101 protein-coding genes (1 of these 101 cut by a window edge) are annotated in these 114960 nt (G+C 71.5%); 63 read left to right on the top strand and 38 right to left on the bottom strand.

What is annotated here, in order from left to right:
- Positions 1-9 carry the final stretch of a protoporphyrinogen/coproporphyrinogen oxidase gene (locus ABD875_RS15675; protein WP_345179484.1) on the top strand. 1314 nt of this gene lie to the left of the window's left edge, so 9 of the gene's 1323 nt are visible here — the last part of the coding sequence; its start codon lies beyond the left edge, outside the window; it ends in the stop codon at positions 7-9.
- A 4-nt stretch (positions 10-13) separates the two neighbouring features.
- Here the strand turns inward: ABD875_RS15675 and ABD875_RS15670 are convergent, their stop codons facing one another.
- Genes ABD875_RS15670 through ABD875_RS15655 form a run of 4 tightly spaced genes read right to left on the bottom strand, consistent with a single transcriptional unit; the run spans position 14 to position 2029 of the window.
- The gene (locus ABD875_RS15670; protein ID WP_345179477.1) at positions 14-190 is read right to left on the bottom strand and encodes a hypothetical protein; all 177 of its coding nucleotides are present in this window, start codon (positions 188-190) and stop codon (positions 14-16) included.
- A gap of 18 nt (positions 191-208) precedes the next feature.
- Positions 209-370 (bottom strand): hypothetical protein, encoded by a 162-nt coding sequence (locus ABD875_RS15665; protein WP_345179466.1) that lies wholly within the window; start codon positions 368-370, stop codon positions 209-211.
- A gap of 34 nt (positions 371-404) precedes the next feature.
- Positions 405-1307, bottom strand: coding sequence for an aminotransferase class IV (locus ABD875_RS15660; protein ID WP_345179457.1), 903 nt, complete (start codon positions 1305-1307; stop codon positions 405-407).
- On the bottom strand, positions 1304-2029 hold the full coding sequence (locus tag ABD875_RS15655) for a sulfotransferase-like domain-containing protein (RefSeq protein ID WP_345179446.1): 726 nt from the start codon (positions 2027-2029) through the stop codon (positions 1304-1306). The genes ABD875_RS15660 and ABD875_RS15655 overlap by 4 nt, the downstream gene beginning before the upstream one ends.
- 62 nt (positions 2030-2091) lie before the next feature.
- Here ABD875_RS15655 and ABD875_RS15650 point away from each other — a divergent pair, with 62 nt between their 5' ends.
- The 3 genes from ABD875_RS15650 to ABD875_RS15640 are packed head-to-tail and all read left to right on the top strand — an operon-like array spanning position 2092 to position 5501.
- Positions 2092-2805 (top strand): hypothetical protein, encoded by a 714-nt coding sequence (locus ABD875_RS15650; RefSeq protein WP_345179439.1) that lies wholly within the window; start codon positions 2092-2094, stop codon positions 2803-2805.
- A gap of 7 nt (positions 2806-2812) precedes the next feature.
- On the top strand, positions 2813-4861 hold the full coding sequence (locus tag ABD875_RS15645; RefSeq protein ID WP_345179428.1) for a sensor histidine kinase: 2049 nt from the start codon (positions 2813-2815) through the stop codon (positions 4859-4861).
- A complete protein-coding gene (locus ABD875_RS15640) occupies positions 4854-5501 on the top strand; it encodes a response regulator transcription factor (RefSeq protein ID WP_345179423.1) in 648 nt (215 codons plus the stop codon). The genes ABD875_RS15645 and ABD875_RS15640 overlap by 8 nt, the downstream gene beginning before the upstream one ends.
- On the opposite strand, the gene ABD875_RS15635 is transcribed toward ABD875_RS15640, so the two are convergent.
- Complete coding sequence (locus ABD875_RS15635) at positions 5486-6358, bottom strand: AraC family transcriptional regulator (protein ID WP_345179420.1); 873 nt, start codon at positions 6356-6358, stop codon at positions 5486-5488. The two genes, ABD875_RS15640 and ABD875_RS15635, sit on opposite strands and share 16 nt — an antisense overlap.
- An 85-nt stretch (positions 6359-6443) precedes the next feature.
- On the opposite strand from ABD875_RS15635, the gene hemQ reads away from it, so the two are divergent.
- The 5 genes from hemQ to ABD875_RS15610 all read left to right on the top strand — a co-directional run bounded on the left by hemQ (position 6444) and on the right by ABD875_RS15610 (position 10586).
- A complete protein-coding gene (hemQ, locus tag ABD875_RS15630; RefSeq protein ID WP_345179417.1) occupies positions 6444-7142 on the top strand; it encodes a hydrogen peroxide-dependent heme synthase in 699 nt (232 codons plus the stop codon).
- Positions 7143-7176: 34 nt separating this feature from the next.
- Positions 7177-7788: a hypothetical protein gene (locus tag ABD875_RS15625; protein WP_345179415.1), complete on the top strand. Its 612-nt coding sequence runs from the start codon at positions 7177-7179 to the stop codon at positions 7786-7788.
- Between the two features lie 214 nt (positions 7789-8002).
- The gene (locus tag ABD875_RS15620; RefSeq protein WP_345179413.1) at positions 8003-9094 is read left to right on the top strand and encodes a ferredoxin reductase; all 1092 of its coding nucleotides are present in this window, start codon (positions 8003-8005) and stop codon (positions 9092-9094) included.
- Between the two features lie 8 nt (positions 9095-9102).
- Positions 9103-10308 (top strand): fatty acid desaturase family protein, encoded by a 1206-nt coding sequence (locus tag ABD875_RS15615; RefSeq protein WP_345179410.1) that lies wholly within the window; start codon positions 9103-9105, stop codon positions 10306-10308.
- Positions 10305-10586, top strand: a complete 282-nt coding sequence (locus tag ABD875_RS15610) for a hypothetical protein (RefSeq protein ID WP_345179407.1) — start codon at positions 10305-10307, stop codon at positions 10584-10586. Before ABD875_RS15615 ends, ABD875_RS15610 begins: the two co-directional genes overlap by 4 nt.
- On the opposite strand, the gene msrB is transcribed toward ABD875_RS15610, so the two are convergent.
- On the bottom strand, positions 10587-10991 hold the full coding sequence (msrB, locus tag ABD875_RS15605; protein ID WP_345179403.1) for a peptide-methionine (R)-S-oxide reductase MsrB: 405 nt from the start codon (positions 10989-10991) through the stop codon (positions 10587-10589).
- Between the two features lie 127 nt (positions 10992-11118).
- Between msrB and ABD875_RS15600 the strand changes: the two genes are divergently transcribed.
- The 7 genes from ABD875_RS15600 (at position 11119) to tsaD (ending at position 17613) form a co-directional block, all read left to right on the top strand.
- Positions 11119-12708, top strand: coding sequence for a methyl-accepting chemotaxis protein (locus ABD875_RS15600; protein WP_345179399.1), 1590 nt, complete (start codon positions 11119-11121; stop codon positions 12706-12708).
- A gap of 26 nt (positions 12709-12734) precedes the next feature.
- Positions 12735-13817 (top strand): DNA polymerase domain-containing protein, encoded by a 1083-nt coding sequence (locus tag ABD875_RS15595; RefSeq protein WP_345179395.1) that lies wholly within the window; start codon positions 12735-12737, stop codon positions 13815-13817.
- A 227-nt stretch (positions 13818-14044) separates the two neighbouring features.
- Entirely contained in the window at positions 14045-14596 is a 552-nt protein-coding gene (locus ABD875_RS15590; protein WP_345179392.1) for a mycothiol transferase, read from the top strand.
- A 39-nt stretch (positions 14597-14635) separates the two neighbouring features.
- Positions 14636-15220: a hypothetical protein gene (locus tag ABD875_RS15585; RefSeq protein WP_345179386.1), complete on the top strand. Its 585-nt coding sequence runs from the start codon at positions 14636-14638 to the stop codon at positions 15218-15220.
- A 248-nt stretch (positions 15221-15468) separates the two neighbouring features.
- Positions 15469-16107 carry a tRNA (adenosine(37)-N6)-threonylcarbamoyltransferase complex dimerization subunit type 1 TsaB gene (tsaB, locus tag ABD875_RS15580; protein WP_345179379.1) on the top strand — a complete coding sequence of 213 codons (639 nt, stop codon included), beginning with the start codon at positions 15469-15471 and terminating at the stop codon, positions 16105-16107.
- Positions 16104-16565 (top strand): ribosomal protein S18-alanine N-acetyltransferase, encoded by a 462-nt coding sequence (gene rimI / locus ABD875_RS15575; protein WP_345179358.1) that lies wholly within the window; start codon positions 16104-16106, stop codon positions 16563-16565. The genes tsaB and rimI overlap by 4 nt, the downstream gene beginning before the upstream one ends.
- A 4-nt stretch (positions 16566-16569) precedes the next feature.
- Positions 16570-17613 (top strand): tRNA (adenosine(37)-N6)-threonylcarbamoyltransferase complex transferase subunit TsaD, encoded by a 1044-nt coding sequence (tsaD, locus tag ABD875_RS15570; RefSeq protein ID WP_345179330.1) that lies wholly within the window; start codon positions 16570-16572, stop codon positions 17611-17613.
- 3 nt (positions 17614-17616) lie between these two features.
- Here the strand turns inward: tsaD and ABD875_RS15565 are convergent, their stop codons facing one another.
- The 3 genes from ABD875_RS15565 to ABD875_RS15555 form a co-directional block, all read right to left on the bottom strand.
- Positions 17617-18744, bottom strand: a complete 1128-nt coding sequence (locus ABD875_RS15565) for a hypothetical protein (RefSeq protein WP_345179321.1) — start codon at positions 18742-18744, stop codon at positions 17617-17619.
- Entirely contained in the window at positions 18741-19232 is a 492-nt protein-coding gene (locus ABD875_RS15560; RefSeq protein WP_345179314.1) for a SigE family RNA polymerase sigma factor, read from the bottom strand. Before ABD875_RS15560 ends, ABD875_RS15565 begins: the two co-directional genes overlap by 4 nt.
- A 66-nt stretch (positions 19233-19298) precedes the next feature.
- Complete coding sequence (locus tag ABD875_RS15555; RefSeq protein ID WP_345179305.1) at positions 19299-21461, bottom strand: MMPL family transporter; 2163 nt, start codon at positions 21459-21461, stop codon at positions 19299-19301.
- 150 nt (positions 21462-21611) lie between these two features.
- Here ABD875_RS15555 and ABD875_RS15550 point away from each other — a divergent pair, with 150 nt between their 5' ends.
- From ABD875_RS15550 to ABD875_RS15540, 3 genes are all read left to right on the top strand, one after another.
- Positions 21612-22721 (top strand): S-(hydroxymethyl)mycothiol dehydrogenase, encoded by a 1110-nt coding sequence (locus ABD875_RS15550; RefSeq protein ID WP_345179298.1) that lies wholly within the window; start codon positions 21612-21614, stop codon positions 22719-22721.
- Positions 22721-23329 (top strand): MBL fold metallo-hydrolase, encoded by a 609-nt coding sequence (locus ABD875_RS15545; RefSeq protein WP_345179293.1) that lies wholly within the window; start codon positions 22721-22723, stop codon positions 23327-23329. Before ABD875_RS15550 ends, ABD875_RS15545 begins: the two co-directional genes overlap by 1 nt.
- A 109-nt stretch (positions 23330-23438) precedes the next feature.
- Positions 23439-24107 carry a hypothetical protein gene (locus ABD875_RS15540; protein ID WP_345179285.1) on the top strand — a complete coding sequence of 223 codons (669 nt, stop codon included), beginning with the start codon at positions 23439-23441 and terminating at the stop codon, positions 24105-24107.
- A gap of 70 nt (positions 24108-24177) precedes the next feature.
- Here the strand turns inward: ABD875_RS15540 and ABD875_RS15535 are convergent, their stop codons facing one another.
- Positions 24178-24597 (bottom strand): aromatic ring-opening dioxygenase LigA, encoded by a 420-nt coding sequence (locus tag ABD875_RS15535; protein ID WP_345179277.1) that lies wholly within the window; start codon positions 24595-24597, stop codon positions 24178-24180.
- 88 nt (positions 24598-24685) lie between these two features.
- A complete protein-coding gene (locus ABD875_RS15530) occupies positions 24686-25843 on the bottom strand; it encodes a class I SAM-dependent methyltransferase (RefSeq protein ID WP_345179270.1) in 1158 nt (385 codons plus the stop codon).
- A gap of 222 nt (positions 25844-26065) precedes the next feature.
- Between ABD875_RS15530 and ABD875_RS15525 the strand changes: the two genes are divergently transcribed.
- The 10 genes from ABD875_RS15525 (at position 26066) to groL (ending at position 43412) form a co-directional block, all read left to right on the top strand.
- Complete coding sequence (locus ABD875_RS15525; protein ID WP_345179255.1) at positions 26066-26977, top strand: hypothetical protein; 912 nt, start codon at positions 26066-26068, stop codon at positions 26975-26977.
- 45 nt (positions 26978-27022) lie between these two features.
- Complete coding sequence (locus ABD875_RS15520; protein WP_345179250.1) at positions 27023-27397, top strand: hypothetical protein; 375 nt, start codon at positions 27023-27025, stop codon at positions 27395-27397.
- A 28-nt stretch (positions 27398-27425) separates the two neighbouring features.
- Positions 27426-31298 (top strand): DUF6603 domain-containing protein, encoded by a 3873-nt coding sequence (locus ABD875_RS15515; protein ID WP_345179245.1) that lies wholly within the window; start codon positions 27426-27428, stop codon positions 31296-31298.
- Positions 31295-32809 carry a hypothetical protein gene (locus tag ABD875_RS15510; protein ID WP_345179242.1) on the top strand — a complete coding sequence of 505 codons (1515 nt, stop codon included), beginning with the start codon at positions 31295-31297 and terminating at the stop codon, positions 32807-32809. The genes ABD875_RS15515 and ABD875_RS15510 overlap by 4 nt, the downstream gene beginning before the upstream one ends.
- Complete coding sequence (locus ABD875_RS15505) at positions 32806-33879, top strand: hypothetical protein (protein ID WP_345179238.1); 1074 nt, start codon at positions 32806-32808, stop codon at positions 33877-33879. The genes ABD875_RS15510 and ABD875_RS15505 overlap by 4 nt, the downstream gene beginning before the upstream one ends.
- Complete coding sequence (locus tag ABD875_RS15500) at positions 33869-38458, top strand: hypothetical protein (RefSeq protein ID WP_345179232.1); 4590 nt, start codon at positions 33869-33871, stop codon at positions 38456-38458. Before ABD875_RS15505 ends, ABD875_RS15500 begins: the two co-directional genes overlap by 11 nt.
- Positions 38455-40125 carry a hypothetical protein gene (locus ABD875_RS15495; RefSeq protein ID WP_345179228.1) on the top strand — a complete coding sequence of 557 codons (1671 nt, stop codon included), beginning with the start codon at positions 38455-38457 and terminating at the stop codon, positions 40123-40125. The genes ABD875_RS15500 and ABD875_RS15495 overlap by 4 nt, the downstream gene beginning before the upstream one ends.
- 20 nt (positions 40126-40145) lie before the next feature.
- A complete protein-coding gene (locus ABD875_RS15490; protein WP_345179224.1) occupies positions 40146-41219 on the top strand; it encodes a hypothetical protein in 1074 nt (357 codons plus the stop codon).
- Positions 41220-41409: 190 nt separating this feature from the next.
- Positions 41410-41703 (top strand): co-chaperone GroES, encoded by a 294-nt coding sequence (groES, locus tag ABD875_RS15485; RefSeq protein ID WP_134721054.1) that lies wholly within the window; start codon positions 41410-41412, stop codon positions 41701-41703.
- An 80-nt stretch (positions 41704-41783) separates the two neighbouring features.
- Entirely contained in the window at positions 41784-43412 is a 1629-nt protein-coding gene (gene groL / locus ABD875_RS15480; RefSeq protein WP_345179222.1) for a chaperonin GroEL, read from the top strand.
- Positions 43413-43614: 202 nt separating this feature from the next.
- Here the strand turns inward: groL and ABD875_RS15475 are convergent, their stop codons facing one another.
- Genes ABD875_RS15475 through ABD875_RS15465 form a run of 3 tightly spaced genes read right to left on the bottom strand, consistent with a single transcriptional unit; the run spans position 43615 to position 46971 of the window.
- On the bottom strand, positions 43615-44940 hold the full coding sequence (locus ABD875_RS15475) for a hypothetical protein (RefSeq protein WP_345179214.1): 1326 nt from the start codon (positions 44938-44940) through the stop codon (positions 43615-43617).
- Positions 44937-45479 (bottom strand): SigE family RNA polymerase sigma factor, encoded by a 543-nt coding sequence (locus ABD875_RS15470; RefSeq protein WP_345179209.1) that lies wholly within the window; start codon positions 45477-45479, stop codon positions 44937-44939. Before ABD875_RS15470 ends, ABD875_RS15475 begins: the two co-directional genes overlap by 4 nt.
- Positions 45480-45495: 16 nt before the next feature.
- Positions 45496-46971 carry a hypothetical protein gene (locus ABD875_RS15465; RefSeq protein WP_345179200.1) on the bottom strand — a complete coding sequence of 492 codons (1476 nt, stop codon included), beginning with the start codon at positions 46969-46971 and terminating at the stop codon, positions 45496-45498.
- Between the two features lie 70 nt (positions 46972-47041).
- Between ABD875_RS15465 and ABD875_RS15460 the strand changes: the two genes are divergently transcribed.
- Positions 47042-47887 (top strand): GNAT family N-acetyltransferase, encoded by an 846-nt coding sequence (locus ABD875_RS15460; RefSeq protein WP_345179192.1) that lies wholly within the window; start codon positions 47042-47044, stop codon positions 47885-47887.
- A gap of 26 nt (positions 47888-47913) precedes the next feature.
- Complete coding sequence (gene guaB, locus ABD875_RS15455; RefSeq protein ID WP_345179188.1) at positions 47914-49416, top strand: IMP dehydrogenase; 1503 nt, start codon at positions 47914-47916, stop codon at positions 49414-49416.
- On the opposite strand, the gene ABD875_RS15450 is transcribed toward guaB, so the two are convergent.
- On the bottom strand, positions 49413-51482 hold the full coding sequence (locus tag ABD875_RS15450; RefSeq protein ID WP_345179183.1) for a hypothetical protein: 2070 nt from the start codon (positions 51480-51482) through the stop codon (positions 49413-49415). The two genes, guaB and ABD875_RS15450, sit on opposite strands and share 4 nt — an antisense overlap.
- An 84-nt stretch (positions 51483-51566) precedes the next feature.
- Here ABD875_RS15450 and ABD875_RS15445 point away from each other — a divergent pair, with 84 nt between their 5' ends.
- Together ABD875_RS15445 and ABD875_RS15440 are read left to right on the top strand one after the other, a co-directional pair.
- Positions 51567-52673 (top strand): GuaB3 family IMP dehydrogenase-related protein, encoded by a 1107-nt coding sequence (locus tag ABD875_RS15445; RefSeq protein ID WP_345179178.1) that lies wholly within the window; start codon positions 51567-51569, stop codon positions 52671-52673.
- Between the two features lie 7 nt (positions 52674-52680).
- Positions 52681-53469: a carbon-nitrogen hydrolase family protein gene (locus tag ABD875_RS15440; RefSeq protein WP_345179175.1), complete on the top strand. Its 789-nt coding sequence runs from the start codon at positions 52681-52683 to the stop codon at positions 53467-53469.
- A gap of 65 nt (positions 53470-53534) precedes the next feature.
- Here the strand turns inward: ABD875_RS15440 and ABD875_RS15435 are convergent, their stop codons facing one another.
- Positions 53535-54488, bottom strand: coding sequence for a GlxA family transcriptional regulator (locus tag ABD875_RS15435; RefSeq protein WP_345179171.1), 954 nt, complete (start codon positions 54486-54488; stop codon positions 53535-53537).
- An 81-nt stretch (positions 54489-54569) separates the two neighbouring features.
- Here ABD875_RS15435 and ABD875_RS15430 point away from each other — a divergent pair, with 81 nt between their 5' ends.
- On the top strand, positions 54570-55685 hold the full coding sequence (locus ABD875_RS15430) for a zinc-dependent alcohol dehydrogenase family protein (protein WP_345179168.1): 1116 nt from the start codon (positions 54570-54572) through the stop codon (positions 55683-55685).
- Positions 55682-56632: an LLM class flavin-dependent oxidoreductase gene (locus ABD875_RS15425; RefSeq protein ID WP_345179166.1), complete on the top strand. Its 951-nt coding sequence runs from the start codon at positions 55682-55684 to the stop codon at positions 56630-56632. Before ABD875_RS15430 ends, ABD875_RS15425 begins: the two co-directional genes overlap by 4 nt.
- On the opposite strand, the gene ABD875_RS15420 is transcribed toward ABD875_RS15425, so the two are convergent.
- Positions 56592-57491: a CapA family protein gene (locus tag ABD875_RS15420; RefSeq protein ID WP_345179164.1), complete on the bottom strand. Its 900-nt coding sequence runs from the start codon at positions 57489-57491 to the stop codon at positions 56592-56594. The two genes, ABD875_RS15425 and ABD875_RS15420, sit on opposite strands and share 41 nt — an antisense overlap.
- Positions 57492-57809: 318 nt before the next feature.
- On the opposite strand from ABD875_RS15420, the gene ABD875_RS15415 reads away from it, so the two are divergent.
- The 5 genes from ABD875_RS15415 (at position 57810) to ABD875_RS15395 (ending at position 64441) form a co-directional block, all read left to right on the top strand.
- Positions 57810-59537, top strand: a complete 1728-nt coding sequence (locus tag ABD875_RS15415; RefSeq protein ID WP_345179162.1) for a glycerol-3-phosphate dehydrogenase/oxidase — start codon at positions 57810-57812, stop codon at positions 59535-59537.
- A gap of 107 nt (positions 59538-59644) precedes the next feature.
- Positions 59645-60781: a phosphotransferase family protein gene (locus tag ABD875_RS15410; protein WP_345179158.1), complete on the top strand. Its 1137-nt coding sequence runs from the start codon at positions 59645-59647 to the stop codon at positions 60779-60781.
- On the top strand, positions 60778-61884 hold the full coding sequence (locus ABD875_RS15405) for an Rv3169 family protein (protein WP_345179155.1): 1107 nt from the start codon (positions 60778-60780) through the stop codon (positions 61882-61884). The genes ABD875_RS15410 and ABD875_RS15405 overlap by 4 nt, the downstream gene beginning before the upstream one ends.
- 17 nt (positions 61885-61901) lie before the next feature.
- Complete coding sequence (locus ABD875_RS15400; protein ID WP_345179151.1) at positions 61902-63344, top strand: aldehyde dehydrogenase; 1443 nt, start codon at positions 61902-61904, stop codon at positions 63342-63344.
- Entirely contained in the window at positions 63341-64441 is a 1101-nt protein-coding gene (locus ABD875_RS15395; protein ID WP_345179146.1) for a TIGR03857 family LLM class F420-dependent oxidoreductase, read from the top strand. The genes ABD875_RS15400 and ABD875_RS15395 overlap by 4 nt, the downstream gene beginning before the upstream one ends.
- On the opposite strand, the gene ABD875_RS15390 is transcribed toward ABD875_RS15395, so the two are convergent.
- Positions 64438-64926, bottom strand: a complete 489-nt coding sequence (locus ABD875_RS15390; protein WP_345179140.1) for a GNAT family N-acetyltransferase — start codon at positions 64924-64926, stop codon at positions 64438-64440. The genes ABD875_RS15395 and ABD875_RS15390 overlap by 4 nt on opposite strands.
- Before the next feature lie 113 nt (positions 64927-65039).
- On the opposite strand from ABD875_RS15390, the gene ABD875_RS15385 reads away from it, so the two are divergent.
- The 3 genes from ABD875_RS15385 to guaA all read left to right on the top strand — a co-directional run bounded on the left by ABD875_RS15385 (position 65040) and on the right by guaA (position 70250).
- Positions 65040-66662, top strand: a complete 1623-nt coding sequence (locus ABD875_RS15385; protein ID WP_345179136.1) for a succinic semialdehyde dehydrogenase — start codon at positions 65040-65042, stop codon at positions 66660-66662.
- 1 nt (position 66663) lies between these two features.
- A complete protein-coding gene (locus tag ABD875_RS15380) occupies positions 66664-68382 on the top strand; it encodes a GMC oxidoreductase (protein WP_345179129.1) in 1719 nt (572 codons plus the stop codon).
- Positions 68383-68666: 284 nt separating this feature from the next.
- The gene (gene guaA, locus ABD875_RS15375) at positions 68667-70250 is read left to right on the top strand and encodes a glutamine-hydrolyzing GMP synthase (protein WP_345179124.1); all 1584 of its coding nucleotides are present in this window, start codon (positions 68667-68669) and stop codon (positions 70248-70250) included.
- A 1-nt stretch (position 70251) separates the two neighbouring features.
- Here guaA and ABD875_RS15370 read toward each other — a convergent pair whose 3' ends face one another.
- Positions 70252-71226 carry an AraC family transcriptional regulator gene (locus ABD875_RS15370; RefSeq protein ID WP_345179122.1) on the bottom strand — a complete coding sequence of 325 codons (975 nt, stop codon included), beginning with the start codon at positions 71224-71226 and terminating at the stop codon, positions 70252-70254.
- Between the two features lie 168 nt (positions 71227-71394).
- Here ABD875_RS15370 and ABD875_RS15365 point away from each other — a divergent pair, with 168 nt between their 5' ends.
- Positions 71395-71907 carry a hypothetical protein gene (locus ABD875_RS15365; RefSeq protein ID WP_345179115.1) on the top strand — a complete coding sequence of 171 codons (513 nt, stop codon included), beginning with the start codon at positions 71395-71397 and terminating at the stop codon, positions 71905-71907.
- Between the two features lie 116 nt (positions 71908-72023).
- Here the strand turns inward: ABD875_RS15365 and ABD875_RS15360 are convergent, their stop codons facing one another.
- The 3 genes from ABD875_RS15360 to ABD875_RS15350 all read right to left on the bottom strand — a co-directional run bounded on the left by ABD875_RS15360 (position 72024) and on the right by ABD875_RS15350 (position 73642).
- Positions 72024-72890, bottom strand: coding sequence for a TIGR03619 family F420-dependent LLM class oxidoreductase (locus ABD875_RS15360; protein WP_345179105.1), 867 nt, complete (start codon positions 72888-72890; stop codon positions 72024-72026).
- 149 nt (positions 72891-73039) lie between these two features.
- Entirely contained in the window at positions 73040-73186 is a 147-nt protein-coding gene (locus ABD875_RS15355) for a GPGG-motif small membrane protein (protein WP_345179098.1), read from the bottom strand.
- A gap of 51 nt (positions 73187-73237) precedes the next feature.
- Positions 73238-73642: a DUF5709 domain-containing protein gene (locus ABD875_RS15350; protein WP_345179094.1), complete on the bottom strand. Its 405-nt coding sequence runs from the start codon at positions 73640-73642 to the stop codon at positions 73238-73240.
- 94 nt (positions 73643-73736) lie between these two features.
- Between ABD875_RS15350 and ABD875_RS15345 the strand changes: the two genes are divergently transcribed.
- Positions 73737-76130 carry a phosphoketolase family protein gene (locus ABD875_RS15345; RefSeq protein WP_345179091.1) on the top strand — a complete coding sequence of 798 codons (2394 nt, stop codon included), beginning with the start codon at positions 73737-73739 and terminating at the stop codon, positions 76128-76130.
- Between the two features lie 11 nt (positions 76131-76141).
- Here ABD875_RS15345 and ABD875_RS15340 read toward each other — a convergent pair whose 3' ends face one another.
- The 5 genes from ABD875_RS15340 to ABD875_RS15320 all read right to left on the bottom strand — a co-directional run bounded on the left by ABD875_RS15340 (position 76142) and on the right by ABD875_RS15320 (position 85148).
- Positions 76142-78664, bottom strand: a complete 2523-nt coding sequence (locus ABD875_RS15340) for a bifunctional FO biosynthesis protein CofGH (protein WP_345179087.1) — start codon at positions 78662-78664, stop codon at positions 76142-76144.
- A 57-nt stretch (positions 78665-78721) separates the two neighbouring features.
- Positions 78722-80866 (bottom strand): MMPL family transporter, encoded by a 2145-nt coding sequence (locus tag ABD875_RS15335; protein ID WP_345179074.1) that lies wholly within the window; start codon positions 80864-80866, stop codon positions 78722-78724.
- Between the two features lie 171 nt (positions 80867-81037).
- A complete protein-coding gene (locus ABD875_RS15330) occupies positions 81038-81922 on the bottom strand; it encodes a phosphatase PAP2 family protein (protein ID WP_345179067.1) in 885 nt (294 codons plus the stop codon).
- On the bottom strand, positions 81919-83292 hold the full coding sequence (locus tag ABD875_RS15325) for a hypothetical protein (RefSeq protein ID WP_345179064.1): 1374 nt from the start codon (positions 83290-83292) through the stop codon (positions 81919-81921). The genes ABD875_RS15330 and ABD875_RS15325 overlap by 4 nt, the downstream gene beginning before the upstream one ends.
- Before the next feature lie 20 nt (positions 83293-83312).
- Positions 83313-85148 carry an AMP-dependent synthetase/ligase gene (locus tag ABD875_RS15320; RefSeq protein WP_345179062.1) on the bottom strand — a complete coding sequence of 612 codons (1836 nt, stop codon included), beginning with the start codon at positions 85146-85148 and terminating at the stop codon, positions 83313-83315.
- A 72-nt stretch (positions 85149-85220) separates the two neighbouring features.
- Between ABD875_RS15320 and ABD875_RS15315 the strand changes: the two genes are divergently transcribed.
- Positions 85221-85397, top strand: coding sequence for a hypothetical protein (locus tag ABD875_RS15315; protein WP_345179057.1), 177 nt, complete (start codon positions 85221-85223; stop codon positions 85395-85397).
- Here ABD875_RS15315 and ABD875_RS15310 read toward each other — a convergent pair.
- The 6 genes from ABD875_RS15310 to ABD875_RS15285 form a co-directional block, all read right to left on the bottom strand.
- Positions 85394-86542, bottom strand: a complete 1149-nt coding sequence (locus ABD875_RS15310; protein WP_345179050.1) for an acyl-CoA dehydrogenase family protein — start codon at positions 86540-86542, stop codon at positions 85394-85396. The genes ABD875_RS15315 and ABD875_RS15310 overlap by 4 nt on opposite strands.
- The gene (locus ABD875_RS15305) at positions 86542-87576 is read right to left on the bottom strand and encodes an LLM class F420-dependent oxidoreductase (RefSeq protein ID WP_345179032.1); all 1035 of its coding nucleotides are present in this window, start codon (positions 87574-87576) and stop codon (positions 86542-86544) included. Before ABD875_RS15305 ends, ABD875_RS15310 begins: the two co-directional genes overlap by 1 nt.
- Positions 87577-87706: 130 nt before the next feature.
- Complete coding sequence (locus ABD875_RS15300; protein ID WP_345179026.1) at positions 87707-89449, bottom strand: ABC transporter ATP-binding protein; 1743 nt, start codon at positions 89447-89449, stop codon at positions 87707-87709.
- Positions 89446-91179: an ABC transporter ATP-binding protein gene (locus tag ABD875_RS15295; RefSeq protein WP_345179019.1), complete on the bottom strand. Its 1734-nt coding sequence runs from the start codon at positions 91177-91179 to the stop codon at positions 89446-89448. The genes ABD875_RS15300 and ABD875_RS15295 overlap by 4 nt, the downstream gene beginning before the upstream one ends.
- A gap of 58 nt (positions 91180-91237) precedes the next feature.
- Positions 91238-92146, bottom strand: a complete 909-nt coding sequence (locus ABD875_RS15290) for a hypothetical protein (RefSeq protein ID WP_345179017.1) — start codon at positions 92144-92146, stop codon at positions 91238-91240.
- Positions 92143-92685, bottom strand: a complete 543-nt coding sequence (locus tag ABD875_RS15285; RefSeq protein WP_345179012.1) for a YbaK/EbsC family protein — start codon at positions 92683-92685, stop codon at positions 92143-92145. Before ABD875_RS15285 ends, ABD875_RS15290 begins: the two co-directional genes overlap by 4 nt.
- 79 nt (positions 92686-92764) lie before the next feature.
- On the opposite strand from ABD875_RS15285, the gene ABD875_RS15280 reads away from it, so the two are divergent.
- The gene (locus ABD875_RS15280) at positions 92765-93682 is read left to right on the top strand and encodes a glycerophosphodiester phosphodiesterase family protein (RefSeq protein WP_345179006.1); all 918 of its coding nucleotides are present in this window, start codon (positions 92765-92767) and stop codon (positions 93680-93682) included.
- On the opposite strand, the gene ABD875_RS15275 is transcribed toward ABD875_RS15280, so the two are convergent.
- From ABD875_RS15275 to ABD875_RS15265, 3 genes are read right to left on the bottom strand one after another with little or no spacing between them, the layout of a single operon-like run.
- Entirely contained in the window at positions 93646-93840 is a 195-nt protein-coding gene (locus tag ABD875_RS15275; protein ID WP_345179001.1) for a PspC domain-containing protein, read from the bottom strand. The genes ABD875_RS15280 and ABD875_RS15275 overlap by 37 nt on opposite strands.
- Positions 93837-94157, bottom strand: a complete 321-nt coding sequence (locus ABD875_RS15270; protein WP_345178996.1) for a hypothetical protein — start codon at positions 94155-94157, stop codon at positions 93837-93839. Before ABD875_RS15270 ends, ABD875_RS15275 begins: the two co-directional genes overlap by 4 nt.
- Positions 94154-95365: a PspC domain-containing protein gene (locus ABD875_RS15265; protein WP_345178991.1), complete on the bottom strand. Its 1212-nt coding sequence runs from the start codon at positions 95363-95365 to the stop codon at positions 94154-94156. Before ABD875_RS15265 ends, ABD875_RS15270 begins: the two co-directional genes overlap by 4 nt.
- 144 nt (positions 95366-95509) lie before the next feature.
- On the opposite strand from ABD875_RS15265, the gene ABD875_RS15260 reads away from it, so the two are divergent.
- The 15 genes from ABD875_RS15260 to pcrA all read left to right on the top strand — a co-directional run bounded on the left by ABD875_RS15260 (position 95510) and on the right by pcrA (position 111012).
- Positions 95510-96802, top strand: coding sequence for a PspC domain-containing protein (locus ABD875_RS15260; protein WP_345178988.1), 1293 nt, complete (start codon positions 95510-95512; stop codon positions 96800-96802).
- Positions 96795-97472 (top strand): response regulator, encoded by a 678-nt coding sequence (locus ABD875_RS15255; protein WP_345178984.1) that lies wholly within the window; start codon positions 96795-96797, stop codon positions 97470-97472. The genes ABD875_RS15260 and ABD875_RS15255 overlap by 8 nt, the downstream gene beginning before the upstream one ends.
- 24 nt (positions 97473-97496) lie before the next feature.
- The gene (locus ABD875_RS15250) at positions 97497-98882 is read left to right on the top strand and encodes an APC family permease (protein ID WP_345178983.1); all 1386 of its coding nucleotides are present in this window, start codon (positions 97497-97499) and stop codon (positions 98880-98882) included.
- A 9-nt stretch (positions 98883-98891) separates the two neighbouring features.
- Positions 98892-99236 carry a hypothetical protein gene (locus ABD875_RS15245; protein ID WP_345178978.1) on the top strand — a complete coding sequence of 115 codons (345 nt, stop codon included), beginning with the start codon at positions 98892-98894 and terminating at the stop codon, positions 99234-99236.
- A 122-nt stretch (positions 99237-99358) separates the two neighbouring features.
- Complete coding sequence (locus tag ABD875_RS15240) at positions 99359-101722, top strand: chemotaxis protein CheW (RefSeq protein ID WP_345178974.1); 2364 nt, start codon at positions 99359-99361, stop codon at positions 101720-101722.
- Positions 101719-102138 carry a chemotaxis protein CheW gene (locus tag ABD875_RS15235; RefSeq protein WP_345178969.1) on the top strand — a complete coding sequence of 140 codons (420 nt, stop codon included), beginning with the start codon at positions 101719-101721 and terminating at the stop codon, positions 102136-102138. Before ABD875_RS15240 ends, ABD875_RS15235 begins: the two co-directional genes overlap by 4 nt.
- A gap of 34 nt (positions 102139-102172) precedes the next feature.
- A complete protein-coding gene (locus tag ABD875_RS15230; protein WP_345178965.1) occupies positions 102173-103744 on the top strand; it encodes a methyl-accepting chemotaxis protein in 1572 nt (523 codons plus the stop codon).
- Between the two features lie 130 nt (positions 103745-103874).
- A complete protein-coding gene (locus ABD875_RS15225; RefSeq protein WP_345178947.1) occupies positions 103875-104756 on the top strand; it encodes a hypothetical protein in 882 nt (293 codons plus the stop codon).
- 105 nt (positions 104757-104861) lie between these two features.
- Positions 104862-105974, top strand: coding sequence for a protein-glutamate methylesterase/protein-glutamine glutaminase (locus tag ABD875_RS15220; protein ID WP_345178940.1), 1113 nt, complete (start codon positions 104862-104864; stop codon positions 105972-105974).
- Positions 105971-106807 carry a CheR family methyltransferase gene (locus ABD875_RS15215; protein ID WP_345178933.1) on the top strand — a complete coding sequence of 279 codons (837 nt, stop codon included), beginning with the start codon at positions 105971-105973 and terminating at the stop codon, positions 106805-106807. The genes ABD875_RS15220 and ABD875_RS15215 overlap by 4 nt, the downstream gene beginning before the upstream one ends.
- A complete protein-coding gene (locus ABD875_RS15210) occupies positions 106795-107187 on the top strand; it encodes a response regulator (protein ID WP_345178914.1) in 393 nt (130 codons plus the stop codon). The genes ABD875_RS15215 and ABD875_RS15210 overlap by 13 nt, the downstream gene beginning before the upstream one ends.
- On the top strand, positions 107184-107630 hold the full coding sequence (locus ABD875_RS15205; RefSeq protein ID WP_345178907.1) for a chemotaxis protein CheX: 447 nt from the start codon (positions 107184-107186) through the stop codon (positions 107628-107630). Before ABD875_RS15210 ends, ABD875_RS15205 begins: the two co-directional genes overlap by 4 nt.
- A gap of 44 nt (positions 107631-107674) precedes the next feature.
- Positions 107675-108037 (top strand): response regulator, encoded by a 363-nt coding sequence (locus ABD875_RS15200; protein WP_345178901.1) that lies wholly within the window; start codon positions 107675-107677, stop codon positions 108035-108037.
- A gap of 9 nt (positions 108038-108046) precedes the next feature.
- The gene (locus tag ABD875_RS15195; protein WP_345178897.1) at positions 108047-108520 is read left to right on the top strand and encodes a hypothetical protein; all 474 of its coding nucleotides are present in this window, start codon (positions 108047-108049) and stop codon (positions 108518-108520) included.
- 44 nt (positions 108521-108564) lie between these two features.
- Positions 108565-111012 (top strand): DNA helicase PcrA, encoded by a 2448-nt coding sequence (gene pcrA, locus ABD875_RS15190; RefSeq protein ID WP_345178894.1) that lies wholly within the window; start codon positions 108565-108567, stop codon positions 111010-111012.
- Between the two features lie 54 nt (positions 111013-111066).
- On the opposite strand, the gene ABD875_RS15185 is transcribed toward pcrA, so the two are convergent.
- Both ABD875_RS15185 and ABD875_RS15180 read right to left on the bottom strand, forming a co-directional pair.
- Complete coding sequence (locus ABD875_RS15185; RefSeq protein WP_345178887.1) at positions 111067-112929, bottom strand: methyl-accepting chemotaxis protein; 1863 nt, start codon at positions 112927-112929, stop codon at positions 111067-111069.
- Positions 112930-113040: 111 nt separating this feature from the next.
- Positions 113041-114012, bottom strand: coding sequence for a M23 family metallopeptidase (locus ABD875_RS15180; protein ID WP_345178880.1), 972 nt, complete (start codon positions 114010-114012; stop codon positions 113041-113043).
- A gap of 342 nt (positions 114013-114354) precedes the next feature.
- Between ABD875_RS15180 and ABD875_RS15175 the strand changes: the two genes are divergently transcribed.
- Positions 114355-114762: a cobalamin B12-binding domain-containing protein gene (locus ABD875_RS15175; RefSeq protein ID WP_345178872.1), complete on the top strand. Its 408-nt coding sequence runs from the start codon at positions 114355-114357 to the stop codon at positions 114760-114762.
- Positions 114763-114960: the final 198 nt, after the last annotated feature.

The raw sequence follows: 114960 nt of genomic DNA, 5'->3' as shown, positions 1-114960 counted from the left end.
CCTGGATGAGCCGCTAGAAGGGGCTGCGGCTGCCGTCGATCGGACCGCCGTCGCGGAACGGCGCCACGTCGTTCTCCGACTGCCTGATGCTCCGCCCGAGCCGTCGGCGGTCGACCGGCCGGCGGCCGTCGATGATCTTGCAGATCACGAACAGAGCGACCACGCCGATGCCGACGTACAACCAGAACATGGCTGGGATGCTACGGCCTCAGGCCGAGCCGCCCCAGTAGTCCTTGCCCTCCGCCTTCCCCTCGACCCGCTTGACCGCGCGGTCGAACTGGGCGCCGTCACGGCCCGGGCGGCGGCGGTCGACCCACCACAGCACGCCGAGCAGCACGACGGCGCCGACGATCACGTAGACCCAGAACATGGCGACACCTCCTGCTGGGGAGTCTGTCCGCGCCTCATCCGGTCAAAACGGTGCCCTCGCGGCTGGTCCGGTCCAGGTACGCCGCGGACAGCCGGGCGGCGTACGGGCCGGGCGCGCCGGTGCCGATCGTGCGGCCGTCGATGGTGGTGACCGGCGTGACGCCGCCCATCGTGCCGGTCACGAACACCTCGTCGGCGTTGTAGACGTCGGTGAGCGAGAAGTCCCCGACCACGGTCTCGATCCCGGAGGCCGCGCAGATCTCGAGGATCGTCTCGCGGGTGATGCCCTCCGGGCAGGCGCGCGTGGTGGAGGTGCGCACGACGTCGCCGACCACGTGGAAGACGTTGGTCGCGTTGGTCTCCGCGACGAACCCGGCGTCGTCGAGCATCAGGGCGTCGTCGGCGCCGGCGACGTTCGCCTCGATCTTGGCCAGGATCGACGTGAGCAGGTTGTTGTGGTGGATCTTGGGGTCCAGCGAGTCCGGGCGGTGCCGCCGCACCGACGAGGTGACCAGCGAGATCCCGCTGTCGTCGTACACCGGCGACTTGAACTCCGCGAGCACGATCAGCGTCGGGCCGGACTCGTTGAGCCGCGGGTCCATGCCGCTGGTGATCTTCACGCCGCGGGTCAGCGTGAGCCGGATGTGCACGTCGTCGGTCATCTCGTTCGCGGCCAGCACGGCGCGGATCCGCTCGGTGATCTCCTCGTCCGACGGCACCGACGCGAACGCGAGCGCGTGCGCCGAGCGCCGGAGCCGGGCCAGGTGCTCGGTGAGCTTGAAGATCCGGCCGCCGTGCAGCCGGAGCCCCTCCCACACGGCGTCGCCGCCCTGCACCGCCGAGTCGAAGGGGCTGATCCCCGCCTGGTCGCGGTGGACCAGGGCGTCGTCGATCCCGACCACCAGGTCGCGGTTGCGCTCGTCGAACTGCTGCCTCATCGAGACTCCTCCGGACGCAGCCGGTACGGGGCCAGCGCGTCGTAGTAGGGACGGCACCGCTCCAGCAGCGGCGCCAGGCGGTCGGGGAGCGGGTCGCCCGAGCCGGGGGAGTACGGCGCGAAGCCGGTGGAGGCCTCGACGCCGGCGTACCAGTGCGGTGCCCAGACGCCGTCGGTGTCGCGCGGCCCGGCGGGCCAGGCGAGCATCGCGTCGTCGAAGGCGATGCCGAGCGCGTCGCACAGCAGCGTGAGCGTGCCGCGCGGGTCGCGCAGCACGTCGGCGGCGTCGACGACCGGGCCGCCGTACGTCTCGAACAGCTCGAGCTGCTGCGGCAGCCCGAGGTCCTCGAGCGTCGGCTCCTCACGGACCTTCGCGTACGACGTCAGCACCCGCTCGGGGTCGCGGACGAGGAACGCGTGGGTCAGCGCCTGCAGGGGAGCGCGCGGCACGGAGGGGAGCACGTGGTGGGTCATGTGCTTCTGGTACTGCACCGGTGTCGCGACCGGCCCGGCCGTCAGCGCGGCGACGACCTCGCCGGGATCGGTCGGCTGCGACGCGATGACCTGGTCGCGCCCGGGGTGGTCGAGGCCGGTCGCGGCCAGGTAGGCGGCGTACAACGGCTCGTCGACGACCGAGCAGTCGGACCGGTTCTCGAAGCTGCGCATGAGGGCGGTCGAGAGGTTCCGAGGTCCCGACCACATGGCGACGCGCGTGACAGTCATCGCCCCGCAGTCTGCCTCCTTGTCCCTGTCGGGCGGGACAACGGGCCCGAGAACCTCAGGTCATGACGACTTACTCCACCAACCAGCCTGCCCGGACGGATCTGCCGGGCCCCACCCACCTCGACACCGCTGCGCAGCGGCAGTCCCGCGCCTGGACCCTGGCGGGGATCGGCGCCGGCATCGCCGGCATCGGCACCATCGTCACGTCCGGCATGGTGAACGCGGTGTACGACGAGGACCTCGCCGGCGACACCCCCGCGATCGCGGACAAGCTCGCCGACCAGACCGGACCGATGTTCGCGTTCCACACGTTCACGACCGTCGGCGCCGTGCTGCTCGTCCTGTTCGGCGCCGGCCTGTACCGCCGGATGCAGGCCCGCAACACCACCGGCTCCGCCCTGCCGCTCGTCGCGTTCGCCGGTCTCCTCGGCACCGCGATCGTCAGCATCCTCGGCAGCGGCCTCGACACGGAGTTCATCATGGGCTTCGTCAACGACCAGGAGGTCGACCCGTCGGCTGCGGTCGTCTACAACCACTGGATCGGCACGATCCCGTGGCTGTGGACCCTCGCCGGCCTCTCCGGCATCGCGGTGTACGCCGCGGGTCGCGCCGGCGGCGTGCCGCGCTGGATCGGCCGGGTCGGCCTGGTCCTCGGCGGGCTCACGCTGCTGCTCGGCATCTCGCCGCTGCAGTACATGGCCGGCATGACCGGTCCGCTCTGGCTGCTCGCCACCGCCGTGGGTTTCTGCATCGGCGACCGCGCCCACCGGTCATGATGTGCCGGTGACATCCCCGTCCGTCGCAGAGCAGCGACCGGCCTCCTGGCCGGTCGTTGCTCTGTTCCCCGTGCTGACCGGCGCCTGCATGGTGGCCATCGTCGCGCTCGAGATCTACCTGCACGGCAAGCCGCACGTGTGGGACCTCGGCGACGACGAGGCGACGTCGTTCGGTGTCGGGACCGGCGCCGTCGGGTTCCTCATCGGCCTGCTCGCCGGGATCATCCTGCGCAGCCCCGGCCACCGGGTGATCGGCTGGGCGATGGGCGGCGTCGGGCTGTTCTGGGCGCTCGACGGGCTCTCGGAGGGCTGGGTCCGGCTCGGCCTCGTGAGCGAGGACGCCGTCCCCGGGATGACCCTCGCGGTGTGGTTCCTGTTCCGGTTCACCGCGCTCCTGACCACCAGCATCGTCCTGCTGCCGCTGATCTTCCCGGAGGGCCGTTTCCTGCCCGGCCGCTGGGGCGTGGCGAGCTGGGTCTGCATGATCGTGATGACGGTCGTGGGCCTGTCCTACAACGTCGTGCCCTGGGAGGTGCAGTCGCCGGGTCAGGCGAACCCACCGCCGGGGCTCGACATGAACCCGGTCACGATCGACGCCATCGCGCCGTACGCCGAGGCCCTGATGGGCAGCCTCGTCGGCGTCACCGTGATCGGCCTGATCGTCCCGGTCGGTGTCGTCGTGCACCGCTACCGCCGGGCGACCGGCACCGCCCGCGACCAGATGCGCTGGCTGCTCTGGGGTGCGGTGGTGGCCGTGACCTGCGTGGTGGCCTCGCTCCTGACCGGCGTCGACGTCGTGACCGACGTCGTCTTCTTCCTCTGCATCACGATCGTCCCGATCTCGATGACGGTGGCGGTCGTGAACCCCAGGCTGGTCTCGATCGACGACCTCCTGGGCCGCACGCTCGTGCTCTCCCTGCTCGCGATCGTGCTGGTCGTGGTCGACTTCGTCGTCGTCGCCGCGCTCAGCGCGGCGCTCGACGACTCCATGGAGCAGTCGCAGGTCGTGCTCGTCGTGCTGCTCACCACCGTCTTGCTGTACGGCCCGCTCCGGCAGCGGTTGTCCCGCGGCGTGCGGCGCCGGGTCTTCGGTGACCGCGCCGACCCCTACGACGTGGTCGCCGGGCTCGCGTCCACCCTGGAGGCTGCGGACGACGGCGGCGAGCAGCTCGCCGCGATCGCCGCCGCGGTGGCCTCGGCCTTCGGCGTGGGCTTCGTGCGGGTGGAGGTCGAGCGCGGCGGCGGCGAGGTCATGGTCGCGACGTACGGCGACCGACCGGCCGAGACCCGCGACCTGCCGATCACCTACCGCGACGCCCGGGTCGGCCGGCTCGTCCTGCCCGCGCGCGGCGTGCGCAGCCGGCTGTCGCGGCGCGACGAGGAGCTGCTCGGCGACCTGGTCCGGCAGGCGGCGGTCGTGGCGCGCACGAGCCGGCTCGCGGAGGACCTCGTGTCCGCGCGCGAGGAGGAGCGCCGCCGGATCCGCCGCGACCTGCACGACGGGCTCGGCCCGGCGCTGAGCGGCGTGGTGTTCCAGCTCGAGTCCGCGCGCTTGCTGGTCGACAAGGACCCGGCCTCCGCGAAGACCCAGATCGCCGGCGTCAGCGCGCACGTGCAGGACGTCGTCAGCGACGTGCGCCGGCTCGTCCACGACCTCCGGCCGCCCGCGCTCGACGACCGCGGCCTGGTCGGCGCCCTGCGCCAGCAGGGCGAGCGGCTCGCGCCCGCGGCCACGGTCGTCGCCGGTGACCTCGGCCCGCTGCCCGCGGCGGTCGAGGTCGCGGCGTTCCGGATCGCCAGCGAGGCGATGACGAACGTCGCCCGGCACGCCCGGGCCACGCGCTGCACCGTCCGCCTCGACGTCGTCGACAGCGCGCTGCTGGTCGAGGTCGAGGACGACGGTGTCGGCATCAGCCCTGCTGCACAGGCCGGTGTCGGCCTGGTCGGGCTGCGCGAGCGCGCCGCCGAGCTCGGCGGCCGCAGCGAGGTCACCTGCCCACCCACCGGCGGCACGATCGTGCGCGCCTGGCTGCCCCTGAGGAGCATCCGTGAGTGACATCCGAGTCGTCGTCGTCGACGACCACCAGATCGTGCGGGAGGGCCTGTCCTCGCTGCTCGGCGCCCTCGACGGCATCGAGGTGGTCGGCACCGCCGAGGACGGCCGCGACGCGATCCACGTCGTCGCCGAGAGCGCGCCGGACGTGGTCGTGATGGACATCCAGATGCCCCGGCTCGACGGCATCGAGGCGACCCGGATGATCACCGGCCGGCAGCCCGACACCCGCGTGGTGATGCTGACGATGAACGAGGACGACGAGACCGTGCTCGCCGCGATCCGCGCGGGCGCGTCCGGCTACCTGCTCAAGGGCTCCGGCGCCGAGGAGGTGCAGAACGCGATCCGCGCTGCCGCCTCGGGCGGCATGGTGTTCGGCGCGACGCTGGCCGCGAAGGTCGCGACGTACTTCGCCGGCGGGACGCCGAAGGCGGAGGAGCCGTTCCCCGACCTCACCGACCGCGAGCGCGACGTGCTGAAGCTGCTCGCCACCGGGAAGTCGAACGACGCGATCGCCGCGGAGCTGTTCATCTCCGGCAAGACCGTGCGGAACGCGGTCTCGGCGATCTACGCCAAGCTCCACGCGGCCGGCCGGGCCGAGGCGATCATCGCCGCGCGCGAGGCCGGCTACGGCCGCGACTGAGCGGGCTCGACCGGCAGCCACAGCTCGGTGGTCGCGGTGCTGAGGTCCTCGGCGCGCTCGAGCACCGCGACGATCTCCGGGCCGGACGCCCAGCGCCACGGGTTGGCCGGGAACCATTGGGTCGCCGCGTCCGCCCACGCCTGCTGCAGCGCCTGCGGATAGCGACCGTGCGTCCGGAACACCACCCACGTGCCCGCGGGGACCTCGATCACGTCGAGGTCGTCCGGTGCGTCGCCGCCGACCGCGACGCCGTGGAGGTAGGTGAGCTCCGTGCCCTCGGCACGGTCCGGGTCGACGTCCGCGCTGACGGCGAGGATCCCCGCCGGCTCGACGTCCGAGAGCTCCTTCAACCGGGCGTGGTCCTCCGGTGCGAGCGACGCGACGTGGCGCTGGATGTGCGGGTTCGGTCCCTCGTGGACCAGCGGGACGCGCACGGCGTGGCCGACCAGGCGGAACGCGGGCTTGTCGACGATGCGGGTGTCCATGGGTGTGTTCCCTTCGACGGTGAGACGGAAGCGGAGGATCGGCTGGGACCGCAGCGGTCCGCCGTCGCGACGTACGTCGGCCGGGCCGGCGGCGTGCACCGACCGGAAGGCCCGCGCGAACGCCTCGGTCGAGCCGTAGCCGTAGCGGATCGCGACGGTCAGGAGGTCGGCGCCGCCGACGAGGTCGGAGGCCGCCACGGTCATCCGGCGGCGCCGGACGTACTCGGACAGCGGCATCCCGGACAGCGCCGAGAACATCCGGCGCAGGTGGTCCTCGGTCGTGGCGAGCTCGCGAGCGACGGCCGGGACGTCCAGGTCGTCGGCCAGGCGCTCCTCGACGAGGTCGACGAGTCGGTTGAGCTCGGAGATCATGCGACGAACCTAGGCACCCGCGCCGTGCGTCCGCCCGACCATCCCCGCCGGATCGGGTCGGAACGGCGGATTGCACAATGGAGGCATGACCTCCAAGGCGCAGAAGGCACGCGAGATCAACGAGGGCATCCGCTACACGATGTGGTCGGTGTTCCGGCTCGCCGACACCTTGGGTGACGCCGACCGCACCGCCGAGGCCGCTGAGGTCGAGAAGCTCTTCGCCGAGCTGGCCGAGGCCGACGTCGTCGTCCGCGGCGTGTACGACGTCGCCGGGCTGCGCGCCGACGCCGACCTGATGGTGTGGTGGCACGCCGCGACGTCCGAGGAGCTGCAGGCGGCGTACCACCGGTTCCGCCGGACCGCCTTCGGTGCGCGGCTCGAGCCGGTCTGGTCCCAGCTGGCGCTGCACCGGCCCGCCGAGTTCAACAAGAGCCACGTGCCGGCGTTCCTGAACGACGAGGAGCCGAAGAAGCACGTCTCGGTCTACCCGTTCGTGCGGTCCTACGAGTGGTACCTCCTCGAGGAGTCCGAGCGGCGCACGATGCTCGCCGACCACGGCAAGATGGCGCGCGACTACCCGGACGTGCGGGCCAACACGGTCGCGAGCTTCTCGCTCGGTGACTACGAGTGGATCCTGGCGTTCGAGGCCGACGAGCTCTACCGGATCGTCGACCTGATGCGGCACCTGCGCGGCTCGGAGGCGCGTCGCCACGTGCGCGAGGAGATCCCGTTCTACACCGGCGCGCTCGTGGGCATCGCGGACCTGGTGGACCGGCTTCCGTAGGGAACCGACCCCGCGGCCGCGCCGTCGTACGGGCATGAGGACCGTGCTGGCGCTCGTCGCCCTGCTCCTGCTCGCCGGCTGCGGCAGCGACGGGGACGCCGTCGCGACGGACCCGTCCGGCTCCTCCGCGATGCCGACCTCGATCCCGGCGGCGCCCGGGAAGGTGTGGACGTACAACATCGCCACGGTCATGGACACCGGCTCCCCGGAGCTCTGCCTCGGTCCGGTCGCGGAGTCCTACCCGCCGCAGTGCAGCGGCCTGCCGCTCGCCGGCTGGGACTGGGCCGAGCACCGGGGCACCTACGACTCCGCGGGCGACGTCCGCTGGGGCTCGTACGCCGTCGGCGGCACCTGGGACGGCGAGACCTTCACCTACGCCGACGCCGTCAGCGCCGCGCTCTACGACCCGATGCCGCAGCCGGCGCCGTCGTACCCCACGCCGGTCGAGTCCCACACCGAGGACGAGCTCGCCCGCATCGCCCACGAGCTCGGCGACCTTTCCGGCGCGCTGGGCTTCTGGCCCATGGACGGCCGCGCCCACGTCGACGTCGTCTACGACGACGGCTCCCTGCAGTCCTGGGCCGACGACGAGTACGGCACCGGCGTCGTCGTGGTCACCGCGATGCTGATGGACCAGGAGAGCTGACAGAGCGCGAGCACCCGCACCGAGCAGGTGCGGGCGGCTCCCGGTCGACGAGACCCGGTCGTGGGGCGGGGCCAGATCCGTGCGCGGTGGTCCAGCCAGGTGCTTCGACGTGACCGGCCGGGGGTACGGGTGCCCGAGACCGACCGAGCGGTTGCGAATTTCAGTCAACATGTGTTCACTGAATAACAGCAGCCAGTCGACGACAGGGGAGCCGATGGCCTCCAGCGTGATCGCGTGGGACCGGATCCGCGATGCCGGATCGAAGCTGACGACCCCGCTCCACCCCGATGACTACCTCCGCCTGCTCAACCCGCTCTGGAGCCAGCGCGAGCTGCGCGGCCGCGTGGAGAAGGTGGTCCCGGAGACGGACGACGCCGCGACCCTGGTGATCCGGCCGGGGTGGGGCTGGCGCTACGACCACCGGCCCGGGCAGTACGTCGGGATCGGCGTGCAGGTCAACGGGAAGTTCCAGTGGCGGTCGTACTCCGTCAGCTCGCCACCGCGCCGGCGCGGCCGGACGATCTCGATCACCGTCCGCGCGATGCCGGAGGGCAAGCTGTCCGCCCACCTGGTCAACGGCCTCGAGCCGGGCACGATCGTGCGGTTGGCGCTGCCCGCAGGTGACTTCGTGCTGCCGGACCCGCCACCGGCCAGGATGCTGTTCCTGGTGGGTGGCAGCGGCATCACGCCCGTGATGGCGATGCTGCGCACCATGGACCGGCGCTCCCGGACGAACGGGAGGCCGATGCCGGACGTCGTCATGCACTACTCGTCGCCCACGCCGGAGCGGATGATCTTCCGCGACGAGCTGGACCGCCTCGAGCGCGAGCACGACACGCTGACCGTGCACCGCCTGCACACCGACGTCGACGGGATGCTCGAGCTCGCCGACCTCGACACAATCTGCCCCGACTGGCGCGAGCGCGAGACCTGGGCGTGCGGTCCCGGCCCGATGCTCGACGCGATCACCGAGCACTTCCAGGCCGCCGGCCTCGAGGACGCCCTGCACCTCGAGCGCTTCTCGCTCAAGCTCGCCGGGGACGGCAGTGAGGGCGGCACGATCACCTTCCGCACGTCCGGGAAGACCGCGGAGGCCGACGGGGCCACGACGGTGCTCGAGGCCGGGGAGGCCGCCGGAGTCGGCATGCCCTTCGGCTGCCGGATGGGCATCTGCCACACCTGCACGCTCACGCTCGTCGAGGGCGCCATCCGCGACCTGCGCAACGGCGACGAGTTCGACCAGCCCAACGAACAGGTGCAGACCTGTGTGACCGTTCCGGTCGGCGACTGCACCTTCGACATCTAGGAGCTCACATGGCGATCGCCGACGTGAAGGAGTACACCCACCTCACCGAGGAGGAGGTCGAGCAGCTCGGACGCGAGCTCGACGCGATCCGCGCCCGGGTCGAGGAGTCCCGGTGCGACGCGGACGCGGCGTACATCAACCGGCTGATCCAGGTCCAGCGCGGCCTGGCGGCCGCCGGCCGGGTCACGCTGATGGCCGGGCTCCAGTCGAAGCGGACCCGCACGCCGGCGTGGATCGCCGGAGCCGGCATGCTCGGCCTGGCCAAGATCCTCGAGAACATGGAGATCGGCCACAACGTCATGCACGGCCAGTGGGACTGGATGAACGACCCCGAGATCCACTCCTCCAACTGGGAGTGGGACACCGCGCAGCCGGCGGAGCAGTGGAAGCACTCGCACAACTACATCCACCACCAGTTCACCAACGTCCTCGGCCACGACAACGACATCGGGTACGGCGTGCTGCGGATGGCGCGGGAGCAGAAGTGGCACCCGGTCTACCTCGGCCAGCCCGTGTTCAACGCGCTGCTCGCCGGCCTCTTCCAGTGGGGCGTTGCGCTCCACGACCTCGACCTCGAGGCGATCCGGAAGGGCAAGAAGGACCCGGTCGAGATGAAGCGCCAGCTGCGCCAGATCGCGCGCAAGGGCCGCAACCAGGTCCTCAAGGACTACGTGCTGTATCCGGCGCTCAGCGGCAAGCAGTGGAAGGCGACGCTGAAGGCCAACGCCACGGCCAACCTGGCGCGCAACCTGTGGGCCTACATGATCATCTTCTGCGGCCACTTCCCCGACGGTGCGCTGCACTTCACCGAGGAGGAGCTCGAGGACGAGACCCGCGCGGAGTGGTACCTGCGCCAGATGCTCGGGTCGGCCAACTTCGAGGGCGGCCGGCTCCTGCACGTCCTCTCCGGCAGCCTCGGCTTCCAGATCGAGCACCACCTGTTCCCGGACCTGCCGAGCAACCGCTACCCGGAGATCGCGGTCGAGGTGCAGGCGCTCTGCGAGAAGTACGACATCCCCTACACCACCGGCCCGCTGCACCGGCAGTACGGCCAGGCGCTGCGGACGATCATGAAGCTCTCGTTCCCGAACAGCTGGACCAGCTCCGACCAGCCGGAGCCGCCCTCGCCGTCGATCGACCGCCGCCGGCGCACCGACGACGAGCGGCCGAAGCGGCGTACCGAGACCGGCGCCTACTACCGGAAGCCGGCATGAGCATCCGGACGATGGACCGGGCCTGGGTCACCCAGTGCGCCCTGAGCCGCATCTGCGGGGTGTGCGAGCGTCCGCTGGGCCGGCCGATCGCGTTCGTGGGCACGCCGGACGAGGTGGGTCGCAACGCCTTCCACCTCCCGCCCCTGCACCTCGAGTGCGCGGGCGCGCTGATGGGGGAGGGCGCGGAGCTGGTGACCACCGCCGGGTTCGAGTTCGTCCGGCCGGCCAAGGAGGACGCCGACCGGCGCCCGACGTTCCAGCCGAACTCGCTCCTCTGACTACTGCTGGGCGACCGGCTCCAGCGTCAGGCTGATCGAGTTGATGCAGTAGCGGTCGCCGGTGGGCGTGCCGTAGCCGTCGGGGAACACGTGGCCGAGGTGCGAGCCGCAGTTCGCGCAGCGGACCTCGACCCGCTTCATGCCGTGCGAGTTGTCCTCGATGTACTCGATCGTGTCGCTGATCGGCTGGTAGAACGACGGCCAGCCGCACCCGGAGTGGAACTTCGTGTCCGACTCGAAGAGCTTGGCCTGGCAGGCCTTGCACCGGTAGACGCCGGTGGTCTCGGTGTCGGTGTACTCACCCGTGAACGCCCGCTCCGTGCCCGCCTGCCGCAGGACGGCGTACTCCTCGGGGGAGAGCTGCTCGCGCCATTCCGCGTCGGTCTTCTCGACGTTGTGAGCCATGCCTGAATCCTACTGACTAGACCAGCACGACCGGTCGCCCCGTCTGCCTCAGGTGCTCGGGGACGTGGCCGATTGCTTCGCCCACGTCGTCCCGAGTGGGGCGCGCCACACCCGGACGGAGCAGACCGTGAAGCGCTTGACCATCGGACGACGCATCGGCGTCGGCTTCGTCATGGTCGTGCTGACCATGGTGGCCGTCATCGTCGTCGGCGTCGTCCAGGTCAGTCAGATCGACGGCGACCTCGGCACCATCAACGACCAGAACGCCGTCAAGCAGCGCTACGCCGTCGACTTCCGCGGCAGCGTCCACGACCGGGCGATCGCGATCCGCGACGTCGCGCTGGCGTACGGCGACGAGGAGATCGAGACCCAGGCACAGCTCATCGACGACCTCGCCGCGGCGTACGCCGCCGCGGAGGCGCCGATGGACGAGCTTTTCGCGGACGGCCCGGTGTCGGCCGAGGAGAAGCGAGCGCTGGCCGACATCAAGGCCGTGCAGGCCGAGACCCTGCCGCTGATCGACCAGGTCATCGACCTGAAGCGCGAGGGCAACAGCTTCGCGGCGATGGACCTCCTCGACGACCAGGTGAAGCCGGCGTTCGTGGAGTGGCTGCGAGTCATCAACGTGCTGATCGACCTCGAGGAGTCGATGAACCAGGAGGTGACCGCGTCGGCGCGGGGCATCGCGGACCGGTTCCTCGTGATCATGGCCGTCCTCGGCCTGGTCGCCGCGGCACTCGCGGCCTTCGTCGGCTACCGGACGACCCGCACGATCACCCGTCCCCTGGACAAGGCCCGGCGGGTGCTCGTCGCCGTCGCCGACGGCGACCTCACCCAGCGCATCGAGATCCGGGGCAACGACGAGGTCACCGACATGGCGGAGTCGATGAACGCCGCCCTGGAGTCGATGAGCGCCGTGATGAGCGAGATCTCCTCCAGCGCGGAACTGCTCGGCAGCGTCAGCGAGCGCGCCGAGCGGGTGTCCAGCACCATCGGCACCGCCGCCGCCCAGTCCTCGGCGCAGGCGGCACTCGTCGCCGGCGCCGCCGACGAGGTGTCGCGCAACGTGCAGACCGTGGCCTCGGGCTCCGAGGAGATGTCGGCGTCCATCCGCGAGATCTCGGGCTCGGCGAACGACGCCGCCGAGGTCGCCGCCCAGGCGGTCGGCCTGGTCGACACCACGAACGACACGGTGACGAAGCTCGGGGAGTCGAGCCAGCAGATCGGCGACGTCGTCAAGGTGATCTCGGCGATCGCCGACCAGACCAACCTCCTGGCGCTGAACGCGACCATCGAGGCCGCGCGGGCCGGCGAGGCCGGCAAGGGCTTCGCCGTGGTCGCCCAGGAGGTCAAGGACCTGGCGCAGGAGACCGCGCGCGCCACCGAGGACATCGCCCGCCGGGTCGAGGCCATCCAGGCCGACAGCTCGGGCGCGGTGACCGCGATCGGCGAGATCGCCACGATCATGGGCTCGATCAACGACTACCAGGGCACCATCGCCTCCGCCGTCGAGGAGCAGACCGCCACGACGAACGAGATGTCGCGCAACGTCGCCGAGGCGGCCGACGGCGCCGGCCAGATCGCCGAGAACATGACCAGCGTCGCCGAGGCCGCGCGGTCCGCGACCGAGGCGGCCGGCGAGTCCCAGGCCGCGGCCGAGGAGCTCGCCGGCGTGTCCGGCCACCTGCGCGCGCTGGTCGCCGGCTTCCGCTTCTAGTCGGCGGTGGCGGCTAGCGTGGGCCCATGCCCAAGCCAGCTGCCGCCGAGGTCGACGCGGGTGGCCGCGCCGTACGCGTCTCCAGCCCGGACCGGGTGATCTACGAGGCGACCGACACCACGCCCGAGGTCACCAAGCTGATGGTGGCGGAGTACTTCGCCAGCGTCGACGACGGGCTGATGCGCGCGCTGCGGGACCGGCCGACCGCCCTGGAGCGGTGGACGTCCGGCGTCCGTCCCGGCATGAAGCTCGCGACCGGGCCCCAGGACAAGGACGCCGACGCGTTCTACCAGAAGCGGGTCCCCAAGGGCGCTCCTGACTACGTCGAGACCGTGCAGGTCACGTTCCCCTCCGGCCGCACCGCCGACGAGATCTGCCCGACCGAGATCGCCGTACCCGTCTGGTGCGCGCACATGGGCACGCTGGTCTTCCACCCGTGGCCGGTACGCCGCTCCGACGTCGACCACCCCGACGAGCTGCGCATCGACCTCGACCCGCAGCCCGGCACGTCGTTCCGCGATGCCGTCCGGGTCGCCGGCGTCGCCCGGGAGCTGCTCGAGGAGCTCGGCATCACCGGGTACCCGAAGACCTCCGGGAACCGGGGCGTGCACATCTTCGTGCGGATCAAGCCGGAGTGGGAGTTCACCGACCTGCGGCACGCGGCGATCGGCTTCGGCCGCGAGCTGGCCCGCCGCGACGACGGCGTCACCGTCGAGTGGTGGAAGGAGGAGCGCGGCGAGCGGATCTTCGTGGACTTCAACCAGAACAACCGCGACCGGACGATCGCCTCGGCGTACTCCCTGCGCCCGCTGCCCGGCGCTCCCGTCTCCACGCCGGTGACGTGGGACGAGCTGGCGACGATCACCGACCCACGCGAGTACAACCTCTTCACGGTGCCCGATCGCGTGCAGGACGGCGATCCGTGGGCGGGCATCGACGACACCGCACACTCGCTCGAGCCGCTGCTACGGCTGTGGGAGGAGCTGCCCGGCGGCGAGCTGAACTTCCCGCCGGACTACCCGAAGATGCCCGGTGAGCCGCCGCGGGTGCAGCCGAGCAAGAAGGTCGAGTCGCACTGGGACGCCGAGGGCAACCGGATCGCCGACTGAGCCGTCAGCAGGGCCCCGAAATGAGACAGAGCCCGCTGCCACCTTCTCGGTCCCACCCAGGGGTGGTGGTGAACCGAGCGCGTGGCAGCGGGCTCTGCTGGGATGGTCGCGCGTCCCCTGTTGCGTCTGGAGCTTGTGGCTCCCTGCGACCGATGCATGACTCATCGGTGCGCCACGCCGGGACCTGAGGCATGGTCCAGACCAGTTCCGGCACTAGGGTCGTGAGCGTGTCCGAGGACCAGCGGGTGGCAAGGGCAGACGGCGAGCCGACCAAGCACGGGCCGTCGGGTGCGGCGCGCTGGTCGGACTACCTCGACTGGGTGCGCCAGGAGATCGTCGACGGGGTCCTCACGCTCGGCGAGGCGGACCGGCGTACGGCGCGGCTCCCCTCCGGCTGGACCCCGATCGAGCTGCTCAGCCACGTGCTGCACATGGAGCAGCGCTGGTTCGTCTGGGGCTTCCTCGGCGAGCACGTGGACGAGCCGTGGGGCGACTGGACGGTCGACGAGCCGTGGGACGCCGAGCTCGGTGGGCGCTGGCACGTCGCCGAGGACGTCGAGACCGAGGAGCTGGTGGCCGCGCTGTGGGCTATCGGGGAGCGGACCCGCGCCGTGCTGCGCGACCACCCGCTGGACGCGCCGGCGGCCGAGAGCGGCCGGTTCCTGTCGGACCCGCCGACGCTCGAGTGGATCTGCTTCCACGTGATCGCGGAGTACGCGCGGCACGCGGGCCACCTCGACATCGTGGTGGAGCTCAGCGAGTCCTCCAGCGTCAACTGATAATTGACGATGACTGGATCGTCAATCTACGATTGACGCATGGAACCGAACCAGCTGACCGGCGTGACCCTCGACCGCCTCGTCGCCGCTCTCGAGGCGGCCCACTCCGACGTCCGTGATCGGATCCCGGATGCGATGCTCGTGGCCGAGCACCTCAGTGACCTGGGCGACGACCTGATCGAGCACGTCGTCTCGACCGCGCGGGCGCAGGGCGTCAGCTGGTCGGAGATCGGCACGCGGATGGGCGTGTCCAAGCAAGCGGCCCAACAGCGGCTCGCGAAGGCCGCGCAGGTGGAGCTCGAGCCGCTGAGCCCCGAGCAGGGTTTCACCAGGTTCACCATCGACGCCCGCAACGTCTTGATCACGGCCCATGAGGCCGCGCGCGTCCGGCAGGAGCCGTTCGTGACGCGCGCGCGGATCGCCGTTGCCGCCGGGTTCGAGTCCGCGGCAGCCCTCCTGCCCGAGCCGGGAGCCACGTCGCACGATCTGGTGCCGTACGACGACGAGGCTCAGCGCGCGCTCGCTCGGTCCTTCGAGGTGGCCATCGCCGAGGGCGCGGACATGGTAGAGGTCAGGCACGTCATCGAGGCCCTCGGCTCGGACGTCGCAGCGTCGGACGCCTGAGACGGAGAAAGGGCCCGCCCCGCCTTCTCGGTCAGACCGAGCGCGCGGAGCGGGCCCCACAGACAAAACCGGCCGGAGCGCTCCCCCAAGCGCTTCGCATACCCCCCCCAGGCCGCGTGGCCGGTCGGCTTCTCGCGTCGGCTCACCGTGCTGCCGACTGATGAGAACACTAGGGGTGCGATCTCCACACGACGCCCACACGAGATCCACAGGACAGCCAGAAATCGGCTACGGGTTAGCCTCACTCCGTGCTCCTCGCCTTCGACACCGCCACGCCGCTGGTGACCGTCGCGCTCCACGACGGCGACGACGTCGTGGTCGAGCTGCGGGCCGACCGGCCGATGAAGCACGCCGAGCAGCTCGCCCCGCTCATCGAGCGCGCCCTCGGCGGCGCCGGCATCGTGCGCCAGGACCTCACCGCGGTCGCGGCCGGGATCGGGCCGGGCCCGTACACCGGCCTGCGGGTCGGCCTCGTGACCGCCCGGACCCTCGCGTTCGTCCTCGACATCCCCGTGTACGGCGTGTGCTCGCTCGACGTCCTCGCGGTCGAGGCCGCCGACACCGGCGCGGTGACCGGCGACTTCACCGTCGCGACCGACGCGCGCCGCAAGGAGGTCTACCTCGCGCGGTACGACGCCTCCGGGGCGCGGCTGGAGGGGCCGCTGGTCGACAAGCCTGCGGCGCTCGCGACCGAGCAGCCGGTGGTGGGGGAGGGCGGCGCGCTCTACCCGGACGCGTTCCCCAACCGGGTCGGTCCCACGGCGCCGAGCGCCGGCTGGCTCGCGCGCGTGGTGGCCGAGGAGCGCGCTGAGCTCCACGACCCCGAGCCGATGTACCTGCGGCGCCCCGACGCCGAGCAGCCGAACGCGCCGAAGCGGGTCTCGTGACCGTACGCCCGGCGGTCGCGGCCGACCTGGCGGCGGTCGCGGCGCTCGAACGGGACAACCTCGGTGTCGACGCCTGGCCCGAGGGGCTGGTGGCCGAGGGGCTGTCCGGCAACCTGCCGACGGTGCGCTACCTGGTCGCCGAGGTCGACGGCGTGCTGGCCGGGCACGCGGTGGCGAGCATCGTCGCCGACATCGCCGAGCTCCAGCGGATCGCGGTCGATCCCGCGCACCGTCGTACCGGCCTGGCCACGGAGCTGCTTGACGCGGTGATCGGCGCCGCCCGCGAGAGCGGCGCGGACCGGCTGCTGCTCGAGGTGCGCGAGGACAACGCGGGCGCGATCGCGTTCTACGCCGCCCGTGGTTTCGTCGAGATCGACCGGCGTCCGCGCTACTACCGAGACGGCACCACGGCCATCGTGATGCGTCGGGGCCTCGGTCCCGCCTGTGGGGGAGGATGAGCACATGAGCGAGCCCCTGGTCCTCGGCATCGAGACCTCCTGCGACGAGACCGGTGTCGGGATCGTCCGCGGCCACACGCTGCTCGCCGACGCCGTCGCGAGCAGCGTCGACGAGCACGCCCGCTTCGGCGGGGTCGTGCCCGAGGTCGCCAGCCGGGCGCACCTCGAGGCGATGGTCCCCACGATCGAGCGAGCCTGCGAGACCGCCGGGATCGAGCTGTACGACGTCGACGCGATCGCCGTGACCAGCGGCCCGGGCCTGGCTGGCGCGCTGATGGTCGGCGTGGCCGCGGCCAAGGCGCTCGCGCTCGGTCTCGGCAAGCCGATCTACGGCGTCAACCACCTGGCCGCCCACGTCGCGGTCGACCAGCTCGAGCACGGGCCGCTGCCCGAGCCCTGCCTGGCGATGCTGGTCAGCGGCGGCCACTCCAGCCTGCTCCGCGTCGAGGACGTGACCACCGGCGTCGACCCGATGGGCGCGACCATCGACGACGCCGCCGGCGAGGCCTTCGACAAGGTCGCCCGGCTGCTCGGCCTGCCGTTCCCCGGTGGTCCGCACATCGACCGCGCCGCCCGCGAGGGCGACAGCGTGTACGTCGACTTCCCGCGCGGACTCACCTCCCGCAAGGACCTCGAGCGGCACCGCTTCGACTTCTCCTTCTCGGGCCTCAAGACCGCGGTCGCCCGTTGGGTGGAGGCTCGCGAGCGCTCCGGCGAACCGGTGCCGGTCAACGACGTCGCGGCGTCGTTCCAGGAGGCGGTCTGCGACGTGCTCACCCGCAAGGCGATCGACGCCGCGGTCTCCGAGGGCATCGACGACCTCCTCATCGGCGGGGGTGTCGCCGCGAACTCCCGGCTCCGTGCGATGGCGGTCGAGCGGGCCGAGGCGAAGGGCATCCGGGTCCGCGTGCCGCGACCGGGGCTGTGCACCGACAACGGCGCGATGGTCGCCGCGCTCGGCGCCGAGATGGTCGCACGCGGTCGGACGCCGTCCGAGCTCGACCTGCCGGCCGACTCGTCGATGCCGGTGACGACCGTCCTGGCCTGAGCCCTACTCGGAGAGCAGGTACTCCCCGAGCATCTCCGGGTTGCGTCCCTCGGCCGGACCGTCGAGGACCTCTCGGTCCTCCCACGTCAGGTCGACCTCGACCAGGGTCCAGGTCGAGGTCTTCCAGTTGGTCTCGGAGACGAGGAGATGCTCCGCATCCGCCCAGCCCGCCCCGGAGATGACGTCGCCCTCACCTGAGGACTCCCAGCCGCCGACCCGCTGCAGGTCGAGGTCGAGGACCGAGGCGTCGCCGTACATGTTGTTGTCACCGCGCATGCCGAGCAGGTGCTGGCCGTCCGGCGAGAAGCGCAGCGGCCCTGTCTCGCAGGTGCGCGCCACCACGGTCGCGGCGACCGGGTCGTACAACCCCTGGCACCCGAACTGCGGGTCCGCGTCGTCGGCGACCTGCACGGCCCACAGCGTCCCGTCGGGGCTCACGTCGCTGACCCGCAACGGCTCGCTGGTGGTCAGCTCGCTCACGCCGTCGGCGGTGACCTCGGCGGTCGTGGTGGTCCCGTTGCCGACCAGCACGGTGCCGGCGTCCACGACGGCGTCGATCCACGCTCCGGTGCTCGGGTCGACCTCGACGGTGCCGAGCTCGGTCGGCTCGGGCGCGCCGCTCTCCAGCACCTGCACGCCGCCGTCCGCGTCGACCCAGGCTGCGGCGTCGTCGCCCGGGCTCATCGTGATCGTGTTGAGACCCACGGAGTACGTCGCCTGGAGGTTCCCGTCGGGACCGAAGACGAGCACGCCGTAGGGCTGCGTCGAGGCCAGCACGACCCGGCCGTCGGTGAGCAGGCCCAGCTCGGTCACGTCGGCGTTGTCGACGTCGAGGGCGACCGTCTGGCCGTCGGGGAGGGTCAGCGTGCCGTCGTGCAGCACGGCGGTGTGGCCGGGAGGTGTCGGTGCGGGGTCGACGCCGTCGGACTTCGGGCCGCTGCCGCCGCTGAGGACGGTCGGCACCAGCACGACCAGGGCGACGGCGGCTGCGACGCCACTCGCCACGGCCGCGGCGCGACGCCGGCGGATGCGGCGCGCCCGCCCCCGGACGTCGTCGAAGGTGAGGGTCGGGCCGTGCACCTCGTGGGCGCGGCGCGACAGCTCCTCGCTGAGCCGGGTCTCGTCGGTCATCGCTCCTCCTCCCGCATGCGGTCGCGGAGCGTGGCGAGCGCCCGGCTGGTCTGGGACTTCACGGTGCCGACGGAGATGCCCAGCACCTCGGCGGTCTCGGCCTCGCTGAGCTGCTCGTAGTAGCGCAGCACCAGCACCGCCCGCGCCTTGCGCGGCAGGGTCTGCACGGCCGACCACAGGTCCGAGCTGGTCCCGTCGTCGTACTCGTCCACGACGGGCGCCTCGGGCAGCACCTCGGTGGGCCGCTCGTTGCGCTTCCACGCGCGCCGCCACAGCGAGTTGTGCTCGTTGACCAGGATCCGGCGCGCGTACGCGTCGACCGACTCCCGGTCACGCACCCGGTCCCAGGCCAGGTAGAGCTTCGCGAACGTCGTCTGGACGAGGTCCTCGGCCTGGTGCTGGTCTCCGCTCAGCAGGTACGCCGTGCGCAGCATCGTCCCCTGACGGGCCTGGAGGTACGCCGTGAAGTCGGCGTCCCGGTCCGTCATCGGAGCTCCTGTCTCGACCAACACACTCCCCAGACGCGAACGTCCGGGGAATGGTTGCAATCCAGGCTACTTCTGGCCGGCCGGCTCCTCGGCGGGCACGTCGGAGAGCTCCTTCGGCGTGGCCCGGTCACCGTGGCCCGGCCACCAGGCGGCGTGCCCGATCACGGCGGTGAGGCCCGGGGTCAGGAACAGCGCCATCACGAACGCCGCGATGAAGATGCCGAAGGAGAGCGCGAAGCCCATCGACATCATCAGGCTGTTGCCGCTCAGCATCAGCGAGGCGAACGTGCCGGCCAGGATCACACCCGCTGCGGCGATGGTGGGTCCGGCGTGCTTGACCGCCTCGGCGGCCGCTGGGCGCGGCTCCTTGCCCTCGCGGGCCTCCTCGCGCAGCCGCGCGATCATCAAGATGTTGTAGTCGGTGCCGAGCGCGGTCACGAACAGGTAGATGTAGATCGGCAGCATGAAGATCAACCCGCTGTCGCCGCCGATGAACTGGAAGGCGATCACCGTTGCGCCGAGGGTCGCTGCGAAGCTCAGTCCGACGGCGGCCATCAGGTACAGCGGGGCGACCAGGCTGCGCAGCAGCAGCGCCAGGATCAGCATGATCACCAGCGCGGCGACCGGGAAGACCACCTTGTAGTCGCGGACCATCGCCGCCTGGAGGTCGGCGAAGATGCCCGGCGTACCGCCGACGAAGGCCTCGCTGCCCTCGGGGGCGGCGGCGTGCGCGGCGTCGCGGATCGGCCCCTTGACGTCGTTCAGCGCCTGGTCGGAGACCGGGTCGCTGTCGAGCACCAGCATCACCTGGGCGGTCGTGGCGTCCTCGGAGACCGTGGCCGGGTAGACCTCGGCCACGCCGTCGGCCTCGGCCAGCGCGGTGCCGAACTCCGCGAGCGCGGCCTCGTCCAGGGGTTCGTCGGACTGCAGGATGACCGGGACCGGCTCGCTGGCACCGGCGGCGAAGTGGGCCTGGAACGTCTCCAGCGCCTCGGTCGACTCGACGTCGTCGGGCAGGCTGGAGTTGAAGTCGAAGGACGGGTTGAAGCTGAACGCGAAGACCGCCAGCACCGCGAGGATGCCGCCAGAGACCGCCGCGAAGGCACCCGGCCGACGACCGAGCGAGTCGCCGATCTTGGCGAAGCGGTCGCCGGTGGGCTCGACCTTCCACTTCTTGGACGGCCAGAACAGCGCCCGGCCGAGCACGGTCACGACGGCGGGCACCAGGGTCAGGGCCGCGACCAGGGTGACCGCGACGGCGATCGCCAGGGCCGGGCCGATGGCCTTGAAGATGCCGAGCGAGCTGAGCAGCAGCGCCAGGAACGCGACGATGACGGCGCCACCGGCGGAGGCGATCGCCTCGCCGGCCCGCTCGAGGGCGTGCACGACCGACGCCTTGGTGTCCTCGCCCTGGCGCAGCCGCTCGCGGTAGCGGAACAGGAAGAAGAGGATGTAGTCGGTGCCGATGCCGTAGAGGACGACCACCAGGATCGTCTCGATCGAGGAGTCGGCCTTGAGGTCGAAGATCTCGTTGGCCCAGCCGATCAGGCCGTTGGCGACCATCGACACCAGCGTCACCACGACGATCGGCATCAGGCAGATGATCACGCTGCGGAAGATGATCGCGAGCAGGCCGACGATGAGCACGATGGTCGCGATGCCGACGATGGCCAGCGCGCGCTCGCCGGACTCCTGCGAGTCCAGGCCCTGCGGGACCGAGCCGGTGGTGGTGGCCGACAGGCCGCTGCCCTCGGTCAGGTCGGCGAGGTCGTCGCGCATCGCCTCGGCGTCGTCGTACGCCTGGGGGTCGTAGCCGGTGGCGTCCTCGGCGAGGCCGACGATGCCGATCTGGACGAACCCGTCCTCGGAGACGTTGGGCTCACCGTCGGGCCCGACGGTGACGACCTCCTGGACGAACGTCTCGGCGCCCAGCTCCGGCCCGAGGTCCTGGGCGATCTGGTCGATCGTCGCCTGGTCCTCGGCGGTGAGCTGCTCGCCGTCCTCGCGCTCGAAGACGATCAGTGCCGCCGGCGACGTCGCGCCGGGGAACTTCTCCTCCTGGATCTCGAAGGCCTGGACCGACTCGTAGTGGTCGGGGAGGAACTCCGACTCCTCCTGGGTGGTTTCGAGCGCCGGCGCCAGGGCGACGACGGCGATCGCGAGCACCACCCACGTGGCGATGACGATCCAGGGACGACGGGACGTGAGACGACCGAGAGCAGCGAACACGATCCCTGACCCTACCGACGTTCGTCGTCCGTTCGCCTCCGACTTTTGTCTACATCGGGCGTGGGGGTGGCCGACCCCTACACGCGGGCCGCCCGCATACGGTTGCATGAACCCGACACGTCGTCAGAGCAGTCCGAGCAGAGGAGCACCATGCAGCAGGTCAAGGCCGTCGTCGCTCGTGGCAAGGGCCAGCCGGTGGAGCTGGTCACGATCAACGTCCCGAACCCAGGGCCGGGTGAGGCGCTGGTGCAGGTGCAGGCCTGCGGGGTCTGCCACACCGACCTGCACTACCGCGAGGGCGGCATCAACGACGACTTCCCGTTCCTGCTCGGCCACGAGGCCGCGGGCGTGGTGGAGGCCGTCGGGCCGGACGTGACCACGGTGGCGCCGGGTGACTTCGTGGTCCTCAACTGGCGCGCGGTCTGTGGCGACTGCCGGGCCTGCGACCGCGGGGAGCCCTGGTACTGCTTCGCCACGCACAACGCGACCCAGAAGATGACGCTCGCCGAGGGTCCGGACGCCGGCACCGAGCTGTCGCCGGCGCTGGGCATCGGCGCGTTCGCCGAGAAGACCCTCGTCGCGGCCGGCCAGTGCACGAAGGTCGACCCGGCGGCCCGCCCGGCCGCGGTCGGCCTGCTCGGGTGCGGCGTGATGGCCGGCATCGGCGCCGCGATCAACACCGGTGCCGTCACGCGCGGCAGGTCCGTGGCCGTGATCGGCTGCGGTGGCGTCGGCGTGGCAGCGGTCGCCGGGTCCGCGCTGGCCGGTGCCAGCCCGATCATCGCCGTCGACATCGACCCGAAGAAGCTGGCGAAGGCCAAGGACCTGGGCGCCACGCACACCGTGGACTCGTCGAGCACCGACCCGGTCGCGGCCATCCAGGAGCTCACCGGCGGCCACGGTGCGGACGTGGTGATCGAGGCGGTCGGCCGTCCCGAGACGTGGAAGCAGGCGTTCTACGCGCGCGACCTGGCCGGCACCGTCGTCCTCGTCGGGGTGCCGACGCCGGACATGAAGGTGCCGGACATCCCGCTGATCGACGTGTTCGGTCGCGGTGGCTCGCTGAAGTCGAGCTGGTACGGCGACTGCCTGCCGTCGCGTGACTTCCCGATGCTGGTCGACCTCTACCTGCAGGGCCGGCTCGACCTCGACGCGTTCGTCACCGAGGAGATCGGTATCGGCGACATCGAGGCGGCCTTCGCGAAGATGCACCACGTCCCTGACGGGCAGAGCGTGCTGCGCTCGGTGGTGGTCTTCTGATGGCTCGCGTGGATCATGCGGTCAGCGCCGGGACGTTCAGCCTCGACGGCGAGACGTTCGACGTCGACAACAACATCTGGGTCGTCGGCGACGACACCGAGTGCGTCGTCATCGACGCGCCGCACAGCGTCGACGACATCCTCGCGGTGGTGGGGGACCGGAAGGTCAAGGCGATCGTGTGCACGCACGCGCACGACGACCACGTGCGGGTGGCGCCCGCGCTCCGCGAGCGCGTGGTCGCGCCGATCATGCTGCACCCGGACGACCGCCCGCTGTGGGAGCTCACCCACGCCGACCACCTCTGGGACCTGGACCTGGCCGACGGCGTACGCATCGAGGTCGGGGGCACGACGCTCGAGGTGCTGCACACGCCGGGCCACGCGCCCGGAGCGGTGTGCCTGTACGCGCCGGACCTCGGCTGCGTGTTCACCGGCGACACCCTTTTCCAGGGTGGTCCGGGCGCCACCGGCCGGTCGTACTCCGACGCGGACCTGATCAAGGACTCCATCCGCGCGCGGCTCTTCGCGCTGCCCGACGACACCGTCGTGCACACCGGGCATGGCGCGGACACGACCATCGGGCAGGAGAAGGAGACGCTCGGGACTTAGGTCCCCCGACCTCCCCCCATCGGGCCCTGCACGGCTGTCTCAGGAATTTCTAACGTTGTTCACGAAGCGAGGAACAACAAGGGATCCCCGCCGGGACAGGAGAAAAGCCATGCGCTCCGCATTCGACAAGCTCATCTCGTGGACTGGGTTGGCACTCGCCGCCGTGCTGTTGGTGGCCGGCGGCCTGCTGACCTGGGCCAACACGTTCATCAACGACCAGGTGGTCGACCAGCTCGGCATGCAGAACATCACGATGCCCGAGGGCGAGGCCCTCGCATCCCTCCCGGAGGCCGACCAGGACGCGCTGGAGCCCTACGCGGGTAGCCCGATGGACACCGGCGCCGAGGCCAAGGCGTACGCGGACCACTACATCCTGGTCCACATGAACGGCTCCGGAGCCGGCACGCTCGAGCAGTTCCCGCCGCCTGCCGAGATCGAGGTCCCCGAGGGTCCGATCACCTACTCGACGGCCAGCGACATCGGTCGCACCCTGTCGGCTCAGGTCGCGGAGAACCCCAACGCGACCGAGGAGGAGAAGGCAGCGGCTGACGCCTGGATGGGTCTGCGCGAGACGCTCTTCATGGGCAACACCCTGCGCGGCCTGCTCCTCTACGGCTACGCGTTCGCCACGATCGGCACCATCGCCGGCATCGCCGCGATCGTCTCCTTCGCTGGAGCCGCGTTCCTGCTGGTCCTGTTCGCCCTCGGCCTGGTGCACGCCCGCCGGGCAGCGCGAGCCGAGGTCCCCGCCGTCAACACGGTCCCGCTCCACGCCTGACCGAGGCGGTCTTACAGCCCGATGCCGGGTGGTCCCTCCGGACCACCCGGCATCGCTGTGTTCCAGGGTCCTACGGCGCAGCGACCGGCTCGCGCGCCGGTGCCGGCACGCGGATGGCGAACCCGATGAGGGCCAGCACGATGCCGACGGCGATCGCCATCAGCGCGACGCCGAACGCGACGACCGAGGTGAACAGCGAGGCCTGCAGGAACGAGGAGGTCATCGCGGTCTCGCGCAGCGGGTCGTCCTGCTCCAGCTCGGCGTAGGTCTTGCCGCCGGTCGCTTCGAGGGCGTGGTGGTTGATGATGTCGGCCTGGCAGTACGCCGAGATCGGACCGTTGACGTCGTCGCCGGCGGCGCAGCTGGCGTCGTCGGACACCGTGATCTTCTGGTCGGCGAGCGTGGTGGAGACGACGACCCAGGTGACCACCCCCGCGATGGCCATGACCACCCCGACGATGATGGCGGTGAGTGAAGCGATCTTGCGCATGACGGTTCCTTCCGGGTCTGCAGCAGTGCCGCCATCGTGGTCACAATGCAGCCGCGGCATCCTCCCCCGGAGCGGGTGAACCGGTCCGTCAGAACGGCGCGACGAGCAGCGCCACCCCGGCGCCCGCGACCCGCGTCAGCACCAGCGTCGCCTCCTCGTCGCCGCGCAGCGACAGCCGCGCGCGCAGCTGCTCCGGCACGACGTCGACACCGCGCTTCTTGATCGTCAACCGGCCGATGCCGCGCTCGCGGAGCGCGGCGCGCAGCTGCTTCTCGCGGTACGGCAGCTCCTCGAGCACCCGGTAACCACGTGCGAACGGCGTGCGGAACGCGCCGTCCGCGGTGACGTAGGCGATGTGCTCGTCGACCAGCCCGCCGCCGACCCCGGCGGCGACCGCTGTCACCAGCCCGGCGCGGATCACCGCGCCGTCTGGCTCGTAGAGGAACTCGCCGACCGGGACCACGGGGGCGCCCGGGTCGTCCTCGTCGGTCAGCGTCGCCAGCCCGCCGTCACCGATCACCGTGGCCCGGCGCCGGGTGGTGGCCAGCCGGCCGGACCACAGCGCGGCCTCCTTGACCTCGCCGTGGTCGCTCACCCACTCGGCCTCGACGTCCGCGGGGACCAGGTCGTGGGGGATGCCGGGCGCGACCTTCACGCACGAGTCGCGCGCGAGCAGGCCCTCGACGAACGGCCACGGCGGGGTCCAGTCGTCGACGTCGAACGTCCGGCCGCGCGCCGTACGCCGTGCCGGGTCGGCGAACGCCACGTCGAACGGGTCGGTGTTGACGGTCGTCGCGTCCGCCACCTGCACGGCGCCGGGGAGCCCCAGTGCGGCGAGGTTCGCCTCCGCGACCGCGATGCGGACCGGGTCGAGGTCGACGCCCGCGCAGGTGAGCCCGGCTCGCGAAGCGGCCAGCAGGTCGCCGCCGATCCCACAGCCGAGGTCGACCAGGGTCCGTGCCGACGCCGCGACGAGTCGGGCGGCGCGGTGCTCGGCGACCCGGCGCCGGGTCGCCTGCTCCAGCCCGTCGGGCGTGAAGTACATCCGGTCGGCGTCCGCGCCGAACTTGTCGCGCGCCTTCACCCGCAGCATGGCCTGGGTGAGGGCGACCGCCACCTGGTCGGGCTCCGCGATCCGCCGCAGCCGCGTGAGCGTCGCCAGGGAGTCGTCCCCGGCCTCCACCGCCGCGGCGAGCAGACGTTGGCCGTCGTCGGTGAGCAGCCACCGGAATGCGTCGAGGTGCACCGACTCATCCTTCCAGGTTGACGCCTCTGCGCCGCGACGTAGCCCGTCCGCGCGCTGCTCATGGTCGGTATGGGTCATTTGTGGGGCGACCGGTATAGGCGACGTAGGTGGTTCCGTAAAGGCCACCTTGACGCCGGATGCGCGCCCGTGGGCACATTGCTCGCGGTTGCACAGCACACGCTGAGCACACGGTGGAGCGTCAGCTCGTCTCGGGGGCCCTCGGTGGATCAAGCACTCTTCAGCTACACAGTCGACCCGTCGACCATCGACTACTCGGGTGGGCCGAACCAGCTGAGCGTCGTCGATCTCACCATCACGGCCACCAACCCCGGGACGACCGACGTCGCGTGCACGTCGATCGCGTTCACCCCGACCGTCGGCGACGGGCAGACCGGCCTCACCACGGACCCGTCGACGATCGCGGTCGCCCCCGGCGCCACCACGCCGTGGGCGATCGGGGGTGGCAGCGGCACGTTCACTGCGGTGCCGCTGCCGCCGGTCACCTCGATCCCGGCCGGCGGCAGCGTCTCGTTCGTGCTCGCCGACGTCGTGGTCAACGACTCCGGGGGTCCCGCCGAGATCGACGTGGTCGAGACGACCGACGCCCAGCGCGGCGCCACGCTGAGCGTGACCAAGAGCGCGGTCGTGCCGGCGGGCAGCACACCGAGCATCCAGGCCTTCACCGCCGCGCCTGCGGTGGTCGCCCAGGGCGGCACGAGCACGCTGACGTGGGCGACCACCGACGCGGAGCGGTCCGTGCTCGGACCCGGCGCGGTCGACCTCCCGAACCCCGGCGGCGGCCAGGTCCCGATCGCGGTGGACGCGACGACGACGTACACCCTCGACGCGATCGGCGCCGGTGGCCGGGTCTCGGCGGTCGTCACCGTGACGGTCGGCTCGGTCGCCATCGGCTCGTTCACCGCGGCGCCGGCCACCCCGGTGGCGCCGGGGACGTCGGTGACGCTCACCTGGGAGACGCAGTACGCGTCGTCCTGCTCGATCGACCAGGGCGTCGGGCCGGTCCCGACCTCGGGTTCCGTGGTGGTCACTCCTCAGCAGACCACCGTCTACACGGTGTCCGCCCTCGGGCGGCATCCCCTGTCGAGCTCGGTCACGGTCCACGTGACGTCCTAGCCCGCTCGACCCCCACCCAGCGCACCCAGCACCTAGGAGCGGTACATGTCCGAGTCCACCCCGGAAGGCGTCCACGCCCTCGCCGAGTCGATCGCCCGCGAGATCGTCGCGCGCCAGGGCAGCCAGCCCGTCACCATCGAGTCGCTCACCGACATGAGCGGGTCGTTCGTGCTCGCCATCGTCTACAACGACGTCACCTACACGCTGACGGTCACGATCCCCACGGGGGCCGGGTCCGAGTACGTCTTCTCGCTGACCCAGACCCCGAAGGGGAGCACCACCCCGCAGGACATCGCCTCGTTCAAGTACAAGGACTCGACGGACTGGGCGGTCGCCGTCGGCCTGCCGGCGCCGATCACGTTCGGCGGGGTCACGCTGCAGACGCTCAAGCTGTCGCTGGGCGAGGGCACGGTCAGCTGAGGACGACGCCGGTTCTGAGGGCGGACCCATGGGCGCAGAGGGCAGCGGTGACGACGCCACCTTCTCGGTGACCGTGCTCGTCAACGCGAACACGCTGGCGTTCGGCGGCTCCGTGCAGCCGCCGGACTACGGGCTGCAGGACCTCCTGGAGCACCTGCCCGCCGAGGCCAGGTCGTTCCTGGGGTGGATCCCGAACATCTCGATCGACTCGGTCGGCGTCATGTTTGACCCGGAGTCGCACGCCTTCGGTGTCTACGCCACGGCAGGACTGGCCGACTCGGCCGAGCCGTCGGCGGAGCTGTTCATCGGGGACGTGCCGGTGACGACCGGCACGACCACGAGCACCGCCTTCGTGGTGGGGATCTCGCTCAGCTCGCGGATCGAGCTGAGCGGGACCCCGCTGTTCGGCAGCATGCTGAGCGGGATCTCGATCAGTGACCTCACGTTCACCTACGCGAGCGCCGACATCCCGACCGGCGCGATCGCGTTGCCCCCGCCGGCGCCCACGAACTCCCCGGCGTATCCGCAGGGCCCGGTCCTGGGCTTCACCCTGGGCGACGGGACGGCGGGCAAGCGTTTCGTGCTCAAGCCGTCCTCCGCCTCGTCGTCCACCTCGGCCGACTCGCCGGCCGCGCTCGGTGGCGACCCGCCGCCACCGGTGGCGCCGATCCAGTGGTTCGACATCCAGAAGACGATCGGACCGCTGACCCTCGGCCGGATCGGCATCGTGAGCGGCGACGACGAGCTCGGCCTCGCCCTCGACGCCGCCGTGCAGACCACGGCGCTCGGCGTCGACCTCACGGGCTTCACGCTCTTCTTCAAGCCGACGTCGGACATCTCGCTCAGCGGCCTGCACGTGTCGCTCGACGGCCTGTCCGTCCAGTTCGGCAGCGGCAGCGTCTCGATCGCCGGCAGCCTGGTGCGCACGGTGATCGAGGTCGACCACGAGCAGGTCACGGAGTACGACGGCGGCCTGGTCATCCAGGCCGGCCCGTACGGCATCTCCGCGGTCGCGTCGTTCGCCGAGCTCCACGGCTCTCCGTCGCTGTTCGTGTTCGGGATGGCCAAGGGTCAGTTCGGCGGGGTGCCGGAGTTCTTCGTCACCGGCATCGCGGCCGGCTTCGGCTACAACCGCAGCCTGCGGCTGCCGAAGCCCGAGGAGGTGCTGCAGTTCCCGTTCGTGCTGATGGCACGACAGGGCTCCGGCTACTTGCCCGACCCCAGCGCGGCGTCGGCGCTCTCCAAGCTCTCGTCGGGCGGCTGGGTGCCGCCCGAGCTCGGTTCCTACTGGGTCGCCGCCGGCATCTCGTTCACGTCGTTCGAGCTCCTCGACGGGTTCGCGCTGCTGATCGTCCAGTTCGGCAACGAGACCGTGATCGCCCTGCTCGGGGTCGCGTCGATCGCGCTGCCGACCGCGGCCGAGGGCTTCGCGTACGCCGAGATGACGCTCGACGCCGTGCTCGTGCCGTCCCAGGGCACGTTCCAGATGACCGCGCTGCTCACCCCGAACTCCTACGTGCTCTACCGCGACTGCCGGCTGACCGGCGGTTTCGCGTTCTACCTGTGGTTCGGCTCCAACCCCCACGCCGGGGACTTCGTGGTCACGCTCGGTGGCTACAACGCGGCGTTCGACAAGCCGGACTGGTATCCCACGGTGCCGCGGCTCGGCTTCGCGTGGAACGTCTCCAGCGAGGTCCACATCGAGGGCGGCGCGTACTTCGCGATCACGCCGACCTGCGTGATGGGCGGAGGCGGGCTGGCGCTGACCTTCCAGTCCGGCGACCTCAAGGCGTGGTTCGACGCCCACGCCGACTTCATCATGTGGTGGAAGCCGTTCTACTTCGACATCTCGGTCGGCGTCTCGATCGGGGCGTCGTACACGCTCGACCTCGGATTCACCCGCAAGACCCTCACAGTGTCCTTGAGCGCGGACGTCGAGCTGTGGGGGCCGCCGCTCGCCGGGGTCGCGCACGTCAGCTGGTACATCATCTCGTTCACGATCGCGATCAACGGCGGCGGTTCGCCGTCGCTGCCGGGCAAGCACCTGGACTGGACGACGTTCCAGACCAGCTTCCTCCCGGCGGAGGCGACCGCACCGGAGCTCGGCGCGGCGGCCACCGGCACGCCGTCGCCCGTGTGCCGCCCCCGGGTCACCAGCGGCCAGACCGGGACCTGGCACAACGGCGACGACGAGGTGTGGCTGGTCTCGGCCGATGCCCTGACCCTGGCCACCGAGACCGTGGTGCCGGCGAGCTCGGTCGTGGTGGCCGCACCCTCCGACGGCACGCCGCTCACCTACGCGGGGCCCGCGGTCGGGGTGTACCCGATGGGCTCGGTCGTCCTGACGTCGACGCACACCTTCGCGCTGTACGCCGTGGTCGGCCAGGTGGTGTCCAGCACCCCGGTCGACCTGAGCTCCTGGACCTGGACGCCCGTGACCGGCAGCGTGCCCTACTCCCTCTGGGGCGGGCAGAACACGGGTCAGCCGGTGCTCGCCTCGGCGACGGTGCCGGCGCTGACCGGCGTGACCGGGGTGCCCGCGGAGCCGGTCGTCACCGGGCCTCCGGCGTTCCCGCTCGAGGACCTCGCGTTCGTCGAGATCTACCCGCAGCGCCCGCTGCCGATCACGACCGGTCCGGCGGTCGACGGCAGCACGGCGCTGCCCACGGTCGACCCGCGGCAGGTGGTCGCCACCACGATCTCGGACCCCGGCGTGGTCGCGGCGCGCGGCAGCCTGGCCGCGACGCTGAACCGGGTCGGGGTCGGTGCCGGGCTCAACGGCGGCACCATGGCGCGGCTGGCCGAGGAGATCTTCGTGACCTTCCTGTCCGAGCCCATGCTCGGCCCGGTCGGCAGCACCGGCCCGGCGCGGGAGCACCCGGTCGCGCCTGCGGCCACCCCGGCGCCGGCGGCCCGTCGACTGCCCCGTCTGCCGCGGCCGATCGACCCACCATTGTCCGCGCCCCTCGTCCTCGCCGACTTCCGCCGGCTCCCCGGGGCGACCGACCGCGTGCGGGTCGCCTGTCGGGTGCACGACGCGTTCTCCTCGGTCGGCGAGCGCGGCCTCGCCGCCCACGGGCTCGCGTCCGCGCAGCGGATCGGGATGGACCCGCACACGCTCGTCGTGGTGCGGGCGCAGCCGGACCGCGGGCACGTCGTGACCAGCGACGGCCGCGTCGGCCTGCACGTGGTCGCCTACGACCGTCAGTACCTGCCGATCAGCGAGCACTTCCTCGCCGCGGGCGCAGCCACCTCGCAGCAGCTCGCGCCGGGAGCCGAGCGGCTGGTGATCGCCGGCCTCCCCGTGCAGGTCACCCCCGCCCCGGGGTGGCACGAGGGAGCGCGCCTGCTCCAGGTCTCGCCACAGGCGCTCGTCGGCACGGACTGCCTGGTCCGGGTGCAGAGTCCGCACCGGGTGCGGGGCCGCCGGACCAGCCGCGAGGCCGGCGTGGTCACGGCGTCCAGCCTGGTCGACGACAACTGGACGCAGACCGATGACGGGCGCCGGCCCGGCTGGGTGGACACCTGGCTCCCCGGCGACGTGCGCGGCATCGCGGCGAGCCTGCGCGCGGACGACCGCCTCGGCGCGAGCGCCGCGGCGGCCTCGGTCGAGCTGGTTGTCACCGACGACGCCACCGGTGTTCCGCGACGCGTGCCGCTCACGTCGCTCGGCGCGGAGCGCACCCGGGACGAGGTGCTGCTGCTGGCCGAGGTGCCGCCGGGCCTGGCCGTCGCCGGCGGGCGCACCCGGATCAGGGTCACGCCCGCCGACGGCTGGACGCTGACAGGCGTGCACGGACACGACGGGGACGGCCCCGCTCTGGCAGCGCTCCTCGACGAGCCGTCGGCGCCGGGCCGGTCGGCCACGCCGGAGCCACGAGGGTTGGTGAGCGTGTCATGACGGACCTGCCGGTCGGCGACATCGAGTTCTACGACAACGTCCGGCCCGCGCTCGTCGCGGGCGACTACCAGCTCAGCGTCCAGCAGACCGCCGCCGGTGACGGCATCTCCGGGACCTTCGACCACGTCCAGTCGATGCAGGTCACCGGCCCGCACTTCGGGCTCGGAGCGACCGACGTCTACGCGGTCTACCCGCCCTCGGGCAGCACCGCGGACTACACGCTCGCGCTGGCCAACGTGGTGCTGAGCCGGCGCAACCTGCCGTGGCAGATCGACCCGCTCGGAGCCCCGGCCGGCACGCCGTGGCTGGCGCTGCTGCTGCTCACCCCCGACGAGGTCGTGGCGCCGCAGGGCGGTTCGGGCCCCGGCGCGGCGCCGTCGCCGACCGGCGCCCACAGCGTGCCGCTCGCCGACTACCTCTCGCCACCCGCGGGGACCCTGGGCCCGGCGTTCTCCGCCGCACAGGTCCAGGAGTACGAGGCCGAGAACCCCTCCGACCTCACCTGCCTGGTCGTCGACGTGAGCCCGGCCGCCTTCACCGCGGTCGCCCCGTCGGCCGACGAGCTGCCGTACCTCGCGCACGCCCGGCAGGTGGACACCGGCGACCAGGAGATCCTCGGGATCGAGGCCGACGGGTGGTTCTCGGTCGTGATGGGGAACCGGCTGGCCCAGGGCAGCCCGACCGGCGCCTACTACGCACACCTCGTCTCGGTCGAGGGCTTCACCGGCTACCTGCCGCCGGCGACCCTGCCGCAGGCCCAGGCGGTGCGGCTGCTCTCGCTGGCGAGCTGGACCTTCAACGGGCTGACCTCGGCCGGCGACTTCGCCCAGCTGATGGGTGACCTCGACGTCGGGCTGCTCGCGATGCCCACGCTGGTGCCCGACCCGCAGACGGCCGAGGAGCACACGATCGCCGGAGCGCTGGCCGGCGGCTACACGGCGGTGGACTACCAGACCCGGCTCGGCGAGGACACGCTCGCGTGGTACCGCGGTCCGTGCCTGCCGGTGCTGATGGAGGACAACCCGCAGCCGACGTACACCTCGCCCGAGGCAGCGCTGGTCTACGACCAGACGACTGGCATGTTCGACACCTCGTACGCCGTGGGCTGGCAGCTGGGCCGCCTGCTGATGCTGGCGAACCGGAACGTCGTGACGTCCCTGCTCGCTTGGCTCCGTCGCCAGCACCGGCTCACGCAGACGCTGCTGCAGCGGATGGATCTGGTCGGACGTCACCCGGGGCTCGGGCTGCCCGAGGACCTCGCCGACCTGCACGAGCTGGTCGAGCCGCGGCTCGTGCAGACCCTCGCGCGACGCCGTGTGGCGGAGCGGCTGGGACGCGACCTGAGCGAGGAGGGCCCAGGCCCCCTGCTCGGCCCACCCGTCGACCCGAGCGGCCTGCGGCGCCACCTGCGCCGGCTGCCCGGACTGGTGTCGGAGGACTTCGTCCGCACCACGCTGCGCGAGGGCGAGGACCCGACGACGGTCCTGGTGGATCGGCGGGCGGAGCAGTGAGCCGGTCGGCGCGGCTGCGCGCACTGCTGACCAGCAACGCGGCGCGCCCGACGGTCGACGCGCTGGGGACCGCGCTGCCGGACGACGTGGTGGCGTGGCTCGGCGAGCTGGCGCTGCTCGAGGGCATGCCGTTCAACGCGATCGTCCCCGACGCCCGGATGCTCCCGCCGGAGTCGATCCGGTTCTTCTACCTCGACGACAACTGGCTGGCCGCTCTGCGCGACGGCGCGCTCTCGGTGGTCGACCTCTCCGAGCAGGACGGGAGCATGCTCGGCGTCCACCGACCTCGGATCACCGACGACATGCACGCCGCGGCCGCGCAGGTCCGGGTCCGCCGGCGCGCGCGGGCGCGCAGCCGCCCCGGGCGGCCCCCGCTCGCCGCGGCCTCCGTCGTCCGGACGACGGACCTCCCGCCCGCCCGCCCCTGGACCGGCTTCCTGCTGCGATCCGCTGCGGTGTCGGACTGGCCGGGGCTCGCGATCAAGGGCTACCGCGACGCGGGGGGCAGCGACCAGCTGCAGCTCCTGCGGCTCGAGCGGCTGGCGCCGACCGTGCTTCTGGCGATCTTCGGCGGTGTCGTGCAGCAGGTCTCGATCGCCAAGCCCGCGCAGGGCCTGCACTTCGGGGTGGTCGACAGCGCTGGGACCCGCAAGCGCCTCGAGGACCGGACCGACGACGAGACCTATCGGGTGTACCTGCGCGGGCTCGGCGGCTCGCTGCCTGCGGGGGAGCAGCTCTCGGACGGGTCGTCGGTCACCGTGCCGTTGCGCCCCGTCGTGAACGGCCGCAAGGTGCTCGCGATCGACGGCGCCACCGGCCTGCGGCAGCTGCTGAACGACACGCTCACCGCCAAGTACGGCAGCGAGCCGCCGCCGCAGGTGCCGCCGGTGCAGCCAGGTGCGTTCGGGCTGGAGATGGTGGCCGGCGCCGAGCTGCAGGTCTTCGTGCCCAACCCGCTCCCGGCGCCGCCCGCCCGCGCGCGGCACGGCTCGTCCGGCACCTCCGCGCCCTCCGGCGCAGGCAGCGTCACGGTCGACGACCTGAGGGCGGTGCTGGACCATGGCGCCTAGGCGACGGCGCAGCCAGGCGCCGTGGACCGGGCCGGCGCTGCTGGTGCCGGTCGAGGTGCAGGCGCTCGGCATCACCTCCTCGTCGTACGACGACGCCTGGTCGTGGACACCGGCGCGGTACAACCAGCTCTCGACCTTCAAGCAGGTCGATCCAGCGCCATTCACCCCGCAGGCGCCGAGCTATCCGGGCACCAAGAAGTTCACGGGCGTCGTCCTGCACTGGGCGCTGCCCGACGGACTCACCCGCGGCACCCAGGGAGACGACAAGATCTCCTACCCGGCGATCCCGAACCGCTGGCTCGTGGTCCGCCGGTCACCGGCCGGCGCCACCTGGGGGTACGCGGCCTGGATCGTGGCCAGCGACTACCTGGCCGGACCCGCCGGGAGCGCCTGGCCGAACGCCACCGCGACCGGAGGCACCACCCTCGGCATGAGCTGGCCGATCGACAAGTGGCCCGGCGAGCAGGCCGTCGCCCAGCAGTGCCTGAAGCCGCCTCAGCCGCCGTTGACCGCGACCGGCGCAGGGGACCCGACGTTCGCCGCGTTCGCGCCGTACGTCTCGAACGTCCTCTCGTTAGGGGACTCCCTCGACGGGGTCACCGCCGGGCCGCTGAGCTACACCGTCCTCGGGTGGTACGGCGACGCGTCGCTGGACCCGCTGCTCGACTGGCAGACGGCGCCCCAGTGGCAGCAGCTGATGCACCAGCTGGGCTGGTCGGTCGGGGACACCCAGGACCTCGCCGACGCGGTGCAGGCCGGCCAGGACTGGGGGACGGGGCACGGCTTCACGCCGGACCCGAGCGATCCCCGGCAGTGCTATCCCTCCCGCACGCTCTGCCACGGCTACGTGCTGGAGGTGCCGTGGCAGGGGCCCGACGCGCTGAACGTCTCGGGGGTGCCCACCGCCAACCCCAACCTGCCCAGCTACCGCAAGCCGGAGGTCGCGCTGGCCCACTCCGGCATCGACGCCCTCTGCGCGATGCTCGGCGCCGACGAGCTCGCGGCCGGGATGTCCCCCCAGGACGTCACCGAGCTGCTGGAGGTCCTCCAGGCGTTCGTCAACGAGGACCTCGCCACGCTCGACGAGCCGGACGGCCTGGTGCAGCTGGGGCTCGACGTGCAGGACGCCTGGTTCGACAGCACCGGCGGCGGCACCACCTGGACCGTGGTCGAGCCGCGCGACCCCGAGCAGCCCAGCGGCATCCGGGAGGACGCGCCGCTGGACGACGACCAGTCCGCGACCCTGACCGCGTTGAACGTCGCCCAGTCGCGGCTCGACGACTGCCAGCGGGTGCTGGCCTCGTGGCAGTACGAGCGTTACGCGCTGTGGTGGAAGTCCAAGCGGCTCAGCATGTGGGTGCCGCCGCCTCCCCAGAAGACCGACTGGCAGCAGCTGATCGACACCGCCACGGCTGCGGCCGAGGCCGAGATCAGCGCCCTGACGGTGAGCTACGCGTGGCTGCGCCGGACCCGCGACGACGCCCTGGTGGGCCTGCAGCAGCGGTTGTCAGGGAAGGTGCTGGTCGCCGACGCCGGTCAGCCCTTCCGGCGACCCAGCGACCCGGTGCTGGTGATCAGCGGCGCCGGCCGCGGCTACAAGCACGGCGAGGACGACCGGTTCTCCTCCGACGGCACGTTGTTCTGCCGGTTCACCGGGCAGGCGGTCTCCGGCATCGCGGTGACGACTCCGAACGGCGTGGTCACGTTGACCGACTTCCCACCGCCGAAGCTCCCTCTCACCGACCTGCCGGCCGAGACCGCCGACCTGCTCGTCGAGGGGTTCTTCCTCGACCTCACGAGCGCGCCGTTGATCGCGCAGGCGGCGGCGACGATGTCGGGGACGCCGGACCCGTGGCAGCTGCTGGCCGGGATCCGCGAGGAGCAGAGCCTGGTCTGGAACCCGGCCCTGCACCCGGCCCTCGACGTACGCACCCTCGCGGAGGCGAGCGGGCTGGTCTTCCAGTACGCCCTGGGCGCCCTGCCCTCGAAGGTCGGCGTGCAGGTGTGGTCGCCGCCGTGGTACCCGCTGTACGTCGACTGGTCGTTCGACTACTTCCCGGGTGACCTCGACCAGTCCGCCGCGCTCTCGCACTGGGACCTGCCGCTCGGTGGCGGATCGACCGACCCGTTCGACGACTTCACCTACGACTGGACCGGGGGTTCGCCGTCGCAGCAGTACCGGCTCGGCCGCACCGGCCGGACGTTCCTCACCCCCGAGGCCACCGACGTGCTGCGCGCCCAGGTCGAGAAGCTGATCCTCGCCTTCGCCGACGACCCGGCAGCACGCAGCGACCTCTGGGCCCTGCAGGACACGCTCGCCTACCTGCGCCGGGCCGACGTGCTCTCGCAGGCGCTCAACGGGTTCAACCTGGGCATGCTCGAACGCGACCCGGGGCTCTTCGCGCTGCCCAGCGACCACTCGCTCGACCGGTTCCTGGACCCGCCGGGCGCCCCGGCGTTCAACCCCGACTCGACACCGGTGCCGAACCTGCCCGGCGTGGTGCCGCCGCCGTTCAACCCGATCCGGGCGGGTCACATGAAGCTCACCCAGCTGTGGGTGGTCGACGCCTTCGGACAGGTCCTCAAGATCATCGACCCGGCCGGGGGCTCGCTCCCGTCGACCGCCGCGCCCGTCCTCGGCAGCGACCTCACCACCGCGAGCGACCCCGACCTCGCCGAGCTGAAGCCGCGGATCACCCAGTGGAGCCGGCTCCAGCTCACGCTCCTCGACGCCACCGACGACGACGTCGAGGTCGGTGTCCACGTCGGGGCCAACCCCGTCTGCGGATGGCTGATCCCCAACCACCTCGACCGGAGCCTGCTCGTCTACGAGGCCGACGGCACGCTCGCCGGCGAGCTGCAGAAGGCCCAGGACCGGGCGATCTGGTTCCCGGCGCCGGACCGGTTCGCGCCGCCGTACGGCGGGATGCCCCCGGTCCGCATCGACGATCCGCACCTGCGCCGGATCGTCGAGGGGATCCTCGACCGTGCGGACAGCCTGACCGCGCTGAGGGCGATGCTCGACCTGGTCGACACCGCGTTCTGGAGCATCAACCCGAGCGGCGGGTGGGCCGACGAGGAGCTCCCGGTGCTGATCGGCCGGCCGCTCGCCGTGGTCCGCGCCCGGCTCACGCTGACCACGCAGGGCCTCCCGGCGTACAGCCAGGACTGGTCGCAGACCGGCGCGTGGTCGACGGCCGGGTTCGACCGCGTCCGGTTCCCCGTGCAGCTCGGCGTCACCGAGCTGCTCGACGACGGCCTGGTCGGCTTCTACCTCGACGACGACTACCGCCACATCGACACGGCGTACGAGATCACCCACCCGCACCCGTACGTCGGCGCCGACCGGCCGCGGGTCGCGGTCGGCGACCCCGCGGGCGCGCTCCTGACCCTGGTGATGGATCCGAGCTCGACCGTGCACGCACTGAGCGGCGTCGTTCCTCCCGTCGTCACCACCCTCCCCGGGCCTCACGCGAGCCCGGCGCTGAGCAGGATGGCCGTGACCTTCCGCACCGGGCCGGTCCTCGACGCGCCGGGCCTGGCCGCGATGCCGCTCCCGGCACTCAACGGTGGCACCTGGTCATGGCTGCAGTACGTCGACACCGAGCACCCGGCCTCCCAGCAGCCGGTGGCGGGGACCAGCACCACCGCGACCCTGCCCGACCCTGGCCCGATCCTCCGGGAGGGCTGGCTCAAGCTCGTGCTCGGCGACGCGCCGACGCTGTTCAGCTACGCCGTGCAGCCCACCACGGTCCCCACCACCACGGACCCCGCCAACCCGGCGACGACCAACCTGGTGCTGACGGCGTACAACGGCAGCGACGGCGCCGTCACGTGCTCCCAGCTCACGTTCGCCGTCCCCCTCGGCCTCGACGCCGCGAGCCTCGCCGCGGACGTCTCGACGGTGACCGCGTCCCCCGGGACCGGCACGGAGTGGACGATCTCCGGGGACGACCAGGGGACGTTCACCGCCACCCCGCAGGCGGGGGAGGAGGTCGTCGAGGCCGGATCGACCCTGACGTTCCGGCTGGGCGGGATCCGCACCAACGCCGTGCCGGGGACGGTCACGCTGACCGTGCACGAGGTCACCGACGCGAACCGGCAGGCCGACCTGTACCTCGCGAAGGTCCCGCCGATGCCGGCGACGCTCCTCACCTACAGCGCGGATCCGGTCGAGCTGACTGTCGGCGGACAGCCGACGCTGACCGTCACGGCCTACAACGGCACGTCCGCCGCCGTGTACCCGACCAGGATCGTGCTGGACGTCCCGATCGGCAGCTCCGCCTCCGACCTCGCAGCCGACCCGACCGGCCTGCTCGTGACGGCCGCCGGTTGGACGGTGACCACGGACGGCGCCGGCGGCTTCACCGCGCTGCCCGACGACCCCGCGACCAGCATCGCGCCCGGGGGCTCGCTGCAGCTGGCGGTGAGCGGCTTCACGGTGGCGCAACCCGCCGGCCCGGTCCTGCTGGCCGTCGGCGAGACGGCGGGCGCCAAGCCCGCGAGCCAGGTCCAGCCGACCACAGCAGGCGCCGCCCTGCTGGTCACCAAGACCGCCTCGAAGGAAGAGCGCCCATGACGGACTACCCCCCGCCGATCTTCGCCTACGACGTCACGCCGTGCGTCGTGCCGTACTCGTCGGACTCGAAGAACCCGCAGGTCGTCACCCTGATGGTGACGGTCAACAACCCGACGGCGCGGCACGTCGACTGCACCCAGCTGGTGTTCAACATCCAGCCCGGCGACGGTGGCGGTCAGCTGACCACGAACCCGTCGGTCGTGGGGTGCGGGCCGGGGCTCGGCGTGCCGTGGACGATCGAGTCCGACCAGCAGGGCAACTTCACCGCGGTCCCGGCGCCGCCGGCCACCGGGCTCGACACCGGTGACAGCGTGGCGTTCATCCTCACCGGGATCGAGGTCAACGAGTTCCCCGGCCTGGTCGAGATCCAGGCCTGGGAGCAGACCGACATCCTGCGGCTCGGCACGATCGGGATCTCCAAGGTGAAGCCGGGCCTGGCGATCACGGAGTTCTCGGCCGCGCCGGTGCAGGTGACGGCTGGTCAGACGTCGACGCTGTCGTGGACGACGACGGGCGCCAGCTCGTGCACGCTCAGCTGGAACGGGATCTCGAAGCCCAACCTGAAGCCCCAGGGCAGCTACCCGGTGACGCCCAACACGACCACGACGTACACGTTGACCGCCGTCGGCGACGGCACGACGCGCAGCGAGCAGATCACGGTCTACGTGCCGCAGGTGACGATCCTGTCCTTCGGCGCCTCGCCCGGCCAGGTGCCCCAGGGTGGTACGTCGGCGCTGAGCTGGCTGGTCAACAACGCCGACACCGTCGGGATCACGCCGGGGACCTACGGGAAGCTCGACCCGGCGCAGGGGACCCAGGCGGTGAGCACCACCGTCGACGACCCCAACCATCCGGTCGTGGACTACTTGATGACCGCCACGGGTTTCGGCCGCACGGTCTCGATGCCGGCGCCGGTCACGGTGATGCAGGTCGACGTCCAGTCGTTCACGGCGACACCGAGCCAGGTCCCGCCCGGGGGTCTGCTCCCCGTCACGCTGACGTGGGCGACGACCTGGGCGACGGCGTGCAGCATCTCGCCGGGCGTCGGCACGGTCCCCACCAGCGGCAGCGCCCAGGCGACCCCCGGGCAGACCACGACCTACACGCTGCAACCGGTGGGCCTGGCCCCGCCGACGCCCACGGTCACGGTGAACGCGTGCCCGGCGTTCGTGTCGGTCGAGGTGATCACCGACCCGCAGAACGCCCAGGCCTTCGTGGTCTGGCAGGTGATCGGCGGCACCGTCACGATGGCGCTCGGCTCCGGCGCCCCGACGGCGGTCCCGTCGTCCGGCAGCACCAGCCAGGCCTTCCCGTTCCCGAGCGCGATCACGTTCACGGCGACCGGCGTCGGGATGACCTCCGCCGTGGTGCTCACCCTGCCGAGCGAGCTGGGCGGCGGGACGGTCGACTCGCTCAAGGCGACCTGCGGCTACGGCGTCAACGCGCCCGGGGCGACCGCCACCCTGACCTGGCAGACCGAGGGCGGGACCGTCGACGGCACCGTCACCGCGGGCACCACTCAGACCATCTCGGGCGAGTCCGGCACCCTCACCGTCCCGCTGGGCCAGGGCAGCGCCGGCCGGCTCTGGAACGTCGACTTCGGCTTCGGCAGCCAGCCGGGCCACCGGATCGGGATCGCGACCGCGATCCCCACCACCGCGCAGTAGCGCATCCCAGAGGAGGACGCATGACCGCATGGACCAGCTTTGCCCTGCGTGCGAACACGACCACGCCGGAGGGACAGGTTCCTTCAGGTGGGTCGATCACGATCTGCCCGGACATCATCCCGCTGCCCGCGGCCGACCCGAACCCGACCACGAACTTCGCGACGACCCAGTCGTGGGCCCAGGACTACGCTGCCCAGATCCTGGAAGGCGTCCCGAACTACATCTACGTGCGAGCGAAGAACTGGGCCGCCGGTGCGGAGACCGCCGACGTGACGCTGTACGCGGTCGGATGCGCGCTGATCAACATGCCGAGCGACTGGATCGACAACCCGTTGACCCTTCAGGACGGCAAGACCACGAAGCAGACGATCTCGGCCACCAACAACCAGGAGATCGCGGTGGCCCCGGAGCCCTGGTACTGGGTCGCCCAGCCCCCGCCGTCCGGCAGCGACCACTACTGCGTGTTCGCCCTGCTGGACAGCAAGGACAACCCCAACCCGCTGCTGCACAACAACGTGCCGCAGACCTACAGCGACATGGCGTCGCTGGTCACCAACGAGCTCTACGTGGGTTGGAAGAACGTCGCCCTGGTGCCGACCAACGCCGTGTGGACCCACACGATGAAGATGCCCCTCCCGCCGAGGATCACCGGTGACTCCCTGCTGCACGTCTACTTCTTCGGCAGCCAGGGCTACGTCGGCGGCAAGGTGGCCGTCTCCGTCGGGGACGGCGCGTCGTTCAACCCGCCGATCGTCATCGGCACGCCCACCAACCCGCAGACGATCAACTCGCCCAGCGAGACCTACGGGATGCTGACGACGCCGGTCGCGGGCGAGGAGAGCACCTACATCAGCGTGTCCTACCTGGGTGGCGCCAACCCGGGCTTCAACGACCGGGTGTCGATGGTGTGCGGATGGGTGCCGTCGCAGGGGTCCATCGCGGAGGACTTCAAGGCCCGGGGCCTGGGCCAGGCGCTGCCGGCGCACATCGCGGCGCAGTCCCGGGAGTTCGACGGCCACGACGGCCACGAGATCGGCTGGGAGGTCCCGATCGGCGCCATGCACTACGACGCGGACCCGTCCCAGAACCAGTAGGTCCATCTCGCCGGCGCCCCCGCGCTGGCACTCAGTTGGGGAGAGTGCTAGTTTCAGAACTGGCACTCTCCCCGTGAGTGTGCCAGCGCCTGCGACACCGATGCGATCCCCGCGACGGCGTACCGGATCCGCAGGCACCAGACGTGCATCAACCCCAACATCGAAGTGCCAGAAAGTGGAGGTCGGCATCGTGTCGGTCAACATCAAGCCCCTCGAGGACCGGATCGTCGTCAAGCCGCTCGACGCGGAGCAGACCACGGCCTCGGGCCTGGTCATCCCGGACACCGCCAAGGAGAAGCCCCAGGAGGGCGAGGTCCTGGCGATCGGTCCCGGTCGGATCGACGACAACGGCAACCGCGTTCCGCTCGACGTGAACGTGGGCGACAAGGTCATCTACAGCAAGTACGGCGGCACCGAGGTCAAGTACGCCGGAGCGGAGTACCTCATCCTCTCCGCGCGCGACGTCCTCGCGATCGTTTCCTGATCTACCGGGTCGTCCGCCTCTCGGCTGCCTCTGGCACGCCCCGAGGCGGACGACCCGATCTTTTTCTCTAGAGGAGAGTCATGCCGAAGATCCTGGAGTTCGACGAGAACGCCCGCCGCGCGCTCGAGCGTGGCGTCGACGCCCTCGCCAACGCCGTCAAGGTCACGCTCGGTCCGAAGGGCCGCTACGTCGTCCTCGACAAGAAGTGGGGCGCGCCGACCATCACCAACGACGGTGTCACCGTCGCGCGTGAGATCGAGCTCGACGACCCGTTCGAGAACCTCGGTGCGCAGCTGACCAAGGAAGTCGCCACCAAGACCAACGACATCGCCGGTGACGGCACCACCACCGCCACCGTGCTCGCCCAGGCGATGGTCCACGAGGGTCTGCGCGCGGTCGCCGCCGGCGCGAACCCGATGGGCCTCAAGCGGGGCATGGACGCCGCGGCCGAGGCCGTCGGCGACGCGCTCAAGGAGGCCGCCCGCGAGGTCGAGTCGGTCGAGGACATGGCGTCGGTCGCCACGATCTCGAGCCGCGACAGCCACATCGGCGACCTGCTCTCGCAGGCGTTCGACAAGGTCGGCAAGGACGGTGTCATCACCGTCGAGGAGTCCAACACCATGGGCACCGAGCTCGACTTCACCGAGGGCATGCAGTTCGACAAGGGCTACCTGTCGCAGTACTTCGTGACCGACCCCGAGCGGATGGAGGCCGTCCTCGACGACCCGTACATCCTGCTGCACCAGGGCAAGATCTCGGCCGTCGCCGAGCTGCTCCCGCTGCTGGAGAAGGTCATCTCGACCGGCAAGCCGCTGTTCATCCTCGCCGAGGACGTCGAGGGCGAGGCGCTCTCGACCCTGGTCGTCAACAAGATCCGCGGCACGTTCAACGCCGTCGCGGTGAAGAGCCCGGCGTTCGGTGACCGCCGCAAGGCGATGATGCAGGACATCGCGACCCTGACCGGCGGTCAGGTCATCGCCCCGGAGGTCGGCCTCAAGCTCGACCAGGTCGGCCTCGAGGTGCTCGGCCAGGCGCGTCGCGTCGTCATCACCAAGGACGACACCACGATCGTCGACGGCGCCGGCGACCCGAAGGACGTCGAGGGCCGCGTCAACCAGATCAAGGGCGAGATCGAGTCCACCGACTCCGACTGGGACCGCGAGAAGCTCCAGGAGCGCCTCGCGAAGCTGGCCGGCGGCGTGTGCGTCATCAAGGTCGGCGCGCACACCGAGGTGGAGCTCAAGGAGAAGAAGCACCGCATCGAGGACGCCGTCTCCGCGACGCGCGCCGCGATCGAGGAGGGCATCGTCCCCGGCGGTGGCTCCGCGCTCATCCACGCGGTCTCGGTGCTGTCCGACGACCTCGGCCTGACCGGCGACGAGGCGGTCGGCGTACGCATCGTGCGCAAGTCCGCCGACGAGCCGCTGCGCTGGATCGCCGAGAACGGCGGTGAGAACGGCTACGTCGTCACCACCAAGGTGCGCGAGCTCGGCGTGGGCAACGGCTACAACGCCGCCACCGGCGAGTACGGCGACCTGGTCGCCCAGGGCGTGCTCGACCCGGTGAAGGTGACCCGCTCCGCGCTGATCAACGCCACCTCGATCGCGGGCATGCTGCTCACGACCGAGACCCTGGTCGTCGAGAAGCCCGAAGAGGAAGAGGCCGCGCCGGCCGCTGGCCACGGCCACGGTCACGGCCACGGCCACTGATCGACCTGAGCAACGCGAAGGCCCCCACCCGCTCCGGGTGGGGGCCTTCGCCGTGTCTGGTCGTTCCAGCTGTCGCAGCTTCACCATGTGATGCAGTCGAACCTGCACTTCCCACGGTGTGCACGCCATGGGAAGTGCAGGTTCACCCACGGACCATGGTGAAGCTGCAGCGGCCAGCTCCAGCCGCGTCAGTCCAGCCGCGTCAGTCCAGCAGCTCGCCGACGTACTGGGTGGAGCCCTTGCCCTGGTTCACCGGGGTGTGCCAGGTGAACTGGCCGGGCTGGCCGGTGGCGCCGCCCAGGCCCCAGGACGACATCGCGTCGCTGATCCGCAGGAACCGGCCGGACTCGAGGTCGTAGACGTAGGTTCCGGTCCGGTCGTCGCCCGGTGCGCCCATCAGGTCGATGTTGACGACGTCGCTCCCGGGCGGGAGCCAGCCGCTGATGCCGTCGTCCTGCAGGGTCACCACCTGCTCGCCGTCGGTGCTGACGATCTGCAGCCGGTCGTCACGACCCGACGCGTAGGTGCCGCAGTACTCGCCCATCACGATCCGGTCGCCGGAGGCGCCGAAGCTCAGCAGGTTGCACCGGTCGTCGACCTCGGGGTCGAAGGAGGACTCCTCGCCGGTGGCGAAGTCGCGGACGTGCATCATCCCGGCGTCGCCGGTCCGGTCGGTCCACACCATCGCCGTGTCGGTGAAGGCGACGTCGCCGACGACCAGGCCCTCGTCACGCACGTCCGCGGTGTCGGTGAGCGAGACCGACCAGAGGTGGTAGGTGTCGCCCTCGAAGTCGGCGTCGTCCGCCTCGCCGTCCGGGCCGGTCGGCCAGCCGCCCTCCGGGGGCTGACCCTGGGTCGCGACGACGCGGACGTAGAGCCGGTCGTCCGGCCCGGCGATCGCCCGCGGGAAGTCGACCTGCGGGAGCCCGGGCCACGTCAGCGTGCTCCACTCGCCGGCGGCGCGGTCGAAGACGTGCGCCCGCAGCTCGCCGGCGAGACCGTTGCGCAGCGAGAGCAGCACCAGCCGGTCCGCGCTCAGCTCGGCCGGCCAGGTCTGGTCCTGGCCGACGCCTTCGAGCGCGGGGAGCCAGTCCTTGTCGCCGGTCGCGGGGTCCATCAGGGCGAACCTCGGGCGCCACTGCTCCGCCCGAGGCCCGTCGCGGAACAGGATCTGGCCGTCGTCGGTGACCCCGTCGAGGTACTGGCCGTTGTCGTTGTCCAGGTCGTCGTTCGTCTGGGACGCCAGCTGGCGGTAGTCGCGTCCCTCGACTGCCGCGGTGGCGTCGGCCAGGGTGATCGTGGGCGCCTCCGGTCGCGGCCGCGCGGCTGCCTGCTCAGGCGGCGTGCCGCTCGGCAGCAGCGAGCCGCCGACGGCGATCACCCCGACCGCGGCGACGGCGCCCACGCCCGTGCGGACCCGCCGGGTGCGCACGCGGCGACGTCCGGCGTCGACCAGGGAGTCCAGGTCGAGGTGGTCGGGCGGGGGAGCGGCGACGTTCTGTCGCATCAGGTCCTTCAGGTCGTTCACCACGGCAGGTTCCTCTCTCCGGCCACGACGAGCTCGTCGCGGGACGCGTCCTCGAACATGGCGCGCAGGGATGCGAGCGCACGCGAGGTCTGGCTCTTGACGGTGCCTTCGCTGCAGCGCAGCGCGGTCGCGGTCTCGCGGACGTCGAGCTCCTCGAAGTACCGCAGCACGACGCACGCGCGCTGCCGCTGGGGCAGCCGGGCGAGCGCCGCCATCAGGGCCGCCCGGTCGGCGACCGCGCTGGCGACGTCCTCGCCGCTGGCCCGGTCGGGCTGCTCGGACGTCGGCCGCTCCGAGCTCGACCGCTTGCGGCTGGAGTCCAGGAACGCGCTGACCACGGCCTTGCGGGCGTAGGCCAGCTCGCCGCCGTGGCGCACCAGCCGCGGCCAGGCGACGTACACCCGGATCAGGCCTTCCTGGACATGGTCGGCGGCGCGTTCCCAGTCGCCGCACAGCAGGTACGCCGTGTTCCGCAGCCGGCTCCGGCTGGCGGCGGCGAACTCCGTGAAGGCGGCGTCTGCGCCTGAGTCCCGTCTCATGTCTGGAGAAACGAGGTCAGTCGCAGTTCGGTTGCACGGGCGCCCTCTCCAGGTCGCGCAGCAGGTAGACCGGCTGGCCGTTGCACGTCGTGCCGTGCGCGACGTAGCGCTCCGCGACGACCGCCTCCAGCTCGGCGACGCCGTCGTCGGACCAGGCGTCGAAGGCGACCCACTCGACCAGCCACGTGGGCGCGTCGGGCCCGGAGAGCAGCGCGCTCAGGTCGGCGTACCCGGGGTCGCGCGTGCGCATCGGCAGGCTCCACAGGTACGGGTACGGCGAGGTCATCTCGCTCTCGTGCTGCAGGTCGGCGCGGCCCCCGAACACCACGAGCGTGTCGCCGGGCTCGGCGGCCCCGGCGATCGCCCGGCCCGTGTTCACCTCGTCGAACTCCTGCTGACCGGTGGCGTTCCACGCCAGCCAGAACACCATGGCGGCGCACGCCGACGCGACCGAGGCGAGCACGATCGCGCGCATGGTCCGGCCCGGGCGGTCCGCCCGGCCCGCGACCAGGGCGGTGCAGAGGGCAGCGGCCGGCACCAGCGGGATCAGGTAGTCCTGCCAGAAGCTGCCGCCCGCGACCAGCGCGGCCACGTCGACCAGCACGACCGCGAGCGCGGCTGCCGTGACCGGTGGGTCCTCGCGCCACAGGCGGCGCAGGTGCGCGACCAGCCCGCCGAGCACCGCGAGCAGCCCGGTGCCGACCGCGATCGCGAGCAGGATCCAGGCGCGGCGCACCGGTGCGCCGGCCGCACCGTCGGCGATCACCGAGGCGGCGGCCGCGCGGAACCCGTAGACGGTGTCCCACAGCGTGTCGAGGCGGACCCCGGCCGCGTCCGCCCAGCCGATCGTCGCGAGCACCGGGACGGCGGCGCCGGCGAGACCGGCGGCGGCGAGCAGCGCCGCGCTGCGTCCGGGCAGCCGCCCGGTCAGCCAGGAGACGAGCAGCAGCACGCCCGCGAAGACCAGCCCCGTCGCCAGGTTCTGCTTGAGACCGATCGCGAGGGAGGCGGCAGCGCCCGCGGCCAGCGCCAGCGGCCAGGAGCGGCGGCGTACGGCGAGGAGCGTCAGCAGCATGCTGCCCAGCACGAACGGCAGCGCCAGCAGCTCGCCCTTGACCGCGACGACGTCGATCATCGGGTTCGCGAGCAGCGCGGCGGTGAGGACCGCGGTCCACGTCGTCGCCCGCGGGCCGCTGAGCGTGCCGGCCAACCCGGCCGCGAGCAGCACCGCGAGCCCGGCCACCAGCGCGCCGAGGAGGCGCAGCGTGGTCACGCCGCCGAGCGCGTCGACGGCGCCGAAGACGGCGACGAGCAGCGGCGGGCGGTCCACCCAGTACGGGCCGAACAGGCTGTCGGGCCGTGGGTCCCAGGCGGAGGCGACCAAAAGGAACCCCGCCTCGTCCGCGCGCACCGGCCGGGTCAGCGCGGGCAGCCGCGCGAGGATCGTGACGACCACCGCGACGGCCACGGGATACCGGCGCAGGAACGTCACGGGCGCCAGCGTAAAGCGCCGGAAACAACGGGGACGCAACGGCGCAACGTGGCTGGTCCACGCTGACGCCATGTTGTGGAGAGTGCGTACGACGTTGCCCGACCGACCCGGTGCGCTGGCCGCGCTGGCGACCGCGTGCGGTGAGGCCGGCGTCAACATCCTGGGGCTGCAGATCTTCCCCGGCGTCGAGGCGGTGACCGACGAGCTCGTGCTCAGCACGCCGGACGACTGGACCGAGGCCGAGGTCGCGACGCTGGTGGGCCAGCCGATCAGTGCGGCCCCGTGCACCGAGGCCGCGCTCCTCGACCAGCCGACCCGCTACGTGCAGGCGGCGCGCGCGATGCTCACCAGCCCCGCGTCGTTCCCCGAGGTCGCCGCCCGGCTCTTCGACGCCGAGGCCGGGGCCGCGGACGAGCAGGACGTGATGAGCCTGATGGTCGGCGAGGTCCAGGTGCAGGTCAGCCGGGGCGCGCCGTTCACCGCGACCGAGCACGCCCGCGGGACGGCGCTGGCCGACCTGGTCTCGGACGTCCTCGCCCGGGACCACGCGACGCCCACCCCGGACCGCCGGATGGGCGGCGGCGTCGCGCCGGAGTACGTCGTCAGCGGCGCGATGGTCTCCGCGCTGGTCAACGGCGCCGCCGTCGGGCTCGCCACCGTCGCCCTCGACGGCGAGGTGACGCTGCGCGTCGACGCCGCCTGGCAGCGCCGCGGGATCGGCACCCGGCTGCTGGTCGACGCGGCCCGCCTCGCGAACTCCCGGGGCATCGAGGAGATCGTGCTCACCACGCGCGCGGACAACCAGGCGGTGCTGCCGATGGTGATGGCCGCCGGCCTGCGCGGTCGGATCCGGATGGCCGGCAGCACGCTCACCGTGCGGATCGGCGTTCGCGACCTGAAGCCGCTGCAGGTGTGAGCCCCGTCGCCCCGTAGGATTGGGGGATGGAGGTTCCCGAGAAGTTCGCAGCCCTGGGCCTGACCTACGACGACGTCCTCCTGCTGCCGGGTCACTCCGACCTCGCGCCCACGGACATCGACATGCGCACCCGCCTGACCCGGGAGATCACGCTCAACGTGCCGCTGGTCAGCGCCGCGATGGACACCGTGACCGAGTCGCGGATGGCGATCGCGATGGCCCGCCAGGGCGGCCTGGGCGTGCTGCACCGCAACCTCTCGATCGAGGACCAGGCCTACCAGGTCGACCTCGTGAAGCGGACCCAGACCGGGATCATCTCCAACCCCGTCACCATCGGCCCCGACGCGACGCTGGAGCAGCTCGACCAGCTCGCCGGCGAGTACCGCGTCTCGGGCTTCCCCGTCGTGGACGCCGAGAACCGGCTGCTCGGCATGATCACCAACCGCGACCTGCGCTTCACCCCGGTCGCGGAGTGGGCGACCACCAAGGTCGACGAGGTGATGACGCCGATGCCGCTGATCACCGGCGCCGCCGACATCAGCCGCGAGGACGCCACCGCGCTGCTGCGCAAGCACAAGCGCGAGCGGCTGCCGCTGGTCGACGGCCAGGGCCACCTCGCCGGGCTCATCACCGTCAAGGACTTCGTCAAGGGTGAGCAGTTCCCCAACGCGTCGTACGACGACGCGGGCCGGCTGATGGTCGGGGCGGCGATCGGCTACTTCGGCGACGCCTGGCAGCGCGCGACCACCCTCATCGAGGCCGGCGTCGACGTGCTCGTCGCCGACACCGCCCACGGCAACGTCCGGATGCTGCTCGACATGGTCCAGCGGCTCAAGACCGACCCGGCCACCAAGCACGTCCAGGTCGTCGGGGGCAACGTCGCGACCCAGGAGGGCGCGCAGGCGTTCGTCGACGCGGGCGTGGACGCCGTCAAGGTCGGCGTCGGCCCGGGCTCGATCTGCACCACGCGCGTCGTCACCGGCGTCGGCGTACCCCAGGTCACCGCGGTCTACGAGGCGTCGCTGGCCTGCAAGCCGGCCGGCGTGCCGGTGATCGCGGACGGCGGCCTGAAGTACTCCGGCGAGATCGCCAAGGCGCTGGTCGCCGGCGCCGACACCGTGATGGTCGGCTCGCTGCTCGCCGGGTGCGAGGAGTCGCCGGGCGAGCTGGTGTTCGTCAACGGCAAGCAGTTCAAGTCCTACCGCGGCATGGGCTCGCTGGGCGCGATGTCGAGCCGCGGCAAGAAGTCCTACTCCAAGGACCGGTACTTCCAGGCCGAGGTCGCCAGCGACGACAAGATCGTCCCCGAGGGCATCGAGGGCCAGGTCGCCTACCGCGGCCCGCTCGCGGCGGTCGCGCACCAGCTGATCGGCGGTCTCACGCAGTCGATGTTCTACGTCGGCGCGCGGACCGTCCCGGAGCTGCAGGAGAAGGGCCGGTTCGTCCGGATCACCCAGGCGTCGCTGCAGGAGAGCCACCCGCACGGCGTACAGATGACCGTCGAGGCGCCGAACTACTCCGGCCGCTAGCCCGAGAAGGCGTAGCCCACCTGGTCGAGCGTGACCCTCGCCCGCTTGGTGAGCTGGACGACCAGCCTCGTCTGCGTGGCTACCGGCACCTCGAGCCACCGGGTGACCGTGCGCCGCTTCGGCACCTGGAGCGTCACCGTGCCTCGGCCCGCGGACAGCTTCAGCGTCGCGCCCTTCGGTGCGGCGGAGACCTCGACCTCGAGCAGCACGGACGTCGCGGGGTCCGGCAGGCCGAGGTCGACGCGCCTGGTGCCGGCGTACGTCGCCGACAGCACGCCCCTCGGCGCCGGGCGCAGGCAGTCGGACACGCGCGCCTCGATCGCGTGGAGGCCGACGGTCGTGGCGGTCGCGTCCATGAGCATCCCGCCGGCGACCGCGCACCGGTAGCCGCCGGTGATGCTCCCGGCCTCCAGCACGACCACCCGTCGTCCGGCGGGGTACGTCGTGTCGCCGATCGGCCGGAGCGTGCCCGACAGGGCGGCGTTGCCGGTGACGACCAGCCGTCCGGCCGCCTTGGGCTCGCTGCGCAGCAGCGCGAGCTCGGGCCGGTAGCTGCCGGCCATGTTGGTGGTGAGGTCGCCGTCGACCGTGAGCACGCCGGTCGGCCGGAGCTCGGCCGGGCCGGCGGGCAGGTCGCCGGTGATGGCGCCGTCCCCGGTGATCCGCGCACCGCTGACGAACGTCGTCTCGGCCAGGTCCCACTCCGACGAGCCCTCGTGCTCGATCGTGCCCTGACCGCCCAGGTCGATCCAGCGCAGCACCGCGGGGTCGCCGTCGCCGGCGCCGATCTTCATCGTCCCGCCCTTCTGGACGGTGACCCGGCCGCTGTCGGTGCAGCACCCGCCCGCGTCGATCGTGGCACCGGCGGGGACCTCGAGCGTGGCCTCCTTCGGCACGCTCAGCCGCCCACCGCCACCGATCACCCGGACCGTCGATCCGGGCGCGAGCGTCAGGTCGCCGGCGGGGAGGAGCGTCCCGGTCCGCTGCACGGTGGTCAGCGGCCCGGGCTCCGTCGTGGCCGACACGCCGTCGGCGATCGTCAGCCGGCCCAGGAGCGTCGTACCCGCCAGCGTGACGGAGCCCTTGCCCTCGATGCTGCCGACGCCGGACACCTCGCTGTACCGACCGAGTCGGAGGGCGGTGTCGTCGGCGAGCGTCAGCTTCTCGCCGTCCTCGATGAACTTCACCGACCCGTCGGGCAGCAGCGGGTGCTCGGGGTCGAACGCGTCGCCGTCGGTCTCCTCGATGTTCACCACGCCACCGCCCTTGATGGACGCGTCACCGACGGTGCCGTTGACGGCGTGGCCGCCGACCCGGATCGGGCCGCCGGTGATCTTGAGCGTGTTGCCTTTCGGGACGACGACGTCGCCGGCGAGGTCGACGCCGAGCTCCTCGAGGTGCGCGGTGTAGCCGGTCGCGCCGATCACGGAGAAGACCTCGAGCGTCCCGTCCACGATGATCGTGGAGGTCTCGCCGCTGCAGCACCGGCTGCCGAGCACCTGCGCCGCCGGATCCAGCAGCAGCTTGCCGGTGCTGGCGATCCGCATGTTCGCGTCGAACATGAACGTCAGCCACGGATCGTCGGTGACCGCCGGACCGGTCATCAGCGAGAGCGTGCTGTTGACCGTCAGCGTCTTGTGGTTCTCGGCGCCGCCGAACCTCATCGGCGTCTGGCCCATCATGATGTAGGACGGCATCGGGTCCAGCGGTGGCGCGGAGACGACCAGGCCGGTGTTGATGTCGCCGCCGTTCCACTGCAGGCTCCCGGTGATCACCTCGCCCGGGCCGGACATCGACACCAGCCCGTCGGTGGAGCCGGTGACGGTCAGCATCGCGAGCTGGACGTCGGGGACCTCGGTGATCGTCGGCCGGGGCCCGTAGGCCAGCTGGACCGAGTCGCCGTTCTTCGGGATGCCCTCGGGCTCCCAGTTCTTGGGGTTGCCCCACACGGTGCTCTGCGTGCCGCGCCAGGTGTAGGTCGTGGCCGCGTGCGCGGGTGGGACCGGGACGAGGAGGGCGGCGAGCAGGGTGCCGACGACGGTTCCGAGCAGCGTGACCGGGCGCATCCCCCGATCGTGGCGCAGCGGTCGCTGGTCCCGACAGATCACACCTGGGCTATTGACGCGGCGGCGTCTCGATAGAGTTGTGCGGTGACCGACATCGAGATCGGCCGCGCCAAGCGCGCCCGGCACGTCTACTCCTTCGACGACATCGCGATCGTGCCCTCGCGGCGCACCCGCGACCCGGAGGAGGTCAGCACCGCCTGGCAGATCGACGCCTACCGGTTCGAGCTCCCGGTGCTCGCCGCCCCGATGGACTCCGTGATGTCGCCGGCGAGCGCGATCGCGCTCGGCCGCCTCGGCGGTCTCGGCGTGCTGAACCTCGAGGGCATCTGGACCCGCTACGAGGACCCGACCGACCTGCTCGAGGAGGTCGCCGGTCTCCAGGGTGCCGACGCCACCCGCCGGCTCCAGGAGATCTACACCGAGCCGGTGAAGGCCGAGCTGATCACCGAGCGGCTGCGGGAGATCCGCGAGTCGGGCGTCACCGTCGCCGGGTCGCTGTCGCCGCAGCGCACCAAGGAGTTCGCGAAGGCCGTCGTCGACGGTGGCGTGGACATGTTCGTGATCCGTGGGACGACCGTCTCCGCCGAGCACGTCTCCTCGCAGGCGGAGCCGCTGAACCTCAAGGAGTTCATCTACGAGCTGGACGTGCCGGTGATCGTCGGCGGCTGCGCGACCCACCAGGCGGCGCTGCACCTGATGCGCACCGGAGCGGCCGGCGTCCTCGTCGGCTTCGGTGGCGGCGCAGCCCACACCACGCGGACCGTCCTCGGCATCGCCGTCCCGATGGCCTCCGCGGTCGCCGACGTGGCCGCGGCCCGCCGCGACTACCTCGACGAGTCCGGCGGCCGCTACGTGCACGTGATCGCGGACGGCTCGATCGGCAAGTCCGGCGACATCGCCAAGGCGATCGCCTGCGGCGCCGACGCCGTGATGGTCGGCTCGCCGTTCGCCCGGGCGACCGACGCCCCCGGCCGCGGGTTCCACTGGGGCTCCGAGGCCCACCACCACACGCTCCCGCGCGGCATGCGCGTGCAGTTCGAGACCGTCGGGACCATCGAGGAGATCCTCTTCGGCCCGGCCCGCGTCGCCGACGGCACCATGAACCTCATCGGTGCGCTGCGCCGCTCGATGGCGACGACCGGGTACACCGAGCTCAAGGACTTCCAGCGGGTCGAGGTCGTCGCCGAGTGACGGTCGCGTGAAGGTCGCGGCCGGCCAGGCGGCATCGGTCTCCGGGGACGTCGCGGCGAACGTGCGCACCGCGGCCCGGCTGACCGCGCTCGCCGCCGACGACGGGGTCCGCCTCCTCGTCCTGCCCGAGGCGTTCCTGACGGGGTACGACGCCGCCGCGTTCGAGGGCCCGCTGCCGGACGCCGACGACCTCGGCGCCTGGCTGGACCCGCTCCGCGATGCCGCCGTCGCCGGCGGTGTGACCGTCGTGGTCGGGGTCGCCCTGCTCCGCGGCGGAGAGCGCCGGCTCTCGCAGATCGTCGTGCGGCCCGACGGCACCGCGACCGCGCCGTACGACAAGCAGCACCTGGACGGCCTCGAGAAGGACGTCTTCACCGTCGGCGACCACGGCACCTCGATCGAGGTGGACGGCCTCGAGCTGGGCCTGTCGATCTGCTACGACGGCTGCTTCCCCGAGCACGCGGCGGCGGCTGCACGCGACGGCGCGGTCGGCTACCTGAGCTCGGCGGCGTACTTCCCCGGCGGCGCGGACCGGCGCGACCTCTACTACGCCGCGCGGGCGCTGGAGAACGGCATGTACGTCGTGTTCTCCGGGCTGACCGGACGCTGCGGCGCGTACGAGTTCATCGGCGGCTCGGCCGTCTACGACCCCGAGGGCCGGCCGCTCGCCAGGCTCGGCACCGAGGAGGGCCTCGCGGTCGCGGAGCTGGACGTCGCCCTGGTCGAGCAGACCCGCACGCGGCACACGATGTTCACCGACCACCGGCCCTCGCTGGGTGATCGGGTGCGGCTCTAGCCCGGTGCGGGCCCCGCCCGACCCGATGGCGTCGCACCTGGGACGCCAGGACCGCCAGCGCACGCTCACGAGCTGCGGAACTGACGACGGTACTGCGTCGGTGAGACGCCGACCTGTGCCTGGAAGTGGTGGCGCAACAGCGCCGCGCTGCCCAGACCGACGCGGCGCGCGACCTCCTCGACCGAGAGCGTGCTCTGCTCGAGCAGCTCCTGGGCCAGCGTCACTCGCCTGAGGGTCAGCCAGGCGATCGGGGTCACCCCCGTCTCGTCGTGGAAACGACGCAGCAGGGTGCGTGGAGAGACTTGGGCGCGCCGGGCGATCGAGGCCACGGTGTGCTGCTCGGCGAGGCGGTCGTCCAGCCACTCGAGCAGGTGGGCGAGGCCGGTACTGGTCGCTGGCAGCAGCGGACGCTCGAGGAACTGACGCTGTCCGCCCGCGCGACGGGGAGCGACGACCATCCTGCGGGCGATCCGCCCGGCGACGGTGTGACCGAGCTCGGCACGGACCACGTGCAGGCAGGCGTCGATCCCGGCCGCGGTCCCTGCGCTGGTGACGACCTTCCCGGACTGGGTGTAGAGGGCGTCGGCGTCGACGTCGACGTCGGGGAAGCGCTCACGCAGCGCGTCGGCGTAGCGCCAGTGCGTCGCGCAGGCCCTGCCGTCGACGAGGCCGGCCGCAGCGACGGTGAACGCCGCGGTGCACACGGCGATGACGTAGGCGCCACGTTCAGCCGCGGCGCGAACCGTCGAGAGGACCGCGGGCGACGGTGGCGTGTGCATCGGCCCCGAGGGCAGCGCGACCAGGTCGGCGTCGGCGCACGACGTGAGATCGAACCTGGACGTGACGCCGACGCCGCCGCTGACCGCGAACGTCTCCAGGGGATCCTCGGCGCAGACCTGGTAGTCGAACGCCGGCACGCCGTCGTCGGTGCGATCCACACCGAAGACCTCGTGGACGACACCGAGCTCGAACGGCGCGAGCGGCGCCTGGAGGATGACACGGACACGGTGGAGAGCCACGACCCGAGTATGGCGCAATATTTGCGAACGTCGTCGTAAGCGCCACTGGCGAGGGAGGTCTCGGGCGCAGATCGTGGAGCCATGACAGACCAGGCCACCGCCCTCATCGCCGCCGGCACCGGCAGCGGCGTCCCCACCCCGCCAGACGTGTCGTCCACCTGGCTGACCGCCGGTGACGGCATCGACGGGCTCGAGGTCCGCGCCGTCGAGACGCCGCACCCCGGCCCGGGGCAGATCCTGATGCGGGTCGAGGCCGTCTCGCTGAACTATCGCGACCTCCTGGTCATCAACGGGGAGCAGGGGTGGCGCCCCCTCCAGCCGGTGACGCCCATCTCGGACGCGGCCGGCACGATCGTGGCCATCGGTCAGGGGGTCACCCGGTTCGCGGTGGGGGACCGGGTCTCGCCGATGTTTCTTCCGCACTGGCGTGCAGGCGCCCTGACGCAGGAGACGTACCACTCGCCTGTCGGGGGACCGATCGCTGCGGGTGTCCTGGCCGACTTCCTCGTGCTGGACGAGGACCACGTCGAGGCCGTGCCCTCCAGCCTGAACGTGGCCGAGGCGGCATCGCTGCCGGTCGCGGCGCTGACGGCATGGCACGCCGTCGCGGTCAGGTGCGGGGTGGGCCAGGGAGATCGGGTCCTCGTGCACGGTACGGGTGGGGTCGCGATGTTCGCCCTGCGGTTCGCGACTGCCCTGGGCGGGCGGGTCGCGATCACCACGGGTAGCACCGGCAAGGCCGCCCGGCTGGCGGAGCTCGGCGCCGACCAGGTCATCGACTACCGCAGGACCGACGTGGCCGAGGAGGTCCTGCGGTGGACCGGTGGACGAGGTGTCGACCATGTGGTCGAGACCGTCGGAGGCGTCAACCTCAACCAGTCCCTCCGCGCGGTACGGATCGGAGGCTCGATCGCGTTCATCGGACTGCTCGCCGGACTCAGCGCACCCGTGAACACCTACGAGCTCGTCACCAAGAACGTCGAGCTCCACGGCATCGAGACAGGCTCCGCCGAGATGTACCGGGACATGGTCCGGTTCATCGACGCCCACTCGATCAAACCGGTCATCGACTCGATCGCGCCCCTGGCCGACGTCCGCGACGCGCTCCGCAGGCTCGCGAACGGCGACCACTTCGGCAAGATCGTCCTGACGGCCGACAGCGTCATCGGCGGCACCCCCGTCGGCCTGGAGCGGTGACCCGGCTCATGGGCCTCGACGTCGTGATGTGGCCGGACCGGTCGTGGCCACGGTTGCGGGCGGAATGGCAGCTCGCCGAGCAGTGGGGTGTGGATCGCGGCTGGCTCTGGGACCACCTCGTGCTCGGAGGCCGACCCGTGTGGCACGACGCCTGGGCAGTGCTGGCCGCGGCCGCGGCCAGCACGACCAGGATCGGGCTGGGCACGATGGTGACCTCACCCAACTTCCGCCACCCCGTCACCGCGTCCAAGCAGGCACTCGCCCTGCATGCCGTCAGCGACGGTCGGTTCGTCCTCGGGGTCGGCGCGGGCGGACCGGGTCGTGACTCGGACGCCTTGGGCGACGGTCCCTGGTCGGCGGCAGAGCGCGCCGAGCGGTTCCGGGAGTGGGTCGAGCTCGCGGACGAGCTCCTCAGCACGCCGTCGGTCACGCGGACCGGCCGCTGGTTCAGCGCCCACGACGTCGCCGTCGGCGGACGCCGACCGCGTGCGGTGCAGCTCGCCCTGGCTGCCACCGGCCCGCGCGGTGCCACCCTCGTCGCAGCGCACGCCGACTTCTGGATCACCCAGGACCTGGCGGGGACCTCCGGCACCGCCGAGGACGCCGTACGACGCCAGGTGATGCGGCTGGAGGAGGAGCGCGAGCGGAGCCGCGCACCACTGCGGAGCCTGACGAAGATCGTCGTACTCGGACAGGGCAGTGAGCGCCCGCTCGACTCGGTCGAGTCATGGCGAGACTGCTGGGGCCGCTACCAGGCCCTCGGCATCGACACCATCGCGCTGCTCTGGCCACGCGGACCGTCCGCGCAGTCCCAGTTGGACGTGGTGGAACAGGCTGCCGCCGATGTCACGCGCGACCCGACCCGGGCCGCCGAACCCGATGGCCGCGACACTCGGGAGGCCCGGATCAGTCCTCCACCAGCCCGCGGTTGCCACCGAGCAGGTTGACCGCCTCGCGCACCGACGCCAGCCGCTCGCCGGAGGCGGGCCGGATCCGGATCGGGTTGCCGGGGGAGTAGTGGTTCCACTGGGTCGGGACGTACGCCGCGCGGGTGACCTCGAAGCCGCCGTCGGCGCGTTCGGTGAACGTGAAGTCGACCGTGATGCCCTCGTAGGTGGCGACGCGCGTGGACTCGTTCTGCGCGACCTGGTTGCCCATGCCGTAGACGACCCACTTCCCGTTCACCTTGGTGATCGGCTGGACGACGTGCGCGTGCTCGCCGAGCACCAGGTCGACGTCGGGCGAGGCGGTCAGCTGCTCGGCCAGGGCGACCTGCTCGGCGTTCGGCTCGTGGACGTACTCGTCGCCCCAGTGCACGTGCACGACCACGATGTCGGCGCCGGCCCGACGGGCGGCGCGGGCCTGGGCGAGCAGGTTGTCGGCGTCCCCTATCGAGACCGCGAACTCCTGGTCCTCCGGCATCACGAAGCCGTTGAGGCCGTACGTGCCGGCCACCAGCCCGACCTCGACCCCGGCCTCGGTGGTGAGGATGACCGGCTGCTTCCGCTCGCCCGGCGTACGGAACGTGCCGACGTGCGCGACGCCGTGGCGATCCAAAAGGTCGGCGGTGGTCACCACACCCTCGAAGCCCTGGTCCCAGCTGTGGTTGGACGCGGTGGTGCACGCGTCCCAGCCCATGCTGGCGATCCACGGCGCGATCGAGCGTGGGGCGGCGAAGACCGGGTACGACTCGGGCCGCTCGCCGACGCCGGCGAACGGGACCTCGTGGTGGCAGATCGCGAGGGTCGGCGTCCTCGATGGTCGGCTCGAGCGCCGCGAACATCGGGTCCCAGTCGTAGCGCTCACCTGCGCCGGTGCGCTGGTGGTCCTCGGCGGCGCTGTACCAGACGGTGTTGTGCCACAGCAGGTCGCCGCCCATGACCAGCGAGACCGTGCGCGGCTCCCGCTGCTCGGGCTGCTCCGGCGCGTCCGGGCCGGCGGCGACCGCGGTCGGCGGTTGCTCGGCGACCGCCTCCCTGATGACAGGCTCGGCCCCGGTGCAACCGGTCGCGGCCACGACGAACAGTGCCGCCAGCGCGACCAGCTTCTTCACGAATCCATTCAAGCGGGTGCGACCGGCGGCCGTGCGGACAACGGTGAACACGGGTTTGCGAGACTGGACACATGAGCCCCTCCAGCGCGCTGAGTCCGCAAGCGAGGGACGAGGCCCTCGCCACGATGCAGGGGCTCTCGGGCCAGCCGGAGCTCGACGTGCTCGTGGTCGGCGGGGGAGTGGTCGGGGTCGGCACCGCCCTCGACGCCGTCACCCGCGGTCTCAACACCGGCCTGCTCGAGCAGCGCGACCTCGCCAGCGGCACGAGCAGCCGCAGCAGCAAGCTCATCCACGGTGGCCTGCGCTACCTGGAGATGCTCGACTTCGGGCTGGTGCGCGAGGCGCTCCAGGAGCGCGGGCTGCTGCTCACCCGGATCGCGCCGCACCTCGTGCGGCCGGTGCCGTTCCTCTACCCGTTGACCCACCGCGGCTGGGAGCGCCCGTACGTCGGCGCGGGGCTGGCGCTCTACGACGGCATGGCCATGCTCGGGAAGACCGAGATGGGACTGCCCCGGCACCGGCACCTGTTCCGCCGCCAGGTCGCGCGGATCGCGCCGGACTTCAAGACCGAGGCGATCAGCGGGGCCATCAAGTACTACGACTGCCAGGTCGACGACGCCCGGCTGGTCATGACGATCGCCCGGACCGCCGCCGCGCACGGCGCGCACGTGGCGACGCGGGTCCGGGTCACCGGCTTCCTGCGCGAGGGCGAGCGGGTGGTCGGCGTCCGCGCGATCGACCTCGAGACCCAGCGTGAGCTCGAGGTCCGCGCGCGGGTCGTCATCAACGCCGCAGGCGTCTGGACCGACGAGATCCAGGAGATGGTGGGCGGCCGCGGCTCGCTGCACGTCCAGGCCAGCAAGGGCATCCACCTCGTGGTGCCGCGCGACCGGATCCGGTCCGAGGCCGGCTTCATCGTGCGCACCGAGAAGTCCGTGCTGTTCGTGATCCCGTGGGGCCGGCACTGGATCATCGGGACGACCGACACCCCGTGGAGCCTCGACAAGGCGCACCCTGCGGCGTCGAGGGCGGACATCGACTACGTGCTCGGGCACCTGAACGCCATCCTCCGCGAGCCGCTGGACCACGAGGACGTCGAGGGCGTGTACGCCGGGCTGCGCCCGCTGCTGTCCGGCGAGTCCGAGCCCACGTCGCGGATCTCGCGCGAGCACACCGTCGTGACGCCGGTCCCCGGTCTGGTGATGATCGCCGGCGGCAAGCTCACGACGTACCGGGTGATGGGCAAGGACGCGGTCGACGCCGCCGCCCACTCGCTGAAGACCACCGTGAACCTCACCACCCGCGACTCGATCACCGACCGGGTGCCGCTGGTCGGCGCGGCGGACTGGGAGACCCGCACCAACCAGCGGGTGCTGCTCGCTCGCCGCTCCGGGCTCCACGTCGCGCGCATCGACCACCTGCTCGGACGGTACGGCGGCCTGGTCGACGAGGTGCTCGCGCTGGTCACCGAACGGCGCTCGCTCGCGCTGCCCCTCGAGGGAGCGGAGGACTACCTGGCGGCGGAGGTCGTCTACGCCGTCACCCATGAGGGTGCCCGGCACCTCGACGACCTGCTGACGCGGCGCACCCGGATCTCCATCGAGACGTTCGACCGCGGTGTCGCGGCGGCGCCCGGCGCCGCCGCGCTGATGGCCGCCGAGCTCGGCTGGGACGAAGCCCGCACCGCCGACGAGGTCGACCACTACCTGCGACGGGTCGAGGCCGAGCGGCGCAGCCAGCGCCAGGCGACCGACCAGGAGGCCGACGAGGCGCGGGTCAGCGTCTCCGACATCGTCTAGGACCCGGGGCGGCGCTTTTTGACAGCCGTCAGGATGACCGTTGACAACTAGAACACGTTCCACCCATGCTGAGAGCCACGTCACAGCAGATCCTTTGGGAGGGGAACGTGACCCAGGCACCACCGCCGGCCGACCTCAAGATGCAGCGTTCGAGCCGGGACGCTTCGACGCTTCCCGATCGACTGGCCGGATGGCTGGCGACGGTGCTGCCCGACGGCGCCGACCCCGTTGTCACCATGCACAGCGGGGTCGACGCCAACGGAATGTCGTCCGAGACGCTCATCCTCGACGTCGACTGGACCGAGGGCGGCGCGCGCCGGCGCGGTGAGTACGTCGCCCGCGTCGCCCCAGCGGCCGAGGACCTGCCGGTGTTCGCGCACTACGAGCTCCAGGACCAGTACGACGCGATGAAGATCGTGGCCGAGCGGACCGGCGTACCGGTGCCGACCGTGCGCTGGATGGAGCCGACCGGCGAGGTGCTCGGCACGCCGTTCTTCCTCATGGACCGCGTCGACGGGATCGTCCCGCAGGACGTGCTGCCCTACAACTTCGGCGACAACTGGCTGTTCGACGCCAGCCGCGAGGACCAGCGCCGGCTCCAGGACAACAGCGTGAAGGTGCTCGCCGACCTGCACGCGATCCCGGACGCCGCCTCGACGTTCGACTTCCTCGACCCGGCCCGCCACGGCCACGCCGGCGACACCCTGCTCGAGCGCAACCTCGCGCGCACCAAGGAGTGGTACCAGTACGCCGTCGACGGCATCGGCCGGTCGCCGCTCGTCGAGCGGGCGCTGGCCTGGCTCGAGGCGAACCTGCCGACCACCGAGGAGACCGTGCTGTGCTGGGGCGACTCCCGCATCGGCAACATGATGTACCGCGACTTCGAGCCGGTCGCCGTCCTCGACTGGGAGATGGCCGCGATCGGGCCGCGCGAGCTCGACGTCTCGTGGATGGCCTTCGCGCACAGCGTCTTCGAGTCGATCACCGGCGTCATGGGGATGCCGGGCATGCCGCACTTCATGCACGAGGACGACATGAAGGCGGAGTACGAGCGCATCACCGGCGTCACGCTCGGCGACCTGCAGTGGTACCACGTCTACAACGGCGTCCAGTGGTGCATCGTGTTCATGCGCACCGGCGCCCGGCAGATCCACTTCGGCGAGATCGAGAAGCCGGACGACATCGAGAGCCTCTTCCACTGCAAGCCCCTGATCGAGGGACTCCTCCAGAAGGTGGGCGCATGAGTGACATCACGGGGCTCGACGAGTTCCCCCTGCACCAGGCGCCGCTGCCACTGGCGTACGCCAACAGCAGCGACCGCAACTTCTACGACCGCTGGTACTTCAACGCCCACGACCGCACCGGTGACATCTTCGTGATCACCGGCGCCGGCTACTACCCGAACCTCGGCACGAAGGACGCGTTCGTCCTGGTGGCGCGCAACGGGAAGCAGACCGCGGTGCACCTGTCGGACGCGATGGACCAGGACCGGCTCAACCCGCACATCGGGAACTACCGGATCGAGGTGCTGGACCCGCTGCACAGGATCCGGCTGGTGCTGGAGGAGACCGACGGCATCGCGATGGACCTGACGTGGGACGGCACCTGCGACGTCATCCAGGAGCTGCCGCACGTGCTGCGCTCCGGCAGCCGGGTCACGCTCGACGCCCAGCGGTTCGCCCAGCTCGGGACCTGGACCGGCACGATCACCGTCGACGGTGAGGAGATCGCCGTCGACCCGTCGACCTGGCTCGGCAGCCGCGACCGCTCGTGGGGCATCCGTCCCGTGGGCGAGGCGGAGCCGCCGGGCGCGCCGGCCAACCCGCCGTTCGAGGGCATGTGGTGGCTCTACGTGCCGATGCAGTTCGAGGACTACGCGGTCTGCCTGATCATCCAGGAGGACCCGAACGGCCACCGGACGCTCAACGACTGCACGCGGGTCTGGAAGGACGGCCGGGTCGAGCAGCTCGGTTGGCCGCTGGTCGACATCCACTACACGTCGGGCACCCGCACGCCGACCGGCGCGACCATCCGGTGCACGACGCCCGAGGGCAAGCCGTTGGTGCTCGAGGTCGAGTCCCGGCTCGCCGTACCGCTGCACGTCGGCGGCGGGTACGGCGGCGACCCGGACTGGATCCACGGCACGTGGAAGGGCGAGAACTTCGCCGAGCGGGTCACCTACGACATGGACGACGACGCCGTGAAGGGCCGCTTCATGTTCGGCTGCGTCGACCACGTCGGGCGCGCGACCGCCGACGGCGCCGAGGGCTGGGGCCTGTTCGAGCACTTCAGCATCGGGCGCCACGACCCCTCCGGCTTCACCGACTTCTTCAGCCTCGCTCCCTAGCTCCAGGAGACACACACATGTCGCTCGACCGGTCCACGCTCTTCATCGACGGCGAGTGGGCGGCGCCCGCCTCGTCGGACACGATCCAGGTCGTGTCGCCGCACTCCGAGCAGGTGATCGCGACCGTGCCCGACGGCACGACCGCGGACATCGACGCCGCGGTCGCCGCGGCGCGGCGCGCGTTCGACTCCGGCCCGTGGCCGCGGATGTCGCCCGAGGAGCGGATCGAGGTCGTCCAGAACTTCTCGAACCTCTACGCCGGCAAGCTCGCTGAGATGGCCGAGCTGATCACGCTCGAGATGGGCTCGCCGACGTCGTTCGCGAACCTCGCGCAGTCGCCCGCGCCGTGGATGCAGATCGAGGCGTTCCTCGGCATCGCGCGCGAGTTCCCGTGGGAGGAGCGGCGTACCGGCGTGCTCGGCACCGACGTCGTCGTACGCCGTGAGCCGGTCGGCGTGGTCGCGGCGATCCCGCCGTGGAACGTCCCGCAGTTCACGATCATGTCGAAGGTGATCCCGGCGCTGCTCTCCGGCTCCACGGTCGTGGTGAAGCCCGCGCCCGAGACCCCGCTCGACACCTACCTGATGGCCGAGCACCTGCTCGAGGCCGGCCTGCCCGCCGGCGTCGTCAACATCGTGGCCGGCGGTCGCGAGGTCGGCGCGCACCTGGTCGCGCACCCGGACGTCGACAAGGTCGCGTTCACCGGCTCGACCGCGGCCGGCCGCAAGATCGCCGCCGTGTGCGGCGAGCAGCTCAAGCGGGTCTCGCTCGAGCTCGGCGGCAAGTCCGCGGCGATCGTGCTCGACGACGCCGACCTCGGCACGGCGATGGAGGGCCTGAAGTTCACGGCCCTGATGAACTCCGGCCAGGCCTGTGTCGCGCAGACCCGCATCCTCGCCTCGCGTGCCAACTACGACAACGTCGTGAGCGCGCTCGCCGAGACCGTGTCGAAGATGCAGGTCGGCGACCCGATGGACCCGGCGACCGAGATCGGCCCGATGGTCGCGCAGCGCCAGCAGGAGCGCGTCGAGAAGTACATCGCGCTCGGCCAGGAGGAGGGCGCTCGCGTCGTCGTCGGCGGCAACGGCATGCCCGACGGCCTCTCCTCGGGCTGGTACGTCCGTCCGACCGTCTTCGCCGACGTCGACAACCGGATGCGGATCGCCCAGGAGGAGATCTTCGGGCCGGTGCTGTCGGTGATCCCGTTCGACGACGTCGACGACGCGGTCCGGATCGCCAACGACTCGGAATACGGCCTGGCCGGGACCGTGTGGACCGGCGACGTGGAGGCCGGCCTCGACGTCGCCCGCCAGGTCCGCACCGGCACGTACGGCGTGAACACGTACACGATGGACTTCTCCGCGCCGTTCGGCGGCTACAAGAACTCCGGCGTGGGGCGTGAGTTCGGTCCCGAGGGGCTGGCGCATTACACCGAGCTCAAGTCGATCTACACCCCGTGAGCGAGCAGTCCTCCGACCAGCTGAACGAGCTCGCCTACTACGCCGTCACCCACCACCCGGCCGACGCGCGGAAGGTCTTCCCGGAGGCCACCGACGCGGCGGCGATGGGGCTGGGCTCCGCGCACATCAGCGAGCGGTTCACCGTCAAGGAGGCGGGCGTGCTCGCCGGCGCGATCGCGGGACGGGCGCCGTCCCTCGGCATCGCGCACACCGCGATCAACCACCACATGCGGCACCCGATCATCACCGCGACGATGGGGTCGACGCTGCACGCGATCACCGGCGGCAACTACGCCATGGCGTTCGGTCGCGGGTCGTCGGAGCACTGGAAGGCGATCGGCCAGCCGCTGGTCACCGAGGCGGTGCTGCGTGACTTCATCGGCATCCTGCGCCGGCTCTGGACCGACGGCTTCGTGCTCGACCACGACGGCCCCGCCGGGACGTGGCCCGTGCTGCACAACCGCAGCGGGCTGGGGGAGGGCCCGCCGCTCGGACTGGTCGCGGTCGGTCCGCGGACGATGGCGCTGGCCGGTGAGCTCTGCGACTTCGTCGTCATGCACACGTTCTTCTCCGAGCAGGCGACACAGAGCTCCATCGAAGCCGTCCGCCGCGGCGCGGAGAAGGCCGGGCGGGACCCGGACAGCGTCCGCATCTGGTCGTGCCTGGCCGCCGTACCGGACGGGATGTCGGAGGACGACCAGCTCCGGCGCGGCGTCGGCCGGCTGGTCACCTACTTCCAGGCGTACGGCGACACGCTCGTCTCCGTCAACGGCTGGGACCCCGGCGCCTGGGAGAAGCTCAAGACGTCGGAGGTCTTCACGACTGCCGCTGCGGCCGGCGCCATCGATGCCTCGGCCGACACCGAGACGCTGCTGCGCATCGCCGAGCTGGTCCCCGAGGAGTGGCTCACGGCCTCGGCCAGCGGCCGCCCCGAGGACGCCGCCGCGACCATCCAGCGCGAGCTCGAGCTCGGCTGCCACTCGGTGATCCTGCACGGCGCCGAGCCGCACGAGATCGCGCCGATGGTCAGCGCCTACCGGGACATCCGCAAGCCGCTCGCGCGTGAGGTCAGCGTCAACCCGGGACTCTTCGCCTAGCCCAGCGCCTTGGTCATGAACAGCTCGTCGCGGCCATCCCGGATGAGCTCGCGTGCGCCCGTGAGCTCGTAGCCGAGCCGGGCATACGCCTGCCGCCCACGCGGGTTGTCCTCCATCACGCCGAGCCCGATCGTCGTCGCTCCCGCTGCCTCCACCAGCGACTCGCAGGCCCGGATCAGGGCCTCGACGACACCGGTGCCGCGCGCGGCTGGGGTGATCCACATGCCGTTCACGCTCCAGCCGTCGTCGAACTCGTAGACACCGGCCATGCCGACGTCGACGCCGTCCCGAGACGCCAGGAACGTGGCGGGTCGGGCGGCCCGGCCGCGCCACTCCGCCTCGTCGAACGCCTCCTCCTTCGCCAAGTTCGAGCCGAACATCTCAGGTGACTCCGCCAGCGCCGCGAGGCGTACGTCGCGCAGGCGCTGCCAGTCGTCGGGCTGGGCGCGCACCACGACGGTGGCCGGGTCCGATCCGTTCTCCACACGCTCCTCCATCTCGTTGACAACGCAAGCCGATGTGTAAAACCGCACACCGGGCTCCCGAAGAGCTACTGAAAGGTAGTTCTCGGAGACACCGGTCACATACTCTCGGTCGCATGAGCGCCTCTAACCCGAATCCCGCCGGCGGTCCGGTGGTCGAAGGCCCGCACGACCCCGAGCACGACCCGCGCGCGGCGTACGCGCTCGAGCCCGAGTACGTCGCGGCTCTCACGGATCGCCTGCTCGCCACCTCGGGCCGGACCGCGCAGGTGTTCTCGCCGCTGGACGGCGCCCCGCTCGCGCACGTCCCGCAGTCGACGCAGGCCGACGTGGCCGAGGCGTTCCAGCGGGCGCGCAAGGCGCAGGCGGCCTGGTCGCGCACGCCGATCGAGGAGCGGGCGGCGATGCTGCTGCGGCTGCACGACCTGGTGCTCGACCGGCAGGAGGAGATCACCGACCTGGTGGTGCTCGAGAACGGCAAGGCGCGCAAGCACGCGTTCGACGAGCCGCTGCACGTCGCGCTCACCGCGCGCTACTACGGACGCACCGCGGTCAAGCACCTCGGCACCACGCGCAGCCCGGGCGTCTTCCCGGTGCTCACGCGCGCGGAGATCAACCGGGTGCCCAAGGGCGTCGTCGGGATCATCTCGCCGTGGAACTACCCGTTCAACCTGGCCCTGATCGACGGCCTGGCCGCGATCGTCGCGGGCAACGCCGTGGTCATCAAGCCGGACGCGCAGACCATGCTGTCGGCGCTCCTCGGGGCCGAGCTGCTCGAGCAGGCCGGCATCCCGCGGGACCTGTGGCAGGTCGTCGCCGGCCCCGGTCCCGAGATCGGTGGCGCGATCATCGAGCGCGCCGACTACGTCTGCTTCACCGGCTCGACCGCCACCGGCCGGGTCGTCGCGAAGGCCTGCGCGGACCGGCTGATCGGCAGCTCGCTCGAGCTCGGCGGCAAGAACCCGCTCCTCGTGCTCCGCGACGCCGACCTCGAGAAGGCGGCCGAGGGGGCCGTCCGCGCCAGCTTCTCCAGCTCGGGCCAGCTGTGCGTCTCGATCGAGCGGATGTTCGTGGCCGACCAGGTCTACGACCGCTTCGTCGAGCGCTTCGTGGCCCGCACCCAGGCGATGACGCTCGGCGCGACGTTGGACTGGGGCAACGACATGGGCACGCTGACCTCACAGGCCCAGCTCGACGCCGTCACCGCGCACGTCGACGACGCGGTCGCGAAGGGCGCGCGGGTGCTCACCGGCGGCAAGGCCCGCCCGGACCTCGGCCCCTTCTACTACGAGCCCACGATCCTCGAGGGCGTCACGCCGGAGATGACCTGCTTCGGCAAGGAGACGTTCGGACCCGTCGTGTCGCTCTACCGGTTCCACGACGAGGCCGACGCGATCTCGCGGGCGAACGAGGGCCAGTACGGCCTCAACGCCTCGATCTACAGCCAGGACGGCAACCGCGCCCGCGCGATCGCGCGCTTCATCAAGTGCGGCACGGTCAACATCAACGAGGCGTTCGGTGCCACCTTCGCCAGCCTCGACACCCCGATGGGTGGCATGCGCGAGTCCGGCACCGGCCGCAGGCAGGGCGCCGAGGGCGTGCTCCGGTTCACCGAGACCCAGTCGGTCGCCACCCAGCGGGTGCTGGCGCTCGGCCCGCAGCTCGGGATGTCGGACGAGGCCTACGCCAAGGTGATGAGCTTCAACCTGCGGCTGCTCAAGAAGCTGGGACGGGCCTGACATGGCGCACGACTTCGACTTCGACGTCCTCGTCGTCGGCTCCGGCTTCGGCGGCTCCGTCACCGCGCTGCGGCTGACCGAGAAGGGATACCGCGTCGGCGTGCTCGAGGCCGGCGCCCGCTTCGAGGACGACGACCTGCCGGAGACGTCGTTCGACGTCACGAAGTACCTCTTCCGGCCCGAGGTCGGCTGCTACGGGATCCAGCGGATCGACGCGCTGCGCGACTGCCTGATCGTGTCCGGCGCGGGTGTCGGTGGCGGGTCGCTCGTCTACGCGAACACGCTGTACGAGCCGCTGCCGGCGTTCTACGCCGACCCGCAGTGGAGCCACATCACCGACTGGCAGTCCGAGCTGGCGCCGTACTACGACCAGGCGAAGCGGATGCTCGGCGTGGTCGACAACCCGCTGCGCACGCCGTCCGACGACGTGATGGAGAAGGTCGCCACCGAGATGGGTGTCGGCGAGACGTTCCACACCACCCCGGTCGGCGTGTTCTTCGGCGGGCCGGGCGCGGGCATGGGCCAGACCGTCGACGACCCGTTCTTCGGCGGCGCGGGCCCGGAGCGCAAGACCTGCATCGGGTGCGGCTCGTGCATGACCGGGTGCCGTCACAACGCCAAGAACACCCTGGTGAAGAACTACCTGCACCTCGCCGAGTCCGCCGGCGCGAAGGTCCTCCCGCTGACCACCGTCACCCAGGTCTCGCCGCGGTCCGGCGGCGGGTACGACGTGCACGTGCGGTTCACCAAGGCCAAGACCTCGCGCCGCTCGGCGCGGCGGGTGCTCACCGCCGAGCAGGTGGTGCTGTCCGCGTCGGCGCTCGGCACCCAGCGGCTGCTGCACCGGATGCGCGACGAGGGGCACCTGCCGCGGGTGTCGCACCGCCTCGGCCACCTCGCCCGCACCAACTCCGAGTCGATCGGCGGCGTCATCGCGCCGGACACGTCCGTGGACTACAGCCAGGGCATCGCGATCACGTCGAGCTTCCATCCCGACGAGAACACCCACATCGAGAACGTCCGCTACGGCCCGGGCAGCAACCTGATGTCGCTGCTCCAGTCGGTGCTGACCGACGGTGACGGCGACGAGCCGCGCTGGCGGACCTGGCTGCGCGAGATGTGGCGCCAGCGCCGCGAGGTGCGCGACCTGTACGACATGAAGCACTGGTCCGAGCGCACCGTGATCGCCCTGGTCATGCAGAGTCTCGACAACTCGATCACGACGTACACGAAGCGGATCCCCGGCACCCGCAAGCGCTACCTCACCTCGAAGCAGGGCCATGGCGAGCCGAACCCGACGTGGATCCCGGCCGGCAACGAGGCGATCCGCACGATGGCGCGGATCATGAACGGGTTCCCCGGCAGTGCCGTGGGCGATGCGTTCAACCGACCGCTCACCGCGCACTTCCTCGGTGGCTGCGCGATCGGCGACTCCGCCGAGACCGGCGTGATCGACCCGTACCAGCGCGTCTACGGACACCCCGGTCTGCACGTGGCCGACGGGTCGGCGGTGACCGCCAACCTCGGCGTGAACCCGTCGCTCACGATCACGGCCCAGGCAGAGCGGGCGATGTCGTTCTGGCCGAACAAGGGCGAGGTCGACCCGCGCCCCGACCTCGGGTCGCCGTACACCCGGATCGAGGCGGTCAAGCCGCTCGCTCCGGTCGTGCCGGCCGACGCGCCGGGAGCCCTGCGACTGCCGATCGTCGGGGTCAGCTGAATTCTCCGGAACTCGTGTCCGGAACCCCGTAACGCCGGTCTGGACCCCTCGTTGAGCCAGCGGACCCGGTCAAACGCTCCCTCCCACCGCCGGGTCCCGTGTCCAGGCTCTGTCCAGCAGATGCGTGGACGGTCAGGGCCCGGCCACCCTCCCTCCCCGGCCGGGTCCTGACAGGGGGTTTTCGCCGCCGGGCGCGTAGCGCGCCCGGCACCGGCGAAAAGCCCGCGCCCGAGCTCGCGAGGGCGCGACGGCACCTCGCCGAGCCGCTCGATAGGCTGACCCCCATGACGCAGGCTGCGGAGCACGATCTGGTCCTGGTGGTCGACTTCGGGGCCCAGTACGCCCAGCTGATCGCCCGCCGCGTCCGCGAGGCGCGGGTCTACTCCGAGATCGTGCCGCACACGATGCCGGTGGCGGAGATGCTGGCCCGCAACCCCAAGGCGATCATCCTGTCCGGCGGTCCGTCGTCGGTGTACGCCGACGGCGCCCCGAGCATCGACACCACGATCTTCACGTCCGGCACCCCGGTGTTCGGCATGTGCTACGGGTTCCAGCTGATGGCCCAGGGCCTCGGCGGCGAGGTCGCGCACACCGGCGCTCGCGAGTACGGCCGCACCGCCGTCACGGTCGGCGCGCCCGGCACCCTGCTCGCCGACATCCCGGCCGCGCACACCGTGTGGATGTCGCACGGCGACTCCGTCGCGGCGGCGCCCCCGGGATTCGACGTGCTCGCGTCGACGGCGGTCACCCCGGTCGCGGCGTTCGAGAACGTCGACCGCGGCCTCGCCGGGGTCCAGTGGCACCCCGAGGTGCTGCACACCGAGCACGGGCAGAAGGTCCTCGAGCACTTCCTGGTCCACATCGCGCACTGCCGCCAGACCTGGACGATGGTCAACATCGTCGAGGAGCAGATCGAGTCGATCCGCGACCAGATCGGTGACCGCGGCCGCGCGATCTGCGGCCTCTCCGGCGGTGTCGACTCCGCCGTCGCCGCCGCGATCGTGCAGCGCGCCATCGGGGACCGGCTGACCTGCGTGTACGTCGACCACGGGCTCATGCGCAAGGACGAGACCGAGCAGGTCGAGCGCGACTTCGTCGCCGCCACCGGCGTGGACCTGAAGGTCGTCGACGCCGAGAAGCGCTTCCTCGACGCGCTCGCCGGGGTGACCGACCCCGAGGAGAAGCGCAAGATCATCGGCCGCGAGTTCATCCGGGTGTTCGAGGCCGCCGAGGCCGAGATCCTCGGCGACGCGCTGGCCGACGACGGGGGGAGCAAGGTCGCGTTCCTCGTGCAGGGCACGCTCTACCCGGACGTCGTCGAGTCCGGCGGGGGAGCCGGCACCTCCAACATCAAGTCCCACCACAACGTCGGCGGCCTGCCCGAGGACCTCGAGTTCGAGCTGGTCGAGCCGCTGCGCACCCTGTTCAAGGACGAGGTCCGCCTGGTCGGCGAGCAGCTCGGTCTCCCGGCCGAGATCGTCTGGCGGCACCCGTTCCCCGGCCCCGGACTCGGCATCCGCATCATCGGCGAGGTCACCCGTGAGCGCCTCGACATCCTCCGCGAGGCCGACGCGATCGCCCGCGAGGAGCTGACCAAGGCCGGTCTCGACCGCGACATCTGGCAGTTCCCGGTCGTGCTGCTCGCCGACGTCCGCTCCGTCGGCGTCCAGGGCGACGGGCGCACCTACGGCCACCCGATCGTGCTCCGCCCGGTCACCTCCGAGGACGCGATGACCGCCGACTGGGCGCGGCTGCCGTACGACGTCCTCGAGCGGATCTCGACCCGCATCACCAACGAGGTGCGCGAGATCAACCGGGTCACCGTCGACATCACCTCGAAGCCGCCGGGCACCATCGAGTGGGAGTGACTCAGCGGCCCTGCCGCAGGGTCTCGGAGGGCGACCGCCCGAACGTACGCCGGTAGTCCTGCGCGAACCGGCCCGCGTGGGTGATTCCCCAGCGCAGCGCCACGTCCGTCACGGTCACGCCCTCGCCGCCCGCGACCAGCTCGGCGTGCACCCGGCGCAGCCGCGCCGAGCGCAGGTAGGCCATCGGGGTGGTGTCCAGGTGCGACTGGAACGCCTCCTGCAGGGCGCGGACCGAGACCCCGACGGCCTCGGCGACGTCGGCGGTGGTCAGCGGCTCGGCGCAGTGGTCCTCGATCAGGTCCATGGCCCGCCGCAGGGCACGCGGGTACGCCTTGCTGCTCTGCTCGTGGAGCAGGTCGGAGTGCGCGCCGGTGTGCACCGACAGCAGGCTGTCGATGATGGCCAGCTCGAGCGACGCCGACGCCAGGGGTGACTGGCTGATCGGCCCACCGGCGCTCAGGTCGGCGACCACGGTGTCGACGAGGGAGCGCCAGGTCCGCCCGCCGGGGCTGGTCAGGTCGAAGGCCAGGTCGAGACGCAGCGGGCGGCGCACGGGCGCGCCGGTCGCCAGGGCGAGGCGGGACTCGAGGAGCTCGCGCTCGACGCGGAAGACCAGCCGGGGGTTCGGAGCGACGTACCGCATCGAGGTGTAGCCGGTCGTCACCGCCGCCATCGTCGGGGTCGCGATCACCGCGTGCGGACCGCTCTGGATCAGGGTGCGACCCGCGAGCGGGATCTGGACCAGCACCGGGTCGCCGAGGTCGGCGGTCTCCAGGATGTCGCCGCCGTAGTCGACGTAGTGGAACGCGCTCCCGCTGAGCCCGGCGCGGTGGTGGACCACGTCGATGTGCCGGGTCCGGCCGAGCAGCTCGAACCGGTGCGGCGACAGGGAGGCGCCGACCCACGCCCGGACCGCCTCGACATCAGTCGTCCGAAATCCCGGCTTGGAGGCCAGCGGAATGGTCGCGACGGACATCCAGCCTCCCCGGGGGTGCAGGTCGGGCGAGTATGTCACCGGGCGGGGCGCCGTGTTCGCGGTTCTGCCGCGTTCACCGGATAGCGACCGCGCTGCGCGGATTTCGCGGCCGCGCCCCGCGGTCCTACCGTGGGGCGGGGACATGCACCGTTCATCTCGGGAGACGACATGGAGATCTACGCCGAACCGACCGCCGACGAGCTGGTCGCTGAGCACCTGACCCTCGTCGACGAGCTCGTGTGGGAGATGACCCGCGGCTCGGCCGCGGACCTCGACCGCGACGAGCTGCGGCTGGTCGGCCGGCTCGCGCTGGAGCGCGCCGCCGAGGCGTGGGAGCCCGAGACGCGGGCCCCGTTCGCCCAGGTCGCGAGCGTGTGGATCCGGACGGCGCTCTCCGACGAGCTGCAGGCTCTCGAGTGGATGGCCTGCTCCTCGCGTCGTGGTCCCGGGCTGCGTGCCGAGGTGCGTCTGGCCCGTGCGATCGCCGTGCTCCCCGCCCGGCTGCGCGTCGTGGCGGCGACGTACTTCCTCGAGCACCGGCCGATGGACGAGGTCGGCTCCGAGCTCGGCCTGACCCACGAGCAGGTCCTCCGGCTGCGCGCCCAGGCGCTGGTGCTGATCCGCGAGTCGCTCTCCGAGGCGCTCGGGTCGCGGCGTCTGGGCCTCGCCCGGTCGGCGTGACCCAGATCTCTAGACCTAAAACGTCCGAAAACGCTCCGTTCCGCTCTTCCGGCCGGTAGAGTCTGCGACGAACCGCTGGGGACCCGAGACCCCGGCGGTTCTTCCATTTCCGGGAGCTACCCGTTCACCGGCACCAGCACGTCGTGCGCGAACCGCTCCATGCCGTCGATCTTCTGCTCCACGGTGCAGTCGAGACCGTGGTAGTACGCCCACGGCATCGTCCAGCAGTCGGTGATCCCGCCGGCCTCGGCGCGCTGGAAGTGCTCGGGCAGGAACGCGTCCTTGAGCGCGGTGATCACCGAGAACTCACCCTCGGCCCCGACCTCGCGGCGCACCTCGGCGATGCGCGCGGCGATCTCGATCGCCTCGTCGGTGGTGTACATGTCGCCCACCCAGCCGTCGTGGCGCGCGGCGCGGCGGAAGGCGATCTCCGACAGGCCGCCGACGAGGATCGGGATCCGGCCGGGAGGCGTCGGCTCCATCACCAGCCGGGGTGCGGTGTAGAACTCGCCCTCGAACTCCGTCCAGCCCGGCTTCCACAGCTCCGCCATCAGCGCGAGCGCCTCGTCCGTACGCCGGCCGCGGGTGTGGAAGTCCTGGCCGAGGAGCTCGAACTCCTCTCGGCACCAGCCGATCCCGACGCCCAGGCTGACCCGCCCGCCGGACAGCACGGCCGCCGTACCGACGCTCTTGGCGACCTGGAACGGGTTGCGGATCGCGGGGACGTAGACCGACGTGAAGAACTGCAGCCGGGTCGTCACCGCTGCGAGCGCGCCGATGAGGACCCACGGGTCCGGCCAGGCCGCCGAGGAGTCCCAGCGCCGGGAGCCGTCGGACGTGTACGGGTACGGCGTGGCCAGCTCCTCGAGGTCGACGACGTGGTCGGGCACCGCCATCGAGTGGTAGCCGAGCTGGTCGGCCGCGCGGGCCAGGGCGGGCAGGTGGTCGACCGGCTGGAAGGCCGTGCTGATCGAGAAGCGCACGCGGCCAGCCTAGCGGCGAACTAGAACATGTTCTCGTTCTTGGCGCGACCCGTTTGCGAGGTGCCCCCCTGGGGTACCCCCGGGTCGGCCGCGGCGCCGATGAACTCACGCAGGCATCGGCACCGCGGCCCTGGTGTCTCGGGGTGCTCCTAGGTGAAGAGGCTGACGCCGCCCGGACCCACGAGGAGCCCCACGACGATGAGCACGATCCCGAACAGCACCTGGCCCTTGAAGAGCTGGACGATGCCGCCGATCACGAGGATGACGGCCAGGATCCACAGCAGAAACGCGAACACGAGTCCCTCCCTTTCAGTTGTCAGGAAGGACTTACCCGGATCGGGCGGGGTTCACTCGTTCTCGACGATGTGGACGGCCGCCTCCTCGGCCGAGGCCGCGCCGTCGTCGATGCCGACGTCGTCGGCCAGGAAGTCGTCGCCGCCCGCATCGCCGACCAGCCGGCCGGCGCGCCGGTCACCGACCTGGTCGTCCTCGGGGAGCTCGGCGCTGTCGTCGTAGGGGTCGACGTCGGGCTCCTCCTGGCCGATGCGCTGGTCGATGGTCTCGCGGTGCTCCTCCTCCCAGGGCGTGTTGCCGTAACCCTGGCCGGCCGACCACTTCTCCGGCGGCGAGTAGCCGCGGTCCAGCTCGTCCTCGACGTCGCTGTCCCCGAGGTCCTCGAGATTGCCGGGCTGGTCCTCGTCGTCGACGCTGTAGTCGCCGTAGATCTCCTGGTCGCCATCGCCATGACTCATGCGGACGACGGTACCCGCCCGTTTCGGGTGAGATGCGAGCGGCCGGGCCGTTCGACCCTTGCATGAGCGGTCGCCGACTGGAGACGGTGGGTGCATGGCCGATGACCTCGCAGTCCTTGACCGGTGGTGGCGCGCAGCGAACTACCTGTCGGTCGGACAGATCTACCTGATGGACAACCCGCTGCTGCGCGAGCCGTTGCTTCCCGAGCACGTGAAGCCCCGTCTCCTCGGGCACTGGGGCACCACCCCGGGGCTGACCTTCATCTACGCGCACCTGAACCGCGCGATCATGCAGCGCGGGACGGAGATGCTCTACATCACCGGACCGGGCCACGGCGGGCCGGGCATGGTGGCGGCGTCGTACCTCGAGGGCACGTACTCGGAGGTCTACCACGACATCGGGCTGGACGAGCGCGGGCTGCGCCGGCTGTTCACGCAGTTCTCCTTCCCGGGCGGCATCCCCAGCCACGTCGCACCCGAGACGCCGGGCTCGATCCACGAGGGCGGCGAGCTGGGCTACGCGCTCTCGCACGCGTACGGCGCCGCGTTCGACAACCCGGACCTCGTGGTCGCGGCGGTCGTCGGCGACGGCGAGGCCGAGACCGGCCCGCTGGCCACCAGCTGGCACGGGACGAAGTTCGTCGACCCGCGCCGCGACGGCGCGGTGCTGCCGATCCTCCACCTCAACGGCTACAAGATCGCCAACCCGACCGTGCTCGCGCGGATCCCCGAGGACGAGCTGCTCTCGCTGATGCGCGGGCACGGGCACACGCCGTACGTCGTCGCCGGCAGCGATCCGGCCCAGATGCACGCGGACTTCTCCGGGACGCTCGACCGCTGCCTCGACGAGATCGCCGACATCCAGGGCGAGGCGCGCGCGTCGTCCGGACCTGTCACCCGGCGGCCGTGGCCGATGATCGTGCTCCGCTCACCCAAGGGCTGGACCGGCCCGAAGGAGGTCGACGGCAAGCGGATGGAAGGGTTCTGGCGCTCCCACCAGGTGCCGTTCGCCAACGCCCGCGAGGACGACGCGCACCGCAAGGTGCTCGAGGAGTGGATGCGCAGCTACGAGCCCGAGTCGCTGTTCGACGAGGCCGGTGCGCCGGCCGCGGACATCGCGGCGCTGCACCCCGACGGCACGCTGCGGATGAGCGCGACCCCGCACGCCAACGGCGGCCTGCTGCTCCACGGCCTGCACATGCCGGACTTCCGCGACTACGCGGTCGAGGTGAAGGAGCAGGGGACCGGAGCCGTCGAGGCGACCCGGGTGCTCGGCGGGTTCCTGCGCGACGTGATGGCGCAGAACATGCACAACTTCCGGATGTTCGCGCCGGACGAGAACTCCTCGAACCGGCTCCAGGACGTCATGGAGGTCACGAACCGGACCTGGAACGCCGAGATCGAGGAGTACGACGACCACCTCGCGCCGGACGGCCGGATCATGGAGATCCTCTCGGAGCACACCTGCCAGGGCTGGCTGGAGGGCTACCTGCTCACCGGCCGGCACGGGCTGTTCTCCTGCTACGAGGCGTTCATCCACCTGGTCGACTCGATGTTCAACCAGCACGCCAAGTGGCTGGAGACCACGCGCAAGATCGAGTGGCGCCGCCCGATCGCGTCGCTGAACTACCTGCTCACCTCGCACGTCTGGCGCCAGGACCACAACGGGTTCTCGCACCAGGACCCGGGCTTCATCGACCACGTCGTGAACAAGAAGGCGAACGTCGTCCGCGTCTACCTGCCGCCGGACGCCAACACCCTGCTCTCGGTGGCCGACCACTGCCTGCGCAGCAAGCACTACGTGAACGTGATCGTGGCGGGCAAGCAGCCGGCGCTGCAGTACCTGTCGATGGACGACGCGATCGTGCACTGCACTAAGGGCCTGGGCATCTGGGAGTGGGCGTCGAACGACGTCGACGGTCCCGACGTCGTGATGGCCTGCGCCGGCGACGTCCCCACGATGGAGACCCTGGCCGCGGTCGCGCTGCTGCGCGAGCACGTGCCGGACCTGAAGATCCGGCTGGTCAACGTCGTCGACCTGATGCGCCTGCAGCCGCAGTCCGAGCACCCGCACGGGCTGTCGGACGCCGACTTCGACGCCCTGTTCAGCGCCGACAAGCCGGTGATCTTCGCCTACCACGGCTACCCGTGGCTGATCCACCGGCTGACCTACCGGCGCACCAACCACCACAACATCCACGTGCGCGGCTACAAGGAGGAGGGCACCACGACCACGCCGTTCGACATGGCCGTGATGAACCACATCGACCGCTACAACCTGGCCATCGACGTGCTCGACCGGGTGCCGCGGCTGGCGTCCACGTCGGCCCGCGCGCGCGAGCTGTTCAGGAACCAGCTGATCCGGCACCGGCAGTACGTGCGGACGCACGGGGAGGACCTGCCGGAGATCCGGGACTGGCAGTGGAGCCCTGCGCCCGGCCCGGAGGTCACGACCTCGTCGCCGGAGCGCAACGCACCGGAGGGCTGAGCCGGGTCGGGTCAGCGCACGCCGTACGTCGTCGTGCGCTCGACGACGGGACGGCCGATGCCGGCGCCGATCTCCACGAGCTCGGCGACGGTCTTGGCCGACCCGTGCTCGGAGCCGGCCATCCGCGAGATGGTCTCCTCCATCAGCGTGCCGCCGACGTCGTTCGCGCCGGCCTGCAGCATCGCGCGGGTGCCGTCGACCCCGAGCTTGACCCACGACGTCTGGATGTTGGGGACCCGGCCGTGCAGGAGGATCCGTGCCATCGCGTGCACGGCAAGGTTGTCGCGCAGGCTCGGGCCGGGACGGGCGACGCCGGCCAGGTAGATCGGCGACGAGGTGTGCACGAACGGCAGCGGCACGAACTCGGTGAACCCACCGGTCTCGTCCTGGATCCGGCTCAGCACCCGGAGGTGGTTGACCCAGTGCCGCGGGTTGTCGACGTGGCCGTACATCATCGTGCTGGTCGTCGGCAGCCCCACCCGGTGGGCGGTGGTGACGACCTCGATCCAGGTGCGGGTCGGCAGCTTGCCCTTGGTGAGCACCCAGCGGACCTCGTCGTCGAGGATCTCCGCCGCCGTGCCGGGCAGGGAGCCGAGCCCGGACTCGCGCGCCTTGATGAGGAAGTCCTCGATGGACAGGCCGGTGCGCGCGACGCCGTTCACGACTTCCATCGGGGAGAACGCGTGGACGTGCATCTCCGGGACCCGCTGCTTCACGGCGTTGACCAGGTCGAAGTACGCCGTCGCCGGCAGCTCCGGGTCGATCCCGCCCTGCATGCAGACCTCGGTGGCGCCGAGGTCCCAGGCCTCCGCGGCCCGGTCGGCGACCTCGTCGAGGGACAGCGAGTACGCGTCGGCGTCGGTGCGCCGCTGCGCGAACGCGCAGAAGCGGCAGCCGACGTAGCAGACGTTGGTGAAGTTGATGTTCCGGTTGACGACGTAGGTGACGTCGTCGCCGACGGTCTCGCGGCGCAGGTCGTTGGCCAGCCGGCACACCTCGCGCAGCAGGTCGCCCTCGGCGGTCATCAGGGTCAGCGCGTGCTCGTCGGACAGGTTGCCCGGGTCCTTCTCGGCGGCCTTGAGCGCGGCGACGCCGTCGGTGGTCGAGCCCGTCGAGACCCCGGTGTGGGAGGCGGCCTCACGGATCGAGTCCCAGTCGCCGTACACGTTCGCGAAGTCCGAGCGCCGGTCCTCGGTGCGGCCCCCTCCAGGTCCTTCCCGGTCGACCGCCGCGAACAGGTCGGTGCGGCCGACGCTCGCGAACCCGCCGTCCGGCTCCTGCCACGGCAGGCCGGTCGGGCGTACGCCGGGTCTGGCGAGCCCGTCCTCAGTGGCGAGGGCGGCGACATGGCCGGAGACCCGCGGGTCGAGCCAGGGCTCACCCTGGCGGACGTACTCGGGGTGCACGGTGAGCCGCGCCCTGAGCTCGAACCCGCAGCTCGCGGTGATCTCGCGGAGCCGCTCGAGGGACGGCCAGGGCCGCTCGGGGTTGACGTGGTCCGGCGTCAGCGGGGACACCCCGCCCCAGTCGTCCACGCCGGCGCCGAGCAGCGCCCGGCACTCCTCGAGGTCGACGAGGTTGGGAGGTGCCTGCACGCGGGCCTTCGGGCCGAGCACGATCCGGGTGACGGCGATCGCGGCGCGGTACTCGTCGAGGCCGAGGTCGTCGGTGTGCCGCATCGCGGTGTCGGGCTTGGCCCGGAAGTTCTGGACGATGACCTCCTGCACGGAGCCGAACGCGCGGGAGACCTGGCGCAGCGCGAAGATCGTCTCGGCCCGCTCGGTGAGGTCCTCGCCGATCCCGACGAGCAGGCCGGTGGTGAAGGGGATCGAGAGCCGGCCGGCGTCCTCGAGCACCCGCAGCCGGACCGCGGGGTCCTTGTCGGGGGAGCCGAAGTGCGCCTCGCCCTTGGTCTCGAACAGCCGGCGCGAGGTGGTCTCAAGCATCATCCCCATCGACGGCGAGACCGGCTTGAGCCGGTTCATCTCCTCCCACGACATCACGCCGGGGTTGAGGTGGGGGAGCAGCCCGGTCTCCTCGAGCACGCGGACCGCCATCGCCCGCACGTAGGCGAGCGTCGAGTCGTAGCCCTGCTCGTCGAGCCAGGCCCGGGCCTCGGGCCAGCGGTCCTCGGGGCGGTCGCCGAGGGTGAACAGCGCCTCCAGGCAGCCGAGCTCGGCGCCCTGCCGGGCGATCTCGAGGATCTCGTCCGGGGACAGGTACATCGCGTGACCGGCACGGGTGAGCTGCCCGGGCGACTCGACGAAGGTGCAGTAGTGGCAGCGGTCGCGGCACAGCTTGGTGACCGGGATGAACACCTTGGGCGAGTACGTCACGACCGGTCGCCCGTCGACGGCTCGGCCGGCGGCCACCAGGCCCGCGTCGCGGACCTTGGCCGCGGCCGCGGTCAACCGGTCCAGGTCCTCGCCGGTGGCAGCCAGCAGGGCGGTCGCCTCCGGCACGTCCAGGGCGGCCCCGCGCTCGGCGCGCGCCAGAGCGCGACGCACCTGCTGCGGAGTGGGCTGCTCACTCATTCCCACAGGCTAGCCAGCCGCCCCCGGTCGGGAGCGGCTGGCCACCTGTTGGTCAGGTCACACCGACGCGGCCTCGGAGACCTGCTCGCGCTCGGGGTCCTTCGGCGGCACGACCGGCGGCTTGCGGTCGAGCGCGCTCGGCCACCAGATCTTGCCGCCGAGGTCCAGGTTGATCGCCGTGACCAGCACCGACCGGACGATCATCGTGTCGAGCAGGACGCCGAGCGCGATCGTGGTGCCGATCTGCAGGGCGAACGTCAGCGGCATCGTCGCCAGCGCCCCGAAGGTCGCCGCGAGCACGATGCCCGCCGCGGTGATCACGCCACCGGTCGAGGCGAGCGCGATCAGCGAGCCGCGCCGCGTCCCGTTGCCGACGGTCTCCTCCCGGACCCGGGTCATCAAGAAGATGTTGTAGTCGATGCCTAGGGCGACCAGGAACACGAACGCGTACAACGGGAAGCCGGGGTCGGTGTTCGGACGGTCGAAGACCAGGTCGAACACCACGCCCGAGATGCCGAGCGCGGCGGCGAAGGACAAGATCACCGTGCCGATGAGGATCAGCGGCGAGGCGAGCGCCCGCAACAGCCCCATCAGGATCAGCATCACCGCGAGCAGCATGATCGGGATGACGACCTTGTTGTCGCGGGCCGAGGCCTCCTCGACGTCGATGGTCACCGCGGTCCAGCCGCCCACCAGGGCGTCGGCGCCCTCGACGGAGTGCACCGCGTCGCGGACCTCGTGGACCGCCTCGATCGACGCCTGGTCGAGCGGGTCGGCGGTCAGGTTGGCGAGGATCAGCGACGTGCCGTCCTCCTCGGCGACGATCGCGGGCTCCTGGATGCCCTCGATGCCGGCCATCGACTCGACGACCGCCTCGGCCTGGTCGGTGTTGGCGACGACCTGGACCGGCGAGCTCGCGTCGACGAGGCCGTGCTCGACGAGGATCGCGTTGCCGTCGACCGACTCGACCTCCTGGCCGGCGACGTAGGTTTCGTCGTTCGGGATGCCCGAGGTGTCCAGGCGCAGGGCGCCGAGCGCGACGATCAGCAGCGCGATCGTGGTGAAGATCCAGACCACGCGGGGACGCGGAGCGATCCGGTTGCCGGTGCGGGCCCAGAAGCCGGACTCGGTCGGCTCGTCGCTGCCGAAGCGCGGGATGAACGGCCAGAAGACCCAGCGGCCGCAGATGACCAGCAGCGCCGGGAGCAGGGTCACCATCACGACGAACGTCACCGCGACGGCGACCGCGTTGGCCGGGCCGAGGCCGGCGGTCGAGTTGAGCTCGGCGAACATCAGGCAGAGCAGGCCGACCACGACGGTCGAGGCGCTGGCGAAGATCGCCGGGGCGGCGCGGTGCAGTGCGAACGCCATCGCCTCGTGCCGGTCCTCGTGGCGACGGAGCTCTTCTCGGTAGCGCGCGACCAGCAGCAGGGCGTAGTCCGTGCCCGCTCCGATCACCAGCACGGTCATGATGAACTGCGTCTGGCCGTTGATCGTCATGTCGGCGTACTTCGCCAGCAGGTACAGCAGGCCCATCGCGATCCCGAGGCTCACGACCGCGCAGAAGATCGGGAGTGCCCACAGCACCGGGCTGCGGTAGCTGACGAGCAGGATCAGGATGACCGCGCACAGCGTGATCAGCAGCAGCCGGCCGTCCATGCCCGCGAAGGCCGCCGCCTGGTCGGCGGTGGTGCCGCCGGCACCCGCGACGTACACCTCGACCCCGTCGATGGAGGCGAGCTCGCTGACGTCGTCGCGGACGCCGGGCATGTCCTCCCAGAGCTCGTCACCGCGGTTGATCGTGAAGTCCAGCTTCGCGACCTGGCCGTCCTCGGAGACGTACGGCGCGGGGATGCCCTGCTCCTCGGCGGTCTGCGGGGTGATGACGTTCGAGACGCCCTCGATCTCCGCGATCTCGGGACCGTGGGACTCGATCTCCGCGAGGTCCTCCTCGGTGAGGCCGGACTCCTTGTAGTAGACGATCGTCGTCACCAGGTCGTTCGGGTCCTGGAACGCCTCCAGCTCCTTGATCGCCTGGGTCGACTCGGCGCTCTCGGGCAGCCACGACTCGGCCTCGTTGTTCTGGACGCTGGTGAGCTTCCCGGCGAGGGGCGCCAGGAGCATCGTCACGACGATCACGGCCGCGAGGACGATCCACTTCGTGATGCGGCCGGTGAGCTTGCCGGCGATCTGGATGTGCATGACGTAACTCTCTCAGTGAGCGGGGACAGCGGGCATCGGGGTTTTCCCCTAGTCCGACCTCGTCGCCGAGCCGAAGTCATCGGACGCTCTACGTCGAACCGGGGAGACCGTGTTCGACACGCAACCAGGATGTCAGGTCAGATCCTGACCGCTAGTGGATTTCGACCCTGGTCACGCAGCCCGCTTCCGCTCCCACCGGCCGACGCCGACCATCACCAGCAGGGCGACCGCGGCGCCGGCGATCGCGTCGATGACGTAGTGCTCGGCGAAGTAGGTGAGGGCCAGCGACATCGCGAGCGGGTAGAGGAGCAGCAGCCAGCGCCAGGGGGAGCGCAGCCGCGTGATGAACCAGAACGCCACCAGGAAGGCGATGCCGGCGTGCAGGGAGGGCATCGCGGCGACCTTGTTGCCCATGCCGAACATGACCATCGTCTGGCGGTGCAGGTCGGTGCCGAGGAACTCGATGTCCGCCCAGCCGCGGCGGGTGATCCGGGCGACCGGGTCGAGGTAGCCGTCGCGCGCGGCCATCCAGGGCGGGGCCATCGGGTAGACGATGTAGATCGCCAGACCGCAGAACAGCAGCGTGATGTAGCGCCGCAGCCAGCGCACCCACTCGAGCCGGTCGCGCACCCACAGGACGCCGGCCAGCGTCAGGGCGACCAGGAAGTGGGAGGCGTACACGGTCGTGAAGACGGCGTCCCACCAGCGTGGCGGCAGGTCCCGGGTGCACGGGTCGCCGCACCACGCCTCCTGCAGCCACACCGTGGGCGTCGTACCCCCGAACAGCCACTCGTCGACCCGGATCGGCATGGAGTAGTGCGGCGCGATCCCGATCTCGTCGACGAGGCCGCGCACCAGCCAGTAGACGACCAGCAGCAGCAGCGGCTTCCACCAGTCCTTCCAGAACTCCCAGGGGTCCGCGAGCCCGTTCCACGCCAGGGTCGCGACCCAGATCCACAGGATCACGCCCGCCGGGTCGTTCGGGATCCCGACGAACCAGCTCCAGGCCAGCAGGGCCACGGCGTAGACCGCCATGGCGCGCGCACGACGGCTCACCGCTCGTCGCTCCGGTAGATCGTCCAGTCGCCGGCGGTGGTCGCCGCGGTGTAGTGCTCGGCCATGATCCGGTCAGCGGCCTCGGCGTCGACCCCCCAGGTGTCGAGGGAGGTCCCGGCGACGATCAGCCAGGTCGGCCGGTCCGGGGAGGACAGCAGCGAGCCGAGACGGGTCAGCTCGGGGTCGTGCACACGCACGGGCAGGCTCCAGAGGTCGGGGTAGGGGGAGGGCAGGCCGGTCGCGCGCAGGATGTTCGCGCCGCCGAACGCGACCAGGCCGGTGTCGCCCGGCTCGACGTGCGCGTCGAGCCACGCGACGGCGGGCGCCTCGGGCCGGTCGATCGGCCGGACGAGCACCCAGCACAGCGCCGCGGCGGTCGAGACCGCGCAGACGGCGTACGCCGCGCGCAGCAGCCGGTCGGTGCCGGGGGCGGCGGCGGTGAGCAGCACCAGGCCGGGCACGAGACCCATGAGGTAGTGCAGCCAGTAGCTGCCGCCCGCGAGCACGACGACCAGCTCCCACGTGAGCACGGCGAGCGCCGGCCAGAGCAGGGTGGAGCCGCGGACCCGGCGGACGAGGGCGACGACGAGCAACGGCGCGCCGGACGCGAGCAGCGCGACCAGCAGACCCCGGAGACGCGCGGTCGTCGAGTCGGTCGCGGACGACGCGATCACCGAGGCGGCGTCGCCGCGGAACACGACGACCGCGTCCCACAGGTCCACGGGGTCGGTGCCACGCCACCACGCGAGCAGCACCGCCAGCGCGACCGTGGCGACCGCGGCCGCCGCGACCACGCCGAGCGCGGCGAAGCGCCTCCGCGTCAGCAGCAGCACGGCGGCCAGCACGAACACGTCGAGCAGGCTCTGCTTGACCAGCGCGCCGCACGCGCCCAGCACGCCGGCGAGCAGCGCCCAGCGCTGCCAGGCGTCGGACCGCGCGGCCATGAGCACCGCCGCGCACCCGCCGACGAGGAACGGCAGGCCGAGCAGCTCGCCGTTGACGACGGTGCCGCCGAACAGTGGTGTCGCGACCAGGACGGCTGCGGTCAGGGCCGGCAGCACCGGCGACACCTCCGCCGCGCGGCCGACCGCCCCGGCGAGCAGCACGGTCGCGGCGACCGCCACGACGCCGATCAGGCGCAGCGACCACGGCGTACCGCCGAGCCAGTCGGCCAGCGAGAACAGCGCGATCAGCAGCGGGGGCCGGTCGACGAAGTAGTCGCCGTACAGGGACGTCCCGTCCGACCACTGGCTGCCCAGCATCAGGAGCCCGCCCTCGTCGGGGCTCAGCGATCGTCCGGCGAACGGCAGCCAGACGGCACCGGCCAGTACCGCGAGGGCGGTGACCCGCTCCCAGGGTGACCGCAGCACGCGGTGACCCTATCGGTCTCCTAGCCGTACAGGCGGTCCACCACGTCGGCGTACTTGGAGTTCACGACCCGGCGCTTGAGCTTCAGCGTGGGGGTGAGCTCGTCGGACTCCGCGGTCCACTCCACCGGCAGCAGCTCGAACGCCTTGACCTGCTCGGGGCGCGACAGCCGCTCGTTGGCGGTGTCGACGGCCTGCTGCACTGCCGCGAGGATCTCCGGCTTGCGGGCCAGGTCGGCGAGGTCGGTGAACTCGATGCCCATCTGCTGCGCCATCAGCGGGGCGATCTCGCCGTCCAGGGTGAGGACGGCGACGACGTACGGCCGGCTGTCGCCGATCGCCATGGCGTGCCCGATGAGCGGCGACTCCTTGAGGTAGTTCTCGATGTTCGACGGCGCGATGTTCTTGCCCGCGGAGGTGATGATCAGCTCCTTCTTGCGGTCGACGACCGAGAAGAACCCGTCGTCGTCGAGGGTGCCGATGTCGCCGGTGTGCACCCAGCCGTCCTCGTCGATGAGCAGCCGGGTGGCGTCCTCCTGGCGGTGGTAGCCGGGCGTGTTCACCGGGCCGCGCACGAGGATCTCGCCGTCCTCGCCGAGCTTGACCTCCATGCCGGGGTTGGCCTGGCCGACGGTGCCGAGCTTGAACGCGCTGGGCCCGTTGGCGGTGACCGCGCCGCACGTCTCGGTCATGCCGTAGACGTCGTACACCTTGAGCCCGAGGCCGGCCATGAACCTCGCGACGTCGATCGGCATCGGCGCCGCGGCCGAGCCGGCCCAGGTGACCTGGTCGAGGCCCAGCAGCAGCTTGAGGAACCCGAGGATCGCCTCGTCGGCCTTCCGGTACGCCTCCTCGATCTCCGGCGTCATCGTGCCGCCGACCTCCTGCGCCTCGACCCAGGCCAGGCCGGCCGCCATCGAGTCCTCGACCAGTTTGCGGTTGGCGGGGTCGGGGTCGGCCGCGAGCTTCGCGGAGACACCGGTCTTGATCTTCTCCCACACGCGCGGCACCCCGAAGAACGCCGTCGGGTGGACCTCGCCGAGCGCGCCGAGCAGCTGCGCCGGGTCGCCGATCGCGTACATGTGGCTGCCGGTGATCTGCGGGCCGTAGAGCCCGAGCACCCGCTCGGCGATGTGCGCGAGCGGCAGGTAGCTCACCGAGCGCTGCGGATCCATCAGGCCGGCCTTCTCCTGCGTGGAGAGGGCCTCGTACAGGACGTTGTGGTGGGTCAGCACGACGCCCTTGGGGTTCCCGGTCGTCCCGGACGTGTAGAGGATCGTGGCCGGGTCGTCGGGGTCCAGCTCGGCGGCGCGCGCCTCGACGACGCCCGGGTTCGCGGCGCGGTACGCCGCGCCCGCGGCGATCAGGTCGGCCCAGTCGTCGTCGATCATCACGACCCTCTTGACGCTGTCGATCTCCTCCAGCGCCCGCGACCAGCGCGCCCGGTGGTCGTCGGTCTCCAGGAACACCACGGACGGCTGGGCGTGGCCGGCGACGTACGCGACCTGGTCCGGCGACAGCGTGTTGTAGATCGACATCGGCGTCGCGGCGGCGTGCACGGCACCCATGTCCGCCAGGTAGTGCTCGATCCGGTTCGTCGCCATGATCGCGACGGTGTCGCCCTTGGCGACGCCGAGCTCGATCAGCGCGGCGGCCAGGTCGAGCGCCCGCTCGCTGGTCTCGCGCCACGTGAGCGTGCGCCACGCCTCGCCCTCGGGTGCGTTCAGCTTGTCGGAGTACGCCGGTTCGTCGGCGTACTGCGCGACGGTCTCGGCCATGGCGTCGACGAGGGTGCGTCCCTCGATCATGGCCTGGATGCGGTCACGTTCGGCTGCGATGGTGGGCTCGACCTGTGTCATGCGTCACAGCCTCGCCGATCGGGGCGGCGGAGGCCAGCGTAACTTCGAAGAACCTCGCGTCGTTCCACCGGCATGATCTGGGTCTACGCGCTGGTCTTCATGTTCCTGTGCCTCGCCGCCATCGAGTGGACCTCCCGGCCGCGCAAGCGCGCCAAGGACGACCCCAGCCCGGAGCTGGAGCAGCGGATCCCCCAGCCGCGCAAGCCGACCGGGGACCGCACCGTCAACTACACCCGCCGGACCCGCTAGACCCCGAGGCTGCGGCCGATGATCTCCTTCTGGATCTCGGTCGTGCCGCCGTAGATCGTCTGGATCCGCCCGTCCGTGAACGCCTTCGCGATCGGGTACTCCAGCATGTAGCCGTACCCGCCGTGCACCTGGACGCCGGCGTCGGTGACCTGCTTCTGCAGCTCGGTGGTCCACCACTTCGCCATCGCGGCCAGCGACGGGTCGACCTCGCCGGCGTTGAGCTTGAGGATGCAGTCGTTGACGAAGACCCGCGCGACGTGGGCGTGCGTGGCCATCTCCGCGAGCACGAACCGGGTGTTCTGGAAGGACCCGATCGGCTTGCCGAACGCGGTGCGCTCCTTGGCGTAGGACAGCGACAGCTCGAGGACGTTCTCGATCGCGGCGACCGCCATGGCGGCGATCGAGATCCGCTCCTGGGGCAGGTTCATCATCAGCGAGATGAAGCCGGACCCCTCCTCGCCGAGCAGGTTCTCCTTCGGGACCTCGACGTTGTCGAAGAACAGCTCGGCGGTGTCCTGGGCCTTCATGCCGACCTTCTCGAGGTTGCGGCCGCGCTCGAAGCCCTTCATGCCGCGCTCGACCACGAGCAGGCTGATGCCCTTGTGGCCGGCGTCCGGGTCGGTCCGGCAGACGACGATCACCAGGTCGGACATGATCCCGTTGCTGATGAAGGTCTTGGAGCCGTTGAGCACGTAGTGGTCGCCCTTGTCGACGGCCGACGTGCGGATGCCCTGCAGGTCGCTGCCGGCGCCGGGCTCGGTCATCGCGATCGCCGAGATGATCTCGCCGCTGACCAGGCCGGGCAGCCAGCGCTGCTTCTGCTCCGGCGTCGCGAGCTGGGAGATGTAGGGGACGATGATGTCGCTGTGCACGGGGAAGCCCGGGCCGCTCGCGCCGACGCGGGCCAGCTCCTCGGCGACGATCGTGTTGTAGCGGAAGTCCTTGACCCCGGCGCCGCCGTACTCCTCCTCGACGTCGAAGCAGAGCAGACCCGCCTCGCCGGCCTTGAGCCAGACCTCGCGGCTGACCTGGCCGTCCTTCTCCCACTGCTCGTGGTGGGGGACGACCTCCTTCTCCATGAAGGCCCGCACGCTGGTGCGGAAGTCCTCGTGCTCCTGCTCGTAGATAGAGGGTCGTGCGGTCATCAGGACACCCACTCCTTGATCTGAGAGATGGTCGCGGCCGGGTCATCGGACGCGGGTACGACGGACAACGTGGTGACGCCGGCCTCCTGGAAGGCGGCCAGGCGCTCCTTGACGTACGACTCGGGGCCGACGAGGTTGCCCGCCTCGAGCCACTCGGTCGGGACCAACGCCGCGGCCTCGTCCTTCTTGCCGTCGAGGTAGAGGTCCTGGATCTTCGTGGCCTCCTCCTCGTAGCCGTACTGGCAGGCGAGGTCGTTGTAGAAGTTCTTGCCGCGCGCGCCCATCCCGCCGACGTACAGCGCGTACATCGGGCGCACGAAGTCGAGCAGCGCCTTGGTCTCCGGCCCCTCGCCGATCGCGACCATGCCGCCGGCGCTGATCTCGAGCGGAGCGAGGTCGGCGGACCGCTTGGCCGCGCCCTTGGCGAGCGCCTCGCCCCACACGGACTGGGCCTTCTCGGGGTAGAAGAGGTGCGGCAGCCAGCCGTCGGCGACCTCTGCGGTCATCGCGACGTTCTTGTCGCCGAGCGATGCGACCCACAGCGGGATGCTGGAGCGCTCGGGCTTGGTCAGCAGCTTGAGCGGCTTGCCGAGGCCGAGGCCCTGGTCGGCCGGCAGCGGCAGCGTGACGATGCCGTCGTGGACGAGGGGCTCGCGGCGCAGGCCCATCCGGATGATCTCGATGACCTCGCGGGTCCGGCCGAGCGGCTTCTCGTACGGCAGGCCGTGGAAGCCCTCGATCACCTGCGGGCCGGACGCGCCGAGGCCGATCACCGCGCGTCCGCCGGACACGTTGTCGAGGCCGGCGGCGGTCTGCAGCAAGGCGCCCGGCGTCCGCGAGAACACGTTGAGGATGCCGGCGCCGATCTCGATCGTCTCGGTCTTGGCGGCCAGGTAGCCCATGAGCGTGGGGGAGTCGAACCCGTAGGCCTCGGCGACCCACACGAGGTCGAGCCCGGCCTTCTCCAGCCCGATGATCTGGTCCGCGGCCTGGCGCGGGTTCCCGTCGTACATGAGCGGCATCGACAACTTCATTGTGACAGCATAACTGTCACGGTCATGCTGGGGTCAACGGGCAGTGAGGTTCGCCTCGCGCTGCTGCCGGTTCACCTGGATCACATGGTGAAGCTGCGACGCCAGCCGACGACGCCTGCGCCGGCCAGCCTCAGCCGCGTCCGTGCCAGCTGTCCCAGAGCGCGGCGTACGAGCCGCCCGCGGCGACCAGCTCGTCGTGCGAGCCGAGCTCGGCGATCTTGCCGTCCTCGACGACCGCCACCCGGTCGGCGTCGTGCGCGGAGAAGAGCCGGTGCGCGATCGCGATCACGGTGCGGCCCTCGAGCACGGCGGCCAGGGACCGCTCGAGGTGGCGGGCGGCGCGCGGGTCGATGAGCGACGTCGCCTCGTCGAGCACCAGCGTGTGCGGGTCGGCGAGGACCAGGCGGGCGAGCGCGATCTGCTGCGCCTGCGGCGCGGTGACTGCGCGGCCCCCGGAGCCGACGACGGTGTCGAGGCCGTCGGGGAGCAGGTCGACCCAGTCCAGGGCGTCCACGGCCCCGAGGGCCGAGCGGACGTCGTCGTCGCTGGCGTCCGGGCGCGCGAGGATGAGGTTCTCGCGCAGGGTGCCGACGAACACGTGGTGCTCCTGGGTGACCAGCGCGACGTGCCCGCGCAGGTCGTCGAGCGGGAGCTCGACCAGGCCGACCCCGCCGACGGTCACCGCCCCGGTGCGCGGCGGGTGGATGCCGGCGAGGAGCCGGCCGAGCGTGGACTTGCCGGCGCCGGACGGGCCGACCATCGCGATCCGCTCGCCGACGGCGAGCGACAGGTCCACGCCGTGCAGGACGTCGCGGCCCTCGACGTACGAGAACCGCACGTCCTCGGCGTCGAGCTTCTCGCCGACCGGCTCGCGCCCGGAGACCTCGCGGTCGTCGGGCACCTGCGCGACGCCGAGCAGCCGCGCCAGCGACGCGGCGCCGAGCTGGAGCTCGTCGAGGATCGACACGATCCGATCGACGGGGTCGATGAGCATCTGCACGTACAGCGTCGCGGTCGTGACCGCGCCGAGCGACACCTCGCCCTGCGTGTAGAGGTAGCCACCGAAGAGCAGCGTGAGCACGGTGGGGACCAGGTAGCTGATCTCCATGCTCGGGAAGAACACCGTGCGCAGGTAGAGCGTGTAGCGCTCCGCGCGGTACGACGCCGCGATGTCGTCGTCGGCAGCGGCGATGCGGCGTCGGCCGAGGCCGAGCGCCTCGACCGTGCGCGCGCCCTCGACGGTCTCGGTGAGGGTCGCGTTGATCTGGGAGTACGTCGCGCTCTCGCGGAGGTAGCCGTCCTTGGCGCGCTTGAGGTACCACCGCAGGCCGAACACCAGCGGGGGAGCGCCGATCAGGCACGGGATCGCGACCCACCAGCCGACGCTCAGCGCGGCGACGAACGTCACGACGGCGGTGATCACCGCGATCGTCCACTCCGGCAGCGCCATCCGCACCGACCAGCCGAGCTGGTCGACGTCGCGGCTGGTGCGGGTCAGCAGGTCACCGGAGCCGGCGTCCTCGACCACGCCCACGGGCAGCGCGAGCGTGTTGTCGACGAAGTCCTCGCGCAGCTCGGCCAGCACCTGCTCGCCGAGCACCTGGCTGAGGTAGCGCGCGAAGCGGGTGAGCACGGTCTGGGCGACCAGGAACGCCGCGAGCAGGGCGATGATCTTGTCGACGTGGCCGGTGGTGGTGCCGTCCTCGACCGCCTGGACCAGCGCGCCGAGCAGGGCCGGTGCGGCCAGCGCGGTGAGCGCGGCGGCGATGTGCAGCGCGAGCGCGCCGTACAGCATCCTCGGGTGGCGACGGGCCAGCGCGGCGACGTACGAGCGCACGGCGCGGCCGTCGGCGACGGGCAGGTGGGTGTTCACTGCGCCACCTCGCTGACGGCCAGCTCCGGCTCCGACTCGCGGGTCACCACGCGGCGGTACGCCGGGTTCGCGTCGAGCAGGTCGGCGTGCGTGCCGGTCGCCGCGATCCGGCCACCGTCGAGGAAGGCGACCGTGTCGGCGGCGTCGAGCATCAGGGGGCTCGAGGTCGTCACGACCGTGGTGCGCCCGGCGCGGTGCTCGCGCAGCCGCGCCGCGATCCGGGCCTCGGTGTGCGCGTCGACGGCGGAGGTCGGCTCGACGAGCACCAGGATCTCGGGGTCGAGCGCGAGCGCCCGGGCGAGCACCAGTCGCTGCCGCTGGCCACCGGAGAAGCTGCGGCCGCGCTCGGCGACGAGGGTGTCGAGCCCGTCGTCGAGGGCCTCGAGGATGTCGCCGGCGGAGGCGGTCTCGAGCGCGCGCCGGACGTCACCGTGGCCGGTGAGGTCGAGCCCGTCGCCGAGGCGCCCCGAGAAGAACAGTGCGGCGGTGTCGGAGACCACGACCCGCTCGCGGACCTCGGTCGGGTCGAGCGAGGTCAGGGGCACGCCGCCGAGGCTGACCTCGTCGTCGACCGAGGCGGCGGCCATGCCGAGCCGGTCGGCCAGCTCGGCGGAGTCGTCCGGCTGCTCGCTGACGATCGCGGTGAGCCGGCCCGCGCGCACGACCAGCCCGGTGCGGGCGTCGGCCAGGTCGGAGCCGACGGCCGGCGAGGCGGCCGGCTCGGTGGGAGCGGACACCTCGGGCTCGAGCGCGAGGACGCGGCAGATGCGGGCCGCCGCGACCCGGGCGCGGATGACCTTGTTGGCGTACTCGGTCGCGGTGCGCAGCGGGATCATGAGGAACGCGGAGTAGCCGTAGAACGCGACCAGCTCACCGGGGGTGATCGTGCCCTCGACGGCGTACCGCGCGCCGATCCAGACGACGACCACGACGAAGAAGCCCGGCAGGAAGACCTGGAGCGCGTCGAGCACCGACTGCAGCTTCGCGACCTGGACGCCGGCGGTGCGCGTGGTCTGCGACTCGCGGCGGTAGCGGTCGGCGAAGACCTGCTCGCCGCCGATCCCGCGCAGCACGCGCAGGCCGCCGACGATGTCGCTGGCGGTGTTCGAGAGGTCGCCCATCAGGTGCCGCTGGTGCCCGCTGCGGCGCTGGAGGGCCGGCAGCAGCGGGGCGACGCCGAGCATGAGGAGCGGGACGCCGATCAGCACGACGAGACCGAGGGTCACCGACGTGTGCAGCAGGATCGCGGCGACCACGAAGAACGAGACGATCGCGCCGGCGAAGCGCGCGGACACGTCCATGACCTGGCCGATGTGCGAGAGGTCGTTGGTGCCGATCGCGACGACCTCGCCGGTGGAGACCTTGCGCGGCAGGGTGCCGCCGAGCCGCACGGCCTGGCGGGTGACGAGCTGGACGACGCGGTACGCCGAGATCAGCCAGTTGGTGACCGCGAAGCGGTGCCGCATGATCCCGGCCGCCGCCTGCACGAGCCCGATGCCGAGCAGCACGAGCGCCCACTCGAGGAGCCGGGCGCTGTCCTTGGCGGCGACGCCCTGGTCGATCGCCTTGCCGATGACCGCGGGCATCACGGCCTGGGCGCACATCCAGACGATGCCGAAGCACATGCCGCCGACGAGGGTGCGCCACTGCTGCCCGGCCATCCACCACAGGAACCGTCCGGGCGAGCCGTGGGCGGCGGTGCCGGGGTGGTCGTGGGGGAGCTGGTGCACCGCCCCACGCTACGAAGCCAGACGGTTCGGTGGCGAATCGTTTTCGCGGTGACCGTGGTCACCCTCCGCCGGACACCGTGGAGAGGTCGCCGCAGTAGGTCTTCGCGAAGCGCAGCGCGTTCGCCGCGCCCGGGACGCTCATCCGCAGGATGATCGTGCCGGGCTCGCCGTCGAGGGTCAGGTTGATCGCGAACGCCGTCGCCCCGCCGGACTCCATGAACGCGTGGTCGTCGCAGCGGTTCGGCTTGATCGGGAGGTCGATGCGCGACGGGGCGTCGGTGCCTGTGATCGTCGCGTCGGGTCGCCACACGTCGGTGCCGACGGGGGCGAGGACCGGCGTCCCGCCGACGGTGTCGAGCGTGAGCGTCGGCCCCGGGCGACCGGTCGGCTCGACGACCAGCGTGAGCGTGCCGGGGTCGCCCTCCTCGCCGCTGGCGGGGACCTCGTCGTCCCACGACAGGTCCGCGACCTCGGCGACCGCGATCTCCAGGCAGCGCGCGGAGGCGTAGCGGCCCGCCACGTCGGTCGAGTCCTCGACGCGCACGCGCCTCGTCTCGTCGCCGTACGTCACGGTGATGGTGCCGCTGCCCTGCGGGTGGTCGCACGCGGGCTGGCGCGGCAGCAGGATCTGGAACCCGCGCTCGGACTGCGACGGCACCGGTCGCATCCGGGTGACCTCGAGCGTCGTGCGGAAGCGCGGGTCGTGGTAGCTGATCTCGGTCGGGGTGATCTCGTCGGCGGTGTCGTTGTTGATCCAGACCTGCATCCGCCCGGCGGCGGCGTCCCGCGACGACTGGCGCATGTCGGCGATCAGCCGGCCGGTCGGTGGTGGGGGCGGCGGCAACGGGATCGGCGTGAGCGTGCTGATCGACGACGACGGCTCGGGTGCGCTCGCCGCCGGCGCGGCGTCGTCGCTGCTGCAGCCGGCGAGCAGGAGGACGACGGCGAGCCCGAGCGCGAGCCTCATCCCGCGAGTCCCTCGACCATCTCGGCGCCGGGCAGCTCGGCGGCCAGCGCACCGGGGAGCAGCAGCTTCGAGCGGCGTACGCCGGAGCCGATGACGGCGACCTCGATCTGCAGCACGCGCGGGTCCACCAGCAGCCGCCAGCCGTCCGGCAGACCGATCGGCGTGATGCCGCCGTACTCCATGCCGGACTCCTCGACGGCCCGGTCCATCGCGAGGAACGACGCCTTGCGCACGTCGAGGGTGCGCTTGACGAGGTTGTTCACGTCCGCGCGCGTGTCGGCGCGCACCAGGCAGGCCGCGACCCGCTCCTCGCCGTCTCGGCGTCCCGCGACCACGACGCAGTTGGCGCCGGTCGTCATCGGCAGGTCGTAGGCCTCGGCCAGCGCCGCGGTGTCCGCGATCGCCGGGTCGATCTCGACGACGCCGATCCGGTCGGCGAGGGGCCAGCCGCGCAGCGCGGCGGCGACCGGGTCGGCGAGCAGGTCCGGGCGGTCGAGGGCGGGCACGGTCTCGAGGCGACCCAGCGTCGGGGTGGTCATGCCAGCCATTCTGGCGCGCGTCACCGACGGTTCACGTGTGTTCTGCCGCCGCGACACCCGGCCGGGCTGTGCTGGGGCCATGCCCGAGCACCCCCTGGTGATCGCCCACCGCGGAGCCTCGGGCTACCGGCCCGAGCACACGCTGGCGTCGTACCGGCTCGCGATCGCGCTCGGCGCGGACCACGTCGAGCTCGACCTCGTGACCACGCGGGACGGCGTGCTCGTCGCCCGGCACGAGCACGAGCTCAGCCGGACCACCGACGTCGCGGAGCGGAGCCGGTACGCCGACCGGCTCACGACCAGGCTGGTCGACGGCCACGAGGTGACCGGCTGGTTCAGCGAGGACTTCACGCTCGCCGAGCTGAAGACGCTTGGCGCCGTCGAGCGGCAACCGGAGCTGCGACCGCGCAACACGCGGTACGACCGGCGCTACGACGTACCGACGCTCGACGAGGTGCTCGCGCTGGTCGTCGACGAGTCGCGGCGGCTGGGTCGGGGGATCGGCGTGTGCCTGGAGATCAAGAACGCCATGCACTTCGCCTCGATCGGACTGCCGGTGGAGGAGCCGCTGCTCGCCGCCCTGGCCGCGCACCGCCTCCCGGTCCACGTGATGGCCTTCGAGCAGGGCTTCCTGCGGTCGCTGCGTGGCCGCACCGGGCTCCCCCTGGTGCAGCTGGTCGGCGCCACCGGCCGGGTGGACCTGGTGACCGGGACCGGGCTGCGCCGCGTCGCGCAGTACGCCGACGCGGTCGGTCTGGAGAAGGACCTGGTCTCACCCGGCCTGGTCGGCTCCGCCCACGAGGCCGGGCTCGAGGTCTTCGTGTGGACGCTGCGCGACGAGGTGGACTCGATCGAGGACGCCCAGGAGCTCGTCGACGCCGGGGTGGACGGCCTGATCACCGACCACCCCGACACGACGCTCGAAGCGCTGCGCCTGCACGCCTCCGGCACGGGCCGGCGTCACACCTCCGGCATCAGGATCCACGCGGCGACGTAGGCGACCAGCGCCGTACCGAAGCTGAGGATCACGCCGAGGACCGCCAGCAGCCGCACCAGAGTCGGGTCGACGCCGAGGTAGCGCGCGACCCCGGAGCAGACGCCCGCGACCATCCGGTCCTCACGCGGCCGGACGAGCTGCTTCACCTGGGTGTTCATGCCTCCTCCTTCTCCGTGCCGTTCTCGGCGCCGTTCTCCGTGCCGTTCTCGGCGCCGTTCTCGGCGCCGACCCAGCCGACCTGCTTGGTCGACCAGCGGCGACTGCCGGACAGGCCGATGGCGAGCAGACCGCCGAGACCGGCGAGCACCCACGGCACGGGCAGCAGCCAGTGGATGTCGTGGTCGTCGACCACGTCGCCCTGGATGAGGGCCCACACGCCGACCATGGCGAGGAACGCGATGCCCATCACCAGGTGGCCGACGTTGACGGGGTGCCGGCCGGACTCCTTCTCGGGGACGGTGGTTGTCGTGCTCATCGCTGCACCTCGATCTCTCCGACGCTCAGATGCGCGTCGATGACGATGACGGGGAGGCCGGCCCCGAAGGTTCCACTCCTGCTGACGCCGATCCCACCGTTCTCGGCGCCGAAGAGCTTGATGTTGCCAGGCCCGTCGACGTCGGCCGTGATGCTGGCGGCGCCCTCCTCGGGCAGGATCACCTCGATCCGGCCGAAGGCACCCTCCAGCTCGATCGCCTGGCCGTCGAGGTTCTCGGGGTCGGCCACCTCGCTCAGGTCGAGGATGATCTCGCCGGCCTCCATGTCGTAGCCGCCCTGCACCTCGGCGGCCGTCAGCGGGGTGACGTAGATCGTGTCGCCCTCCCACTTGTCGGCGACCGTCGCGGCCGCCAGGCCGAGCGAGGCGACCAGGCCGAGGGCGATGATCCCGCCGGCGCGGCCGAAGAAGGCACCGACCACCAGCATCACGCCGGAGATCCCGACCGCCAGCGCGGGGTACGCCGAGTCGGCGACGTCCGCTCCGGCGACGTCGACGATCCCGAGCACACCCACGCCGAGCGCGATCAGCGCGAGCGTGAACCAGAAGAGGATCGGGCCCTTCTTGCGCGGGTTCGGCGGACGGACGTAGCTCTGGAACGGCGCGACCGGCTCGGTGTAGTACGGCTGCTGCGGGACGTACGCCGACGTCGGTGGGATGTACGTCGAGGTCGGCGGGACGTACGCCGAGGTCGGCGGCACGGCCGCACCCGGCGCCGGCGGCGGCATCGCGCCGCTGGGCGGGCTGTTGCGGGTCAGCAACCACAACGCGACCAGCGCGATCACCGCCAGCGGCCAGGGGAACCAGCCGCCGCCCCATGAGTCGCCGATCATCGCGAGCGCCGCGATCACGCCGACCACGATCAGGACGACGCTGCGAGACCTCTCGTCGAGGTTGATCGCGGCCTTCTCGCTGCCGTCCTCGGGGACGAGCAGCCAGCAGGCGCCGTACAGGATCAGACCGGCGCCGCCGAAGAAGACGAGCACCACGAACGCCACGCGCAGCACGAGCGGGTCGACGTCGAGGTGGCGGCCGAGACCGCCCGCGACGCCGGCGACCTTGCGGTCGGCCCGGGAGCGGCGCAGCCGGCCCAGGTCGCGGACCTGGTCGCGGTCGACGCGTGGGCCGTGGTCCCCGTGGGGGTCCGGCGGCGGCGGGCCGAGTGGTGCTTCTGGCGGAGTGGTGGTCATGGCACCAAGCCTGCTCCCAGAACAGCGGGCACACCATCGGGGACAGCCCTGATCCTGGGCCGGGGGAGCGGCGGTCCGGTCAGGGGTGAGTCGGGGTCAGCCCTCATGGTCGGGGGTGCCGCGCTGTGTGACGATTGAGCCACGATGAGTACACGTGCCCCCGCCGACGCCGGCGCGTCGGTCCCGCTGGGGGCCCGGCGCGCCTACCGCGACACCCAGGAGCCGATCCTCGGCGGTGTCGCCGCGGGCCTGGCCCGGCACCTGGCGTTCCCGGTGCTGTGGGTGCGGGCGGCCTTCGTGCTCGGCGCGTTCCTCGGCGGCTTCGGAGTGGTCTTCTACGCAGGCCTGTGGTGGCTGCTTCCGGCGGACTCCCACTTCGAGACCAACGCCCCCGGCCTGGAGAGCGCGACCCGCGGCGGCCGCCGCCCGAGCCGGATCCGCCGGCTCGGTGACGTCGGACCGGCGATCGCCCTGGCCGCCCTCGGCCTCGGCGTGATCTTGATGCTCGAGGCGATCCTCGGCCGCGGCACCGTGTTCTGGCCGGTGGTCGTCGGTGTCGTCGGCATCGCGCTGCTGTGGCGGCAGGCCGACGACGCGCAGCGCGAGCGCTGGCTGGACAGCACCGGCCGGATCGACCCGATGCGGGTCGTGTTCGGGAGCGGCGGCTGGGCATCGTACGCCCGGGTCGCCGCGGGGGTCTCGCTGATCGTGATCGCGCTGGTCCTGTACTCCGTGCGCAACGGCTCGATCGAGATGGCGCGCGACGTCCTGATCGCCTCGCTGCTCACGATCATCGGCCTGGCGATCGTGATCGGGCCGTGGATCTACCGGCTCGCCTCCGACCTCAGCGACGAGCGCGCCGAGCGGGTGCGCACCCAGGACCGCGCGGACGTCGCCGCGCACCTGCACGACTCCGTGCTCCAGACGCTCGCACTGATCCAGAAGAACGCCCACGACAGCGCGACGGTCGCCCGGTTGGCCCGGGCGCAGGAGCGCGACCTCCGGTCGTGGCTGTACGCCGGCGACTCGACCGACGAGAGCACGGTCGCCAGCGCCCTGCGCGGCGTCGCGGCGCGGGTCGAGGACGAGTACGGCGTCTCGGTGGAGGTCGTGAACGTCGGCGACTGCGACTTCGACGAGTCGCTGCGCCCGATCGTGCACGCGACCGGCGAGGCGGTGACCAACGCCGCCAAGCACGCGGGTACCGACAAGATCGACGTGTACGCCGAGGTCACGTCCGGTGCGGTCGACGTCTTCGTCCGTGACCGTGGCAAGGGCTTCGACCTCGCGGCGGTCCCCGAGGACAGGTACGGCGTACGCCGCAGCATCGTGGACCGCATGCAGCGACACGGGGGCTCGGCCGAGGTCCGGTCCGCCCCCGACGAGGGGACCGAGGTGCGGCTGCACCTGTCCCGACAGGAGGAGAACCATGGGTGAGCAGCGTCCGGGCGGTCCGGTGCGGATCGTGATCGTCGACGACCACGCGATGTTCCGCCGCGGGGTGCGCGCCGAGCTCGAGGCCGCCGGCAGCGGTGTCGTGGACATCCAGGCCGAGGCGGCCGACGTCGACGAGGCGGTGGCAGCGGTGTCGGCGCACCACCCCGACGTGGTGCTGCTCGACGTCCACCTCCCGGGCGGCGGCGGTGTCGAGGTGATGCGGCGGGTCGCCGCGAGCGGTGTCTCGCCCGACACCCGCTACCTCGCCCTGTCGGTCAGCGACGCGGCCGAGGACGTGATCGGCACCATCCGCGGTGGCGCGCGCGGCTACGTCACCAAGACCATCACCGGACCCGAGCTGGTCCAGGCGATCGGCCGGGTCGCGGAGGGCGACGCGGTGTTCTCGCCCCGGCTGGCGGGCTTCGTGCTCGACGCGTTCTCGGGCTCGATCGAGGTGGCCGCGGTCGACGAGGACCTCGACCGGCTCACCGAGCGCGAGCGGGAGGTGATGCGGCTGATCGCCCGTGGCTACGCCTACAAGGAGGTCGCCAAGGAGCTGTTCATCTCCATCAAGACCGTCGAGACCCACATGTCGAGCGTGCTGCGCAAGCTGCAGCTGTCCTCGCGGCACGAGCTCACCCGGTGGGCCTCGGACCGCCGTTTGCTGTAGCCGTACCCCGGGTATGTCGTCGGCGTGACTGCGACCGACGACCTCTCCACCGACAGCGAGCCCGGCCTCAAGCGCTCCATCACCGGGCGTCAGCTCTTCTTCTACACGCTCGGCGACGTCCTCGGGTCCGGCATCTACGTGCTGATCGGGCTCGTGGCCGCCGCGGTGGGCGGTGCGTTCTGGATCGCGTTCGCGGTCGGTGTCGCAATCGCCGGCATCACCGGCAGCGCCTACGCCGAGCTGGTCACCAAGTACCCGCAGGCGGCCGGCGCCGCGCTCTACGTCAAGCGAGCCTTCGGCAGCTCCGCGCTGAGCTTCCTGGTGACGGTGTCGTTCCTGTCCGCCAGCTTCGCCGCGGCCGGCTCGCTCGCCAGCGGCTTCGCGCAGTACTTCGCCGAGCTCTGGCCCGGACCGTCGGAGCTCCTGGTCATGCTCGTGTTCATCGCCGCGCTCTCGGTGGTCAACTTCCTCGGCATCACCGAGTCGGTGGTCATCAACATGGCGATGGCGTTCGTCGAGATCGCCGGCCTCCTGATCATCATGCTCAGCGGGATCTGGTACGTCGCGGAGGGCAACGCCCACTTCGACACGCTGCTGGAGTTCCAGGCCGACGGCAGCCCGGCGTTGGCGATCCTGGCGGGTGTCGCGCTGTCGTTCTTCGCGATGACCGGGTTCGAGAACACCGCCAACGTGGCGGAGGAGACCATCGACCCGCACCGCTCGTTCCCGCGCTCGCTGATCGGCGGCATGGTCGTCGCCGGCGTGATCTACGTGCTCGTCTCGGTCACCGCCGCCCTCACCGTCGACACCTCGACCCTGGCGGACTCCGACGCCGCCCTGCTCGAGGTCATCAAGGAGGGCATCCTCCCGTTCTCGACCGGGTTCATGACCGACCTGTTCGCGGTGATCGCGATGGTGGCGATCGCGAACACCACCCTGGTCGCGGTCGTCACCCAGCCGCGGATCCTCTACGGCATGGCGAACGAGGACGTCGTGCCTGCCGTGTTCAACAAGCTGCACCCCGGTCGCCGCTCGCCGTGGGTCGGCCTGGTCTTCAGTGCGGTCGTCGTCGCGGCGCTGCTGGTCGTCGGCACGCTGCTCACCAACGCCGGGTCCGGTCTGGACCTGGTCGCCCGGCTCGCGACCGTGACCGTGCTGTTCCTCCTGTTCATCTACGGCCTGGTGATCGTCTCGGCGCTCAAGCTGCGGGGCCAGGACGAGACCGAGCAGACCTACCGGGCCAACACGCCGCTGCTGATCGTCGGACTGGTCGGCAACGCGGCGATCCTGGCCTGGTCGATCTATGACGACCCCGCCTCGCTCTTGTGGTGCGCGGCGCTGCTCGGCGTCGGCCTGTTGCTGTTCCTGGTCGAGAGGGCCATCGGCACGCGGGAGGTGGCGACCTCCTAGGCTGCGGCCATGGAATTCGTGCGCCACCTGCTCCTCGTCATCCACCTGCTCGGCTTCGGAGCGCTCTTCGGTGGGCTGCTGATCCAGGCGCGGACCCCGGAGAAGGCCGTGAACGCGCTGATGCGCGACGGCTCCGGCACCGCCTTCCTCGCGGGCCTGGCGCTGGTCGGCGTGATCGAGGCCGACGGCGGCTCGGTCGACCACACCAAGATCGCCGTCAAGGGCGTGATCGCCCTCGTCATCCTGGTGCTGGTCATGGCGAACCTGCGCAAGGAGCGGATCGCGAACGGGCTCTGGGCGCTGCTGCTCCTGCTGACCGTGGCGAACGTCTGCGTCGCGGTGTTCTGGCGCTGACCGCCCGCTGACCCGGAGGGGTCGGTTCACCCCTCCGGACAAGTTTTACCCAACGGGCTCAGGTCGTGCCTCCGTCCGCCGATCACAACTCTCGTACACCCATAGACGAGAGGGTCCTACCGGTGGATGAGATCGACGAGATCGTCCAGGAGTTCCTCGTGGAGAGCCACGAGAACCTGGACCAGCTCGACCGCGACCTGGTCGCGCTCGAGCGAGAGCCCGACTCCCGAGAGCTGCTCGGCAGCATCTTCAGGACGATCCACACGATCAAGGGCACGAGCGGCTTCCTGGCGTTCAGCAACCTGGAGTCGGTGACCCACGTCGGCGAGAACCTGCTGGCGCGTCTGCGCGACGGCAAGATGTCGATGACGCCGACGACCACCGACCTGCTGCTCGCGATGGTCGACCGGGTCCGTGACCTGCTGACCGCCATCGAGGCCGACGGCACCGAGGGCGACGTCGACGTCTCCATCGTGGTCGAGCAGATCTCCGCGGTCCTGGACGGCAAGGAGGTGCCGGCCGCCGAGCCGACCCCCGTCGCCGACCTCCTGCCGGAGGTTGCCCAGCCCGTGGTGGAGCCCGTGGTGGAGCCCGTGGCCGAGCCCGTGGCCGAGAACCAGCCCGAGCCGGTGGCCGAGGTCGCCGCCGAGCCGGCCTCCGAGCCGGTGGCCGAGGCTGCCCCGGAGCCGGTGGCCGAGGTCGCCCCGGTCGCCCCGCCCGCGGCCAAGCCTGTCGCCGCGCCCGTCGCCAAGGCCGCCCCGGCCGCCGAGGAGGACCACGGTGCCCGGCGCAACGTGGCCGACTCCTCCATCCGCGTGGACGTCGACCTGCTCGACACCCTGATGCGCCTCGTCGGTGAGCTGGTGCTCACCCGCAACCAGATCGTGCGTCAGGCCGGAGAGCAGGAGGGCCTGGAGCTGGTCCGGTCCGCCCAGCGCCTCAACCTGATCGCGACCGAGCTGCAGGAAGGGGTCATGAAGACCCGCATGCAGCCGATCGACCACCTCTGGTCCAAGCTCCCGCGCGTCGTCCGTGACCTGGGCGCCGCCTGCGGCAAGCAGGTGTCGCTGTCCATGGTCGGTCGTGAGACCGAGCTCGACCGCTCGCTGCTCGAGTCCGTCAAGGACCCGCTGACCCACCTGGTCCGCAACGCCGTCGACCACGGCCTCGAGACCCCCGAGGACCGCGTCGCGATCGGCAAGCCTGCGGAGGGCGTGCTCACCCTGCGCGCCTACCACGAGGGCGGCCAGGTCGTCGTCGAGGTGTGTGACGACGGTGCCGGCATCGACTCCGACAAGATCGCCCAGAAGGCGATCGAGAAGGGGCTGCGCACCTCCGCGCAGATCGCCCAGATGGCCCCGGCCGACATCCTCCAGCTGATCTTCCAGCCCGGCTTCTCCACGGCCGCGGCGGTCACCAACGTCTCCGGCCGCGGTGTCGGCATGGACGTGGTGAAGACCAACATCGAGAGCATCGGCGGCACCATCGAGGTGGAGTCCGTCGTCGGCCGCGGTACGACGTGCCGGCTGCGGATCCCGCTGACCCTGGCGATCGTCCCGGCCCTCACCGTCGAGTGCGCCGGGGACCGCTACGCGATCCCGCAGGTCAGCCTGCTGGAGCTCGTCGCGCTGGACGCCGACCGCGCCGCGAGCGCCGTCGAGGACGTCAACGGTGCCTCGGTCTACCGCCTGCGTGGCGCCCTGCTCCCGCTGGTCCGGCTCACCGACGTCCTGGGCGTCGAGTCCGACCGCTCCGACGGTCACGTCCTGATCGCGGTCCTCCAGGCCGAGGGCAAGCGCTTCGGCCTGGTCATCGACCGGGTGCTCAGCACCGAGGAGATCGTGGTCAAGCCGCTCGGCACGCGCCTGAAGTCGCTCGGCACCTACTCGGGCGCCACCATCCTCGGTGACGGCCGGGTCGCGCTGATCCTCGACGTGCAGGCCCTGGCCCGCCGGGCCCTGACCGCCGAGGCGCTCGAGCGCGGCACCACTGCCGACGCCGTCGAGACGCAGCGCGCCGCGAGCGAGCACCTCCGGATGCTGGTCGCCGGCATCGGTGGCGGTCGCAAGGTCGCGATCCCGCTGTCGTCGGTCACCCGGCTCGAGAACATCCCGACGTCCTCGGTCGAGGTCGTCGGCAGCCGCGAGGTCGTGCAGTACCGCGGTGCGATCCTGCCGCTGCTCCGCCTCGACCGTCACCTCGGCTCGATGAGCGAGCGCGAGGGCGACGACCTGGTGGTCGTCGTCTACTCGGCCGCCAACCGCAGCGTGGCGATCGTCGTCGACGAGATCGTCGACATCGTGGAGGAGGAGTCCGAGGTCCGCAGCGACATCGACGACCACGGCCTGCTCGGCTCGACGCTGATCCGCGACCGGATCGTCGAGCTCCTCGACGTCCGCGCGGCGATCCTCGCGGCCGACCCGAAGTTCTACACGGCACCCGAGTTCGAGGTCACCCTCGACGCGGACTACCAGGAGGCGATGTGAGCACCCGGATGGTGACCTTCACCCTCGACGGACGCCTGTACGGCGTCGACGTCGATGCGGTCCAGGAGGTCCTGCGCGGCCAGACCCGGACGCGGATCCCGCTCGCGCCCGGCACCCTGGCCGGCCTGATCAACCTCCGCGGCCAGGTGCTCAGCGCGATCGACCTGCGCGTCCAGCTCGAGCTGCCCGCCCGCGAGGAGGAGGTCGAGCCCATGCTGGTCGTCATCCGGGTCGCCGGCGAGCCGGTCGCCCTGCTCGTCGACACGATCGGCTCGGTCGTCGACGTCGACACCGACCAGTTCGAGCCCCCGCCGGACACCCTCTCGGGCAACTCGCGCGAGCTGCTGCTCGGCGCGTACAAGCTGGACAGCCAGCTGCTGCTCGCCCTCGACGTCGACCGCGCCGTCGCGGCCTGACCACCCCACCCCCGTTCAAAGGAACTTCCCTGCCATGAAGTCACCCATCACCTGGACCGTGGGCCGTCGCCTCGCCGCGATCGCCGCGATCGGCGGCACCACCGCCGTCATCGTCGGCAGCGTGGCCTGGTCGGGCCTGAACTCCGTCGAGAAGACGAGCGACGAGCTGGCCGACCTGCAGGAGGCACGCGCCCTGATGCACGCGCTCGACACCCGCTCCAGCGAGCTCAAGGTCGACGCCCTCAAGTCGCTCTCCTACGTGGACAACTCGGCGCTCCCGGCCGACGTGGTCGACGACAACGGCAAGGTCACGGCCCTGGTCGACCAGATCAAGGCCCTCGACCTGGACGTGAAGGCCGGCGAGATGAAGCAGTTCGAGGACGCCTGGGTGTCCTACGGCAAGGCGATCGGTGACTTCGTCGACGGCGCGGTCGAGAACCAGAACGCGATGCGCCTGCGCGCCGACGACATCCAGACCGCGAACGACGCGATGGACGAGATGCTCTCGGCGACGTTCGAGAAGATCGAGAAGGCCGCGGACGCCAAGACCGCGGAGATGAAGGACGAGCAGAAGCAGGCCGAGCTGTTCGTGCTGATCACGATCGCGGTCGGCCTGGTCGCGCTCATCGCGCTGGCCATCCTCATCTCGCGCTCCATCACCCGCCCGCTGCGGTCCAGCATCGACGTCCTCTCGGCCTTCGCGGACGGCGACCTGACCCAGCGTGCCGAGGAGCGGTCGGCGGCCGAGCTCGGCGAGCTCGAGCGGTCCCTGAACCGGTCGATCGACTCCGTCGGCACCGTGATCAAGTCCATGGTGTCGTCCGCTGACGCAGTCGCCGCGTCGTCGGAGGAGCTGTCCTCGTCCTCGCAGCAGATCGCCGCGGGTGCCGAGGAGACCTCGGTCCAGGCCGGTGTCGTCTCCGGTGCCGCCGACGAGGTGTCGCGCAACGTGCAGACCGTCGCCGCCGGCGCGGAGCAGATGGGCGCCTCGATCCGCGAGATCGCCGGCTCGGCGAACGACGCCGCCCGCGTCGCCGCCCAGGCCGTCGGCATCGTCGAGACCACCAACGAGTCGGTCGCCAAGCTGGGCGCGAGCTCGCAGGAGATCGGCAACGTGGTCAAGGTGATCACCTCGATCGCCGAGCAGACCAACCTGCTGGCGCTGAACGCGACCATCGAGGCCGCGCGTGCCGGTGAGGCCGGCAAGGGCTTCGCGGTCGTGGCCAACGAGGTCAAGGAGCTCGCGCAGGAGACCGCCCGCGCGACCGAGGACATCGCCCGCCGGGTCGAGACCATCCAGGCCGACACCACCGGTGCGGTCGAGGCCATCGGCGAGATCTCCACGATCATCTCCTCGATCAACGACTACCAGCTCACGATCGCCTCGGCGGTCGAGGAGCAGACCGCGACCACCAACGAGATGGCGCGCAACGTCGCCGAGGCCTCCACCGGCTCGGGCGAGATCGCCACCAACATCTCCGGTGTCGCGGCTGCTGCCGAGACCACCACCCAGGCGGTGAACCAGACCCTCACCGCGATCGAGGAGCTGGCCCGGATGTCGAACGAGCTCCGCCTCGAGGTCGCTCGCTTCCGCACCAACGCCTGACCCGTTCCACAACCGAACACCCCCCCCACGGCAGCCGCCGGGACGACCGTCCCGGCGGCCGCCGGCGTGTCCGGGACCACGTTTCCGGGTTCCAGGCGTGACGGCGGCCGGCGCGGGGTACCGTCGACTCGTGCCGTACTCCGTCGTGGGAGCTCCTGCTCTCGCCTTCGACCTGGCCCGTCTTCCCGGTGGGGACCAGGTCTCCGGCGTGCTGCGGGCCGCCCTGACCGCGACGACCGACGACGTCGCGCGCCTCGCCTCGGCCCATCCCGGCCTGCCGGCGCGCTCGACGTGGCTGCGGGTCCGCGACGTCGCGATCTCGACGACCGAGAGCACCGCCGAGGTGCTGGAGCTCGCCGGAGACATGTTCGACGAGGCCCTGGCCGGGGAGACCCGGCTGCTGCGCCGGCTCGAGACCAGTCTCCTCGGGGACGTGGACGCCCTCGACCGGATCATCCGGCGCGAGCTGCTGGACTGGACCTGGCTGCACAGCGGAGAGCTGGCGGTGCAGGACCCGGCCGCGGCCGAGGCCGCCGACGTGCTCGCCGACGCCGCGTTCGCGGGCTACCTGCGGGATCGGCTCCCCGAGGACGCCCGCCGTGCGATGGCCGTCCCGTTCCTTCGGGCCGGCGTCCCGTCGCGCGACGCGACCGTCCCGACCGGGATCCCCGACGTCGACGAGGTGCTGACCGTTCTCGCCGGCGCCGACGAGGCGATCCGACTGCGCTGGCGCCAGGTCGTCGACGACCTGCGCCTGCACACCGCCCAGTGGGCGCCCGCCATGCACCAGGCGACCTGGGCCCTCTCCTTCACCGACCGGCTTCGCCTCGCCTGCGACGCTCAGCTGGCCGGGGTGATCGCCTTCCGCCGGGCCGGTTTCACCGCCCGCGACGCGGCGTACGGCGTCTGGAACGCGCTGTCGGGCGTGATCCAGGCGAGCTCGGTCGGCGACGTGCTGCCGGCCGCGGAGGCCGACGTGCTGCTGCGGCCGTGGCGTGAGGTCTACACCTGAGCCTGCTTCGTTGAACGTTGTGTGAGATCGGGCCTAAGGTCCCCGTCCGCACGGCCGATGGAATCCTCGCCTGCACCTCAGTGGGCCTGAAGGTGAGGACACCACATGACTCGGATCCGCGTGCTCGTCGTCGACGACTCCGTGGTGATTCGCAAGATCGTGTCCGATCTGCTCGCCGAGGATCCCGACATCGAGGTCATCGGCACCGCCGTCAACGGCCGGGCCGGCGTCCAGAAGGCCGCGCTGCTCAAGCCGGACCTGGTGACGATGGACATCGAGATGCCGGAGATGAACGGCATCGAGGCGGTCCGCGAGCTGCGCTCGCAGGGCCTGCGGATGCCGATCATCATGTTCAGCACGCTCACCGAGCGCGGCGCGGTCGCCACCCTCGACGCGCTCGCCGCCGGTGCCTCCGACTACGTCCCGAAGCCGGCCAACGTCGGCAGCGTCGGGAAGTCGATGGAGCAGGTCCGCGAGGCCCTGATCCCGCGGATCAAGTCGCTGGTCCCGCTCCGCGGCGGCTCCGCCTCGGGCCGGGCCACGCCGGCCGGCGTCCCGGCCGTCAAGGCCCCGCCGCCCGTGCTCCGCGCCCCCGCCGTCCGCCCCGCCGGCGGCCACAAGCTGCTGGTCGTCGGCAGCTCGACCGGAGGCCCCGAGGCGCTCGCGTCGCTGTTCGGCAGCCTCCCCTCGCTCCCCGTCCCGGTCGCGGTGGTGCAGCACATGCCGCCGCTCTTCACCCGCCAGTTCGCCGCCCGCCTCGACCGCCAGTTCGGCTTCTCGGTCGTCGAGGCAGAGGACGGCCAGCCGATGGGACCGGGACAGGTGTTCATCGCACCCGGTGACTACCACCTCGAGGTCGTCGCCGGTCAGCGCGGCCTCACCACCAGGCTCACCCAGGCACCCCCCGAGAACTACTGCCGTCCTGCGGTCGACGTGCTGTTCCGCAGTGCGGTGGCCGCGGTCGGCTCGTCGTTGCTCGGAGTGGTGCTGACTGGAATGGGATCCGACGGCGCTGTCGGGTCCCGAGCGATCGTCGACCGCGGTGGCAGTGTGCTCGCCCAGGACCAGGCCACCTCGGTGGTCTGGGGCATGCCTGGTGCGGTGGCCACCGCCGGTCTCGCCGAGCAGGTCCTGCCGCTCGACGCGATCGGCCCTGAAATCATCCGTCGCCTTGCTCCCCAGCAGGCTGCACTTGCCGCCACGGGAGGACGGCCATGACTATCAGCACCACATCCTTCAACTTCGTTCGCGAGGTCGTCCGCGCGGAGAGTGCGATCGTGCTCGAGCCGGGGAAGGAGTACCTGGTCGAGTCCCGGCTGCTGCCGTTGGCTCGTCAGGCCGGTCACCCGGACGTCGACGCCTACGTCGGCGAGCTCTCCACCCGCCGCAACCCCGGAGCTCTCAAGCTGGTCGTCGAGGCACTGACGACCAACGAGACCTCCTGGTTCCGCGACAGCGACCCCTTCACCGCCCTGCGCCAGTCCATCTTCCCGACGCTCGCCAAGACGCGCAGCCACCGGGAGATCCGGGTCTGGGCGGCCGCCTGCTCGAGTGGTCAGGAGCCGTACAGCATCCTGATGACCGCGCAGGACACCCCTGAGCTCGCCGGCTGGAAGATCGACATGCTGGCGACCGACCTCTCGCAGGAGATGCTCGACAAGGCCAAGGCCGGCGAGTACTCCCAGCTCGAGGTCAACCGCGGGCTTCCCGCTACGACGATGGTCCGTCACTTCGAGCGGTCCGGACTGAACTGGAAGATCAACCCGGCGCTTGCCGCGCAGGTGCAGTTCCGTCAGCTCAACCTGGTGCGACCCTTCCCCCCGATGGGGAAGTTCGACATCGTCTTCCTCCGCAACGTTCTCATCTACTTCGACCTGGCGACCAAGCGCGACATCCTGCGCCGTGTCCGTCAGGTGATGGCGCCGGACGGCCATCTCTTCCTCGGCGCCGCCGAGATGACGATGGGCGTCGACGACGCCTGGGAACGGGTCCCGGCCGGAAGGTCTTCTGTGTACAAGGTCAGAGAGGAACAACCCACGTGCGCGCGCTGATCGTTGACGACTCGCGAGCGATGCGCCGGATCGTCGGCCGCATCCTCAGCGATGCAGGTTACGAGGTTCTCGAGGCGGGTGACGGCCAGGAGGCCATCGATGTCCTCGAGGCCCAGGCCGAGCTCCCGGCGCTGGCTTGCGTCGACTGGAACATGCCCGTGATGGACGGACTCACGTTCATCACCGAAGTCCGCAAGCGCCCCGAGTGGCGGAGCATCACGTTGATGATGGTCACCACCGAGAGCGAGCAGGACCGGATCGTCCGCGCACTCGCCGCGGGGGCCCATGAGTACCTCATCAAGCCGTTCACCGGCGAAGCCCTGATGGAGAAGCTCGACCTGCTCGGGCTCCTCCCCGTCCCTGCGGGAGACCTCTCATGACCACTGGTACCGCGCCGGACCCGGCGCTCGTCCACGCCGCCTTCGAGCAGGTGTGGGGCTCGATGCTCTTCACCGCGTTCGAGCCGTGGCCGGCCGACGCCGTCCCGGAGCTCGGCCCCGGCGTCCAGGCTCAGATCGAGCTGCGTGGCGACTGGAACGGCCGCATCATCCTCACGTGTGACACCGAGGTCGCCACCCAGATCGCCGGTGCGATGCTGGGCGCCCCGGCCGAGGAGGTCCTCCCGGACGACGACGTCCACGACGCCGTCGGTGAGGTCCTCAACGTCGTCGGTGGCAGCGTCAAGGGCGCCCTGGGCGGCGTCATGTCGCTCGGCCTGCCCGGCGTCACGGAGGCCACCAGCCCGCCGTCACCCGACAGCAGCATCATCATCTCGTGGTACGGCGCACCCGTCTTCGTCGAAGTCGTTCCTGACGCGGCCTGACTCGACGACTGCCCGAGCACCAGACAGAAGGAAAGCAGAGAACCATGAAGATCCTCGTCGCGGACGACAGCCGCGTGATGCGTCAGATCGTGATCCGCACCCTGCGTCAGGCCGGTTTCAGCGGCCACGACATCGTCGAGGCCGAGGACGGCGCCGACGGCTTCTCCAAGGTCCAGACGGAGAAGCCCGACCTCGTCCTGTCGGACTGGAACATGCCGAACAAGACCGGCATCGACTTCCTCCGCGACCTGCGGGGCAGCGGCAACCAGACGCCGTTCGGGTTCGTCACCTCGGAGGGTTCCGAGGAGATGCGCTCGATCGCGTCCGACGCCGGTGCGCTCTTCCTCATCGCCAAGCCGTTCACGGCTGAGGTGTTCGAGGAAGCCCTCACTCCGGTGCTGGGCTAGGTTCCGGTCATGAGCCTTCCGGACCGCAAGGCGATCAAGGACCTCTTCGAGGGCCTGCTCGGCCGCGACGTCGAGATCGGCGATGCCACCCCGATCACGCTCGACCACCCGCGACCGGTGATCGCGACGTACGTCGACGACAACTACAAGCTCACCGCGATAGCGCTGATGGACCTGCACCTGGCCGCGAACGCGGGCGCGGCCATCGCCCTGGTACCCAAGGGCGGGGCCGAGGCCGCGATCGAGGACCTCCGGCTGCCGCCGAACCTCTTCGAGAACGCCGCGGAGATCCTCAACGTGCTCGCCGCCCCGCTCGGGGACGCCGGCGTGCACGTGAAGCTCTCGAGCACCTTCGCGCCCGGTGAGACGGTGCCGCCGCAGGTCGAGGCCGTCGCGGTGACGCTCGGCGCCCGCGAGGACGTCACGCTGGACATCTCGGGCTACGGCAGCGGCCGGCTCGCGCTCGTCCAGGTTCCCGCCTAGCGACGCTCGGGCTGGGGGCGGGCCACCGTAGGCTTGCCCCCAGCATGAGCACCTCCATCCCGCTGCCCGGCCTGCCGGCGTACGACCACGCCGACGGCACCCCCGACGAGCCCCGCACCTCCCGCCGCGGCCCGACCCGCGAGGAGCTGCTCGAGGGGCTCAACGAGCCGCAGCGCGCGGCGGTGGTCCACGAGGGCGCACCCCTCCTCGTCGTCGCTGGCGCCGGGTCGGGCAAGACCCGGGTGCTGACCCGTCGCATCGCCTGGCTCATCTCCGAGCGCAAGGCGCACCCGGGCTCGATCCTCGCGATCACCTTCACCAACAAGGCCGCCGCCGAGATGAAGGAGCGGGTCGAGGAGCTCGTCGGCAAACGCGCGCGGATCATGTGGGTGTCGACGTTCCACTCCGCCTGCGTGCGCATCCTCCGCAAGGAGATCACCGCGCTGGACTTCGACGGCACCGGCTTCAAGTCGAACTTCTCGATCTACGACGCCGCCGACCAGAAGCGGCTGATGACGCTGGTCTGCAACGACCTCGACCTCGACCCGCGGCGCTACCAGCCCGGCGCGATGCTGCACTGGGTCTCGAACCAGAAGAACGAGCTCAAGGACCCCGAGGACGCCACCAAGGACGCCCGCAACAACCTCGAGGAGACCTACGCGGCGGTCTACACGACCTACCAGCGCCGGCTGCGCGAGGCGAACGCGCTCGACTTCGACGACCTGATCATGTTCACGGTCCACCTGCTCCAGCAGCTCCCCGAGGTGCGGGAGACCTACCGGCGCCGGTTCCGCCACGTGCTCGTGGACGAGTACCAGGACACCAACCACGCGCAGTACGCCCTCATCCACCAGCTCTGCGCGGACAACCCCGAGGACCTCGACGGCGAGCGGGTCGAGCCCGCCGAGCTGATGGTCGTCGGCGACGCCGACCAGTCGATCTACGCGTTCCGCGGTGCGAACATCCGCAACATCCTCGACTTCGAGCAGGACTTCCCGAACGCCACCTCGATCCTGCTCGAGCAGAACTACCGCTCGACCCAGACGATCCTGACCGCCGCGAACTCCGTGATCGGCCACAACAAGGGCCGCAAGCCCAAGCGCCTGTGGTCCGACGCCGGGGACGGTGCCCGGATCGTCGGGTACGTCGCCGACGACGAGCGTGACGAGGCCCGGTTCGTCTCGGAGGAGATCGACCGGCTCACCGACGAGGGCGGCCTGCGTCCCGCCGACGTCGCGGTGTTCTACCGCACCAACGCGCAGTCGCGCGTGTTCGAGGAGGTGTTCATCCGGCTCGGGATGCCCTACAAAGTGGTCGGCGGCGTCCGGTTCTACGAGCGGCGCGAGGTGCGCGACGCGCTCGCCTACCTGCGGATGCTGGTGAACCCGGCCGACCAGGTGTCCCTGCGCCGGATCCTCAACACCCCCAAGCGCGGCATCGGCGACCGTGCCGTCGCCTGCGTCCAGGCGCTGGCCGACCGCGACCGGATCACGTTCTGGGAGGCGCTGCGCCGCGCGCAGGACGCCCCCGGCCTGGCCACCCGCTCGCTGACCGCCATCCAGGGCTTCGTGGCGATGGTGGAGGAGCTCCAGTCGATGGTCGACGCGGGGGAGCGCGCCGACGTCGTGCTGGAGACCGTGCTGGCCCGCTCCGGGTACGTCGCCTCGCTGGAGGAGAGCGACGACCCCCAGGACGAGACCCGCGTCGAGAACCTCGCCGAGCTCGTGGCCGTCGCGCGCGAGTTCTCCGACGACCCGCAGGCCGGCCCGTCCGCGGACCCCGCCGACGTCGACGCCGGGACCGTCGCGCCCGGGCTCTCGGACTTCCTCGAGCGGGTCGCGCTGGTGGCCGACACCGACCAGATCCCCGACGCCCCCGAGGACGACACGGGCGTCGTGACCCTGATGACGCTGCACACCGCCAAGGGGCTGGAGTTCCCGGTCGTGTTCCTCACCGGGCTCGAGGACGGTGTCTTCCCGCACGCCCGGGCGCTCGGCGACCAGCCGGAGCTCGAGGAGGAGCGACGGCTGGCGTACGTCGGCGTCACCCGCGCCCGGGAACGCCTCTACATCTCGCGGGCCGTGGTCCGCTCGGCGTGGGGGGCACCGGCACACAACCCGGGCTCCCGGTTCCTCGACGAGCTCCCGGTCGACCTCGTCGACTGGCGGCGCACCGAGGCGGCGCAGACCCGGTGGGGCCGGCCCGACCTCGCGAGCGGCTCCGCCGCGTCGTCCGGCCTGGGCACCCTCACCGATGCCGGCCGCCGCAACTTCTCCTCCGCCGCGCTGCGCGCCGACGCCGCCGCCCGGGCCAAGCCCGCGCGCGAGATGCCGAGCCTCGAGCCCGGCGACCGGGTGGTGCACGACTCGTTCGGCATGGGCACCGTCGTCGCGCTCGAAGGCGTCGCCGAGAAGGCCGTGGCGTCGATCGACTTCGGCTCCGAGGGCGTCAAGCGGCTGCTGCTGCGCTACGCGCCGGTCGAGAAGCTCTGACAGCGGAGCCGTCGGAGCCCGTGACGCCTCCGGCCCCGGCGGAGCCGTAGCCGTCTAGCGCTGGAACTGGGAGACCAGCGCCTGGAGCTCGTTGCTCATCTCGGCGAGCTCGTGGGCGGCGGTGCGGGAGCTCTCCGCGTGGCCGCTCGTGCTCCGCGCGGTGCCGGCGACGTCGGCGACCGAGGCGGTGATCGTGGCCGAGCTCTCGGCGGCCTCGGCGGCGCGGGCGCTGATCTCGGCCGCGGTCGCGTGCTGCTCCTCCACGGCACCGGCGATCGAGGTCTGCAGATCGTTGATCTCGGCGATCACCGACGCGATCTGGCTGATGGCGTCCGCGGCCGATCCGCTGTCGGACTGGATCCGGTCGATCCGGTCGGTGATGTCGGCCGTAGCGGCGGCGGTCTGCTGCGCGAGGTCCTTGACCTCGTTCGCGACCACGGCGAAGCCCCGGCCGGCCTCTCCGGCCCGGGCGGCCTCGATGGTCGCGTTGAGCGCCAGCAGGTTGGTCTGCTCGGCGACCGCCCGGATGACCTTGATGACGTCGGTGATCTCCGCGGACGAGCGGCCCAGCTGGTCCACGGTGGCGGTGGTCTCCGAGGCCAGCTCGGCGGCCGTGGCCGCCACGCGCGCGGCCTCCGCGGCGCTCTTGGCGATCTCCCCGATCGAGGCGCCGAACTCCGCCGACGCCGACGACAGGCTGTCGATGTGGGCGTTGACGGTCTGGACGGCGTTGGTGACCGCGCCGGCCTGGGCGGTGGTCTCCTCGGTCGCGCCGGCGATGGAGGTGCTGGCCGCGGACATCTGCTCGCTCGCTCCGGCCAGGCTGGAGGTGTGTGCGCCGATGCCCGAGATGGTCTCCCGCAACGTGCCCGTCGCGGTCCCGACGGCACGCCCGATGTCGCCGAACTCGTCGCGGCCGTCGGGGAGGTCCTGGTCGCGGAGGTCCCCGCGAGCCAGCGCCTCGACCGCGGCAACGGTCCGGGCGGCGTCCTTGCGCGTCAGGCGCGTGACGGCGAGGACGAAGGCCAGCGCCACGAGGAGGCTGAAGGCGGCGACGACCAGGATCGTGCGCTGCTGGCCCGACAGGTGGTCGATGCGAGCCTGCAGGAGGTCGTCGAGGACGTCGGCGGCCGGATCGACGGCCGCCGCGGCGACCGTCGCGAGCGCACCGGGGTCCGCGGCTGCGGGCTCGGACAGCGTTGCGGACATCGTCTTGCTCTGGGCGTCGGCCGCGGCAGCGATCTCGCCGAGCACGCTCAGGCGCGACTCCAGGCCCGGCATCGACGTGGTGGCGACCGCGGTGCTGGCGTCGTTGTCCAGCGCCGACGACGCCCGGGCGAGCTGCCCCGCGAGGACCGCCTGGTCGGCGACCGCCTCGGCGTTCGTCCCCTGGGGGTCCGCCGCCGCGTGGGCAGCGGTCACGAGCGCCGCGGGGATCTGCACGACGAGGGCGTCCATCACGTAGAACGAGTCGAGGTCGGGGTCGAGGATCAGGTTCGAGCCGTTGCCGACGGCGGTGACCAGGTCGGCCAGTGCGGTGGCCAGGGCTGCGCCGCCGGCGTCGGCCTGGGCGGAGACGGCGTCCATCTGCGCGTCCACGCCGAGACTCGGGTGGGCCTCGACCGCCGCGGCGACCGCGTCGACGTCAGCCGGGTCACCGGCCGCCGCCTGGGCCAGTGCCGTCAGGGTGGGTCGCAGGACGTCGAGACCCTCGGCCTCCTTCTCGGCGAAGCCGATCTGCCCGTTCGTCGCGGACAGGAACGCCTGTCCCAGCACTCCGGTCGGGATCAGCAGGACCAGGGCCAGCACGACTAGCCGCATCGTGAGCCGCAGGCGGCGGACCACCGCGGTCATCGGAGCCAGGGCGAGCGCGCCCAGTGAACGTCCCTCTGCCGGGGACGCGAGAGTCTCTCCCACCGCAGGGCTCCTCCCGCCCGACTGCGACCGGATCCGGACAGCCCGGATGATCGGGGAGACCGATCGGCCGGGGAGGGCCGGACCTGAGGGTTTCTCGTGGGCCGTCGGGCGTCAGGGAGTGACGCCGTGGACGACCATCGCCTCGTACGGGTCGACGGGGTCGCCGGCGCCGGGGCGCACCTCGAGGTGCAGGTGCGGGCCCGTGACGTTTCCGGTCGAGCCGACGGTCCCGATCACGTCGCCGGCGCGGACCTCCTCGCCGACCGAGACGTTGATCGAGGTCTGGTGGCAGAACCAGAGCTCGGTGCCGTCGTCGAGCGTGATGACGGTCTTGTTGCCGTACGCGCCGTCGTACCCGGCCGACGTGACGACGCCGTTCGCGATGGCGAGGATCGGGGTGCCCGGGTCCGCGGCGAAGTCGAGCCCGGTGTGGTAGCTCGACCAGAGGCCGTACTCACCGAAGCGCGCCGTGAGGTGGTAGCCGGAGAGCGGGAGGACCCACTGGTTGAGCGCGAGCTTGTCGGCCTGCGCCTGGGCCTGCTTGGTGAGCTGGGCGAGGGCCGCGTTGCGCTCACGCAGCTCGCCCTCGACCTCCTCGACGAGCGCGGCGTCGCTGCTGTCGGCGATCGCGTCGCGCGCGGAGTCACGGCTGATGGTGCGGTCGTCGAGCAGGCTGACCCGCGAGACGTCGCTGGCACCGCTCAGGGCGCTGGCCTGGCTGAACCGGGTCGGCTGGTCGGAGAGGCCGCCGTTCGCCGCGGTGACGGCGCCGCCGGCGGAGATGGCCAGCGCCGCGACGCCCAGGAGGACCGGGGGAGACGGCAGCATCTTGAACAGCGGGCCGCGCGTCGCGGAGTGCTTGTTCGCCCGGCGGCCGGGCTGGTGCGCCGGCGCCTTCGCTGCCTTCTCGGGCTTCTCGGGCTTGGCGGCGCGCGCGGCGACCTTCGGGGCCGGCGCGGCAGACCGGGCGGCCTGGGCGGACCGGGCGGCCTTGGCCGCCTTGCGCGGCTTCGCGGGCTTCTCGGCGCGGCGCTTGCCGGCGACCGTGGCCGGGAGCAGCACCGTCTCGAAGGTGTCGTCCATCGCGAGGGGAGCCGAGACGGGCGTCGTCTCCGCAACCGGGGTCGGGAGGTCCGAGGGACGGCGGCCGGAGCCGCGGCGTTCCGCTCGGTGGTTGCCCATGGTGATGTGTGCTCTCCGCTGTTCTCGGGGTTCAGACGGCGAGGCCCGACTGTAACGGACCGATCACGACGTCGGGAAACCAACGCCGAAAAGTTGTGGACGAATTGCGTCGGGTCGATTTCCTCCGCAACCGTCCCACAGGTCCCATCGGCAGCCTCAACCGGGTCAACAGGAGTTCGGCCGGACCGGTCACGGGTCGCCCCGGGGACGTGGTGAGCATCACGCCTGGGCTAGCCTCCGGCTATGAGCAGCACAGCGACGCGGCGGATCCGGATCGTGGTCGGGAAGCCGGGACTCGACGGGCACGACCGCGGCGCCAAGATCGTGGCGCGAGCGCTGCGCGACGCCGGCCACGAAGTGGTCTATACCGGCCTGCACCAGACCCCGGAGCAGATCGTCGAGACCGCGATCCAGGAGGACGCCGACCTGATCGGGCTGTCGGTGCTGTCCGGGGCGCACATGACGCTGTTCCGCCGGCTGGTCGAGCTGCTCGCCGAGCGCGACGCCTCCGACATCGTGGTCTTCGGTGGCGGGATCATCCCGGAGGAGGACATCCCCCTGCTCGAGGAGATCGGGGTGGCCAAGGTGTTCACCCCCGGGGCGCCGACCACGGCGATCACCGACTGGGTCAGCGAGTACTTCGCGGACTGAAACCGTGCCTGACGTCACGTTCACCCGGCCTCGTCGTCCGACCGGGCCCGGGTCTAGGGTGCTCGAGACACCCCTGAGCTCGTGGCGTCGTTCTCGCGCGCCCGCTCGCTCCGACTAGAGGACTTGGTGGATCAGTGGATCTGATGGAGTACCAGGCGAAGGAGCTCTTCGCCAAGCACGGTGTGACCACGACGCTCG

Source organism: Nocardioides caricicola, from assembly GCF_039541135.1.
GTDB classification, from domain to species: domain Bacteria; phylum Actinomycetota; class Actinomycetes; order Propionibacteriales; family Nocardioidaceae; genus Nocardioides; species Nocardioides caricicola.
Note: the sequence above shows the minus strand (reverse complement) of the source record. Positions and strands in the feature narration are given on the sequence as shown.

What these genes read in the sequence shown, in the direction of transcription:
- ABD875_RS15560 (WP_345179314.1), bottom strand. Translation starts at nt 19,232, where the DNA reads ATGACGGACCGGGACGCCGACTTCACGGCGTACCTCCAGGCCCGTCAG.
- ABD875_RS15270 (WP_345178996.1), bottom strand. Translation starts at nt 94,157, where the DNA reads ATGAGCACGACAACCACCGTCCCCGAGAAGGAGTCCGGCCGGCACCCC.
- ABD875_RS15470 (WP_345179209.1), bottom strand. Translation starts at nt 45,479, where the DNA reads ATGAGACGGGACTCAGGCGCAGACGCCGCCTTCACGGAGTTCGCCGCC.
- ABD875_RS15385 (WP_345179136.1), top strand. Translation starts at nt 65,040, where the DNA reads ATGAGCGCCTCTAACCCGAATCCCGCCGGCGGTCCGGTGGTCGAAGGC.
- ABD875_RS15320 (WP_345179062.1), bottom strand. Translation starts at nt 85,148, where the DNA reads ATGACACAGGTCGAGCCCACCATCGCAGCCGAACGTGACCGCATCCAG.
- ABD875_RS15280 (WP_345179006.1), top strand. Translation starts at nt 92,765, where the DNA reads ATGCCCGAGCACCCCCTGGTGATCGCCCACCGCGGAGCCTCGGGCTAC.
- ABD875_RS15635 (WP_345179420.1), bottom strand. Translation starts at nt 6,358, where the DNA reads ATGATCTCCGAGCTCAACCGACTCGTCGACCTCGTCGAGGAGCGCCTG.
- ABD875_RS15285 (WP_345179012.1), bottom strand. Translation starts at nt 92,685, where the DNA reads ATGACCACCCCGACGCTGGGTCGCCTCGAGACCGTGCCCGCCCTCGAC.
- guaB (WP_345179188.1), top strand. Translation starts at nt 47,914, where the DNA reads ATGGAGGTTCCCGAGAAGTTCGCAGCCCTGGGCCTGACCTACGACGAC.
- ABD875_RS15595 (WP_345179395.1), top strand. Translation starts at nt 12,735, where the DNA reads ATGCCCAAGCCAGCTGCCGCCGAGGTCGACGCGGGTGGCCGCGCCGTA.
- ABD875_RS15195 (WP_345178897.1), top strand. Translation starts at nt 108,047, where the DNA reads ATGAGCCTTCCGGACCGCAAGGCGATCAAGGACCTCTTCGAGGGCCTG.
- ABD875_RS15460 (WP_345179192.1), top strand. Translation starts at nt 47,042, where the DNA reads ATGTTGTGGAGAGTGCGTACGACGTTGCCCGACCGACCCGGTGCGCTG.
- ABD875_RS15275 (WP_345179001.1), bottom strand. Translation starts at nt 93,840, where the DNA reads ATGAACACCCAGGTGAAGCAGCTCGTCCGGCCGCGTGAGGACCGGATG.
- ABD875_RS15260 (WP_345178988.1), top strand. Translation starts at nt 95,510, where the DNA reads ATGAGTACACGTGCCCCCGCCGACGCCGGCGCGTCGGTCCCGCTGGGG.
- ABD875_RS15520 (WP_345179250.1), top strand. Translation starts at nt 27,023, where the DNA reads ATGTCCGAGTCCACCCCGGAAGGCGTCCACGCCCTCGCCGAGTCGATC.
- ABD875_RS15550 (WP_345179298.1), top strand. Translation starts at nt 21,612, where the DNA reads ATGCAGCAGGTCAAGGCCGTCGTCGCTCGTGGCAAGGGCCAGCCGGTG.
- ABD875_RS15660 (WP_345179457.1), bottom strand. Translation starts at nt 1,307, where the DNA reads ATGAGGCAGCAGTTCGACGAGCGCAACCGCGACCTGGTGGTCGGGATC.
- ABD875_RS15670 (WP_345179477.1), bottom strand. Translation starts at nt 190, where the DNA reads ATGTTCTGGTTGTACGTCGGCATCGGCGTGGTCGCTCTGTTCGTGATC.
- ABD875_RS15290 (WP_345179017.1), bottom strand. Translation starts at nt 92,146, where the DNA reads ATGAGGCTCGCGCTCGGGCTCGCCGTCGTCCTCCTGCTCGCCGGCTGC.
- ABD875_RS15365 (WP_345179115.1), top strand. Translation starts at nt 71,395, where the DNA reads ATGGAGATCTACGCCGAACCGACCGCCGACGAGCTGGTCGCTGAGCAC.
- ABD875_RS15535 (WP_345179277.1), bottom strand. Translation starts at nt 24,597, where the DNA reads ATGCGCAAGATCGCTTCACTCACCGCCATCATCGTCGGGGTGGTCATG.
- ABD875_RS15215 (WP_345178933.1), top strand. Translation starts at nt 105,971, where the DNA reads ATGACTATCAGCACCACATCCTTCAACTTCGTTCGCGAGGTCGTCCGC.
- ABD875_RS15565 (WP_345179321.1), bottom strand. Translation starts at nt 18,744, where the DNA reads ATGACCGACGAGACCCGGCTCAGCGAGGAGCTGTCGCGCCGCGCCCAC.
- guaA (WP_345179124.1), top strand. Translation starts at nt 68,667, where the DNA reads ATGACGCAGGCTGCGGAGCACGATCTGGTCCTGGTGGTCGACTTCGGG.
- ABD875_RS15350 (WP_345179094.1), bottom strand. Translation starts at nt 73,642, where the DNA reads ATGAGTCATGGCGATGGCGACCAGGAGATCTACGGCGACTACAGCGTC.
- ABD875_RS15245 (WP_345178978.1), top strand. Translation starts at nt 98,892, where the DNA reads ATGGAATTCGTGCGCCACCTGCTCCTCGTCATCCACCTGCTCGGCTTC.
- ABD875_RS15370 (WP_345179122.1), bottom strand. Translation starts at nt 71,226, where the DNA reads ATGTCCGTCGCGACCATTCCGCTGGCCTCCAAGCCGGGATTTCGGACG.
- ABD875_RS15310 (WP_345179050.1), bottom strand. Translation starts at nt 86,542, where the DNA reads ATGACCGCACGACCCTCTATCTACGAGCAGGAGCACGAGGACTTCCGC.
- ABD875_RS15515 (WP_345179245.1), top strand. Translation starts at nt 27,426, where the DNA reads ATGGGCGCAGAGGGCAGCGGTGACGACGCCACCTTCTCGGTGACCGTG.
- ABD875_RS15510 (WP_345179242.1), top strand. Translation starts at nt 31,295, where the DNA reads ATGACGGACCTGCCGGTCGGCGACATCGAGTTCTACGACAACGTCCGG.
- ABD875_RS15615 (WP_345179410.1), top strand. Translation starts at nt 9,103, where the DNA reads ATGGCGATCGCCGACGTGAAGGAGTACACCCACCTCACCGAGGAGGAG.
- ABD875_RS15305 (WP_345179032.1), bottom strand. Translation starts at nt 87,576, where the DNA reads ATGAAGTTGTCGATGCCGCTCATGTACGACGGGAACCCGCGCCAGGCC.
- ABD875_RS15220 (WP_345178940.1), top strand. Translation starts at nt 104,862, where the DNA reads ATGACTCGGATCCGCGTGCTCGTCGTCGACGACTCCGTGGTGATTCGC.
- ABD875_RS15450 (WP_345179183.1), bottom strand. Translation starts at nt 51,482, where the DNA reads ATGCGCCCGGTCACGCTGCTCGGAACCGTCGTCGGCACCCTGCTCGCC.
- ABD875_RS15205 (WP_345178907.1), top strand. Translation starts at nt 107,184, where the DNA reads ATGACCACTGGTACCGCGCCGGACCCGGCGCTCGTCCACGCCGCCTTC.
- ABD875_RS15655 (WP_345179446.1), bottom strand. Translation starts at nt 2,029, where the DNA reads ATGACTGTCACGCGCGTCGCCATGTGGTCGGGACCTCGGAACCTCTCG.
- ABD875_RS15180 (WP_345178880.1), bottom strand. Translation starts at nt 114,012, where the DNA reads ATGGACGACACCTTCGAGACGGTGCTGCTCCCGGCCACGGTCGCCGGC.
- ABD875_RS15585 (WP_345179386.1), top strand. Translation starts at nt 14,636, where the DNA reads ATGGAACCGAACCAGCTGACCGGCGTGACCCTCGACCGCCTCGTCGCC.
- ABD875_RS15200 (WP_345178901.1), top strand. Translation starts at nt 107,675, where the DNA reads ATGAAGATCCTCGTCGCGGACGACAGCCGCGTGATGCGTCAGATCGTG.
- ABD875_RS15625 (WP_345179415.1), top strand. Translation starts at nt 7,177, where the DNA reads ATGAGGACCGTGCTGGCGCTCGTCGCCCTGCTCCTGCTCGCCGGCTGC.
- hemQ (WP_345179417.1), top strand. Translation starts at nt 6,444, where the DNA reads ATGACCTCCAAGGCGCAGAAGGCACGCGAGATCAACGAGGGCATCCGC.
- ABD875_RS15650 (WP_345179439.1), top strand. Translation starts at nt 2,092, where the DNA reads ATGACGACTTACTCCACCAACCAGCCTGCCCGGACGGATCTGCCGGGC.
- groL (WP_345179222.1), top strand. Translation starts at nt 41,784, where the DNA reads ATGCCGAAGATCCTGGAGTTCGACGAGAACGCCCGCCGCGCGCTCGAG.
- ABD875_RS15540 (WP_345179285.1), top strand. Translation starts at nt 23,439, where the DNA reads ATGCGCTCCGCATTCGACAAGCTCATCTCGTGGACTGGGTTGGCACTC.
- ABD875_RS15400 (WP_345179151.1), top strand. Translation starts at nt 61,902, where the DNA reads ATGTCGCTCGACCGGTCCACGCTCTTCATCGACGGCGAGTGGGCGGCG.
- ABD875_RS15345 (WP_345179091.1), top strand. Translation starts at nt 73,737, where the DNA reads ATGGCCGATGACCTCGCAGTCCTTGACCGGTGGTGGCGCGCAGCGAAC.
- ABD875_RS15380 (WP_345179129.1), top strand. Translation starts at nt 66,664, where the DNA reads ATGGCGCACGACTTCGACTTCGACGTCCTCGTCGTCGGCTCCGGCTTC.
- tsaD (WP_345179330.1), top strand. Translation starts at nt 16,570, where the DNA reads ATGAGCGAGCCCCTGGTCCTCGGCATCGAGACCTCCTGCGACGAGACC.
- msrB (WP_345179403.1), bottom strand. Translation starts at nt 10,991, where the DNA reads ATGGCTCACAACGTCGAGAAGACCGACGCGGAATGGCGCGAGCAGCTC.
- ABD875_RS15495 (WP_345179228.1), top strand. Translation starts at nt 38,455, where the DNA reads ATGACGGACTACCCCCCGCCGATCTTCGCCTACGACGTCACGCCGTGC.
- ABD875_RS15315 (WP_345179057.1), top strand. Translation starts at nt 85,221, where the DNA reads ATGATCTGGGTCTACGCGCTGGTCTTCATGTTCCTGTGCCTCGCCGCC.
- pcrA (WP_345178894.1), top strand. Translation starts at nt 108,565, where the DNA reads ATGAGCACCTCCATCCCGCTGCCCGGCCTGCCGGCGTACGACCACGCC.
- ABD875_RS15175 (WP_345178872.1), top strand. Translation starts at nt 114,355, where the DNA reads ATGAGCAGCACAGCGACGCGGCGGATCCGGATCGTGGTCGGGAAGCCG.
- ABD875_RS15405 (WP_345179155.1), top strand. Translation starts at nt 60,778, where the DNA reads ATGAGTGACATCACGGGGCTCGACGAGTTCCCCCTGCACCAGGCGCCG.
- ABD875_RS15265 (WP_345178991.1), bottom strand. Translation starts at nt 95,365, where the DNA reads ATGACCACCACTCCGCCAGAAGCACCACTCGGCCCGCCGCCGCCGGAC.
- ABD875_RS15665 (WP_345179466.1), bottom strand. Translation starts at nt 370, where the DNA reads ATGTTCTGGGTCTACGTGATCGTCGGCGCCGTCGTGCTGCTCGGCGTG.
- ABD875_RS15255 (WP_345178984.1), top strand. Translation starts at nt 96,795, where the DNA reads ATGGGTGAGCAGCGTCCGGGCGGTCCGGTGCGGATCGTGATCGTCGAC.
- ABD875_RS15545 (WP_345179293.1), top strand. Translation starts at nt 22,721, where the DNA reads ATGGCTCGCGTGGATCATGCGGTCAGCGCCGGGACGTTCAGCCTCGAC.
- ABD875_RS15500 (WP_345179232.1), top strand. Translation starts at nt 33,869, where the DNA reads ATGGCGCCTAGGCGACGGCGCAGCCAGGCGCCGTGGACCGGGCCGGCG.
- ABD875_RS15340 (WP_345179087.1), bottom strand. Translation starts at nt 78,664, where the DNA reads ATGAGTGAGCAGCCCACTCCGCAGCAGGTGCGTCGCGCTCTGGCGCGC.
- ABD875_RS15230 (WP_345178965.1), top strand. Translation starts at nt 102,173, where the DNA reads ATGAAGTCACCCATCACCTGGACCGTGGGCCGTCGCCTCGCCGCGATC.
- ABD875_RS15620 (WP_345179413.1), top strand. Translation starts at nt 8,003, where the DNA reads ATGGCCTCCAGCGTGATCGCGTGGGACCGGATCCGCGATGCCGGATCG.
- ABD875_RS15430 (WP_345179168.1), top strand. Translation starts at nt 54,570, where the DNA reads ATGACAGACCAGGCCACCGCCCTCATCGCCGCCGGCACCGGCAGCGGC.
- ABD875_RS15335 (WP_345179074.1), bottom strand. Translation starts at nt 80,866, where the DNA reads ATGCACATCCAGATCGCCGGCAAGCTCACCGGCCGCATCACGAAGTGG.
- ABD875_RS15610 (WP_345179407.1), top strand. Translation starts at nt 10,305, where the DNA reads ATGAGCATCCGGACGATGGACCGGGCCTGGGTCACCCAGTGCGCCCTG.
- ABD875_RS15415 (WP_345179162.1), top strand. Translation starts at nt 57,810, where the DNA reads ATGAGCCCCTCCAGCGCGCTGAGTCCGCAAGCGAGGGACGAGGCCCTC.
- ABD875_RS15490 (WP_345179224.1), top strand. Translation starts at nt 40,146, where the DNA reads ATGACCGCATGGACCAGCTTTGCCCTGCGTGCGAACACGACCACGCCG.